Source organism: Nocardiopsis sp. NPDC055879, assembly GCF_053615935.1.
The window spans coordinates 58,638-171,770 of record NZ_JBSHCT010000009.1; the positions used below are offsets into that span (position 1 = coordinate 58,638).

At 69.7% G+C, this 113,133-nt stretch carries 103 protein-coding genes; 45 read left to right on the top strand and 58 right to left on the bottom strand.

The window, feature by feature from the left end:
* Positions 1-144 precede the first annotated feature (144 nt).
* Genes ACWGKS_RS12385 through ACWGKS_RS12395 form a run of 3 tightly spaced genes read right to left on the bottom strand, consistent with a single transcriptional unit; the run spans position 145 to position 2,934 of the window.
* Entirely contained in the window at positions 145-420 is a 276-nt protein-coding gene (locus ACWGKS_RS12385; protein ID WP_067606568.1) for an Lrp/AsnC family transcriptional regulator, read from the bottom strand.
* A gap of 44 nt (positions 421-464) precedes the next feature.
* Positions 465-1,229: a rhomboid family intramembrane serine protease gene (locus tag ACWGKS_RS12390; RefSeq protein ID WP_358515424.1), complete on the bottom strand. Its 765-nt coding sequence runs from the start codon at positions 1,227-1,229 to the stop codon at positions 465-467.
* Positions 1,207-2,934 carry a DEDD exonuclease domain-containing protein gene (locus tag ACWGKS_RS12395; RefSeq protein WP_358515427.1) on the bottom strand — a complete coding sequence of 576 codons (1,728 nt, stop codon included), beginning with the start codon at positions 2,932-2,934 and terminating at the stop codon, positions 1,207-1,209. The genes ACWGKS_RS12390 and ACWGKS_RS12395 overlap by 23 nt, the downstream gene beginning before the upstream one ends.
* Positions 2,935-3,090: 156 nt before the next feature.
* On the opposite strand from ACWGKS_RS12395, the gene ACWGKS_RS12400 reads away from it, so the two are divergent.
* The 5 genes from ACWGKS_RS12400 to ACWGKS_RS12420 all read left to right on the top strand — a co-directional run bounded on the left by ACWGKS_RS12400 (position 3,091) and on the right by ACWGKS_RS12420 (position 8,574).
* The gene (locus ACWGKS_RS12400; RefSeq protein WP_358515429.1) at positions 3,091-3,372 is read left to right on the top strand and encodes a hypothetical protein; all 282 of its coding nucleotides are present in this window, start codon (positions 3,091-3,093) and stop codon (positions 3,370-3,372) included.
* Positions 3,369-4,724, top strand: a complete 1,356-nt coding sequence (locus tag ACWGKS_RS12405) for an NYN domain-containing protein (protein ID WP_358515431.1) — start codon at positions 3,369-3,371, stop codon at positions 4,722-4,724. Before ACWGKS_RS12400 ends, ACWGKS_RS12405 begins: the two co-directional genes overlap by 4 nt.
* Positions 4,725-4,983: 259 nt before the next feature.
* Positions 4,984-5,976, top strand: coding sequence for a C40 family peptidase (locus ACWGKS_RS12410; RefSeq protein WP_358515433.1), 993 nt, complete (start codon positions 4,984-4,986; stop codon positions 5,974-5,976).
* Positions 5,977-6,308: 332 nt separating this feature from the next.
* Positions 6,309-7,337 (top strand): C40 family peptidase, encoded by a 1,029-nt coding sequence (locus tag ACWGKS_RS12415; protein WP_358515434.1) that lies wholly within the window; start codon positions 6,309-6,311, stop codon positions 7,335-7,337.
* Between the two features lie 100 nt (positions 7,338-7,437).
* A complete protein-coding gene (locus ACWGKS_RS12420; RefSeq protein WP_358515436.1) occupies positions 7,438-8,574 on the top strand; it encodes a glycosyltransferase family 4 protein in 1,137 nt (378 codons plus the stop codon).
* Between the two features lie 23 nt (positions 8,575-8,597).
* Here the strand turns inward: ACWGKS_RS12420 and ACWGKS_RS12425 are convergent, their stop codons facing one another.
* From ACWGKS_RS12425 to ctaC, 4 genes are all read right to left on the bottom strand, one after another.
* Positions 8,598-9,860 carry an Ig-like domain-containing protein gene (locus tag ACWGKS_RS12425; protein WP_452455705.1) on the bottom strand — a complete coding sequence of 421 codons (1,263 nt, stop codon included), beginning with the start codon at positions 9,858-9,860 and terminating at the stop codon, positions 8,598-8,600.
* Positions 9,861-10,104: 244 nt separating this feature from the next.
* Positions 10,105-10,530, bottom strand: a complete 426-nt coding sequence (locus ACWGKS_RS12430; RefSeq protein WP_358515442.1) for a cytochrome c oxidase subunit 4 — start codon at positions 10,528-10,530, stop codon at positions 10,105-10,107.
* 12 nt (positions 10,531-10,542) lie between these two features.
* On the bottom strand, positions 10,543-12,225 hold the full coding sequence (gene ctaD / locus ACWGKS_RS12435) for an aa3-type cytochrome oxidase subunit I (protein ID WP_452455663.1): 1,683 nt from the start codon (positions 12,223-12,225) through the stop codon (positions 10,543-10,545).
* Positions 12,225-13,166, bottom strand: a complete 942-nt coding sequence (ctaC, locus tag ACWGKS_RS12440) for an aa3-type cytochrome oxidase subunit II (protein ID WP_452455662.1) — start codon at positions 13,164-13,166, stop codon at positions 12,225-12,227. Before ctaC ends, ctaD begins: the two co-directional genes overlap by 1 nt.
* Before the next feature lie 404 nt (positions 13,167-13,570).
* Between ctaC and ACWGKS_RS12445 the strand changes: the two genes are divergently transcribed.
* On the top strand, positions 13,571-13,828 hold the full coding sequence (locus ACWGKS_RS12445; protein ID WP_067606539.1) for a sulfurtransferase TusA family protein: 258 nt from the start codon (positions 13,571-13,573) through the stop codon (positions 13,826-13,828).
* Between the two features lie 229 nt (positions 13,829-14,057).
* Here the strand turns inward: ACWGKS_RS12445 and rpsD are convergent, their stop codons facing one another.
* The 7 genes from rpsD to ACWGKS_RS12480 form a co-directional block, all read right to left on the bottom strand.
* Complete coding sequence (gene rpsD / locus ACWGKS_RS12450; protein WP_067606537.1) at positions 14,058-14,669, bottom strand: 30S ribosomal protein S4; 612 nt, start codon at positions 14,667-14,669, stop codon at positions 14,058-14,060.
* A 330-nt stretch (positions 14,670-14,999) separates the two neighbouring features.
* Positions 15,000-15,971: a carbohydrate kinase family protein gene (locus ACWGKS_RS12455; protein ID WP_358514541.1), complete on the bottom strand. Its 972-nt coding sequence runs from the start codon at positions 15,969-15,971 to the stop codon at positions 15,000-15,002.
* Between the two features lie 233 nt (positions 15,972-16,204).
* Positions 16,205-16,555, bottom strand: a complete 351-nt coding sequence (locus tag ACWGKS_RS12460; protein ID WP_358514543.1) for a HesB/IscA family protein — start codon at positions 16,553-16,555, stop codon at positions 16,205-16,207.
* Between the two features lie 277 nt (positions 16,556-16,832).
* Entirely contained in the window at positions 16,833-17,438 is a 606-nt protein-coding gene (gene pspAB / locus ACWGKS_RS12465) for a PspA-associated protein PspAB (RefSeq protein WP_358514545.1), read from the bottom strand.
* A 49-nt stretch (positions 17,439-17,487) separates the two neighbouring features.
* Positions 17,488-18,414 carry a zinc metalloprotease HtpX gene (gene htpX, locus ACWGKS_RS12470; RefSeq protein ID WP_358514547.1) on the bottom strand — a complete coding sequence of 309 codons (927 nt, stop codon included), beginning with the start codon at positions 18,412-18,414 and terminating at the stop codon, positions 17,488-17,490.
* 284 nt (positions 18,415-18,698) lie between these two features.
* A complete protein-coding gene (pspAA, locus tag ACWGKS_RS12475) occupies positions 18,699-18,977 on the bottom strand; it encodes a PspA-associated protein PspAA (RefSeq protein ID WP_358514549.1) in 279 nt (92 codons plus the stop codon).
* Positions 18,974-19,738, bottom strand: a complete 765-nt coding sequence (locus ACWGKS_RS12480; RefSeq protein WP_358514551.1) for a PspA/IM30 family protein — start codon at positions 19,736-19,738, stop codon at positions 18,974-18,976. The genes pspAA and ACWGKS_RS12480 overlap by 4 nt, the downstream gene beginning before the upstream one ends.
* A 96-nt stretch (positions 19,739-19,834) precedes the next feature.
* On the opposite strand from ACWGKS_RS12480, the gene ACWGKS_RS12485 reads away from it, so the two are divergent.
* Positions 19,835-20,506, top strand: a complete 672-nt coding sequence (locus tag ACWGKS_RS12485; RefSeq protein ID WP_358514553.1) for a DUF3043 domain-containing protein — start codon at positions 19,835-19,837, stop codon at positions 20,504-20,506.
* Between the two features lie 161 nt (positions 20,507-20,667).
* Positions 20,668-21,672 carry an aldo/keto reductase family protein gene (locus tag ACWGKS_RS12490; RefSeq protein ID WP_358514555.1) on the top strand — a complete coding sequence of 335 codons (1,005 nt, stop codon included), beginning with the start codon at positions 20,668-20,670 and terminating at the stop codon, positions 21,670-21,672.
* 72 nt (positions 21,673-21,744) lie between these two features.
* Here ACWGKS_RS12490 and ACWGKS_RS12495 read toward each other — a convergent pair whose 3' ends face one another.
* Positions 21,745-21,954, bottom strand: coding sequence for a hypothetical protein (locus ACWGKS_RS12495; RefSeq protein WP_358514557.1), 210 nt, complete (start codon positions 21,952-21,954; stop codon positions 21,745-21,747).
* 207 nt (positions 21,955-22,161) lie between these two features.
* Here ACWGKS_RS12495 and ACWGKS_RS12500 point away from each other — a divergent pair, with 207 nt between their 5' ends.
* From ACWGKS_RS12500 to ACWGKS_RS12545, 10 genes are all read left to right on the top strand, one after another.
* Complete coding sequence (locus ACWGKS_RS12500) at positions 22,162-23,154, top strand: bifunctional adenosylcobinamide kinase/adenosylcobinamide-phosphate guanylyltransferase (RefSeq protein ID WP_358514559.1); 993 nt, start codon at positions 22,162-22,164, stop codon at positions 23,152-23,154.
* A 44-nt stretch (positions 23,155-23,198) separates the two neighbouring features.
* Positions 23,199-23,948 carry an adenosylcobinamide-GDP ribazoletransferase gene (locus tag ACWGKS_RS12505; RefSeq protein WP_358514584.1) on the top strand — a complete coding sequence of 250 codons (750 nt, stop codon included), beginning with the start codon at positions 23,199-23,201 and terminating at the stop codon, positions 23,946-23,948.
* Between the two features lie 272 nt (positions 23,949-24,220).
* On the top strand, positions 24,221-25,741 hold the full coding sequence (locus tag ACWGKS_RS12510; RefSeq protein ID WP_358514561.1) for a leucyl aminopeptidase: 1,521 nt from the start codon (positions 24,221-24,223) through the stop codon (positions 25,739-25,741).
* Positions 25,742-25,884: 143 nt separating this feature from the next.
* Positions 25,885-27,261 (top strand): dihydrolipoyl dehydrogenase, encoded by a 1,377-nt coding sequence (gene lpdA / locus ACWGKS_RS12515; protein ID WP_358514563.1) that lies wholly within the window; start codon positions 25,885-25,887, stop codon positions 27,259-27,261.
* Positions 27,262-27,366: 105 nt separating this feature from the next.
* A complete protein-coding gene (gene sucB, locus ACWGKS_RS12520; protein WP_452522626.1) occupies positions 27,367-28,719 on the top strand; it encodes a 2-oxoglutarate dehydrogenase, E2 component, dihydrolipoamide succinyltransferase in 1,353 nt (450 codons plus the stop codon).
* Between the two features lie 186 nt (positions 28,720-28,905).
* Positions 28,906-29,463 (top strand): NADPH-dependent FMN reductase, encoded by a 558-nt coding sequence (locus ACWGKS_RS12525; RefSeq protein ID WP_358514567.1) that lies wholly within the window; start codon positions 28,906-28,908, stop codon positions 29,461-29,463.
* Between the two features lie 354 nt (positions 29,464-29,817).
* Complete coding sequence (locus ACWGKS_RS12530) at positions 29,818-30,750, top strand: TIGR01777 family oxidoreductase (protein ID WP_358514569.1); 933 nt, start codon at positions 29,818-29,820, stop codon at positions 30,748-30,750.
* Positions 30,751-30,759: 9 nt separating this feature from the next.
* Entirely contained in the window at positions 30,760-31,464 is a 705-nt protein-coding gene (lipB, locus tag ACWGKS_RS12535) for a lipoyl(octanoyl) transferase LipB (protein ID WP_358514572.1), read from the top strand.
* Between the two features lie 97 nt (positions 31,465-31,561).
* Positions 31,562-32,515 (top strand): lipoyl synthase, encoded by a 954-nt coding sequence (lipA, locus tag ACWGKS_RS12540; protein ID WP_067606887.1) that lies wholly within the window; start codon positions 31,562-31,564, stop codon positions 32,513-32,515.
* Positions 32,516-32,730: 215 nt separating this feature from the next.
* On the top strand, positions 32,731-33,441 hold the full coding sequence (locus ACWGKS_RS12545) for a DUF4191 domain-containing protein (protein ID WP_358514574.1): 711 nt from the start codon (positions 32,731-32,733) through the stop codon (positions 33,439-33,441).
* A gap of 84 nt (positions 33,442-33,525) precedes the next feature.
* Here the strand turns inward: ACWGKS_RS12545 and ACWGKS_RS12550 are convergent, their stop codons facing one another.
* The 5 genes from ACWGKS_RS12550 to ACWGKS_RS12570 all read right to left on the bottom strand — a co-directional run bounded on the left by ACWGKS_RS12550 (position 33,526) and on the right by ACWGKS_RS12570 (position 38,224).
* Positions 33,526-33,753: a helix-turn-helix domain-containing protein gene (locus ACWGKS_RS12550; RefSeq protein ID WP_358514576.1), complete on the bottom strand. Its 228-nt coding sequence runs from the start codon at positions 33,751-33,753 to the stop codon at positions 33,526-33,528.
* Positions 33,753-34,442, bottom strand: a complete 690-nt coding sequence (locus tag ACWGKS_RS12555) for a DUF2975 domain-containing protein (RefSeq protein ID WP_358514578.1) — start codon at positions 34,440-34,442, stop codon at positions 33,753-33,755. Before ACWGKS_RS12555 ends, ACWGKS_RS12550 begins: the two co-directional genes overlap by 1 nt.
* A gap of 99 nt (positions 34,443-34,541) precedes the next feature.
* Entirely contained in the window at positions 34,542-35,912 is a 1,371-nt protein-coding gene (locus tag ACWGKS_RS12560) for an LCP family protein (RefSeq protein ID WP_358514586.1), read from the bottom strand.
* Between the two features lie 225 nt (positions 35,913-36,137).
* Positions 36,138-37,571: an LCP family protein gene (locus tag ACWGKS_RS12565; RefSeq protein WP_452522630.1), complete on the bottom strand. Its 1,434-nt coding sequence runs from the start codon at positions 37,569-37,571 to the stop codon at positions 36,138-36,140.
* Positions 37,572-37,723: 152 nt separating this feature from the next.
* On the bottom strand, positions 37,724-38,224 hold the full coding sequence (locus ACWGKS_RS12570; RefSeq protein ID WP_358516367.1) for an RDD family protein: 501 nt from the start codon (positions 38,222-38,224) through the stop codon (positions 37,724-37,726).
* Positions 38,225-38,554: 330 nt separating this feature from the next.
* Between ACWGKS_RS12570 and glnA the strand changes: the two genes are divergently transcribed.
* Positions 38,555-39,979: a type I glutamate--ammonia ligase gene (glnA, locus tag ACWGKS_RS12575; protein WP_452522632.1), complete on the top strand. Its 1,425-nt coding sequence runs from the start codon at positions 38,555-38,557 to the stop codon at positions 39,977-39,979.
* Between the two features lie 93 nt (positions 39,980-40,072).
* Here the strand turns inward: glnA and ACWGKS_RS12580 are convergent, their stop codons facing one another.
* The gene (locus tag ACWGKS_RS12580) at positions 40,073-40,561 is read right to left on the bottom strand and encodes a glutathione peroxidase (RefSeq protein ID WP_358511014.1); all 489 of its coding nucleotides are present in this window, start codon (positions 40,559-40,561) and stop codon (positions 40,073-40,075) included.
* A gap of 86 nt (positions 40,562-40,647) precedes the next feature.
* Between ACWGKS_RS12580 and ACWGKS_RS12585 the strand changes: the two genes are divergently transcribed.
* The gene (locus ACWGKS_RS12585) at positions 40,648-43,692 is read left to right on the top strand and encodes a bifunctional [glutamine synthetase] adenylyltransferase/[glutamine synthetase]-adenylyl-L-tyrosine phosphorylase (RefSeq protein ID WP_358511011.1); all 3,045 of its coding nucleotides are present in this window, start codon (positions 40,648-40,650) and stop codon (positions 43,690-43,692) included.
* Here ACWGKS_RS12585 and ACWGKS_RS12590 read toward each other — a convergent pair.
* Positions 43,680-44,864, bottom strand: coding sequence for a sensor histidine kinase (locus ACWGKS_RS12590; protein ID WP_358511008.1), 1,185 nt, complete (start codon positions 44,862-44,864; stop codon positions 43,680-43,682). The genes ACWGKS_RS12585 and ACWGKS_RS12590 overlap by 13 nt on opposite strands.
* Complete coding sequence (locus tag ACWGKS_RS12595) at positions 44,861-45,535, bottom strand: response regulator transcription factor (RefSeq protein WP_358511006.1); 675 nt, start codon at positions 45,533-45,535, stop codon at positions 44,861-44,863. The genes ACWGKS_RS12590 and ACWGKS_RS12595 overlap by 4 nt, the downstream gene beginning before the upstream one ends.
* 202 nt (positions 45,536-45,737) lie before the next feature.
* Here ACWGKS_RS12595 and ACWGKS_RS12600 point away from each other — a divergent pair, with 202 nt between their 5' ends.
* On the top strand, positions 45,738-46,343 hold the full coding sequence (locus ACWGKS_RS12600; protein WP_358511002.1) for a M15 family metallopeptidase: 606 nt from the start codon (positions 45,738-45,740) through the stop codon (positions 46,341-46,343).
* A gap of 95 nt (positions 46,344-46,438) precedes the next feature.
* On the opposite strand, the gene ACWGKS_RS12605 is transcribed toward ACWGKS_RS12600, so the two are convergent.
* The 3 genes from ACWGKS_RS12605 to ACWGKS_RS12615 all read right to left on the bottom strand — a co-directional run bounded on the left by ACWGKS_RS12605 (position 46,439) and on the right by ACWGKS_RS12615 (position 49,601).
* Positions 46,439-48,271, bottom strand: a complete 1,833-nt coding sequence (locus ACWGKS_RS12605; RefSeq protein WP_358510999.1) for a carbohydrate-binding module family 20 domain-containing protein — start codon at positions 48,269-48,271, stop codon at positions 46,439-46,441.
* A gap of 315 nt (positions 48,272-48,586) precedes the next feature.
* Positions 48,587-48,925 (bottom strand): hypothetical protein, encoded by a 339-nt coding sequence (locus ACWGKS_RS12610; protein ID WP_358510996.1) that lies wholly within the window; start codon positions 48,923-48,925, stop codon positions 48,587-48,589.
* A gap of 91 nt (positions 48,926-49,016) precedes the next feature.
* Positions 49,017-49,601 (bottom strand): hypothetical protein, encoded by a 585-nt coding sequence (locus tag ACWGKS_RS12615; RefSeq protein WP_358510993.1) that lies wholly within the window; start codon positions 49,599-49,601, stop codon positions 49,017-49,019.
* Positions 49,602-49,954: 353 nt separating this feature from the next.
* Between ACWGKS_RS12615 and ACWGKS_RS12620 the strand changes: the two genes are divergently transcribed.
* From ACWGKS_RS12620 to ACWGKS_RS12635, 4 genes are all read left to right on the top strand, one after another.
* Complete coding sequence (locus ACWGKS_RS12620) at positions 49,955-50,110, top strand: hypothetical protein (RefSeq protein ID WP_358510991.1); 156 nt, start codon at positions 49,955-49,957, stop codon at positions 50,108-50,110.
* Between the two features lie 23 nt (positions 50,111-50,133).
* Positions 50,134-53,094 carry an ATP-binding protein gene (locus ACWGKS_RS12625; protein ID WP_358510988.1) on the top strand — a complete coding sequence of 987 codons (2,961 nt, stop codon included), beginning with the start codon at positions 50,134-50,136 and terminating at the stop codon, positions 53,092-53,094.
* Between the two features lie 175 nt (positions 53,095-53,269).
* Positions 53,270-53,416 (top strand): hypothetical protein, encoded by a 147-nt coding sequence (locus ACWGKS_RS12630; protein ID WP_358510985.1) that lies wholly within the window; start codon positions 53,270-53,272, stop codon positions 53,414-53,416.
* A gap of 32 nt (positions 53,417-53,448) precedes the next feature.
* Positions 53,449-56,412 carry a helix-turn-helix transcriptional regulator gene (locus tag ACWGKS_RS12635; RefSeq protein WP_358510983.1) on the top strand — a complete coding sequence of 988 codons (2,964 nt, stop codon included), beginning with the start codon at positions 53,449-53,451 and terminating at the stop codon, positions 56,410-56,412.
* Here ACWGKS_RS12635 and ACWGKS_RS12640 read toward each other — a convergent pair.
* Positions 56,409-56,993 (bottom strand): TetR/AcrR family transcriptional regulator, encoded by a 585-nt coding sequence (locus ACWGKS_RS12640; protein WP_358510980.1) that lies wholly within the window; start codon positions 56,991-56,993, stop codon positions 56,409-56,411. The genes ACWGKS_RS12635 and ACWGKS_RS12640 overlap by 4 nt on opposite strands.
* Positions 56,994-57,121: 128 nt before the next feature.
* On the opposite strand from ACWGKS_RS12640, the gene ACWGKS_RS12645 reads away from it, so the two are divergent.
* Positions 57,122-57,733 carry a dihydrofolate reductase family protein gene (locus ACWGKS_RS12645; RefSeq protein ID WP_358510977.1) on the top strand — a complete coding sequence of 204 codons (612 nt, stop codon included), beginning with the start codon at positions 57,122-57,124 and terminating at the stop codon, positions 57,731-57,733.
* Between the two features lie 243 nt (positions 57,734-57,976).
* Positions 57,977-59,338 (top strand): glutamine synthetase family protein, encoded by a 1,362-nt coding sequence (locus tag ACWGKS_RS12650; protein ID WP_358510974.1) that lies wholly within the window; start codon positions 57,977-57,979, stop codon positions 59,336-59,338.
* A 70-nt stretch (positions 59,339-59,408) separates the two neighbouring features.
* Here ACWGKS_RS12650 and ACWGKS_RS12655 read toward each other — a convergent pair whose 3' ends face one another.
* From ACWGKS_RS12655 to ACWGKS_RS12665, 3 genes are all read right to left on the bottom strand, one after another.
* On the bottom strand, positions 59,409-62,279 hold the full coding sequence (locus ACWGKS_RS12655; RefSeq protein WP_358510971.1) for an ATP-binding protein: 2,871 nt from the start codon (positions 62,277-62,279) through the stop codon (positions 59,409-59,411).
* 92 nt (positions 62,280-62,371) lie between these two features.
* Entirely contained in the window at positions 62,372-62,620 is a 249-nt protein-coding gene (locus ACWGKS_RS12660) for a DUF397 domain-containing protein (protein ID WP_358510968.1), read from the bottom strand.
* Positions 62,613-63,482, bottom strand: coding sequence for a Scr1 family TA system antitoxin-like transcriptional regulator (locus ACWGKS_RS12665; protein WP_358510966.1), 870 nt, complete (start codon positions 63,480-63,482; stop codon positions 62,613-62,615). Before ACWGKS_RS12665 ends, ACWGKS_RS12660 begins: the two co-directional genes overlap by 8 nt.
* Here ACWGKS_RS12665 and ACWGKS_RS12670 point away from each other — a divergent pair.
* Both ACWGKS_RS12670 and ACWGKS_RS12675 read left to right on the top strand, forming a co-directional pair.
* Positions 63,481-63,831, top strand: a complete 351-nt coding sequence (locus ACWGKS_RS12670) for a hypothetical protein (RefSeq protein ID WP_358510963.1) — start codon at positions 63,481-63,483, stop codon at positions 63,829-63,831. The two genes, ACWGKS_RS12665 and ACWGKS_RS12670, sit on opposite strands and share 2 nt — an antisense overlap.
* Positions 63,832-63,990: 159 nt before the next feature.
* Positions 63,991-64,443, top strand: coding sequence for a hypothetical protein (locus tag ACWGKS_RS12675; protein ID WP_358510960.1), 453 nt, complete (start codon positions 63,991-63,993; stop codon positions 64,441-64,443).
* Positions 64,444-64,465: 22 nt separating this feature from the next.
* On the opposite strand, the gene ACWGKS_RS12680 is transcribed toward ACWGKS_RS12675, so the two are convergent.
* From ACWGKS_RS12680 to ACWGKS_RS12695, 4 genes are all read right to left on the bottom strand, one after another.
* Positions 64,466-67,438 (bottom strand): helix-turn-helix transcriptional regulator, encoded by a 2,973-nt coding sequence (locus ACWGKS_RS12680; protein WP_358510957.1) that lies wholly within the window; start codon positions 67,436-67,438, stop codon positions 64,466-64,468.
* Positions 67,439-67,559: 121 nt separating this feature from the next.
* The gene (locus ACWGKS_RS12685) at positions 67,560-68,765 is read right to left on the bottom strand and encodes a globin domain-containing protein (RefSeq protein WP_358510954.1); all 1,206 of its coding nucleotides are present in this window, start codon (positions 68,763-68,765) and stop codon (positions 67,560-67,562) included.
* Between the two features lie 125 nt (positions 68,766-68,890).
* A complete protein-coding gene (locus ACWGKS_RS12690) occupies positions 68,891-69,337 on the bottom strand; it encodes an RrF2 family transcriptional regulator (protein ID WP_358510951.1) in 447 nt (148 codons plus the stop codon).
* Between the two features lie 45 nt (positions 69,338-69,382).
* Positions 69,383-71,038 (bottom strand): MFS transporter, encoded by a 1,656-nt coding sequence (locus ACWGKS_RS12695; RefSeq protein ID WP_452522641.1) that lies wholly within the window; start codon positions 71,036-71,038, stop codon positions 69,383-69,385.
* 416 nt (positions 71,039-71,454) lie between these two features.
* Between ACWGKS_RS12695 and panB the strand changes: the two genes are divergently transcribed.
* Both panB and ACWGKS_RS12705 read left to right on the top strand, forming a co-directional pair.
* Entirely contained in the window at positions 71,455-72,309 is an 855-nt protein-coding gene (panB, locus tag ACWGKS_RS12700) for a 3-methyl-2-oxobutanoate hydroxymethyltransferase (RefSeq protein WP_358510945.1), read from the top strand.
* A 163-nt stretch (positions 72,310-72,472) separates the two neighbouring features.
* Positions 72,473-73,354, top strand: coding sequence for a sulfurtransferase (locus ACWGKS_RS12705; protein WP_358510942.1), 882 nt, complete (start codon positions 72,473-72,475; stop codon positions 73,352-73,354).
* Positions 73,355-73,371: 17 nt separating this feature from the next.
* On the opposite strand, the gene ACWGKS_RS12710 is transcribed toward ACWGKS_RS12705, so the two are convergent.
* Together ACWGKS_RS12710 and ACWGKS_RS12715 are read right to left on the bottom strand one after the other, a co-directional pair.
* Positions 73,372-74,628, bottom strand: coding sequence for an MFS transporter (locus ACWGKS_RS12710; protein ID WP_452455646.1), 1,257 nt, complete (start codon positions 74,626-74,628; stop codon positions 73,372-73,374).
* On the bottom strand, positions 74,625-75,275 hold the full coding sequence (locus ACWGKS_RS12715) for an ArsR/SmtB family transcription factor (RefSeq protein ID WP_358510935.1): 651 nt from the start codon (positions 75,273-75,275) through the stop codon (positions 74,625-74,627). The genes ACWGKS_RS12710 and ACWGKS_RS12715 overlap by 4 nt, the downstream gene beginning before the upstream one ends.
* Before the next feature lie 195 nt (positions 75,276-75,470).
* Here ACWGKS_RS12715 and ACWGKS_RS12720 point away from each other — a divergent pair, with 195 nt between their 5' ends.
* On the top strand, positions 75,471-76,511 hold the full coding sequence (locus ACWGKS_RS12720; RefSeq protein WP_358510932.1) for an LLM class F420-dependent oxidoreductase: 1,041 nt from the start codon (positions 75,471-75,473) through the stop codon (positions 76,509-76,511).
* 106 nt (positions 76,512-76,617) lie between these two features.
* On the top strand, positions 76,618-77,196 hold the full coding sequence (locus tag ACWGKS_RS12725) for a pentapeptide repeat-containing protein (protein WP_358510929.1): 579 nt from the start codon (positions 76,618-76,620) through the stop codon (positions 77,194-77,196).
* A 410-nt stretch (positions 77,197-77,606) separates the two neighbouring features.
* Here the strand turns inward: ACWGKS_RS12725 and npdG are convergent, their stop codons facing one another.
* The gene (gene npdG, locus ACWGKS_RS12730; RefSeq protein ID WP_358510926.1) at positions 77,607-78,302 is read right to left on the bottom strand and encodes an NADPH-dependent F420 reductase; all 696 of its coding nucleotides are present in this window, start codon (positions 78,300-78,302) and stop codon (positions 77,607-77,609) included.
* A 51-nt stretch (positions 78,303-78,353) separates the two neighbouring features.
* A complete protein-coding gene (locus tag ACWGKS_RS12735) occupies positions 78,354-78,545 on the bottom strand; it encodes a hypothetical protein (protein WP_358510923.1) in 192 nt (63 codons plus the stop codon).
* 113 nt (positions 78,546-78,658) lie between these two features.
* Between ACWGKS_RS12735 and map (ACWGKS_RS12740) the strand changes: the two genes are divergently transcribed.
* From map (ACWGKS_RS12740) to ACWGKS_RS12765, 6 genes are all read left to right on the top strand, one after another.
* Entirely contained in the window at positions 78,659-79,510 is an 852-nt protein-coding gene (gene map / locus ACWGKS_RS12740) for a type I methionyl aminopeptidase (RefSeq protein WP_452522646.1), read from the top strand.
* 131 nt (positions 79,511-79,641) lie between these two features.
* The gene (locus tag ACWGKS_RS12745; protein WP_358510917.1) at positions 79,642-79,764 is read left to right on the top strand and encodes a hypothetical protein; all 123 of its coding nucleotides are present in this window, start codon (positions 79,642-79,644) and stop codon (positions 79,762-79,764) included.
* Positions 79,765-79,791: 27 nt separating this feature from the next.
* Positions 79,792-80,331 (top strand): hypothetical protein, encoded by a 540-nt coding sequence (locus ACWGKS_RS12750; protein ID WP_452455643.1) that lies wholly within the window; start codon positions 79,792-79,794, stop codon positions 80,329-80,331.
* Positions 80,332-80,389: 58 nt separating this feature from the next.
* The gene (locus ACWGKS_RS12755; RefSeq protein ID WP_358510911.1) at positions 80,390-81,223 is read left to right on the top strand and encodes a M55 family metallopeptidase; all 834 of its coding nucleotides are present in this window, start codon (positions 80,390-80,392) and stop codon (positions 81,221-81,223) included.
* A 161-nt stretch (positions 81,224-81,384) separates the two neighbouring features.
* On the top strand, positions 81,385-82,776 hold the full coding sequence (locus ACWGKS_RS12760; protein WP_452455642.1) for a M20/M25/M40 family metallo-hydrolase: 1,392 nt from the start codon (positions 81,385-81,387) through the stop codon (positions 82,774-82,776).
* Positions 82,777-82,836: 60 nt separating this feature from the next.
* A complete protein-coding gene (locus tag ACWGKS_RS12765; RefSeq protein WP_452455701.1) occupies positions 82,837-83,808 on the top strand; it encodes a S66 peptidase family protein in 972 nt (323 codons plus the stop codon).
* Positions 83,809-83,828: 20 nt separating this feature from the next.
* On the opposite strand, the gene map (ACWGKS_RS12770) is transcribed toward ACWGKS_RS12765, so the two are convergent.
* On the bottom strand, positions 83,829-84,596 hold the full coding sequence (gene map, locus ACWGKS_RS12770) for a type I methionyl aminopeptidase (RefSeq protein WP_452455641.1): 768 nt from the start codon (positions 84,594-84,596) through the stop codon (positions 83,829-83,831).
* Between the two features lie 93 nt (positions 84,597-84,689).
* Between map (ACWGKS_RS12770) and ACWGKS_RS12775 the strand changes: the two genes are divergently transcribed.
* From ACWGKS_RS12775 to ACWGKS_RS12785, 3 genes are all read left to right on the top strand, one after another.
* The gene (locus ACWGKS_RS12775; RefSeq protein ID WP_358510903.1) at positions 84,690-84,983 is read left to right on the top strand and encodes a helix-turn-helix transcriptional regulator; all 294 of its coding nucleotides are present in this window, start codon (positions 84,690-84,692) and stop codon (positions 84,981-84,983) included.
* Between the two features lie 197 nt (positions 84,984-85,180).
* A complete protein-coding gene (locus ACWGKS_RS12780) occupies positions 85,181-87,148 on the top strand; it encodes an acyl-CoA dehydrogenase family protein (RefSeq protein ID WP_358510900.1) in 1,968 nt (655 codons plus the stop codon).
* Positions 87,149-87,307: 159 nt separating this feature from the next.
* Positions 87,308-88,600 (top strand): MFS transporter, encoded by a 1,293-nt coding sequence (locus tag ACWGKS_RS12785; RefSeq protein WP_358510897.1) that lies wholly within the window; start codon positions 87,308-87,310, stop codon positions 88,598-88,600.
* 6 nt (positions 88,601-88,606) lie between these two features.
* Here ACWGKS_RS12785 and ACWGKS_RS12790 read toward each other — a convergent pair whose 3' ends face one another.
* The 7 genes from ACWGKS_RS12790 to ACWGKS_RS12820 all read right to left on the bottom strand — a co-directional run bounded on the left by ACWGKS_RS12790 (position 88,607) and on the right by ACWGKS_RS12820 (position 96,786).
* Complete coding sequence (locus ACWGKS_RS12790; RefSeq protein ID WP_358510894.1) at positions 88,607-88,792, bottom strand: hypothetical protein; 186 nt, start codon at positions 88,790-88,792, stop codon at positions 88,607-88,609.
* A 22-nt stretch (positions 88,793-88,814) separates the two neighbouring features.
* Positions 88,815-89,384: a hypothetical protein gene (locus ACWGKS_RS12795; RefSeq protein ID WP_358510891.1), complete on the bottom strand. Its 570-nt coding sequence runs from the start codon at positions 89,382-89,384 to the stop codon at positions 88,815-88,817.
* 101 nt (positions 89,385-89,485) lie between these two features.
* Positions 89,486-90,121: a TetR/AcrR family transcriptional regulator gene (locus ACWGKS_RS12800; RefSeq protein WP_452455639.1), complete on the bottom strand. Its 636-nt coding sequence runs from the start codon at positions 90,119-90,121 to the stop codon at positions 89,486-89,488.
* Between the two features lie 21 nt (positions 90,122-90,142).
* Positions 90,143-91,315, bottom strand: a complete 1,173-nt coding sequence (locus tag ACWGKS_RS12805) for an acyl-CoA dehydrogenase family protein (RefSeq protein WP_452455638.1) — start codon at positions 91,313-91,315, stop codon at positions 90,143-90,145.
* Complete coding sequence (locus ACWGKS_RS12810) at positions 91,312-93,423, bottom strand: ATP-binding protein (RefSeq protein ID WP_452522652.1); 2,112 nt, start codon at positions 93,421-93,423, stop codon at positions 91,312-91,314. The genes ACWGKS_RS12805 and ACWGKS_RS12810 overlap by 4 nt, the downstream gene beginning before the upstream one ends.
* 13 nt (positions 93,424-93,436) lie before the next feature.
* Positions 93,437-95,035 (bottom strand): acyl-CoA carboxylase subunit beta, encoded by a 1,599-nt coding sequence (locus ACWGKS_RS12815; protein ID WP_358510879.1) that lies wholly within the window; start codon positions 95,033-95,035, stop codon positions 93,437-93,439.
* The gene (locus ACWGKS_RS12820; protein WP_358510876.1) at positions 95,032-96,786 is read right to left on the bottom strand and encodes an acyclic terpene utilization AtuA family protein; all 1,755 of its coding nucleotides are present in this window, start codon (positions 96,784-96,786) and stop codon (positions 95,032-95,034) included. Before ACWGKS_RS12820 ends, ACWGKS_RS12815 begins: the two co-directional genes overlap by 4 nt.
* A 161-nt stretch (positions 96,787-96,947) precedes the next feature.
* Here ACWGKS_RS12820 and ACWGKS_RS12825 point away from each other — a divergent pair, with 161 nt between their 5' ends.
* Complete coding sequence (locus ACWGKS_RS12825; RefSeq protein ID WP_358510873.1) at positions 96,948-97,373, top strand: hypothetical protein; 426 nt, start codon at positions 96,948-96,950, stop codon at positions 97,371-97,373.
* 101 nt (positions 97,374-97,474) lie between these two features.
* Entirely contained in the window at positions 97,475-98,056 is a 582-nt protein-coding gene (locus ACWGKS_RS12830) for a hypothetical protein (RefSeq protein WP_358510870.1), read from the top strand.
* Positions 98,057-98,104: 48 nt separating this feature from the next.
* Here ACWGKS_RS12830 and ACWGKS_RS12835 read toward each other — a convergent pair whose 3' ends face one another.
* The 10 genes from ACWGKS_RS12835 to ACWGKS_RS12880 all read right to left on the bottom strand — a co-directional run bounded on the left by ACWGKS_RS12835 (position 98,105) and on the right by ACWGKS_RS12880 (position 109,188).
* Positions 98,105-99,394 (bottom strand): thymidine phosphorylase, encoded by a 1,290-nt coding sequence (locus tag ACWGKS_RS12835; RefSeq protein ID WP_358510867.1) that lies wholly within the window; start codon positions 99,392-99,394, stop codon positions 98,105-98,107.
* Positions 99,395-99,466: 72 nt separating this feature from the next.
* Complete coding sequence (locus ACWGKS_RS12840; RefSeq protein WP_358510864.1) at positions 99,467-99,886, bottom strand: cytidine deaminase; 420 nt, start codon at positions 99,884-99,886, stop codon at positions 99,467-99,469.
* Positions 99,865-101,121, bottom strand: a complete 1,257-nt coding sequence (locus ACWGKS_RS12845) for an ABC transporter permease (protein WP_358510861.1) — start codon at positions 101,119-101,121, stop codon at positions 99,865-99,867. Before ACWGKS_RS12845 ends, ACWGKS_RS12840 begins: the two co-directional genes overlap by 22 nt.
* Positions 101,118-102,707, bottom strand: coding sequence for an ABC transporter permease (locus ACWGKS_RS12850; protein WP_358510859.1), 1,590 nt, complete (start codon positions 102,705-102,707; stop codon positions 101,118-101,120). The genes ACWGKS_RS12845 and ACWGKS_RS12850 overlap by 4 nt, the downstream gene beginning before the upstream one ends.
* The gene (locus ACWGKS_RS12855) at positions 102,704-104,305 is read right to left on the bottom strand and encodes an ABC transporter ATP-binding protein (RefSeq protein WP_358510856.1); all 1,602 of its coding nucleotides are present in this window, start codon (positions 104,303-104,305) and stop codon (positions 102,704-102,706) included. Before ACWGKS_RS12855 ends, ACWGKS_RS12850 begins: the two co-directional genes overlap by 4 nt.
* Before the next feature lie 191 nt (positions 104,306-104,496).
* Entirely contained in the window at positions 104,497-105,552 is a 1,056-nt protein-coding gene (locus ACWGKS_RS12860; RefSeq protein WP_358510853.1) for a BMP family lipoprotein, read from the bottom strand.
* Between the two features lie 342 nt (positions 105,553-105,894).
* Positions 105,895-106,626, bottom strand: coding sequence for an alpha/beta fold hydrolase (locus ACWGKS_RS12865; protein ID WP_358510851.1), 732 nt, complete (start codon positions 106,624-106,626; stop codon positions 105,895-105,897).
* Positions 106,627-106,784: 158 nt separating this feature from the next.
* Positions 106,785-107,126: a biotin/lipoyl-containing protein gene (locus ACWGKS_RS12870; protein ID WP_358510848.1), complete on the bottom strand. Its 342-nt coding sequence runs from the start codon at positions 107,124-107,126 to the stop codon at positions 106,785-106,787.
* Between the two features lie 5 nt (positions 107,127-107,131).
* Positions 107,132-108,154: an alpha-ketoacid dehydrogenase subunit beta gene (locus ACWGKS_RS12875; protein ID WP_358510845.1), complete on the bottom strand. Its 1,023-nt coding sequence runs from the start codon at positions 108,152-108,154 to the stop codon at positions 107,132-107,134.
* Positions 108,151-109,188: a thiamine pyrophosphate-dependent dehydrogenase E1 component subunit alpha gene (locus ACWGKS_RS12880; protein WP_358510842.1), complete on the bottom strand. Its 1,038-nt coding sequence runs from the start codon at positions 109,186-109,188 to the stop codon at positions 108,151-108,153. Before ACWGKS_RS12880 ends, ACWGKS_RS12875 begins: the two co-directional genes overlap by 4 nt.
* A 750-nt stretch (positions 109,189-109,938) precedes the next feature.
* Between ACWGKS_RS12880 and ACWGKS_RS12885 the strand changes: the two genes are divergently transcribed.
* A complete protein-coding gene (locus ACWGKS_RS12885; protein WP_358516327.1) occupies positions 109,939-110,433 on the top strand; it encodes an Lrp/AsnC family transcriptional regulator in 495 nt (164 codons plus the stop codon).
* A gap of 12 nt (positions 110,434-110,445) precedes the next feature.
* Here ACWGKS_RS12885 and ACWGKS_RS12890 read toward each other — a convergent pair whose 3' ends face one another.
* Complete coding sequence (locus ACWGKS_RS12890; RefSeq protein ID WP_358516325.1) at positions 110,446-112,119, bottom strand: phospho-sugar mutase; 1,674 nt, start codon at positions 112,117-112,119, stop codon at positions 110,446-110,448.
* 81 nt (positions 112,120-112,200) lie between these two features.
* On the bottom strand, positions 112,201-112,998 hold the full coding sequence (locus tag ACWGKS_RS12895; RefSeq protein WP_358516322.1) for a purine-nucleoside phosphorylase: 798 nt from the start codon (positions 112,996-112,998) through the stop codon (positions 112,201-112,203).
* Positions 112,999-113,133 lie beyond the last annotated feature (135 nt).

Below are 113,133 nucleotides of genomic sequence, written 5' to 3' on the forward strand. Positions count from 1 at the left end.
TCCACCCGGGGGGGCCCCCCAGCCCGGTGCGCGCAAGGGGGGTGTGCGGCCGGGGGGCGGGTGTGGGGGTCCTGCTCGGCCGGGGGGGGGGGGGGGGTTGCCCCACCCCCCCCGCCCCTCGTGTTTTCGCCTGCCCGACCGGTTCTACCAACCGATCGCGAAGGCCGACTCCAGGTCGTGCTTGGAGTAGGTCTGGAAGGAGATGTGGGTGTCGGAGGAGGTCACACCGGGCACCTTGTTGACCCGGCCGGGGATCACGTCCGCCAGGTCCTCGTGGCGCCGGACCCGCACCATGGCGATGAGGTCGACGCCGCCGGTCACGGAGTAGACCTCACTGACCCCGTCGATGTCGGCGATGGCCTCGGCGACCTCGGGGATGCGGTGGACGTCGGCCTTGATCATGACGATCGCGGTGATCACTGTGCCTCCTGGCGTTGGTAGAGCATGTGCGGGACGAGACACCCCTAGTACACGTCCGATAGGCGTGTTCCGGAGCGCCACCGCAGTCGGTAGACCGCCAGTCCCGCGATCACCCCCGCGACGAAGCCGTAGACGTGTGCCGCGTAGGCCACGCTGGATCCGCCGCCCGGGGCGGTCGAGGATGTGACGTAGAGAAGATACTGAAGCGCGAAGTAGCTTCCCACCACGGCCCACCCGGGCAGACGCATCGGGATCACCCCGAACACCAGGGTGGTGACCCGGCTTCGGAACTGGACCACGAGATAGGCGCCGAGCACCCCGGAGATGGCCCCGGAGGCCCCGATCATGGGGATCCCGCCGTCCTGGTCGACCAGCGCGTGCCCGAACGCGGCGACCACCCCGGTGGCCAGGTACAGCAGCAGGAAACGGACCTTGCCGAGCCGGTCCTCGACGACGGGACCGAACACGAACAGGTACACCATGTTGCCGAGAAGGTGGGCGGAGCCGCCGTGCAGGAACATCGAGCTGAGCACCGAGAACCAGACGACCTTGCCGTCGATGGGTCCGCATTCGGGGGTCAACGGTTCGGCCAGGTCGACCCGGCCGAGCATCTCGTCGGGGATGGCGCCCCAGCGCATGAAGTACGCGTCGATCGAACACACGCGTTCGAACAGGTCGACGGGATACCAGACGGCGGTGGCGGCCTGCGGGGAGAGCAGGTAGACGAGCACGTTGACCGCGATCAGGCCGTAGGCCACGACCGGGGCGCGGCGGACGGGGTGGTCGTCATTGAGCGGAAGCGCGGCCATGGGCCCAGTGTGTCATCCGAGTGTGCGCTTCGGCTCCCCGCAACGGGCATGTCCACTCACCTTCGACCTCCACCAGGCGTGCGCCGGGCGTGACGAGCCAGTCCAGGATCAGTTCGCTCTCCCCCGCGGTGGCGTTGGGGACCGGCCCGTGACCGGGCGGGACGCGTTCGGCGGTGGCGACCAGGGAGGCCAGGAAAGCGGTGGGGTCGGTGCCCGGTGTGAGGACGGCGCTCGCGGCCAGGCGTCCGTGACGGACCACGATCGTCTCCCATCCGGTGGCGCCGGGGCGTGAGGCGACCAGGTGCGGTACCGCGGCGATGGCGGTGAGCCGTTGGACTCGGCGGGCGCCGCGCAGGAAGGCCATGAGGCGGTCGCGCAGGCTCGCCGCCTCTTCGTAGCGCAGGTCCTCGGACAGCTCGCGGATGCGTCCGGTGAGGGCGTCCAAGACCACGGCCGGGTCGGTGGTCATGGCGGTGCGGGCGGCCTCGGAGTGGACCGTGTAGGCGTCCAGGGGCTCGGTGCCGTCGCAGGGCGCGCCACAGCGGCCCAGTTGGGCGAGCACGCACTTGGGGACCACCCGTTCGGGCGGGGCGAAGGTGTGGGTGCACTGGCGCAGCGGCAGCGCGTGCAACAGTGCCTCCTTGGCCTCCTCGGCCTCGCGTGCCGAGTTGTAGGGGCCCAGGTAGGGGGCGCCGTCGTCGCGAACCGCCCGCACGACCGACAGCCGGGGGTAGGTGTCCGTGGTGAGCTTGACCCAGCGGGCGTTCTCCGGGTTGCGGGAGCGACGGTTGAACGGTGGTTTGCGTTCGGCGATGATCCGCAGTTCGCGGACCGAGGCCTCCAGGTCGGTGGTGCACACGATGGGGGTCACCGACACCACCAGGCCGGCCATCTCCCGGATGCGGCGGCGCGATTCGGCCGCGGTGAAGTAGGAGGCCACTCGTCGGCGCAGGTTGTTGCTCTTGCCGACGTACAGGCTGCGCCCCTGGGCATCGTTGAACACGTACACGCCGGGGCGTTCGGGCAGGTCCTCGGCCAGGTGGCGTCTGGCCCGCTGGGCGCGGGTGGCGGGTTTGGCGACCGAGCGCAACTCCTCCAGGCTGGTGACGCCCAGCGGGGTGAGGCGTTCGATGAGCCCGTTGAGCACGTCCACGGTGGCGCGGGCGTCGTCCAACGCCCGGTGGGTGGGGGCGACGTGGGCTCCGAAGTAGGTGGCGAGCGTGCCCAGTCGGTGGTTACGGACCTGGGGCGCGGGGAGCAGGGCCCTGGCCAGGCGCAGGGTGTCGACCACCGGGGGCGCCGGCCATTCCAGGCCCGCACGTTCGCAGGCGGCCTTGAGGAAACCGGTGTCGAAGGGCGCGTTGTGGGCGACCAGAACGGTGCCGGGGGCCTCTTCCAGGAACGCGAGCAGCTCCGGCAGGACCTTCTCGATCGGCGGGGCCGTGGCCACCATCGCCTGGGTGATGCCGGTCAGCAGGGTGATGTTGGCCGGGATGAGCATTCCCGGGTCGACGAGGGTGGTGTACTCGCCGATGATCCCGCCGCCGCGAACGCGTACGGCCCCGATCTCGGTGATCCGGGACTTGGAGGCGCTGGTTCCGGTCGTCTCCAGGTCGACCACGACGAAGGTGGCCCCGGCCAGTGGAGTGCCGAGGTCGTCGATGCTGGTCTGGTCGCCGAAGGGCGTCGCGGGCTGTCCAACCACGCGGTCAGGTTAGTCGGGGGTGACGACCGAACCCGTCCGGGATGCCGGTCGACCCACCCGACATGGAAAGATGTGGGCGTGGGCGGTCCCGACGTCGAGTGACCGATGGGTCCGGCGACGGCCGCCACGAACAGGCAACGACACCGAGGAGGAACCGTGGGGATCGCGATGCCGGGTGACGATGAGCGTTGGCGATGCACCGGGTGCGGCAATCTCACGCGGTTCGACGTGACGCGCACCGTGCGTTCGCAGGACTACGTGCACCAGGAGCTGTCCGGCGCCGGCGCCGTCGAGGAGCGCACCGTGCTGGCGGAGACGATCGAACGGGTGAAGTGCCGTTGGTGCGGCGCCACCGACAGTGTGGAGATCGTCCCCCGTCCTGACGCCGAACAGTCGGTCCCCGACACTTCGGCGGAGAGCCCGACGGGTCGGTCATGAGCCCCGGCCCGGTGACGGGCGGCTCCGGCGAGGAGGACCGCTCCGAGCGGGAGGACGGTGAGGAGCACCTCGTGCGCTCCCTGCCCGAGCCGGTGCGCGCGCGGGTCGTGGAGTACGGGTCCGACGTGTTGGGCGGCATGCGCGCGTCGGACCTGCCGCCCGTGCTGCGCAGGGTGGCCAGGTTCGAGCCCCGTCGACGCGCACGACTGGCCGGACCGCAGATCGCCGCGCAGTTGGAGACCGACGCGGACTTTCGTGGTCTGGTCGCCGCTCGCGTGGAGCAGGTGTGGCCCGAACTCGCCGAGGGCATGCGGTCCGGGGTGGTCCCGCCCGCCGCCGATCCGGTGACGGTGGCCGCCTGCGCGTACCTGCTGCGTCCCCCCGGGTGGGCCGGGATCATCGAGGACGTCCACCTCGAACTGGACCGTCGGCACAGCGCCAAGGAGGTGGATGAGGCCGCCGAGGCGCTGGAGAGCGTACGCCGGGAGCTGGAGGAGGCCCGCCGCGGCCTCCAGACGGACCTGGAGCGACAGCGCGCCACCATCGTCGAGCAGCGCGCCGAGATCGCCGAGCTGCGCCGCAAGGTGCATCACGAGCGTCAACGCGCCAAGACGGCCACCGCCGAGGCCGAACAGGTCCTGTCCGAGATCCGGGACCGTCGGGACGAGACCGAGGGGCGGATCAGCGGCCTCGAAGTGGAGAACCGTCGGTTGCGTTCCCGGCTGGCCGACGCCGAGGCCCAGGTGGAGAACTCCCGCCGCGCGGTGCGCGCCGGCCGCAACGCCGACGAGGCGCGTCTGCGTGTGCTGTTGGACGTGTTGGTGGACGCCTCACACGGACTGCGTCGCGAGCTCGCGCTTCCCACCGGCCTGGACAGCCCCGCCGACCTGGTCGCCGAGGCCCATGAGGAACAGCGTCGGGTGTCCTTGGGCGGGCTGCCCGACGACGACCCGGGTCTGCTGGACCACCTGTTGACCGTGCCTCGGGTTCATCTGCTGGTGGACGGCTACAACGTCACCAAGACCGGCTACGGGAACCTGCCGTTGGCCGATCAGCGCAATCGCCTGCTCGCCTCGTTGGAGGGGCTGGCGAGTCGCACCAAGGCGGAGATCACCTGTGTGTTCGATGGCGCGGACGTGGACACTCCCCCGGTGACGCCCAGCCGCCGGGTCCGATTGTTGTTCAGCGCGCCCGGGGAGACCGCGGACGAGGTCATAGTCCGGCTGGTGCGGGCCGAGCCCCCGGGCCGGCCGATCGCCGTTGTGACATCCGACAAGGAGATCGTCCAGGCGGTGCGCGGGGTCGGCGCTCGGGCCGTCCCCTCCCTGATCTTCCTGCGAAGACTCGATTGAGAACGCGCCTGTTGTGACCACGGTCACCACCGAGCGTGGTGGTGACCGAGGCTCGTTGTGGTTGAGAGGGGAAGGCGCGTCCGCTAGGTTCATCCCGAACGTGAGTGCTTCGTCGGGTAGAAGGCCACCTTTGTGCCACCCCACCCCGGCGAGGGCCCGCACACTCATGTCGGCCCGCCTCAAGGCGTGGGCCCCCTACCCTTTCCGTCTCCCAGTCACCCCTGCGGACTTCTCAGACACTCAAGGAGCGTGGACCGCCATGAAGAACCCCGGTGGTCGGCGTACTGCTCGCCGAATCGCTACGACCGGCCTCGGTGTGGTCGCCGCCGGCACCTTCATCGCCCCCGGCATCGCCCATGCGGAACCGACCCAGGACGAGGTCGAGGACCGCATCGAGGAACTGAACCAGGAGGCCTCGGAGGCAGTCGAGGCCTACAACCAGGCCGAAGAGGACTACGAGACGGCCAAGGCCGCCTACGACGAACTCGACGAACAGGTCGGGGACGAGCAGGATCGCTACGACGAGCTGCGCGAGCAGGTCCAGCAGTTCGCCAACGCCACCTACCAGGGCGGCGAGCTCGACTCCACCACGAACATCCTCACCTCCGACGGCCCCGAGGCCCTGCTGGCGCAGAACGCCGACCTGAACTACCTGTCGGACGCCCAGCAGTCCCAACTCGACGACTTCGGTGACTCCTCCGAGCGTCTCTTCGCACTCAAGGACGAGGCCGAGACGTCCCTCGACGAGGCCGAGGACACCTTGGAGGAGAGCGAGGAGGCCAAGGACGAGGTCGAGTCCGCCATCGAGGAGCAGCAGGAACTCCTCGCGCAGTTCCCCGACGCGGACAGCTCCGGCGAGGGCGCCGACGACAGCGCCGGGCAGTCCCACGAGGGCAGCGGCAACGCCTCCAGCGCCCTGGACTTCGCCTACTCGAAGGTGGGCCTGCCCTACGTCTACGGCGGCACCGGCCCCAACGGATACGACTGCTCCGGTCTGGTCCAGGCGTCCTGGCGGGCCGCGGGCGTGGACCTGCCGCGTACCACCTACGCCCAGGCCGGGCTCGGCACCCGTATCAACGACATGGGCTCGCTCCAGCCGGGCGACATCATGTTCTTCTCCGGCCAGGCCCACAACGGTCTCTACGCCGGCAACAACCAGATGGTGCACGCCCCTCGCACGGGCCGCAACATCGAGGTCGTGGGACTGGCCGCCTACTGGGCCGGTCAGTTCGAGTTCGCCGTGCGCCTGTAGCGCGCCGCGCCGACACTCGTCGAGGCCGTCGTCCCTTCCGGGACGGCGGCCCTTTTTCGTTTCGCGGTGACACCGGGTAACGGCAAGTCAGGAGTTTCGGACAGGCCGCCTGATGCACCGGAACGTCACGAATCAGTTGAGAGCGGCCCAAGGGATGCACTAATGTTCATCGCCGAGCGTGGTCGCTCCTCTTCACCGAACCCCGTCGGTGACGACCACGTCCGGGCCGGGTCACTCCCCGCAGCCTTTCGGTCGACCTCTTCGACTTGGTCCCGCCCGGTGCACTCCCTTGTTCCCGCCTCATCCGGGACGAGGGGAGAAAGGTGTTGCCAGTGTCTGCATTCCGTGGCGCCTCCGGTCGCCGATCGGCCGTCATCGCCTCGATCTGCGTCGGGGCCTTCCTCGCCCCCACCGCCGTGGCGCACGCCGAGCCGACCGCCGACGAGGTGCGAGAGGAGATCGAGAGTCTCGAAGAGGAGTTCATCGAGCTCAACGCGGCCTACAACGACGCCCAGGAGGCGCACGAGGCCGCGGAGGAGAAGCTCGAAGAACTGCTCGGCGACATCGAGACCGCCGAGGAGACCATCGACGAGCTGAGCGGCGGGGTACGTAGCCTGGCCAACATCGCCTACACCGGTGTCGATCCGACCTCGCCCACCCACTTGATCGGCGCTACCGGCCCCGAGGAGGCCCTGGAGCACCAGGCCGATCTCACGTACCTGTCCGAGCAGCAGCAGGCCGGCCTGGATCAGTACGTCGACGAGCTGGAGCACCTGGAGTCCCTGCGCGAGGAGGCGGAGTCCACCGAGGAGAGCGCCGCCGACGCGTTGGAGGACGCGGAGGAGGCCACCGAGGAGGCCGAGGCCTCCATCGCCGAGCAGGAGGAACTGCTCGAAGAACTCTCCGCCGAGGAACAGGCCGAGGCCACCGAGAACGTCGGCAACGACAGTGGGAGCGGCGGCGGCGACAGCGGCGGCGGTGCGAACTACACCGGCCCGGCCACCGGCAACGCCCAGGTCGCCCTGGACTTCGCCTACGCCCAGATCGGCAAGCCCTACGTCTGGGGCGGCACCGGACCGGGCGGCTACGACTGCTCCGGGCTGACCCAGGCCGCCTGGGCCCAGGCGGGCGTCAACCTGCCGCGCACCACCTACGACCAGGTCAACGCCGGACAGCGGGTGTCCTGGGAGAACATGCAGCCCGGAGACCTGATGTTCTTCTACGGCGCCAGCCCCACCCACGTGGGCCTGTACGCGGGCGACAACGTGATGGTGCACGCCTCCACGTCCTCGCGCCCCATCGGCACGGTCACCCTCAACGACTACTACCGCTCCAGCTTCACCACCGCCGTGCGGCCGTGACCTGTCGCCTCTCCGCTTCGCCCGGGCCCGTGGTGCGTTCGCCACGGGCCCGAGGCGTCTTTCCGCAACCCCCGAGGAAACTCCCCCTAGACTCACCAGGGTGTCGCGAACCCTGATCATCACCAACGACTTCCCACCCCGCGCGGGCGGCATCGAGTCCTTCGTGCACGAGCTCGCCCTGCGCCACCGGCCCGGGTCGGTCGTGGTCTACTGCTCCTCCCCCCAAGCCGCCGACCAGGCGGCCGACCCCCACTTCGACCTCCGTCAGCCCTTCCCGATCGTGCGGGACGCGGCCAAGGTGCTGCTGCCCACTCCACGAGTGGTGCGACGGGCGCGGGTGATCGCCGAACTCGAAGGGTGCGACTCCGTGCTCTACGGCGCCGCGGCCCCGTTGGGGTTGGCCGCGGCCCACCTGCGTCCCCTGCGGCAGGTCGCGCTCACCCACGGGCATGAGACCGGTTGGACCGTCCTACCCGGGCCCGCCACGGCGCTGCGACGGATCGGCGACACCGTGGACACCGTCACCTACCTGGGCGAATACACCCGACGCCGGTTGGCGCGCTCCCTGTCCCCCGCCGCCGGCGCGCGCATGCGCCGGTTGGCCCCCGGCGTGGACACCGACCGTTTCCGGCCCGGCGCCGGAGGCGAGGAGGTGCGCGAACGTCTGGGGTTGGGCGAACGCCCCGTGGTGGTGTGCGTCTCGCGCATGGTGCCGCGCAAGGGGCAGGACACCCTGATCCGTGCCTGGCCGCGGGTGCTGGCGGACGTCCCCGACGCGGTATTGCTTTTGGTGGGCGAGGGTCCTTACGCCTCCCGGCTGCGTTCGGCCGCCGCCGGGCTGGACTCGGTGCGCTTCACCGGCCCGGTCCGGGCCGAGGACCTGCCCGCCCACTACGACGCGGGCGACGTGTTCGCCATGCCGTGTCGGACCCGGCGGGGCGGGCTGGACGTGGAGGGCCTGGGGATGGTCTACCTGGAGGCGTCGGCCACCGGGTTGCCGGTGGTGGCGGGGTCCTCGGGCGGCGCCCCGGACACGGTCCTGGAGGGCGAGACCGGGCACGTGGTGGACGGATCCTTGCCCGGTCCCGCAGCCCGAGCGCTCATTCGACTCCTGAAAGACCGCGACCGCGCCGCCCTGATGGGCGCACGCGGCCGCGAATGGGTTACCCGGGAGTGGGGTTGGGATCAGACCCTGAGTCGCCTTGACGACCTCCTGAGAGGCCCTGAGGGGATCTGAGGCGTCCCCGTGGCCCCTGCCTCCTAGAGGTCCTCCCCATGGACGTCCCCGGGGGTTCCCGACCCGTCGGTGCCCTGGGGCTCACCGGTGGCGCTCTGCTCCAGCCACTCCTCCCAGGAGCGCTGGTAGAAGCCCCAGCCGTTGTCCCATTCCAGCTCGCGGTCGGTACCGGTGGTCTCCAGGACGTCGCCCATCAGCGACTCGTCGTGGAACCAACGAGCGTCCTCGACGGTCATGTTGGTGCACCCGTTGGAGGTGTTGGCGCTGCCCAGGTTGCCGGCGTTCCAAGGGGCGGCGTGGGAGAACTCGCCGCTGTTGGAGGTGCGCACCGCCCAGTCGACGTCCAGTCGGTAGTGACCGGGTTCCCCCTCCTCGATTCCGACGGTGGCGGAGTCCATCACCAGGGACTCGTACTTCTCCATGGTGAGGTGGACACCGGAGGTCGTCGTGTTGAAGCGTTCGTCGGCGGCCCCGTTGCTCACCGGGATGGTGCGGACGTTCTCACCGTCGACGGACACCTCCATCTCGTGGTCGGGGACATGCATCGTGGAGATCATCTCCCTACCGACCTCGAACTCGATGCGGTGATCGCTCACCCCGAAGACACCGTCGGAGGCCTCCACCCCGGCCAGGTGCAGGTCGACCGCGATCTCCTGGTAGGGCTCCCAGTACTCCTCCGGTCGAAAGACCGCCATCTGGTCGGAGACCCAGTTCCAGGCCCCCTGCGCCTCCTCCTCGGAGATGACCTCCATGGAGTTCTCCACCTGCTCCTTGTTGGTGACGGGCAGGTCGAAGTTGATGATCACGGGCATGCCCACCCCGACGGTCTGCCCCGAGGTGGGGAAGTTGGAGACCAGTTCGAGGCTCTGCCCTTCCGTGGTGTCCTGCGTGGTGAACTCGGAGACGACCTCGGTCTCCTCGCCCTCGGCGTCGGTGGCGGTCGCGGTCACGGTGATCGCCGAACCGGGATGCAGGTTCCAATCGGCCACCCAGGCGTCCTCGGCCTCGTTGAGGGTGCCGGTGACGTCGTGGACCGTGGGTTCCTCCGCCCCCTCCGCCTCACCGTCGCCCGCCTCGGACGCCTCGGACGGGTCGACCTGGTCGATCCGCACGTCGGTGATGGTCCCGCCCTCGGCCGCGACCCGGACCGGGGTGTTCGGCGCGATCTCGGTGGCTCCCGGTTCGGGGGTGATGGTGACCTCGGGACCGGCCTCCTCGGTGGCCTGCTCGTCCGTCTCCGGCTCCTCATCGGTGCTGCAGGCGGTGAGCAGGACGAGCACGGCCATGGCCAGGGCCCCTCGTGAGTGGGCTCGTCGCTTCACACAGTCCTCCAACGTCCATTCGGTCGGCGCACCGGAGCATCCGGCCAGGGCCGGAGCCTTTCCGTGCCCTTCGGGCAACGATAAAACAACGGCCCCGGTGCCCGGCACGCGTCACACGGACGCGTGGCCGGCCACCGGGGCGGTGACACTCACATCTTACCCTGGGTGATCATCTTCCCTCGAAGAGCAATCGCCTCCGGGGTCGATCTCAGTGCTGGAACTCCTTGCGGTAGTACTCGAAGACCCAGCCGATCGTGGTCAGGATGATGGCCAGGAAGCCGAGGAACAGCATCCACCAACCGATCGCCATACCGACCGCCGTGAAGGCGACGGCCAGCGCGACGAACATCGGCCACCAGCTGTGCGGGCTGAAGAACCCGTACTCGCCGGAGTTCTCGGCGATCTCACCGTCGAGGCGCTCCTCGGGGGGAAGCCCGTGGTGGTGCTCACTACGGCGAGCCGACTGCCAGAGCCAGAACCCGATCATCCAGCCGAAGCCGATGCCGATGATCAGGATGGTGGAACCGGCCCACTCGATCTGGCCGGTCTCCAGGTAGGACCAGTAGATGTACAGGGCACCGACCAGACCGAAGAAGGTCGCGATCCCCATGAACAGGTAGGCCTGCATCTTCATATGGGCCGCCTCCTACTTCTTCTCGGCACCGGCGGCGACGGCACCGGGGGCCGCGACGTGCGGGTGGTTGAGGTCGAAGGCCGGACGCTCGGACCGGATCCGCGGCAGCGACGTGAAGTTGTGCCTGGGCGGCGGGCAGGACGTGGCCCACTCCAGGGAACAGCCGTAACCCCACGGGTCGTCCACCTCCACCATCGGCGCCTTCTTCGCGGTGACGTAGATGTTCCAGAAGAAGATCAGCGTCGAGGCGGCGAGGACGAACGAGGAGATCGAGGAGATCTGGTTCAGCTCGGTGAACCCGTCGTCGGGCAGGTAGTCGGCGTAACGACGCGGGAAGCCCGCCACACCCAGCCAGTGCTGCACCAGGAACGTGCCGTGGAAACCCAGGAACAGCAGCCAGAAGTGGAACTTGCCGAGCTTCTCGTTGAGCATCTTGCCGGTGAACTTGGGCCACCAGAAGTAGAAGCCCGCGAACATCGCGAACACCACGGTGCCGAACACCACGTAGTGGAAGTGCGCCACCACGAAGTAAGAGTCGGTGACGTGGAAGTCCAGCGGCGGCGAGGCCAGGATGACGCCGGTGATACCACCGAAGAGGAAGGTCGCCAGGAAGCCGATCGTGAACAGCATCGGCGTCTCGAAGGAGAGCTGCCCCCGCCACATCGTGCCGATCCAGTTGAAGAACTTCACACCGGTCGGTACCGCGATGAGGAACGTCATGAACGAGAAGAACGGCAACAACACCGCGCCGGTCGGGAACATGTGGTGCGCCCACACGGTCACGGAGAGGCCGGCGATGGCGATGGTGGCCGCCACCAGGCTCTTGTAACCGAAGATCGGCTTGCGGCTGAACACCGGCAGGATCTCGGTCGCGATACCGAAGAACGGCAACGCGATGATGTACACCTCGGGGTGACCGAAGAACCAGAACAGGTGCTGCCACAGGATGGCGCCGCCGTGCGCCGGGTCGAACACGTGGGTACCGACCATGCGGTCGGCGCCCAGCGCGATCAGGGCTCCGGTCAGGACCGGGAAGGCGATGAGCACCAGGACGCTGGTCAGGACCACGTTCCAGGTGAAGATCGACATGCGGAACATCGTCATACCGGGTGCGCGCATGCACAGGGCGGTGGTGATGAAGTTGACCGCACCGAGGATGGTGGCCAGACCGGACACGGCCAGGCCCAGGATCCACAGGTCGCCGCCCAGTCCGGGAGAGCGCACCGCGTCCGACAGCGGGGTGTAGGCGAACCAACCGAAGCTGGCCGCGCCACCCGGGGTCAGGAACCCGCTGATCGCGATGAGGCTACCGAAGAGGAACAGGTAGTAGCCGAACAGGTTCATCCTCGGGAACGCCACGTCGGGCGAACCGATCTGAATCGGCATCATGACGTTCGCGAACCCGACGAACAGCGGGGTCGCGAACATCAGCAGCATGATCGTGCCATGCATGGTGAACAGCTGGTTGAACTGCTCGTTGGACATGAACTGCATGCCCGGCGAGAACAGCTCCAGACGCATCAGGACCGCCAGCACCCCGCCGAAGAGGAAGAAGGCGAAGGAGGTGATCAGGTACATGTACCCGATGATCTTGTGGTCGGTCGACGTCATCCAGTTGACGAGGAGCGACCCCTTGCGCGACGGTGCCTGACCATCGGTGCGAGGCTTGGTCGCCTCGGTTGCCGTCGTACTCATCACTCGTCATTCTCCTCGGTCGCCTCGGCGCCGGAGCCCTCGGCCCCGGTGCCCTCGGCCCCGGAACCCTCGGCCGAGTCGGTGGAATCCTCCACCAGACCCTCGGCGTCGGCCTCCTCGGAGGCCAGTTGTTCCTGTTCGGCGTCCCAGGCCTCGTACTCGTCCTGCGGCAGGACCTCGACGTTGAAGAGCATGCGGGTGTGGTCGACACCGCACAGCTCGGCGCAACGACCGACGTACGTGCCCTCGGTGCCCTCGGTCATGTCGACCTGGAACGCGTTGTCGCGTCCGGGGATGACGTCCATCTTGAAACCGAACGCCGGGATCCAGAAGGAGTGGATGACGTCGGGAGAGTGGAGGTCGAAGTGGACGACCGAGTTCTCGGGCAGGACGAGGGTGGGCTGAGTGGAGCGGTCGGCGGTGCCGTCCGGGTTGGGGATACCCACCTCGGAGTGGAGCACCTCCCCACCGTTCTCCTTGGTGTCGTCCATGTAGTTGAACTGCCAGGCCCATTGGAAGGCCACGACCTCAACATGCACGTCCGCGGGCTCTTCGGTCTCCATCAGGTACGCCTGGTCTCGGGCGGTGAAGAAGAAGAGCACCGAGATGACGACGATCGGCAACACGGTGTACAGCGCTTCGATGGGCATGTTGTACCGCACCTGCGGCGGCAACTGCTCAGAGCGCTTGCGGTGGAAGAGGATCGTCCAGATGAACAGTCCCCATACGAGAATGCCGACCGCGAAAGCGGTGACCCACGAGCCCTGCCAGAGCGCGAGAACACGCTCGGCCTGCTCGGTGATCGGTTCCGGCATGCCCAAACGAGTGAGCTCGTTCGACGCGCAGCCGGTCGCGGCCAGCCCCAACACGGCGAGCGCGGCGCCGCGTGGTGCCCATCGGCGCAGTGTCGAGCGCCGATTTTTTTGGCGGGTCGGACTCACGGATTGCCTTCCCAGCGGTGAAGCCCGCGGATCCTCCACGGGCGGCCTAAGTATCCAAAGCTTTTCAGGGGGAAACATTATCGCGAACCGGTCGAGGTGCCGCTCATGGGCTCACCTGGTCAGCGTGTTGTGCCAGGCGTGCCTCCCGGAACGCTCGTCCGTCTCGCGGAGCCGGGCCAGGTCGCCCGCGAGGGACTTCCTCCCGGCTGGCTACGAGGCGCGGCCCGGCGTATCCCCGGACCCTCGGCCGGGTTCCCGCACATCACCGCCGTGGGCGGGGGTGCGCGCGTTCTCGGCACGAGACTAAGGCGAGCGTATCGCTGGGTTTACGACACCCTTAACCGGGTGCGCCTTTTCGAGCGGCCCAGGTCAAGATAAGGACACAGGACGACGACCGACGAGGAGTGGACGTGCCCGAGCGACCGACCGAACAGCGACCCCTGGTCACCGTGGAGGCGGTGGGCCGCAAGTGCCCTGTTCCGATCATCATGTTGGCCGCCCGATTGCACGAAGTGCCCATCGGTGCGGTCATCGCGGTCACCGCGGACGATCCCGCCGCGAGCGCGGACATACCGTCCTGGTGCCGGATGAAGATGCACGAGTTCGTCGCGGAGCGGCCCTTGGCGCGGGGTAGCGCTTTTCACATCCGACGGATGTACTGACCGCCCGAAGACGCCCTCCGCACCGGAATGAGACCTTCGGTCCCGTTGCGATAACGATTGGCGCCGGCCGGTGTTCTCGGCACGGCGCGGAGCACCCGCCCGCCCCTCCCCCGAAGGTGAGGCGACGGGCGGGCACAACACGAAGGCCGCGCGGACCGGGGTCCGCGCGGCCTGTCCCGCGGACGGGGCCCGCCCCGTCAGGGGCCGATCCCATCGGTGCGGGAGGTGCCTAGCGAGCGTAGAACTCGACGACGAGCTGCTCGTCGAAGGGAACCGGGATCTGCTCACGCTTGGGGCGGTCGATGACCGCGACGCGCAGGTCCTTGTGGCTCACGGCCAGGTAACCGGCGATCTTGTCGTCGGCGTGGACGCCCTCGGCGGCCTCGACGAACGGGACCATGGAGCGGGACTTCTCCCGAACGCTGATGATCTGGCCCGGCTTGACCTGGTACGACGGGATGTCGACCTTCTTGCCGTCCACGGTGATGTGACCGTGGTTGACGAACTGACGCGCGGCGTAGATCGACGCGGCCAGACCCGAGCGCAGGACGACCGTGGCCAGACGCAGTTCGAGCTCGGTGAGCATCTCCTCACCGGTACGGGCGGCGCGCTTCTTGGCGTTCTCGTAGACGCGGAGCAGCTGCTTCTCGGTCAGGTCGTAGTACCAGCGCACCTTCTGCTTCTCCGCCATACGAACGGAGTAGTCAGAGCTGTTGCGACGAACACGACGGCCGTGCTCACCGGGCGGGTACGGACGCTTCTCGAAGTAGCTGACCGCCTTACGGGTCAGCGGAGTGCCGGCGCGCCGGGACAACCGCACCTTCGGTCCGGTGTAGCGCATGCATAGTCCTTTCAGGATGAATCAGGGAATCCCAGGTAAGGCTGGCCTAGAACTGGGAGGCGCCGGAGGCGCCCGAGCCCCGTGCCCGCGAATGCGAGGCGAACGGAAGGCGGGTTCCCCACCGCCGCGCGCGACCCCGCGCGAACGGCTTGGGCGAATGAACCGGTACGCGTTTCAGCGCACCGGGGCGGCACAGGTGCACCTGTGCGGGTCGCGACCATCCACTTTACGGGGTCCGGGGCACCACCCCGACCAGAACCGTGGTTCTCGTGGTCGTGGGCGGTGCCCGGCTCCCGGATTCCGGGCCGAAGCGCCAACGAAGCCCCGGAACTACAGGTGCGGCTTGACCTCGGTGGCGGCGTCCGTGCCGTAGGAGCGCTCGATCCGCTCCAGCAGGCTCTCGGGGGTGAGGGTGTACTCCTGCGGACCGTCGGCCTCAAGGCAGTGCACGGCGGTGGCGTTGCCGACCTGGGCGGCGCGTTCCAGGGACAGGCCCCGGGAATGCGCGGCCAGGAACCCGGCACGGAAGGAGTCACCCATGCCGGTGGGGTCGACCAGTTCGTTCACGGCCGCCGCCCCGACGTGGATGCTCTCCTCGCCCCGGCGGTCGATCCGAGCACCCTTGGCGCCCAGGGTCGTGACGCGGGTACCGACCTCGTTGAGGATCTCCTCGTCGGACCAGCCGGTCTTCTGCTCGGCCAGGGCCTTCTCGTACTCGTTGGAGAACAGCAGGTCGGCGCCCTTGATGAGGGTGCGCACCTCAGGACCCTCCATCCGAGCGAGCTGCTGGGAGGGGTCGGCGGCGAAGGGGATGCCGCGGGTACGGCACTCCTCGCTGTGGCGGACCATCGCGGCCGGGTCGTCCGCGCCGATCAGGACGAGGTCGAGTCCGCCGAGCCGGTCGGAGATCGGCTGGATCTCGATGTTGCGGGCCTCGGCCATGGCGCCGGCGTAGAACGAGGCGATCTGGTTCTGGTCACGGTCGGTGGTGCACACGAAGCGCGCGGTGTGGCGCAGTTCGGAGATGAGCACGGAGGAGGTGTCGACTCCGTGGCGGTCCAACCAGGAGCGGTACTCCTCGAAGTCCTGTCCGGCCGCGCCGACCAGGACGGGGTTCAGGCCGAAGGCGCCCAGACCGAAGCAGATGTTGGCCGCGACGCCACCGCGGCGCACGTCCAGCTCGTCGATCAGGAAGGACAGGGACAACTGCTGGATCTGCTCGGGGATGATCTGCTCGGCGAACCGACCCTCGAAGGACATCAAGTGGTCGGTGGCGATGGATCCGGCAACCGCGATACGCACGGGAGGTGGGCTCCTTGGTGGGAAGAGGGATCGGCGCTCGGGGCGAGCCGGCCGAGCCGCCACGGGCACGCGCCCGTTCGGACCTGCCAAGGGTACCCATTACGCGGGCCGAATAGCCTTCCCGACCCGAAAAACGGAAAGGGAGGATGGACGCGGACGCGCGTCCATCCTCCCCATCGACCCGGTTCCGAACCACGGGGGTGACCGAACACCCCCGAGCGAAGCGGCGGCGCTTAGTTGAACGAGTCGCCGCAGGCGCAGGATCCGGTGGCCATCGGGTTGTCGATGGTGAAGCCCTGCTTCTCGATCGTGTCGACGAAGTCGATGGTCGCCCCGGTGAGGTAGGCAGCGCTCTTGCGGTCGGTGACGACCGCGACCCCGCTGAAGTCCGTGATGATGTCACCGTCGAGGTCGCGCTCGTCGAAGTAGAGCTGGTAGCGCAGCCCCGAGCAACCACCGGGCTGCACACCCACGCGAAGGCGCAGGTCGTCGCGGCCCTCCTGGTCGAGCAGGGACCGGACCTTGCCGGCCGCCTCGTCGGTGAGGATGACTCCCTGCGCGGTGTCCTCGGTCTGAACCGTCATGTCGTAAAGCTCCTCTGAAAAGGGGTTGCGGCCGCCTGGCGACCCCGGTCGCTCACGAGGCAGGCCCCGAGGGTCCTGTCCTCTTCAACGGGTCCCAACACCGGGGACCGATGAGGCATTCCACCGTTCGGCCGCTGTGTTCGCCCTGTCACCGCCAGGCCCCACGGTGTACGTGTGACCTGGGCGACGTACGGGCCTGCCCGTATCCACCAGGGTAATCCGGGCCGCGCCCCAATGCCATCTTCCGAAGGTCACTCCGGGCCGTTCCGGGTGGGCGTCAAAGTCCCGGCGCGCCGTAGACGGGGAACCAGCGGGACCGGTCCTTCTCCATCGGCAGGTCGTCGCCGATCGCCGCCTCCACCTGAAGCTCCAAGGCGTTGTCCCGGCGTTTGCCGCCCGCGGGCGCGAAGGGATAGAAGGTGCCCCGCTTGTACAGGTACACCAGGCCGACCGAGCGGCCGGAACCGTCGGTGAAGCCCACCAACGAGCAGAGCAGCGAGGGACCGTACCCGTTGACCTCCAGGGTGGAGTTGACCGCGTGCAGGTCGGTGACCAGGCCGCTGATGTCGGTGTCGGCGAGTGCGTCACCGCTCGCCTCCTCCGAGGTCGAGGCGCCGCGCACCACCAGCCACGTGTAGCCGTAGTCGTCGGTGGTCTGCTCCACCGGCGGACCTTCGTCGGCGTCCAGCAGTGCGGTGACGTCGCGTTCGACGTCGGCGAAGGCGGCGCCCTCCGCGGCCCGGAAGGCCACCGAACCGCTGCCGGTGGGCGCCAGGCCCACCCCGGCCCGCAGGGTCAGCGCCGCGGTGGGCAGACCGAAGAGCGCGTCGAGATCGGGTTCGGCCGGCTTCGACCGTCCCAGCAGTGCGCGCCAGAAGCTCATGAGGGTCCTCTCTGTGTCCCGGTCCCGGTTCCCCGGACCCGCCCCCGTCTCAGGCTCCGCGGCCGAGTTGGCGGGAGATGTCGGAGAGCTGGGCCAGTCGCTGTTCGACCGGCGGGTGGGTGGCGATCAGCTGACTCATGCTGAATCCCTTCTTCGCGAAGGCCGGGGCGAAGAAGAAGGCGTTGAACGGCTCGACCTGACGCAGGTCCCGGGTGGGGATGGCCGCCATGTCGCCGGTGATCTTGGACAGCGCGCTGCCCAGCATCGAGGGGCGGCCGGTGAGGTAGGCCGCGGCACGGTCGGCGGACAGTTCGCGGTAGCGGGACAGGGCGCGGGTGAGCAGGAAGCTCAGGGCCCAGGCGATGGCGCTGACCAGCACCACGAGCAGGGCGATGACGGCGGGCGCGGGACCGTTGTTGTTGCTCCGGCCGCCGCTGGCCCCGGCGAACATGGCGAAGCGCAGTCCGGCCTGGGTGAGGAACCCGGCGACGATGCCCAGGAACCCGGCGATGGTCATGACCATGACGTCGCGGTGCGCGATGTGGGAGAGCTCGTGGGCGATGACCGCCTCCAGCTCGGGGCCGTCGAGGCGGCGCGTCAACCCGGTGGTCACGCAGATGACCGCGGACTTCTCGCTGTGGCCGGTGGCGAAGGCGTTGGGCACGTCGGTGTCGGCGATACCGACCTTGGGCTTGGACATGTCGGCCATGGCGCACAACCGGTCGACCAGGGCGTGCAGGTCGGGGGCCTGTTCGGGGGTGACCTCCTTGGCTCCCATGGAGAACATGGCGATCTTGTCGGCGGAGAAGTAGGAGAACAGCGCGAACGCGCCGACCAGGATCAACACCAGCCAGATGTTGAGTCCGGCCAGTACCAGCCCCACGATGAACGCCACGTAGACCAGGATCAGGAGGAACATGGTCGTGACCATCCGGGCCGTCAGCCCACGGTCCGGACGGAACTTCGAACCAGCCACGGCTTTCCCCTCCACGATGTTTGTTCCGGAGTGTAGTTCGGCCAGGTGAGAAAAGGGTTAAAGCGGAATTGTCGCGTGTTCGTCGTCCCGGTGTCACCGAGAAACACCACGGCCGCCGTGACGGGTCACGGCGGCCGTGGTCGAAGAACACGCGCGAAGGCACTGGGCGCGGGCCGGGCCGGAAGGGAACCGATCCTGATCCGCGTCGTCGGCACGGGACCCACCCGGACGGTGGTGGTGAATCCCATGAGGACACATGTCCGCGTCCGTTGTCCGGGGATGGGCTATCCGGGGATGAGCCCGTCGTCCTGCAGCATCTTGCGGACCTCGTCCATGCTCGCGTCGGCGTGCGGCAGGATGAACTGCGAGGGCTCCAGGGAGTCCGCCGGCAGGGGCCTGCTGTCCTCCCGCACCTTCGTCAGGAGGTCGTTCAGGGCCTTGCGGAACTTCTCCTCGTCGCCCGACTCGATCGCGGTCTCCAGAGCGGCGTCGAAGGAGTTGAGTACGTCGAGGTCGGCGTCGGTGAGGTCCACCTGACCCTCACCCATGATGCGGACGATCACTGGCCCTCCCGGCTACCGTTACCACCCTCGATCTGCTGCGGAGCGGAACCACCGCTGCCGCCGCCCAGTTCGAGCTTCATCCGCTCAAGCTCGGCGTCGACGCCGCTGGTGCTGGCCATGCGGTCCAGCTCGCTCTGGATGTCGTCACGCGGACCGGTGCCCGTGACGTCGTCGAGGGCGCCGGAGGCCAGCAGCTCGTCGACCGCGCCGGCACGGGCCTGCATCTCGGCGGTCTTGTCCTCCGCCCGCTGCACGGCCATGCCCACGTCGCCCATCTCCTCGGAGATGCCCGAGAACGCCTCACTGATCTGCGTCTGGGCCTGGGCGGCGGTGTAGGTCGCCTTGATGGTCTCCTTGCGCGTGCGGAAGGCGTCGACCTTCGCCTGCAGGCGCTGGGCGGCCATCGTGAGCTTTTGCTCCTCGCCCTGGAGGTTGGCGTGCTGCTCGCGCAGGCCCTCGATCTGACCGGTCAGACCGGAGCGTCGGGTGAGGGCTTCGCGGGCGAGGTCCTCGCGTCCCTGGCCCAGCGCCGCCTTGCCCTGGTTCTGCAGCTTGTCGGACTGTTGTTCGAGCTGCTGGATCTGGAGCTCGACGCGCTTACGGGAGGTCGCGACGTCGGCGACGCCTCGGCGCACCTTCTGCAGGAGCTCGAGTTGTTTCTGGTACGAGTAGTCGAGGGTTTCCCTTGGGTCCTCGACGGAGTCCAAGGCCTTGTTGGCCTTCGACTTGAAGATCATCGAAAGTCGCTGAAACACGCTCATCGGCGTGGCCGTCCCCTTCTCGCTGCGTACATCGGCAGTTCCCAGCGGGCGCTTTGCCCAACCCTACGCGGTCTGGCCCGCGGTCGCCATAAAGCTATGACCGGCTACCCTGAGGGTGTGTTCCGACGTCGCTCCGCTTCCGCAGCCACGGATTCGGCCTCAGCCGAATCCGCCAGCCCTGAGGCCTCTGAGGCCACCCAACCTAAGGGATATACCCCCAAGAAGGGTGTGCCCACCCCCAAGCGCAGGGAATCCGAACCGGTCCCGCGCCGGCCGGTGAAGGCCCCCGAGACACGGAAGGAGGCCTACCGCGCCTACCGGGACCGTCTGGATCGCCAACGCTCCAAAGGCGTCACACGTTCCGTTCCCGGCGCACCGAAGGGTGAGGACACCCGGCACTACCGGCCCCAGGACCTGAGCCCGGCCCGTGCCTACGCGCGTGACTTCATCGACGCACGCCGTAGCGCCAGTGAGTTCTTCCTGCCGTTCTCGATCCTGATCATCCTGCTGCTCTTCGTGAACAATCCCGCATTCCAGGTGGGTGTCGCGTACGTGATCTGGCCGCTGATGATGGTCACCATCATCGCCGAGGGCATCTTCGTGGGCCGCACCGTGAAGAAGCGCGCCACTCAGTACTTCCCCGACGACGACCTGCTTCGCGGCATCGGCATGTACGCCGCCATGCGCCAGCTGCAGTTCCGTCGGCTGCGTCTGCCCAAGCCCCGGCTCAAGGTCGGCGAGGACCCCACCCCGAAGAGCGCACGCTGAGCGCCCACCCCATCCCCGTCATCCCGAAGACCCGAGGACCGGTGCGCGCACCGGTCCTCCTTCCTTCGCCCGACCCCTCACCGCGACGGTTCCCGGGAGCGCTCCCCGGAGCCGTGGGGCCGGTTGTGGTCATCCCAGGGCCGCACCACTAGAGTTCTGGCATGGAATTTCGGCATTTGGGCAACAGCGGTCTCATCATCAGCGAGATCGCGTACGGGAACTGGATCACCCACGGTTCCCAGGTCGAGGAGGACACCGCGACCTCCTGTGTCCGGGCCGCGCTCGACGCGGGCATCACCACCTTCGACACCGCCGATGGCTACGCGCAGGGCAAGGCCGAAGAGGTACTCGGACGCGCTCTGAAGGGCGAGCGTCGCGACGGGCTGGAGATCTTCTCCAAGCTCTACTGGCCCATGGGCGAGGGCAAGAACGACAGGGGCCTGTCCCGCAAGCACATCATCCGTGGCTGCGAGGACTCCCTGCGGCGGCTGGGAACCGACTACCTGGACCTGTACCAGGCGCACCGGTTCGACTACACCACCCCGCTCGAAGAGACGATGCGGGCCTTCGAGGACCTGGTCCGTCAGGGCAAGGCCCTCTACATCGGTGTCTCCGAGTGGCGCGCCGAGGAGATCGAGCGGGCGCTGAAGATCGCCGACGAGATGGGCTTCGACCGGATCGTCTCCAACCAGCCGCAGTACAACATGCTCTGGCGGGTCATCGAGTCCGAGATCGTGCCGCTGTCCGAGCGTGAGGGCGTCGGCCAGATCGTGTGGTCTCCGATCGCCGGTGGCATCCTGACCGGCAAGTACAAGCCCGGCCGGGAATTGCCCGCCGGTTCCCGCGCGGCCGACCCCAAGAGCGAGAAGTTCCTCGCGGACAAGGTCGCCGACCAGGAGATGTTGGAACGGGTGCAGGAGCTGGAGCCGTTGGCCGCCGAGGCCGGGCTGTCCCTGTCGCAGCTGGCCGTGGCCTGGGTCCTACAGAACCGGAACGTGTCCGCCGCGATCATCGGCGCCTCCCGCCCCGAGCAGGTGGAGAGCAACGTCAAGGCGGCCGGTGTGAAGCTCGACGCCGCGCTCATGGCCCGCATCGACGAGGTCCTGGGTGACAGCGTCCGGAGCGACCCCGCGCTCACCAAGAGCCCGGAGAACATCCGCGGCTAGCCAAGGGTGCGCGAGCCGAACACGAAGGGGTCCGATCGCCGACGCGATCGGGCCCCTCGCTGTTGCGTCGGGTCAGTCCTCGTCGCCGGTGAGGGGCATCGTGTAGACCTCGCGGTCCTCCTCCAGCAGGGCGACGGTGCCCACACCCTCCTCCGCCAACTCGGACCAGTTCTCGCCCAGCCAACTCTCGGCGTCGCCACGCGAGGTGAACGTCTCCGCGGGTACGTCCGCCGCCTCCACCGGTGCACCGTCAGCCCCGTGGTATCGCCACGTCCACGTCATGTCCGACCGCCCTTCGTCGCCGCTGCCACGGTGGTCGTCACCGCGATCCTGCGCCGAGCTTAACCAAGGCCCGGCCCGAAATGCGGTTTACTTTCCCAGGTGCGTATCCGATTTCTGGGGACAGCGGGCCCCGCGGGCTGGCCCGCACCTCAATGCACCTGTGCATCCTGCAACAAGGCTCGTTCGGACCGTCGACTTCCGCTGAGGGTGACCGTCGACGACCGGTTCCGTATTCGTGAGTCGGGGACCGTCGGCCCGGTGCCGCCCGACTACACGGTCACGCCCACCCCCGAGGGGATCCGGGTGGAGGCGCCCGACGGCGGCCGGCTGCTGTACGCCCGTTCCGGCCCGGGGACACGACCCGGCGGGCCGCCCGCCGAGGAACTTCCGGACGGCGCGTCGGCCTACACCTCGGCCTCCGAGAACCAGGTGGACATGGTCATCGTCGACGCCGCGCAGCGCCCGGAGGTGATCGGTGAGCTGCGCCGCTCGGGTGTGATCGGGGTGACCACCGCGGTGGTGGCGGTCGGCGGCGACCACCGGATCCGTTCGCCCCGCGAGTTCGCCCGTCGAGCCCGGTTGTGGGGTGCGCTGGCGCCCACCGACGGCACGACGATGACGTGCCCGCCCTCGGTGTGGCCCGAGTCCCGACCGCGCGGCCCGCACCGGACCCTGGTCACCGGCGGCGCCCGATCGGGCAAGTCGACCGAGGCCGAACTCCGGCTGCTGGCCGAACCGAAGGTCGTGTACGCCGCCACCGGCCCGGCCCCCGACGCCGCGAGCGACCCCGAATGGGCGGAACGGATCGCCCTGCACATCAGTCGTCGCCCCTGGTGGTGGCGGACCGAGCAGACCATCGAACTGGCCGACCTGCTGCGCGAACGGCGGGGCGCGGTGTTGATCGACTGCCTGGGGACCTGGCTGACGGCGGTGATGGACCGGAGCGGCCTGTGGGAGGAGGAACCTCCCCCGGACGCCGAGGCCCACGTGGACGCGGCCATCGAGGAATTGTTGGCCGCCTGGCGCTCCACCCGGGCGTACGTGGTGGCGGTGACCAACGAGGTCGGTTCGGGGGTGGTTCCGGCGACCCGCGCCGGGCGACTCTTCCGGGACCGGCTGGGACTGCTCAACCAATGGGTCGGCGCCGAGTCCGAGGAGGTCGTCCTGGCCACGGCCGGTCGCGTGGTGGAGCTTCGGTGAGCCGTACGGGCGACGGCGACGGCGACACGGTGGCGGGGCTGCGCATGGCGGTGGGCACCTTCACCGTGTGGCCGGTGCGCGTGGAGCGGGTGGATCGCGCGGTGGCCGGTCGGGCGATGCTGTGGGCCCCCGTCCTGGGCGCCCTGCTGGGCGCGGCGATCGGGGCCGTGGCCGGCTTCGGTACGTGGCTGGGGTGGTCCGCTCCGCTGGCCGCGCTCCTGGCGGTGGGCGCCGGAGCCCTGTTCACCCGTGGGCTGCACTTGGACGGTCTGGCCGACCTGGCCGACGGGCTGGGCAGTGGTCGGCCCGCCGCGGACGCCCTGGAGGTGATGCGACGCTCCGACATCGGACCCTTCGGTGTGCTGACCCTGTTGGTGGCGGTCGGTGCGCAGTCGCTGGCCCTGGCGGAGCTGACGGAGGTCTCCTTCTGGGCGGCGGTGGTGGGCGCGACGACGGCCGGGGCCGCGGGGCGGCTGGCGGCGACGCTCGCGTGCCTGCGCCGGGTACCCTCGGCCCGCCCGGACGGGTTGGGCGCGTTCGTCGCGGGCACGGTCGGTGTTCCGACGGCGATGTCGATCGCCGCGGGTGTGCTCGCGCTGTGCGCCCTCGGACTGGTCCACTCCCCCGGGTTCGCGCTCGCCTGCGCGGCCGGCGTCGTGCTGGGGGTCGTCGTGGCCGGCGGGATGTTGTGGCACGCGGTACGTCGGTTGGGCGGGATCACCGGGGACGTTCTGGGGGCCTTGGTGGAGATCGCCGTGACGACGGCGCTGCTGGTGACGGCCGCCTGCGCCTGATCGAAACCCCCGCGAGGGAACCGGTGTAGCCATGATCACATTTATTCACACGGAGTTTCGGCGAGACTTCGCGGGGGCGACCAACCGCGGCGCCGCCGATCCCGTGCGACACCCCCGGAAAGTGACCAAAGGCGCCCACATCGCGCGGGAGGGATCCGACCCACCGGGGGGACGGCTCGCGACGCGCCAAGCCGCGGAACGCCGTGTCAGGGCCGCGGCGAAGCGGGGCGCCGCGTCGCCGCCGGGGCCACGAGAGGACTAGCATCAGGGACGTGAGCACGACGTTGTCAGTAAACACGGAGTCCCCCAGTTCGCTCGACGCCGACGCGGTTGTCGTCGGTTATCACTCCGGAGGCGACGCTCCGGAGCCCGCGTCGGGCGCTCATTCCGTCGACGCCGCCTTCTCCGGCGGCCTCGGCACGACCCTGTCGCTCCTGGGAGCGAGCGGCGCCCCTGAGGAGGTGCACACTCTTGCCTCCCTCGGAGCCGTCAAGGCCCCGGTCGTCGTCGCGGTCGGTCTCGGCCCGGCGCCCACCGACGGTCCCGTCGACTCCGACGTGCTTTCCCGCGCGGCCGGTGCCGCGCTGCGTACGCTGAGCTCGCGTCCCGAGGGCGCGGGCCGTGTCGTGTTGGCCCTGCCCGCGACCACCACCGATCAGGTCGGTGCCGTGGCCCTGGGTGCCCGACTCGGCGCCTACGCCTTCGACCGTTACCGCACCACCGAGGCCGCGCAGAGGAAGGCGACCAAGAACGCCGAGGCCACGCTGACCCTGGTCAGTGAGGCCTCCGGTGCCGAGGACGCCGTCGAGCGCGCCGCCGTCCTGGCCGAAGCCGTCTCCTACACCCGTGACCTCGTCAACACCGCCCCGGCCGACCTGGTCCCCGAGGACCTGGCCATCGCGGCGCAGGAGATCGCCCAGCAGGCGGACCTGGAGATCGAGGTCCTCGACGAGCAGGCCCTGTCCGAGGGCGGCTACGGCGGCATCACCGGCGTCGGTCAGGGTTCGTCGAACGCGCCCCGCCTGGTGCGTCTGGCCTACAGCCACCCGGAGGCCACCAAGAAGGTCGCCTTCGTCGGCAAGGGCATCACGTTCGACTCCGGCGGTCTGTCCCTCAAGCCCGCGGGCTCGATGGACTGGATGAAGTCGGACATGAGCGGCGCCGCCTCCGTGCTGGCCGCCATGCGGGCCATCTCCACCCTGGGCCTGAAGGTCAACGCCGTCGGCTACCTGGCCGTGGCCGAGAACATGCCCAGTGGCACCGCCCAGCGCCCCTCGGACGTGCTGAGCATCTACGGCGGCAAGACCGTCGAGGTCCTCAACACCGACGCCGAGGGCCGTCTGGTCATGGCCGACGCCCTGGTCCGCGCCCAGGAGGACGGGCCGGACCTGGTCGTGGACATCGCCACCCTCACGGGCGCGCAGCTCGTCGCCCTGGGCACCCGCGTCTTCGCGGTCATGTCCAACGACGACGCCGTCCGTGACGAGGTCGTCGCGGCCGCGACCGCCGAGGGCGAGGCCTCCTGGCCGATGCCGCTCCCGGCCGAGCTGCGCGCCGGTCTCAACTCCGCGGTCGCCGACATCGCCAACGTGGCGGGCGAGCGCTGGGGCGGGATGCTCTCCGCGGGCATCTTCCTCAAGGAGTTCATCGAGGAGGGCAACAAGTGGGCCCACCTCGACGTCGCCGGACCCTCCTTCAACCAGGGCGGTCCGCACGGATACACCCCCAAGGGCGGCACGGGTGCGGGTACCCGCACCCTCGTCCGCATCGCCGAGGACTACGCGAGCAAGTAGTCGGTCGGGGCGGCGCTCGACGACAACGAGCCCGAGCGCCGTCCCGAAACGGCACCCCACGGTCCCTCGACGGCGGACCACTTCGGCCCCGAACGGCCGTGGGGACCCACCACCATCAGCCACTGAACTAGGAGTTCGTTCCCGTGAGTGAGAGCGGCGGTACCTTCGACCTTGTCGTCCTTGGCGGCGGCAGCGGCGGCTACGCGGCGGCGCTTCGCGCCGCCGAGCTGGACATGAACGTCGTCCTGATCGAGAAAGACAAGCTCGGCGGCACCTGCCTGCACCGCGGCTGCATCCCCACCAAGGCCCTGCTGCACTCGGCCGAGGTCGCCGACTCCGCCAAGGAGAGCGAGACCTTCGGTGTCAAGGCGTCCTTCGAGGGCATCGACATCGAGGCCGTGCACCAGTACAAGGACAAGGTGATCAACGGCCTGTACAAGGGCCTGAGCGGCCTGATCAAGGCCCGCAAGATCACCGTCGTCGAGGGTGAGGGCAAGCTCACCGGCAAGGACGAGGTCACCGTCGACGGCAAGGTCTACAAGGGGAAGAACGTCCTCTTGGCGACCGGTTCCAAGCCCAAGACCCTCGGGCTGGAGATCGACGGCGAGAAGGTCATGACCAGTGACCAGGCCATGGAGCTGAACCGCGTCCCCGAGTCCGTCATCGTCCTGGGCGGCGGCGTGATCGGTGTGGAGTTCGCCAGCGTGTGGCGTTCCTACGGCGCCGACGTCACCATCGTCGAGGCCCTCAAGCACCTGGTCCCCGTCGAGGAGGAGTCCAGCTCCAAGCTTTTGGAACGGGCCTTCCGCAAGCGCAAGATCAAGTCCGAGCTCGGCAAGCCGTTCGAGTCGGTCAAGACCACCGACTCCGGCGTGGTCGTCACCCTTGAGGGTGGCAAGACCCTGGAGGCCGAGGTCCTGCTGGTGGCCATCGGTCGCGGCCCGGTCTCCGAGGGTCTGGGCTACGAGGAGCAGGGCGTCACCCTGGACCGCGGCTTCGTCCAGGTCGACGAGAACCTGCACACCGGTGTGGGCGATGTCTACGCGGTCGGCGACCTGATCCCGACCCTGCAGCTCGCGCACGTGGGCTTCGCCGAGGGCATCTTCGTCGCCGAGCACATCGCCGGGCAGAACCCGCCGGCGATCGACTACGACGGTGTTCCCCGTGTCACGTACTGTGAGCCCGAGGTCGCGTCCGTCGGTCTGACCACCGAGGTGGCCAAGGAGCGCGGTCACGACGTCGTCGAGATGAACTACAACCTGGCGGGCAACGGCAAAAGCCAGATCCTGCAGACCCAGGGCGCGGTCAAGGTCATCGCCGAGAAGGACGGGCCCGTGCTGGGAGTCCACATGGTGGGCAGCCGTGTCGGCGAGCTGATCGCCGAGGGGCAGCTGATCTACAACTGGGAGGCCCTGCCCTCCGAGGTGGCCCAGCTGATCCACCCGCACCCGAGCCAGTCCGAGGCACTGGGCGAGGCGCACCTCGCACTGGCCGGCAAGCCGCTGCACGTCCACGACTGATCGTTTCGCCAGGGGGCGGGCCTCCCCGGAGGCCCGCCCCCGACCACATCCGCGCTGCCCATCAAGGCCTGGGCAGGTACCGCGTCCAGATCCAACGAGGAACCCATGCCGACTTCCGTTTCCATGCCCGCCCTGGGTGAGAGCGTCACCGAGGGGACCGTCACCCAGTGGCTCAAGAGCGTGGGCGACACCGTCGAGGTGGACGAGCCGCTCCTTGAGGTCTCCACCGACAAGGTGGACACCGAGATCCCGTCCCCGGTCTCCGGGGTGCTCACCAAGATCCTCGTCGAGGAGGACGACACCGTCGAGATCGGCGCCCAGATCGCCCTCATCGGTGGTTCCGGTGCCGCTGCCACGGAGGAGCCGGCCGCTCCCGCCGCCCCGGCCGAGCCCGAGCCCGAGCCGAAGCCCGCGAGCGCCCCCGCCCCGTCCACGCCCGCTCCCGCCGCACAGGAGCAGGACTCCACGGACGGCCCCTCGGTGGACATCGAGACGCTCAGCGGAACGGGTCGCGCCTCCGGCACCGACGCCGTGACCGAGGCCTACGTGACGCCGCTGGTGCGCAAGCTGGCCTCCGAGCACCGTGTCGACCTGAGCCGTGTCTCCGGTACCGGTGTGGGCGGTCGTGTCCGTAAGCAGGACGTGCTCAAGGCCGCGGAGGAGCAGAAGGCCGCCGCGTCGGCGCCCGCCGCGTCGACCCCGGCCAAGAAGGCCTCCTCGGACACCTCGCTGCGCGGCCGCACTGAGAAGCTGAGCCGTCTGCGCAAGTCGATCGCGGACCGCATGGTCGAGTCGCTGCGCATCTCCGCCACGACGACCCAGGTCATCGAGGTCGACGTCAGCAAGGTGGCGCGTCTGAGCGAGCAGGTCGGCGCGGACTTCGCCAAGCGCGAGGGCGTCGAGCTGAACTTCTTCCCGTTCTTCGCCGCCGCCACGGTGGAGGCCCTCAAGGCCCACCCGAAGGTCAACGCGGTGATCAACGCCGCCGACCAGACGGTGACCTACCACGACGTGGAGAACCTCGCCGTCTCGGTGGACACCGAGCGGGGCCTGCTCGCCCCGGTGGTCAAGAACGCCGGCGAGCTCGGCCTCGGTGACCTGGCCCGTAGCCTGACCGACCTGACCGAGCGCGCCCACACCGGCAAGCTCGGCCCGGACGAGCTGGGCGGCGGCACGTTCTCGATCTCCGAGACCGGCCACACCGGCGCACTGTTCGGCACGCCGATCATCAACCAGCCGCAGGTCGCCATCCTGGAGACCGGCACCGTCGTCAAGCGTCCCGTCGTCGTCGAGGACGAGGCCGTGGGCGGCGAGGTCATCGCGGTCCGTTCGATGGTCTACCTGTCGATGGCCCACGACCACCGTCTGATCGACAGCGCCGACGCCGGCCACTTCCTGCAGACGGTCAAGGAACGCCTGGAGGAGGGCGCCTTCGAGAGCGAGCTGGGTCTGGCCTGACCCTTTCTCGCAGCGCCTGGAACGGCCCGGGGCCGGCACCGCGTACGGTGCCGGCCCCGGGCCGTTCCCGTGCCGGGAGCGCCCTCATGGTGAGCATGGTGTCACCTTCCATGGCCTTGACCTCAAGCTAACTTGAGCTCGTACGCTGGGGGCGTATGTCCCTTCGCGCCCAGGAAAAGGACCCACATGCACCAGGAGAACCTTCGAGTGGCCATCCTCCTCGGAGGCGGTCGCCGGGGACGCACGGGGCCGGTCATCGCGGCCTGGTTCCTCGACCTCGTGGCGGCCCGCCCCGGTGTGGATGTCGACGTCTTGGACGTGGGCGATCACTGGGCCGACGACCAGGGTCCCGAAGCCACCGGGTTCTCCCGCGCGATCGACGCCGCCGACGCCTTCGTGGTGGTGACCCCCGAGTACAACCACGGCTATCCCGGTCCGCTCAAGAGCGCCATCGACTCGGCCCGCAAGGAGTGGTTCGCCAAGCCGGTCGCCTTCGTCTCCTACGGAGGGATGTCGGGCGGCCTGCGCGCCGTGGAGCAGCTGCGCGGGGTCTTCAGTGAACTGCACATGACGTCGGTGCGCACCTCGGTGAGCCTGCACAACGCCCAAGGTCTGTTCGTGGCCGGCACCGGGGGCGAGGAGCTGCGCGGCGCGGAGGCCGCGGTGGACGAGATGCTCGACCAGTTGGCCTGGTGGGGCGAGTCCCTGCGCCACGCCAGACGCGACCGCCCCTACCCCGGCTGACGATCCCCGCCTTCGGCACCGCGGCGTCTCCCGCCGCCCGTTCCCGACTCGGTCGGCACCCGCCCCCAGGGGTCGCCGAGAGAACATGGAAGCGGGGCGGCGCCGTTTCCGGCACCGCCCCGCCTTTCTACCCCACCAATCACCATCCCCTGATGATCCCCATCATCAAAGGTCTGTGCGCGGGCTCTCGCCCGCCTGGACGATCCGAGGATCGCCCAGGGTATCTCCGCGCTGACGCGGAGTTCCCTGTCCCACGACTCAACCTAGAAGACCCGGGGACCCCGCGCAGGGCTTTCGCCGAAAAAGGTCGAGAAAACTTCGAGTGGTCTCCTACCAGCGGGTAAACCCCTGGGCATGAGAGTGGCGATCACGGGTGCGACCGGGATGGTCGGTCGCGCGCTGACCGCCTCCCTGCTGGCGGACGGACACACGGTGGTGGCCCTGGTCCGGCGTCCTCCGCGACGGAGCGAGACGCCCGGTTTGGAGGAGGCCGAGTGGCGCGCCCAACTGGGGCGGGTGGACTCCGTGGCCCTGGCCGGGACCGAGGCCGTCGTCCACTTGGCCGGTGAACCGTTCGGCCCCGGGTTGTGGACCCGACGTCGACGCCGTCTCATCCGTCGTAGCCGGGTGGAGGGCACCCTGGGCCTGTGTCGGGCCGTGGCCGGGATGCGGCACCCGCCCACGCGCCTGCTGAGCGCCTCGGGCGCCCACTTCTATGGTGCGACCGGCGACGCCGTGGCCACCGAGGACGGTCCCGCCGGCGAGGGCTTCCTCGCCGAATTGTGTCGGGGCTGGGAGGAGGCCACGCTTCCCGCGCGGGAGGCCGGAATGTCGGTGGCCCATCTGCGCAGCGGGGTGGTCCTGGCCCGGGAGGGCGGCATACTCCGCTCCCTGTTGCCGCTGTACCGCGTGGGCCTCGGCGGTCGGCTGGGGTCGGGCACCCAGTACCTGACGTGGATCTCGCTGATCGACCAGATCGGCGCCATCCGGTTCCTGTTGGAGCGGCCGGACGTGACCGGCCCGGTGAACCTGTGCGCGCCCGAACCGGTGAGCAACGCCGACTTCACCCGGGCGCTCGCCAGGGCCTTGGGGCGCCCCGCCGTCGTGCCCCTCTCCCCGCCCGCGGTCCGCTTGGCCCTGGGCGGCTTCACCGAGGAGAGCGCGCTCGTCGATCTGAGGGCCCGACCCGAACGCCTGGAGAGGGCCGGCTATTCCTTCCTTCTGCCCGACATCGACAGTGCGCTTTCCGACATCCTGCCCCGACCCTCCCCTTCCGTCGGGGCGTAAGGTGGGGGTGTGAGTGATCTCGTTTACGCATGGCTGGGCGACACTCCCGTCCCGTACCACCAGGGTTGGGATCTGCAGAAGCGACTCCACCAGAGCCGCGTCGCCGACGAGCTGCCCGACACCGTCCTGTTCCTCGAACACGAACCCGTCTACACCGCGGGCAAACGCACCGGGAGGTGGGATCGTCCCATCACCGACCCCGGCGCACCCGTCGTGGACATCGATCGAGGCGGCAAGATCACCTGGCACGGCCCCGGACAGCTCACGGTGTACCCCATCGTCAAGCTGGATCAACCCATCGATGTGATCGCCTACGTCCGCATGCTGGAGGAATCCGTCATCCGCACCATCGCGGAGTACGGCCTCACCGGTAAGCGCGTGAAGGATCGCAGCGGAGTGTGGTTGGACGCCGATCCCGAGCGCGGCCTCATCGAACGCAAGGTCTCCGCGATCGGTTGTCGGATCGCCCGCGGGGTCGGGATGCACGGACTCGCCCTCAACTGCGAGAATGACATGTCGTGGTTCGACCGGATCGTCCCCTGCGGGATCTCCGACGCGGGGGTCACCTCGCTCACCAACGAACTGGGGCGCGCCGTCACCGTCGCCGACGTGCGACCGCGCCTCGAACGGCATCTGGCCGACGTGCTCGGCGCGGCGGGATTCAGCCACACCGACGGCGCCGAACTGCTCACCGACGCCACCGCCCGAGCATGACAGTCCACACCAAGAGCCAGTCCCCACCGGGACGTGCCGCCCCCACAAGGGGCGCGAGGGTCCCCGTCACAGGGGTACAGAAGGGAACGGGTTCGCGTTGACCATCGCTCCTGAGGGCCGCAAGCTGCTGCGCGTGGAGGCGCGCAACAGCGAGACCCCCATCGAGAGAAAGCCGCCGTGGATCAAGATCAAGGCGCACATGGGGCCCGAGTACACCGAGCTCCAGTCCCTGGTCAAGGGCGAGGGCCTGCACACCGTCTGTCAGGAGGCGGGATGCCCCAACATCTACGAGTGCTGGGAGGACCGGGAGGCCACGTTCCTCATCGGTGGTGACCAGTGCACCCGCCGCTGCGACTTCTGCCAGATCGCCACCGGCAAGCCCACCGCCCTGGACAAGATGGAACCGACCAAGGTCGCCACCTCAGTCCAGAAGATGGAGCTGCGCTACGCCACCGTCACCGGTGTGGCCCGTGACGACCTGGAGGACGGCGGCGCCTGGCTGTACGCCGAGACGGTCCGCAAGATCCACGAGCTCAACCCCGACACCGGCGTCGAGCTGCTCATCCCGGACTTCAACGCCGACCCCGACCAGCTGGCCGAGGTGTTCGGTTCGCGTCCGGAGGTGCTGGCCCACAACGTGGAGACGGTGCCGCGGATTTTCAAGCGCATCCGCCCGGGCTTCCGCTACCAGCGCTCTTTGGACGTCATCACCATGGCCCGCGAGGACGGCCTGGTCACCAAGTCGAACCTGATCCTGGGCATGGGCGAGACCCGTGAGGAGATCAGCGAGGCCATGCGCGACCTGCACGAGGCCGGCTGTGACCTGCTCACCATCACCCAGTACCTGCGTCCCTCCAAGCTGCACCACCCGATCGACCGTTGGGTGAAGCCGCAGGAGTTCGTGGAGCTGGGCAAGGAGGCCGAGGAGATCGGTTTCGCCGGTGTCATGTCCGGTCCGCTGGTGCGTTCGTCCTACCGCGCGGGCACCCTGTACAAGCAGGCGCGCGAGAAGCGTGAGGCCCAGGCCGCGGCGGCCACGAACAACGCATAACGAACGTTTCGTCACAGTCGTGACCAACCTGGAACGGTGGCCCGCGGGCCACCGTTCCGCATGTGGGTGCTCGGACGCATATCCTGGTGGTTCCGAGGCGCCCTGTTCGTGGCGCCGACAAGGCGCCGCACCGAAGGTCGACCGCGTAGAGGAGGCAAGGCAGCAGAGGGACCCTTCCCCACCGAGTCACTCGGTGTGCGCTGCCTGAAAGAACCATGGCGAAGAAGTCCGACACCACGTCCGCCGGTAAGGGTGGCGAGAAGCAGCCGGGCCGGTTGAAGCAGATCGGCATGGTCGCCAAGGTCGTCCACCAGCAGAGCCCGCGCACGATCCCGCTCGCGATCACCGTCGCGCTCGTGATCTTCGCCGTCTTCATCGGTATCGGCATCTGGACCGGTTCCTGGATCATCTGGCCGCTGACCGGTCTGCCGATCGCCTTCTTGGTCGGGTTCATCATGTTCACCCGATCCGCCCAGAAGGTGCAGTACAAGATGCTCGACGGCCGGCTGGGCGCCGGTATGGCGATCCTGGAGAACATGCGCGGCAACTGGGTGGTCGAGCCCGGTGTGGCCGCGAACAAGCAGATGGACGTCGTCCATCGCGTGGTGGGCCGCCCCGGCGTGGTCCTGGTCGGCGAGGGCGACCCGGGTCGCCTGCGCGGCCTCATCGCCGGTGAGAAGAAGCGGGTGTCGCGCGTGGCCAACGACACGCCCATCTACGACTTCAAGGTCGGCAACGGCGAGGACCAGGTGCCCGTCTCCAAGCTGCAGCGGGCTTTGGTGAAGCTGCCCCGTAACCTGGACAAGTCCGGCACCGCCGAGCTGAACTACCGCCTCAAGGCGCTTCCGGCCGCGATGCAGATGCCCAAGGGCCCCATGCCCAAGGGCGCCAAGATGCCGAAGGGCATGCGCGGCAAGATGGGCTGATCGGGGCCGCCTCCACCCCGTCGACGGGCCTTCCACGGGGCCGCCGCACCGACCGGTGCGGCGGCCCCGTTCACGTGGGCGGACTCAAGGGTCCGGTTCGTGGCCGATGAGATCCCCGGGCTGACAGTCCAGTTCCCGGCACAGGGCGGCCAGGGTGGAGAAGCGGATCGCCTTGGCCCGCCCGTTCTTGAGCACGGACAGGTTGACCACGGTGACGCCGACCCGCTCGGAGAGTTCGGTGAGGGTCATTCCGCGCCGGGCGAGGAGCTTGTCCAGGTGGATCCGGATGCCGGTGGCCTCTTCCGGTGGCATCAGACGAGACCGTCGACGTCGTCGCGCATACGCGCGCCCCGACGGAACACCTCGGCGAGCGCGGCCAGCGTCAGACCTGTCAGTAGTCCGACCAGCGGGGCCGACCCCAGGGTGATCTCGAAGGCCACGAGCACCATCCCCTCGGTAGGCACCACCCCGTCCTGGAGGAAGAGCCCGGCCAGGCCCCGCACGACGGGGACCAGGATCGACGCGACGATGACGGTGAACGCGATGGTGTGGACGCGTCGCACGTTGGCCGGGACGAAGGGATCGCCCTTCTCCTGGCTGCGGACCACCCGCAGCACCAGGTAGAGCACCACCAGGGCCGCGGCTTGGACGAGCAGGGTGGGCAGCACCAGCATGAGGCGCTCCGTGACACTCGGGTCCTCGAAGACGAGCGTCATCGTGGACTCGGCGGCGATAGTGACGTCGTCTACCGACAGTTCGACGTCGGGAACCGTGCCCGGGGCGTCGATCGGCTGGTGCACGGTGACCCGGTCGGTCTGTCCGAAACCGCCCACGGAGAGGCCGGTGGTGATCCACAGCAGTGAGAGCGCCATGGTCGCGCACACCAGGATCATGCCGAGGACCAGGACGAACCGCATGGCCACGGAGTCGGTACGACTCCACCGCAGACGGGATCGACGGGTCGATGCTTCGAGGGACACGATCGCCTCCTTATCGTTCATCGATATTAACGATAAACGATAAACCGTGGAAACGAAAGCGGGCCCGCACCCGGCGAAGACGGATACGGGCCCTTCGTGCGAAGAGAAGCAGGTGCCGGATCAGTCGCAGCTGACCTTGTCCTCCGCGGCGCTGGTACCCCCCAGGTCCTCGACGCTGGAACCGCCGCCGGAACCACCGCCCGCACCGGCGATGCCCTCCCAGCCGCCGCTCATGACCAACTCCAGGTCCTCCCCCAGGGAAGGCTCCTCCACGATCTCCGCGCCGCCTTGGACGGCCTCGGCCAGGACCTCGGCGTGTTCGGCCCTGTCGGGCCCGTGGTAGACGGTGGTGGCCTCCGGGACCCGCAGTTCGGGGTTGGTCGTGTCGGTGACCGTGAACCCCTCCTCGACCAACAGGGGTTCGACCTGACTTCCCAGACCGTCGACCCCGGTGTTGTTGAGCAACAGCAGGGACACGTCGGAGGGTTCCACGGCGACCGAGTCGTCCCCGGATTCCTCGGAGCCCTCCTCCTCGACGAGCTCGCCTGCGGCCACGGAGGTGAACAGGTCCTGCGCGGCGGTCTCCTGGAACTGCACCTTGTTGGGGTCGACCGGGTAGTCCTCGACGGGCGCGGTGACCATGTTCATCCGGCCCAGGTCGACCTCGCGCATGGCGATGGCCAGCTCGGTCATCTTGTCGACGGTGAACTCACTGTCGGTGGTGAGACTGTCGGTGACCGAGTCCAGGAAGGAGATCAGGTTGTTGGGTTTGGCCAGGATGTCCCCGGAGGTGACCTCGCGCAGGATGGCACCCATCATGCGCTGCTGGTTCTCGATGCGCCCCAGGTCGCTGCCGTTGGCCGCGCTGTCCCGGGAGCGGGCCAGGCCGAGTGCCTGTTCCCCGTTGAGCCTCTGCTCCCCCGCGTCCAGCTCGATGTGCGCCTTGGGGTCGTCCACGGGCTCGGGAACGCACATCTTGATGCCACCGATGGAGTCGACGATGTGCTCGAACCCGGCGAAGTCCACCAGGACCATGTGGTCGAGGTGGATCCCGGTGATGGTCTCCACCGTGTTGCCCTGGCAGTCCATCCCGCCGTAGGTCATGGCGTGGTTGAGCTGGTCGACGCCGCCCGACCAGCCCGCACCCTCCCCCTCCGTCGCCTCGCACGGGGGGATCTCGACCATCGTGTCACGCGGGAGGTTGACCATCGTCACCCCGCCCTTGTCCACGTCGATGCTGACGACGACCAGGACGTCGGGGCGGATGCCGTTGAGCTCGTTGTACTCGGCGTTGTCCCCCGCGCGCTCGTCGGTGCCCAGCAGCAGGATGTTGTGCAGTCCCTCGACCTGGGCGGGACGGTCACCCCAGCCGTCGGGGTCCACGTCCGCGGTGTCGATACCGAAGATTCCCTGGTAACCGGTGTAGACGACCAGACTCGCGGCGATGAGCACACCGGTCGCGACGCACGCCGCCCATTTCCCAAGGGTCATCTTGCCTGCGACGGCGGCCTTGGACACGTTTCTTGGGGCCAAGAGGGCACCTGCGATCCGATCTGGGGCACGAGAGAGGTGGGAGTGTCCGGGAGGGGATCCGCCACGGGAGGGACCGCGGTGGTGTACTCGGACGTAACCCCCCGGATGCTACCGGAACGGTATCCCTGTGTCAGACCCCGGCCGTCGGTCCGGCCACCGGGCGCGGTGGCCGGACCGCTCACCTCAGCAAGCGCTCTCCTCGGCCTCTTCGGCGGTGACTCCGCCGAGATCGTCGGTAATGGACAGGTCGGTCTCGGCGGAGGAGCTCCCGGAGAAACCGTTCCAGTCGGACCCGGCCACCACTTCGAGGGTCTGCTCCAGCCCCTCGGCCTCCTCGGTCACGGCGTTCTCCAGGGAACCGGCGAGCAACTCGGCCGCCGCCTCCTCGCCCGGACCGTGGTAGACCGTGGTGGCCTCGGGGGCGCGCAGTTCGGGGTTACCGGTACCGGTGACCACGTAACCCTCCTGGACCAGGACGGCCTGGATCTCCAGGGCGAGCCCGTCGATGCCGGTGTTGTTGACCACCTGGACCGTGACGTCGGCGGGATCGACCGACTCCGTCCCCTCCTCGTCGTCCTTGTTGTCGGAGGTGTCGTCGTCCTCGCCCGCCAGGTCCACACCCGCGTTGATCGCCTCGAACAGCTCCGAGGCCTGGGGCTGGCTCATCATGATGCGGTTCTCGTCGTCGGGATGCGCCCCGTTGGGGACGGTGACGAACTGGACCCGGTCCAGGTCGACCTCGCGCATGGAGATGGCCAGGTCGGTCATGATGTCGACCGTGAGGTCGTCGTCGGTACTGATGGAGTCGGTGACGGCGCCGAGGAAGTTGGTGATGGTGACCGGGTTGGTCATGACATCGCTGCTGAGGACCTCGCGGAGCATGGCGCCCATGAACTCCTGTTGCCGGTCGATCCGCGACAGGTCGCTGCCGTCCCCTTGGGCGTAGCGGGAACGCACGAAGCCCAGGGAGTCTTCGCCATCGAGTGTCTGGAGTCCGGCGTCCAGTTGTAGGTGGGCCTTGGGGTCGTCGACGGCCTCGGGGATGCACATCTGTACCCCGCCCAGGGCGTCCACCATGTCCTTGAACCCGGTGAAGTCCATCATGACGAAGTGGTCCAGGTGCACACCGGTCACCTGTTCCACGGCCTTCCACTGGCAGCCCACCCCGCCGAAGGTCATCGCGGAGTTGACCATGCCCTGGTGGGCGCCCATGCCCTCGTAGCCCTCCACGGCCTCACAGCCGGGCAGGTCCACCATGAGGTCGCGGGGCAGGTTGACCAGGGTGGCGGCGCCGTTGTCCACGTTGACGCTGGCGATGAGCATGGTGTCGGGGCGCTCGCCCTCGGCCTCGCCGTAGTCGGCGTTCTCACCCGAGCGCACGTCGGACCCGATGATGAGGAGGTTCATGACCCCCTCGACGCTGGTGGGCCGGTCCCATTCGTCGGTGTCCACCTGCGTGGTGGTGATGTTGCCGATCAACCCCTGGTACCAGCCGTAGCCGCCCAGACTTGCGACGATGGTCAACGCCGTGACGGCACAGGCGATCCACTGTCCCCCGGACATTCTTGTGGCGCCCAGGGCACCTGACGAGTGAGGGGCGGAACGTTTTCCAGCCATGCGAACCTTCGGATACGAAGAAGACCTTGGAGGGGGCGGGGTCAGGGCGGCCAGAAGGCTCGCGGCCCCGGGAAAAGCTGTTCAGGATGCTAACAGCAGCCCGAAGGGCGCCCCGACGCACCCGACGCCGGTCCGACGCGTCCTGTGAGGGGTCAGTAACGGGTCGCGATGGTGCCCGCGGCCCGGTCGTGTAGACCACGTGTGTCACGGTCGTAGACCACGGCCGGAATCACCAGGCACAACAGCAGGGTCCGCACCGTCATGGACACGAACCAGGGCCAGGAACGCTCTCCCGTGGCCGTGATCCCGACGCCGACGATCCGCCGCCCGATCGTTGTACCGAACAGGGTCAGCAGCACGATGCTCATCGCCGCGAACACCACCAGGGTGGACAGGGTGGTGAAGTTGGTCAGGGCCAGGGCCTCCTGCTCCCCACCGCTCGCGGCGGCCGCCGCGAGTTCCCGGCCGATCAGACCCGCGTTGATGGCCCCCCAGACGAGGAGGCTCGCCACGGCCCAGTCCAGGGCCAGGCCGACGAGTCGACGGACCACGCCCGGCACCGATCGAGGACCTTCCTCGGGCAGCCCGAGCCGGTTCCCCCGGTAGCGGAAGTCGTCGTCGGGGTCGGCGGTGGACCGGCTCTCGTCACTCATGGTTTTCACGGTATAGGCACGTCACGGACACCCGCACCCGGGTGGGCACGGATGGTGTGACGCCGGCCGCGAACCCGGGTGGGACCGATCACCCCCGAACCACGCCGACGGGCCGATTCGCCCTTGAAACAGGCGGAATCACCGCCCCATGGGGGTCGTCCACGTGATCACCTCGCTCCGTAACATGCAAGAAACAATCGAGACATGGCGTGGAAATCACGCGCTCCTAGCTTCGAGAGCGAAGCCGGGAGACGGCGTGTGGTCGACGGGCCCCGCGATGGAGCGGACCCACCGACCCGCCGTCTCAGCCACCTGCACGGAGGTTCCGTTTTGTTCAGCAGCGTCGATGAGGTCCTCGCCTACATCCGAGACGAGGACGTCGCATTCCTCGATGTCCGTTTCACGGACCTGTTCGGGGGCGTGAACCACGTGACCCTCCCGACCGAGAACGTGGACGAGTCCACCTTCACCGACGGCCAGATGTTCGACGGTTCCTCGATCCGCGGCTTCCAGGCCATCCACGAGTCCGACATGCTGTTGCTGCCGGACCTGAGCACCGGCGTGCTGGACCCGTTCCGCAAGCACAAGACGCTGAACATGACGTTCTTCGTCCACGACCCGCTCACGCTGGAGTCCTACAGCCGCGACCCGCGCAACGTCGCCCGCAAGGCCGAGGCCTACCTGCGCGGCAGCGGCGTCGCCGACACCGCCTTCTTCGGTGCCGAGGCCGAGTTCTACATCTTCGACGACGTCAAGTTCAAGACGAGCGCGAACACCGGCTACTACGAGATCGACTCCATCGAGGGCGCCTGGAACACCGGCTCGGCGATCGAGGGCGGCAACCGCGGGTATCGTCCGCGCTTCAAGGGCGGCTACTTCCCGGTCGAGCCGGTCGACCACTACAGCGACCTGCGCTCGGACATGGTGAAGACGCTCATCGAGTCCGGCATCGAGGTCGAGCTCCAGCACCACGAGGTCGGCACCGCCGGTCAGGCCGAGATCGGCATCCGGTTCGGCACCCTGCTCAAGCACGCCGACAACGTGCAGCTGTACAAGTACATCGTGAAGAACGTCGCCAACGCCGCGGGCAAGACGGCGACCTTCATGCCCAAGCCGCTCTTCGGTGACAACGGCTCCGGCATGCACTGCCACCAGAGTCTGTGGAAGGAAGGCGAGCCGCTGTTCTTCGACGAGTCCGGCTACGGCCAGCTCTCCGACACGGCGCGTCACTACATCGGTGGTCTGCTCAAGCACGCCTCGGCGCTGCTGGCCTTCACCAACCCGACGGTGAACTCCTTCCACCGCCTGGTCCCGGGTTACGAGGCCCCGATCAACCTGGTCTACAGCCAGCGCAACCGTTCGGCCTGCATCCGTCTGCCGCTCACCGGCTCCAACCCCAAGGCCAAGCGCATCGAGTTCCGGGTGCCGGACCCGTCGGCCAACCCCTACCTGGCCTTCTCCGCCATGCTCATGGCGGGTCTGGACGGCGTCAAGAACAAGATCGAGCCGCCGGAGCCGCTCGACAAGGACCTGTACGAGCTGCCCCCGGCCGAGGCCGAGAACATCGAGACGGTCCCGGCGTCCCTGGACGCGGCGCTGGAGGCCCTGGAGGCCGACCACGAGTTCCTGCTGGAGGGCGGCGTCTTCACCAAGGACCTGATCGAGACCTACATCGACTTCAAGCGCACCGAGGAGATCGACTCCCTGCGTCTGCGCCCGCACCCGCGCGAGTTCGAGCTGTACTACGACATCTAGTGCGTGGGCCTGGAGAGAGGCTCCGGGCATGAGGGAGGCCACCGATGACGTTCTCCACGTCGCCGGTGGCCTCCCTCGTCCCTGGTCTCCGGGTCAGTTCGGCAGAACCGCCTCGATGGCCTTGGTGACCTCGCCGGAGTCCGGCTCGACCTGGGGACCGAAGCGCGCCGCGACGGTGCCGTCGGGGGCGACGAGGAACTTCTCGAAGTTCCACCGCACGTCGCCGGTGTGGCCCTCTGCGTCCGCCGTCTCCACCAGGGCCGCGTACAGCGGGTGACGGTCCTCGCCGTTGACGTCGACCTTCTCCGTCATGGGGAAGGTCGTCCCATAGGTGGTGGAGCAGAAGGTGGCGATCTCCTCGTGGGTGCCGGGTTCCTGGCCCATGAACTGGTTGCACGGCACGCCCAGGACGGTGAAGCCCCGATCGGCGTAACTCCGCTGGAGCTTCTCCAGGGTCGCGTACTGCGGGGTCAGTCCGCACCGGGAGGCGACGTTGACGACCAGCACCGCCTGGCCCGCGTACCGGTCCAGGCCTGCCGGGCCCCCGGTGAGGTCGGCGATCTCGACGTCCAGAACGGACATGTGCGCTCCTTGGGAGTAGAGGTGACCGGGGCATGCTATCCATCGACGGCTACCGTTGACGCGTGGCAAGGGAGGGAAGCACCGACATGACAGTAGGAGCGCTGGCCCGGCGTGGTTTCAGCGACAGCCCCAAGGCCCTGAGGTTGGTGGAACAGGCCGGGCTGGACGCCAGGGCCGACACCGAGGTCCTCACCTCCCTCGCGGCGGCGGCCGACCCGGACCAGGCCCTGTTGGGTCTGCTCCGAGTGCTGGAGGTCTCCCCCGATCCCGACGACGTGCTGCTCGCCCTGCGGGAGGAGCCGGACCTGCGGGCGCGGCTGTGCCGGATCCTGGGCGCCAGCACCGCGCTGACCGACCACCTCGTGCGCTACCCCGAGGACTGGCGGGAGTTGCGGGGCGCCGACGCCGCGCGCACCCCGCAACCGGAGGAGCTGCGCCGGGGGTTGTTGCACACCGTGGGCGCCCGGCCCGACGACGCGGTACCCGTCGCCGACCCGGTGGTGGTCGAGGGCGTGGACGAGGATCCGTGGACGGCGCTGCGGCACACCGTTCGGGTGGCGTACCGTCGTCGGCTGCTGCGTCTGGCCGGGCGTGACCTGACCGAGACGAACTCGGTGGAGGAGGTCGCCGCGGAGCTCTCCGACCTGGCCGCGTCCCTACTGGACGCGGCGCTGGCGGTGGCGCGGGCGGAGTCGCCCGAGGACGCCGAGCTGTGCCGGTTGGCCGTGATCGGCATGGGCAAGTGCGGTGGTCGCGAACTCAACTACGTCAGTGACGTGGACGTGGTGTTCGTGGCCGAGCCCGTCGGGGACGCCGACGAGCAGGACGCGTTGCGCGCGGCCACCCGTCTGGCGACGGCGATGATGCGGATCCCATCGGCGACCGACACCGAGGGCACCCTGTGGGAGGTCGACCCCGCGCTCCGGCCCGAGGGTCGGAGCGGTCCCCTGGTGCGCTCGTTGGCCGGCCACGTGGCCTACTACGACCGGTGGGCCAAGACCTGGGAGTTCCAGGCACTGCTCAAGGCCCGTCCCATCGCCGGTGACGTGGCGCTGGGCCGCGCCTACACCGAGGCGATCGCGCCGATGGTCTGGGAGGCCGCCGGCCGCAAGGACTTCGTCGAGGACGTACAGGCGATGCGCCGCCGGGTGGTGGCGCACATCCCCACCGGTGAGGCCGACCGCGAGCTGAAGTTGGGCCCGGGCGGCCTGCGCGACATCGAGTTCTCCGTGCAGTTGTTGCAGCTGGTGCACGGCCGTACCGACGACCGGCTGCGTTCGGGCAACACCCTCCAGGCGCTCACCGCGCTGTCGGAGTTCGGGTACGTGGGACGCAAGGACGCGGCGGGACTCACCGACGCCTACCGGTTCCTACGCCGGATGGAGCACCTGCTGCAGTTGGAGCGGTTGCGGCGCACCCACCTGATACCCGATCCCAAGACCCAGGACGGTCCCGCGCAGTTGCGCCGGTTGGGTCGGGCGCTGGGGTTCGGCGCGGACCCGGTGCGGGAGCTGACCGGTGCGCGCAAGCGGGTGTCGGCGGAGGTGCGGCGCCTGCACGAGAAGTTGTTCTACCGACCGTTGTTGAACGCGGTCGCCAAACTGCCCGACGAGGAGGCGCGCCTGTCCCCCGAGCAGGCCGTCGACCGGTTGGGCGCCCTGGGCTTCGCCGATCCGCGCGGGTCGCTACGGCACCTGGAGTCGTTGACCTCGGGTCTGTCCCGACGGGCGTCCATCCAGCGCACGTTGCTGCCGGTGATGTTGGGCTGGTTCGCCGACTCCCCCGACCCGGACGCGGGCCTGCTGGGGTTCCGGCAGGTCAGCGAGGCGCTCGGCACCACCCCGTGGTACCTGCGGCTGCTGCGTGACGACGTGCGGGTGGCCGAGCGGATGGCGTGGTTGCTGGGCACCAGTCGTTACGTGACCGAGCTGCTGCTGCGCGCCCCCGAGTCGGTGGCGACCCTGGCCGACGACGCCCACCTTCGACGTCGACGGATCGAGACGCTCATGGCGGAGGCGGACGCGGCACTGCGCCGGTACGAAACCCCGGAGAAGGCGGTCTCGGCGGTGCGCGCGCTGCGCCGCCGGGAGCTGTTGCGCACGGCCTCGGCGGATCTGTTGGAGGTGTCGTCGGTGGAGGAGGTCGGCGGCGCGCTGACCGACATCGCCGCGGTCACCATCGACGCCGCGCTGCGCGCCGCCTACACCAAGGTGGTGGCCGACTCGGGCGGTGAGGAGCTCACCCGGGTGTGCGTGATCGCGATGGGCCGGTTCGGCGGCGGTGAGTTGACCTACACCAGCGACGCCGACGTGATGTACGTGCACGACCCGATGCCGGGGGTGGAGACCGGGGCGGCCACCAGGCAGGCGTTGGCGATCGTTCGGGAACTGGCCCGGTTGTTGGAGATGCCGCAGGCGGAACCACCGTTGAAGGTGGACACCGATCTGCGTCCGGAGGGTAGGAGCGGACCGGTGGTGCGCACCCTGGCCTCCTACGCGGCCTACTACGGGCGCTGGTCACAGGTGTGGGAGAGCCAGGCGCTGCTGCGGGCCCGGCCGATCGCCGGGGACCACGGGCTGCGCTCGGCCTTCATCGCCCTGATCGACCCGCTGCGCTACCCGCGAGGTGGGATCGACTCGGCCTCGGTGTTGGAGATCCGCAAGCTCAAGGCACGGATGGAGGCCGAGCGGTTGCCGCGCGGGGCCGACCCGACCCTGCACACGAAGCTGGGGCGGGGCGGCCTGTCGGACGTGGAGTGGGTGGCCCAACTGATCCAGTTGCGGCACGCCCACCAACAACCGGACCTGCGCGTGAACGGGACCTTGGCGGCGCTGCGCGTGGCCGTGGCGCACGGGTTGTTGGCCGCCGAGGACGGCGTGGTGCTGGAGGAGGCCTGGCGGCTGGCGTCCCGGGTGCGCGGCATGGTGATGCTGGAGCGCGGCCGGGGCGGCGACTCGCTCCCCTCCGACCTGCGGGTGCGTGCGGCCCTGGCCGAGGCCATGGGCTACCGGGACGACTCCGAGGACGAGGACTCCGAGACGGTGGGACCCGCGGAGCAGCTGACCGAGGAGTACCTGCGGGCGACCCGCCGTGCCCGCGCGGTCATGGAGCGGGCCTTCTACGACGACTGAGGCACCGGCCTCGTGACGGGGGCCCGATCCGAGGGCGGCGGCAGCACGACCGTGACGGTCAGGCCTCCCCCCGCGCGCGGACGCAGGTCCAGGGTGCCACCGTGGACGTCGACGACCCGCGCCACCAGGGCCAGGCCCAGGCCATGGCCCTGACCGGAGCCGATCCTCCCCTGGCCACGGAGGAAGGGTTCGTGGAAACGGGCGACCGTCCGCGCCGTGTACACGGGTCCGGTGTTCTCGACTCGTAGGACGGCCTCGCCCGTGCGGGGATCGCGACCGGTGGTCACGGACGCGGTGCCCGCCTCGGTGTCGTCACCCGTCCCGGCGCCGCCCACGCCGATGTTGTGGCGCAGGGAGTTGCGCACCAGGTTCTCGGTGAGCTGGGTGAGTAGGACGGTGTCGCCGATGGCGGGCGCCGGGGTGAGTGCCGGGCACAGTCGTACCCCGAACCGTCGCGCCTCGTCCTCGCTCTCCGTGACCACACCGCGGGCGATCTCGGCGAGGTCGGTCGGCGCGGAGGCCGCGGTGACGGAGTTGGCGTCGGCCAGCCGCAAAAGCGCCTCGGTGAGGTCGATCGCGCGGGCGTTGGTGATGTCGAGCCGCTCCAGGAGACGGGGGTGGTCCTGCCCCTCGGGGTCGCGGCGGGCCACGTCCAGAAGCGTCGCGTTGACCGCCAGCGGGGTCCGGAGTTCGTGTGAGGCGTTGGCGGCGAAGCGCTCCTGTGCCTCGAACGCGTCCTGGACGCGGTCGAGCATGTGGTCGAAGGCGTCGGCGAGCCGGCGGAACTCGTCGTTGGGCCCCGAGAGCGCGACCCTGTGCCCCAGGCGCCCCGTGGCGGCGACCAGCACGGCCTCGTTGATCCGCCGCAGGGGGCGAAGCACCCAACCCGCCAGGAACCAGCCGCCGACCAGCCCGATCACCGCCAACATGAGCAGGACCACCCCCGAGACGTTGACGACGGCGCGCAGGATCTCCGGGCGGGCGGGGATCACGTTGTCGGCGTCGCGGGGGTTGGCGGCGGTGAGCGGATAGTCGGGGACGTATCGCAGGACCACGTAGACGCCGACCAGCACGGCCAGACCGGCGAAGACCAGGAACCCGGCGTAGCCGAGGGTCAGTCGCAGGCGTGCGCTCCCCCGAACCGATCCATGATCCCCTTCGAGGCGGTTCACCGACCCTCCTCGGGAACGACGAGGCGGTAGCCGACGCCGGACACGGTGACGATGGGGTCCGGCTCGCCGAGTGCCTTGCGCAGCTGGGACACCGTGACACGGGGCGCGCTGGTGAAGGGGTCGGCGTGTTCGTCCCAGGCCTTCTCCAAAAGTGTCTCCGCGCTGATCACTCCCCCGTCGGCGCGCATCAACAGTTCGAGGACGGCGAACTGCTTACGGGGCAGCTTCAAGTAGCGGCCGCTCCGGTAGGCCTCGCGACGGTAGGGGTCCAGGCGCAGGTCGGCCCACTCCAGCACCGGTTGGACGGTGGCGGCGGGCCGCCGCGCGAGCGCGCGCAAGCGCATGACCAGCTCCCGCACCGCGAACGGTTTGGTGAGGTAGTCGTCGGCTCCCAGGGAGAATCCGTCCACCTTGTCCCTGAGCCGGGTGGCGGCGGTGAGCATCAGCACCCGGGTGTGGGGGCGGTCGCGGGCGATGAGCGCGCACACCTGGTCGCCATGGGTGCCGGGGATGTCCCGGTCGAGGACGACCACGTCGTAGTCGTTGAGCCCGAGCCGTTCCAGAGCGGCGTCGCCGTCCAGCGCGACGTCGGCGGCGATGGCCTCGTGGCGCAGCCCCGCTTGGAGGGCCTCGGCCATGAACACCTCGTCCTCGACGACCAGTACACGCATGTGGTCCTCCCCTGTTCGGCCGGACCGCTCGGTCGTGCCGGGTCGGGGCACGGGCACGGTGGTCGAGTCGCGGAGCCTCAGTGTAGGTGGGGGCCGTGTTGCGAAAACGTTGGCTCGGCGGCCGACATCCGCGCAACATCCCTCGTGGTGGTCTGCCCCTCGGTGCCGAGCGCGGGGCTCGGGCCCGGAGGAGGGATTTTCCATGCGCCGTGCACGTTTTCGACCGGCTGTTCTCCTCTCCGCCGCGCTGGTGATGTCTGCTCTGGCGGGCTGCGCGGCGGCGGGCGCGAACGGCGGTGGCGCGTCCGAGGAGGGCAATGATCGGGGGTGGACCTCGGAACTTCCGGTGACCCGATTCAGCCCACTGGGCGAGGAGGACGGGTTTGTCGCCGAGGGCGAGGCCCTGGACCCGTCCGAGGAGGTGCCCGCCCTGGCCGGACTCGACTCGGAGCTGCTGGCGGCCGTGCGCGAGGCCGCCGACGCCGCTCTGCGGGAGGACGGGATCGAGGTGTTGGTGACGAGCGGGTGGCGTAGTGAGCGCTACCAGCGGTTCCTGCTGGACTCCGCGGTCGAGGTGTACGGGAGTGAGGAGGAGGCTGCCGCATGGGTGGCCCTTCCCGAGGAGTCCTCGCACGTGACCGGCGAGGCCGTGGACATCGGCCGCACGGACGCGGCCTACTGGTTCGCCCGGCACGGTTCGCGGTTCGGGCTGTGTCAGACCTACGACAACGAGGTCTGGCACTACGAACTCACCGTGGAGCCCGGCGGCACCTGCCCCTCGCCCTTGACGGACGCGTCCGCGGGCTGAGCCAGGGGAAAGGGCACCCTCGCGCCGCGGGGGCGCGGCGCGAGGGTGCCCGGGCTCGGGTCAGGGGGCGATGGCGAGGCGTCGGTACCGAGGGATCAGAGTCGGCCCCAGGTCACGGACGTGGCCGGGCCGACGCGGTTGTCCCCGGGTTCCCAGTCGGCGCTGCCGTCGGGACCGACCTTGACGAGCTTCCACTCGGTGTCGGCCTCGATGGTGGCGTCGCCGGTCCATTGGGGGTAGGTGTCGGCGTCGGTGCTCAGCGCCACGCCATCGGCGGGTTCCCAGGAACCGAGTTCGGGCGTGGAGCCGACCACGTGCACCTCCTGGCCGGGTTCGGTCTCGACCGTGGCGGTGATGGTGTCCGGGTCACCGGGCTCGCCGGGGTCTCCCGGGTCGCCGCCACCCTCGCAGTCCTCGACGCACTCGCCGCCCACGTGCAGCGCCAGGGCGCCCTCGGCGGGGACGGTCGCGGTGACCTCTCCACCGGAGACCGTGGCACCGCCGGAACCGGCGACGTTGTCGTACTCACCGTCGGGCAGGGAGGTGGCGGCGGTCAGCGACCAGCTCTCACCGGAGGCGTTGAAGGCGGCGAAACCCACGTCGCCGCGGTCGAAGGCCACCCGCGAGGAACCGTCCGTGGCGCGTTCGATCAGTTCGGCGCCGTCCACCGCGTTGCGGAAGGCGACCATGCCGCCGACGGTCTCGTCACGGTGCTCGCAGATCCACTCCGCCGAGGCACAGTCGCTGTCCGCGGTGATCCAACCGGCCGGGTTCCCTTCGACCTCGCCGACGCTGGGCGGGCCCGCGGCCTCGTTGCCCTGGAAGTCGTAGCTCGACATCACCACGGGGGTTCCGTAGGAGTGGGCGAGCATGAAGGCGGTCGCGAGGTAGTAGCGGTCGCCGTCCACGTGGGTCAGGGCGGGTTCGTACCGCTGGGTGTCGTGGTTGTCGATGAAGACCACGGCCTCCTCGGAGGTGAGTCCGCCGTGGTCGGGCATCGAGGTCAGGTTCGCGATGTCGCCGTTGGCGAAGCTGTGGGCGATGTCGCGCTGGTAGTCGAAGTTGGTGACCTGTCCGTAGGGCGTGTAGGCGGTGTAGGGGACCGTCGCGTCGCCGATGACCTCGTGGTAGACGTGCGGGGCGCCGCCGAAGCCGGGCACCTCGTTCAGGGAGCCGATGATGGCGCCCATGTCCTCCTCGGGGACGTGCTTGGAGGCGTCCACGCGAAAGCCCCCGACACCCATGTCGACCAGTCCGTTGAGGTAGCGCGCGATCTGGGCGCGTACGTGCTCCGAACCCGTGTCCAGGTCGGACAGGCCCAGGAGCTGGCAGTTCTGCACCTCGGACTTGTCGTTCCAGTTCTCGATGGTGTCGTAGCAGGGGGCGAAGTCGCCATAGGAGTAGGAGGCCTCGCCGTCGCCGAACAGGTCGGGGTACTCGTACTGTTCCCATTCGGTGCCCGCGCTGCCGGGCAGGTCGACCTCGGCGGGGCCGGTCATGTGGTTGATGACGGCGTCGACGTAGATGCGAACGCCGTTGTCGGCACAGGTGCCGACCATGTTCTCGAACTCCTCGGCGGTGCCGCGCCGGGTGTTCTCGATGCTGTAGGACACCGGCTGGTAGTCCTGCCACCAGGGATAGTCGCCGCCCTCGGAGGAGGGGACGACCACGTGTTCCTGGGGTGGGGACACCTGCACGCCGCCATAGCCGTTGGGGCCGAGGAAGTCGGCGCATTCGGCGGCGACGGAGTCCCAGTTCCACTGGAACAGGTGGACGATGGTGTCGCCCGTGCCCTCGGCGGCGGGGGTCACGTCGGAGACGGGGGCCGCGTCGGGTGCTTCCTGGGAGATCGCGGGTCCGGAAGCCGCTAGCAGGCCGGCTCCCAGCACCACGGCACCTGCGAGGGCGCCGAGTCGGGACGTTCTCATGTGCGCTCCTTGGGGGAGGTTCCGCGATGGGGCCACACTGCCCCATCGCCAATCTCTTGCATATCCTGCAAGAATTTGCGTAGGAGTGACGAACGTAACACGCAGTCTTGCCCTTGTGAACCGGTGTTTTTCGGTCGCAGCACGGCTCCCTACCACTGACCTCGCCGAAAGCTCTTGCAAGTTTTCCGAAAGGCAGCGTCGGGGTGAACCGGGAACGGACACGAAAAAGCCGGTGGCGGGTCGGTGCACTCCGACCCGCCACCGGCGGAACGACCCCTCACGGGCGGGGTCGGGGGCGCCCCGCGCCCCCATGCCTCACCAGAAGACCGCCACGCCGATGTTGACGATGGCGAGCACCCCGGCGATGATCGCCAGGTTCTTGGCGGGCTTGCGGAGGTTGAGGACACCGACCACCACCACGGCGAGGGAGATGACGAGCTTGACGCCGATCTTCATGTGGTCGATGTCGCCGAGGTCGGCCATCTCGGCGACCCCCACCAGGAGCAGCCCGGTGACGAACTGGAGCAGGGAGCTGTGCAGCAGAACCTTGGTGGCCTTGACGTTGTCGGTCATCAGCTGCATCAGGAAACCGGCGATGATGCCGGCCAGGCCGAGCATGTGCAGGAAGACGAGCGCGGAGTAGAGAAAGTCCATGTCGACAGACTACTACGCGACGTAGTTCTCGCCTCCGCCTTCATGACACCCTGACGTAACAATCGGACCACCGGCTCGGTGAGGTCAACGCTCAGCCGTACCGCCGGGTTCCCCATCGGCGCCACTGTCGCCACAGCAGCCAGACCATCAGCATCAGGACCCCCACCCCCACCGCGCGCACCACCGCCTCACGGTCGATCGCCGCCCCCACCTTGGACAGCACCGTGGGTTCGGCGACCAGGAGCGTGTCGCTGGCGCAGGCCGAGGGTTCGTCGTCCCGTTCCAGCAGCAGGCACGCCGTGCTCACCACGCGCGCCTCCCCCGACGTTTCCTCCGGCACCCGGACCCGCACGGTGAACTCGGACTCTCCACCCACCGGGACGTCGACTCGCCAGTTGGCGACGCCCTCCTCCAACACCCCGCCCTGACCGACCTCGACCACCTCCAGGGGCTCGGGCACGTGCTGGGCGAGCAGGCCCCCCACCACCTCTTCACCGCCGTCGTTGGCGATCGTCGCCCGGTAGACGAACTCCTCCCCCGCCGGCGGCGGCTCGGGCGCCCCGGACAGAGCCAGTCCGACGAGCTCCGCCTCGGCCCCGGCCCCTCCCTCACCACCGGCGGAGGCCGGGGCGGTCAAAAGCGCCACGGCGGCGACCCCGGCGACGGCGCCGACCATCGCCCGCCCGGCCCCTCTCGTTCGACCACGTCCACGAACACCCTCGAAAACGGCCACATCCATCCCACGTCTCCCCGGTCTCACTGTTTCGCGCTGTGTGACACCTCAAGACAACTACGGGTACTCGTTCGATTACGTTACGTGACACACCCTCGTCGCCGCACACCACCGCCTCACCACCCGAAGTGCCCTCTTAGGTCCGGGAACGGCCTCTTGGTCGCGTGGCCTCGACGTCCACCGGGCGAAGGGCGCGCAAGATACGGATCCCTCCCGATGCGCGGGCCGTCCTCTTAGATCGAAGCTGGAACCCGAGGCGGCCGAGAGTCGACCGCCGAGGAGAGGAGGCAAGCCCCATGTTCCAGATCGAGACCCTGCGGAACTACGTCGACCGCCCCGGACCGAAGGTGATGTTGGAGCACCTTCAGGTCCGGGAGGTCCTGCGGGAGCGGCGCCGCCTCCGTTCGGCCCGCCGGGCCGAACGCCGATCCCGTCGTTCCACCGGCACCTGACCCACCTTCGTGGTGGGGACATAATGACCGACATGCCCCTGCTGCCCGCGACCACCACACACCTCGTCGGCCGCTCCGAGGAACTCCGCGCCCTGTCCGCCCACACCGGCCACTGCCGAACCCGGACCTCGGCGACGGTGATGATCGGCGGCGACGCCGGCGTGGGCAAGACCCGCCTGGTCACCGAGTTCGCGGCCACCCTGCCGGCCGGGACCGTGTTCGCGGGCGGCTGCCTGGAACTGGGCGTGGACGGCCTGGCCTACGCCCCGTTCACCACGCTGCTGCGTCAGGTGTTGCGGGAACGGGGCCGCGGTGTCTTCGAGCTCGCCGCCGACGGCGGGGTGGGCGAGCTCGCCCGGATCCTGCCCGAACTGGGGACGATCCCCACCGAGCGTCCCGAGTCCCGTGGCGTGCTCTTCGACCAGGTGCTGACGCTGATCCGATCACTGGCCGAGGATGCGGGGCCGACCGGGGATGGAGGCCTGACCCTGCTCCTGGAGGACCTGCACTGGGCCGACGGCGCCACCCGTGACCTGCTGGTCTTCCTGGTCCGGGCGCTGGACCGGCCCGGGGTCCAGATCGTCGCCACCCACCGGTTCGTCGAACTGGACGGCGCGCACCCGCTGCGCCTGCTACTGCCCGAGCTGGAACGTCTGCCCGAGGTGACCCGCCTGGACCTGGCCCCGCTCACCCGGGAGGAGGTCGCACGCCAAGCGCACGCCCTCACCGGCGACGCCCTGGACGCCCGGGGACTGGACGAGTTGTACCGGCGCAGCGACGGCATCCCCCTGTACGTGGAGGCGCTGGCCGGTGACGACGAGGCGTCCTCCCCGGTCCCCGAACACTTCCGCGACCTGTTGCTGGCGCCCGTGCGCCGGCTGCCCGCTCCCTGGGCCCGGGTACTGCGCGCCGCCTCGGTCGGCGCGCTCTCCGGGGAGGTGGGCCATGAACCACTGTTGCGGGTGACCGACCTGTCCGAGGAGAGCCTGGAGGAGGCCCTCCAAGGGCTCGTGGACGCCCGGCTCCTACGGATCAGCGGGGACGGCTATCGCTTCCGGCACGCCCTGCTGCGCGAAGCGGTCCACGATTCGCTGCTGCCGGGCGCGCGTTCGAGACTGCACCTGCGCTTCGCCCGGGACCTGGACGAACACAGCGACGCGGTGCCGGGCGAGCGCCGCGCCGCCGAGCAGGCCCACCACTACCAGGCCGCGAACGAACTGCCCCTGGCCCTGGCCGCGGCCTGGAACGCGGCGGTGCGCGCCGGGGAGGTCCTGGCCTTCGGCGAGCAGTCGGCCGTGCTGGAGCGGGTGCTCGCCCTGTGGGACCGGGTGCCCGAGGCGCGCGAGGCGGTCGGTGGCCGTTCCCTGGCCCGGGTGCGCGCCGACGCCGCGCTGGCCGCGTTGCAGAGCGGAGGGCCCGAACGCGCTTGGGAACTGTGCGACGCGGCGCTGCCCGACGTACCCGAGGGCCCCGACGACCATGACCTGGCCCTGCGCTCACTGCTGCTGCGCTGTCGTGGGCAGGCCCGGACCCAGTGCGTGGCCGAGGGTGCGGAGGCCGACCTGGCCGAAGCGCTGCGACTCCATCCGCCGCACATGCCCGGGTACGGACGCACCCTCTCGATCGTGGCGCGCGAGAGCATGTTCCGCCCACGGGAGACCCTCGGGCTGGGGCTGTCGGCGGTGTCGTTGTCCGAGCGCGCCCTGGAGGTGGCCCGGCGGGACGGGGACCGCTCCGCGGAGGCGGCGGCACTGGTCTCGCTCGGCTCGGTGTACATGAGTCGCGGTCGCGGTGAGGAGGGACGGCCCCTGTTGGAGCGGTCCGTGCGGTTGGGCCGTGAGATCGGCGACCCGGCGATGGAGGCGCGCGCCAGCGGGAACCTCGCCCACTACCTGCGCGAGCAGGGACGCACCGAGGAGGCTCTGGAGTTGCTGGAACGTTCCCTGCGGTACCAGCACGAGCGGGGTTCGGCGAGCCTGCACAACGGCTTCACCCTCCAGAACCGGGCGGAGGTGTTCTACGACACCGGCCGTCTACGGCGGGCCAGGGAGGTGATCGAGGAAGCCGCCCCGCGCGCTTCCACCCCGATGCACAGGGTCTTCCTGACGAGCCTGCTGGCCCGGACCCTGGTCGCGCTGGACGAGACCGCCGCGGCCCGTGCCGCGCTCGGACACGAGGACCTGGCCAGGGCCCGGGAGAGCCTGGAGCGTCTGGGTCGGGTGTCGGTGCTGAGTGTGGAACGCCTGGACCAGGCCCAACTGGTGGTCGCCGCCCACCTGGACGTGTACCTGGCCGAGGAGGACCTGTCGGCCGCCCGCACCGAGGCCGACGAGGCGCTGCGCCGGCTGGAGTTCCCCGACTCCCCCGGGTTCGGATGGGCGCTGCTGTCCCTCGTGGCCGAGACGGCCCGTCGCGGACGCGAGCCCGAAGCGGTCGAACGGACCACGCGCGCGGTTGAGCGGATGCCGGTGCACGGCCCGGTCCAGACGGCGTCGCGGGCCGATTGTCGGGCCCGACTGGTCGAGGCCGCGCGAGGACCCGCGGCGGCCGTCGAGGAATGGGGGCGGGCGGTGTCGGCCTGGGAGGCCGTCCCGATGCCGCTGCACCAGGGGTGGGCCCGGTTGCGGCGGTCCGAGTCCCTCGCCGTGGCCGGTGATCGCGCCGCGGCCACCGATCCCGTCCGGCGGGTACGGGAGAGTGCCCGCGCGTGCGGGGCGGTCGCGTTGGAACGGGCCGCCGACGACTTGGCCCGACGCCTCGGCCTCTCCCCCACCACGCCGGTGCCCGGTTCGGCGGGGTTGACGGCCCGGGAGACGGAGGTGCTGCGACTGCTCGCCGAGGGCGCCACCAACGCCCGGATCGCCGAGTCGCTGTTCATCTCGCCCAAGACCGCCAGCGTGCACGTGTCCAACATCCTCACCAAGTTGAACGTGCCCAACCGGGCCACCGCCGGCGCCCGCGCCCGCGATCTGGGCCTGGCCTGAGACCACCGCCGGAAGGGCTCAGGGGGCGTCCCGCACGTCTTAGCCGAGCGGGCGCCGGGGCCGTGTCCCCACGAGGGAAAGCGGGAGTTCTCCCCATGTGGCGGCGGGTGTCTTAGCGACATCGTCGTAGATGTGCCGAACACGTCCGGCACCGCACGACACACAGGGGACGGACATGACCTACGACGACCTGCGCACCGCCAACGCCCACGCCATGCGGGACGAGCGCCTCCAGCAGGCCGAGCGGATGCGAGAGCTCCGCCGGCTGCGGGCCGAGACACGCGCCCGACGCCGCGAGGAGCGTCGGGCCCGCGGCGAATAACGGGCGGAGAAATGTCCCGGGCACAAAGCATAATGAGCGGTATGCCCCTGCTTTCCGATACCAGTCCCGTCTTCGTCGGTCGCCGTGACCAGCTCCGGCTTCTCACCGACCAGGCCGACCGGGTGCGCTCCGGAACACCGGAGATGCTCCTGGTCGGCGGGGACGCCGGGGTGGGCAAGACCCGCCTGGTGAACGAGTTCACCGCCACCCGGCCGGCGGGAACGGTGTTCACCGGTGCCTGCCTGCAACTGGGCATCGACGGACTCTCCTACGCCCCCTTCACCGCGGTGCTCCGCCAGATACTGCGCGAGTGCGGCCGGGCACCGTTCGAGGAGGCCGCCCCCAGTGGGCTGGGAGAGTTCGCCCGGCTCCTGCCGGAGCTGGGCCCCGTCCCCGAGGAGCGTCGGGAGAACCGGGGCATCCTCTTCGAACAACTACTGCGCCTGTTCACCCTGTTGGCCGGGGACGAGGGCGCCACCGTGGTGCTGGAGGACCTGCACTGGGCCGACGGCGCCACGCGTGACCTGCTGGTCTTCCTGATCCGCAACCTGGATCGGCCCGGGATCCAGATCGTCGCCACCTTCCGCAGCGACGACCTGCACCGCGCGCACCCGCTGCGCCGGCTGCTGCCCGAGCTGGAACGTCTGCCCGGGGTGGGTCGGATCCAGTTGGAGCCGCTCTCCCGCGAGGAGGTGGCCGCCCAGACCCGGGCGATCCGGGGCGAGGACCTCACCCCCGCGGAACTGGACTCGCTGTACCGGCGCAGCGAGGGGGTGCCCCTCTTCGTGGAGGCACTGGCCACCGCCGATACCTGTCCGACCGACGAGGACCCCGACCTGCCCGACCACTTCCGCGACCTTTTGTTGGAGCCGCTGAACCGGTTCGACGACACCGCGTGGGCCGTGCTGCGCGCGGCGGCGGTGGGAGCGGTGAGCGGCACCGTCGAACACGAAGTGCTGTACCACGCGGTCGGGTTGCCCGAACGTGAGTTGGAGGCCGCCCTGCGCACCTTGGTGGACGCCAACGTGCTGCGGGCCGGGCAGACCGGATACCGCTTCCGGCACGCGCTGCTGCGCGACGCCGTACACGGGGAGATCCTGCCCGGACCGCACGCCCGGCTGCACCTGCGCTTCGCCCAGCTCATCGACGAGTATCCCCACACCGTCCCCGCCGACCGACGCGCCGCCGAGGAGGCCCACCACTACCAGGCCGCGCACGACCTGCCCAGGGCTCTACAGGCCGCCTGGTGGGCGGCGATCCGCGCCGGTGAGACGCTCGCCTTCAACGAGGAACTGGCCATGCTGGAACGGGTATTGGACCTGTGGGACCAGGTACCCGATGCCGCCGAACGTGCCCAGGGCCACACCCGTGCCCAGGTGGTGAGTCGTGCGGCCGGGGCGGCGCTGGACGCCGGTCGACACAAGCGTGCGTTGGAGCTGGTGCAGGAGGCTCTGATCGAACTGCCCGAGGAGCCCACCGACGACGAGACGCGCACGGTACGAGCCGTGTTGTTGCGCAAGCGCGGCCAGGCGCGCTCTTCGGACATGAGCGACCACGGCCTGTTCGATCTGGTGCGGGCGCTCGAAACACACCCGCCGCACATGCCGGGGTACGCGCAGCTGCTGGCCGCCCTGGCCCGAGAGATGGTGCTGCTGCGCAAGGACCGTGCGGACACCCCGCAACGACGTCTTCTGGAGGAGTTGGCCCGAGCGGGAAGTCTCCCACGCGTACTCGCCGAACGCGCCATCGAGGTGGCCGACCGCGACGACACGGCCGATCGCTGCGGTGGGGTGGAGGCGCGCATCCTCCTGAGCGACCTGCTCCTGGAAGCGGGCGACGTGGAACGAGGTCGGCCCTTCATGGAGGAGATGGTCCGGGAGAGCGAGCAGATGGCCAACCCGGTGCTCGAAGCGCGTGGCACCGCCAACCTCGGTCACTACCTGCGAGAGCTGGGCCACCACGAGGAGGGACTCCGGGTGTTGGAGGACTCCCTGGAGCGTCACGAACGGATGGGGTGGGCATCGGCCCACAGTGCGTTCAACCACCAGAACCAGACCGAGATCCGGTTCGAGATGGGGGACCTGGCTCGGGCGCGCGAGCTGGCCGAACGTGCCGCCGCCACCTCCCCCACCCGATCCAAACTGCACTACATCCAGACGGTGCTGGCCCGGATCGCGGTCGTCCAGGGAGACCTGGACGCGGCCCGGCGGGCCGCCGGGCCCCTGGGCGATCGGAGTCTGCTCGGCCTGCATCGGATGAACCTTCTGCAGCTACGGTCCCTGGCCGCCCTGGAGACCGCGCTGGCCGAGGAGGAGGTCGCGGAAGCCCTGGCCCTGTCCCGCACCCTCATGGAGCGAGTGGTCCTGGAGGAGAGCGCCGGCTACACGTGGCCGCTGCTGGCGGTGATGGCCGAGGCGGCCCGGCGGGGAGCGGCTCCGGAAGTGTCGTCCCAGGTGGCCGACCTCGCCGCACGCACGTCGATCACGGGTTCGGTCATGCCCGCCTACGCGGCGTCCGTCGCCGCGCTGACGGCGCAGGTCGAGGGGGAGGACACCACCGACCTGTGGAAGAGCGCCGTGGTGGCGTGGGAGGCGGTCCCGATGCCGCTGCACCTGGCCCGGGCCCGGCTGCGTGAGGCCGAAGTGGTGGCCGCGGGCGACCGCGACCTGGCGGTGCGCCGGGTCCGGCAGGTGTACGAGACCGCGGTCGAGTGCGGGGCCGTGCCGCTGTCCCGCGCCGCGGAGGGGCTGGCGCGCAGACTCGGCGCCGGGGTGACCGAGCGGGCGGCCCCACCGGTGGCGCCGGCGGGGCTGACCGCACGCGAGAGCGAGGTGCTGCGGTTGCTCGCCGAGGGCGCCACCAACGCCCGGATCGCCGAGCGGCTGTTCATCTCGCCCAAGACCGCCAGCGTCCACGTGTCCAACATCCTCACCAAGCTGGACGTGCCCAACCGCGCCACCGCCGGCGCCCGTGCCCGGGGGTTGGGCCTGGCCTAGTTCCCGCCGTCGAGGACGAGGCCGTCGACCACCAGGGTGACCAGCCGGTCCAGGTCGCCCTCGGGGGCGAGCACCCCGGGCAGGGTCAGGTACTCGGTGACCAACCGGTTCAGGGCCAGGTAGAGCACGAGGACGGTGTCGCGACCGCCCGGCATCGCCGCCTCCTCGTGGAAGGCGAAGTTGGCCTCCAGGTCGGCGCGCACGCGAGCGGTCATGTCCGCGCGCAGTTCCGGGCGGCGGGTGGCCTCCAGTTGGAGTTCCAGGGTGGCCAGGTAGACGTGGGGGTCGGCGGCCAGGCGCCTGACCGTGGCGCGCATGACCTCGGCGAGTTTGGCCCGGTCGCGGGCACCGACCAACACGTTGTCCCACTCGTCCTGTTCGGGCATGAAGCGCTCGTAGGTGCGCGCGCCGGTCTGGGCGAGCAGGTCGCCGCGGTCGGTGAAGTAGTTGGAGGCGGTTCCGGTGGGGACGCCCGCCCGGGTGTCGACGGCGCGGAAGGTGAGCCCGCGCGCGCCCTCTTCGGCGAGTGTCTCGATGGCGGCGTCCAGTAGCGCGGCGCGCCGCTCCGGGTTCCTGACCACGGCTTTCTCCCTTGTTCCGAGGTTTTCGGAAAAACCTCTTGGCAAACCACTACATGCGAAGTACTTTACTTGAAGTACTTCAACCATAGTGGTCAAGAGGCCACGGGAGTACCCCTACGAGGAGACACATGCGAAAGCTCACCTACTTCGTCGCGGTCTCGCTGGACGGCTACGTCTGCGCGCCCGATGGTTCCTTCGACTTCTTCCCCGGTGGCGACGACGACGGCAGCGGGGAACTGGGGGACAACGGCGAGTTCCACGTGAACGAGTACCCGGAACTGCTCCCCACCGTGGCACGGAACCATCTCGGACTGGACGTGCCCAACAAGCACTTCGACACCATGCTCCAGGGCCGGGGTTCCTACCAGATCGCCTTGGACCAGGGACTGACCAGCCCTTACGGGCACATGCGCGAGTACGTCTACTCGCGCACCCTGCCCACCGACGTCGACCCGAACGTGACCGTGGTGGCCACCGACCCGCGCCGGCACGTGCGCGAACTCAAGAAGGAGGACGGCGACCTGGGCATCTGCACGGTCGGCGGCCCCTCCATCGCCGGACTCCTGCTACCGGAGATCGACGAGATGGTGATCAAGCGCTATCCGGTCGTGGCCGGGGCGGGCAAGTCCTTCTTCGAGGGCGCCGCCTTCGACCCCGCGGTCTTCGAACGGGTGGAGAGCACCGTCTTCGACGACGGCGCCGACTACACCCGGTTCCGCCGACGCTCCGGCGCGAGGTGACCGCGGACGGGTCCGTCACCCGGCCGGGTGACGGACCGCATGTTCGCGGCCGAGGGTGGCCCGAACCCCCGCCGTGAGCGGTCATAATGCGTGTGCGGACGACCGTCCGGGTACCGCCGCGAGCGAGCGGAAATACCCCCGAAATATCCGCACGGCACACTGGGTGCCGGGACATCGTGTCCGGCTCGGCTCCGCGATCGACGGACCGGGACGGGGACCGACCGGCTTCGAGGAAGGTTGATCGTGAATCGACAGCAGGAATTCGTGCTCCGCACGTTGGAGGAGCGCGACATCCGGTTCGTGAGGCTGTGGTTCACCGACGTGCTCGGGTACCTCAAGTCCGTGGCGGTGGCGCCCGCCGAACTGGAGGCGGCCTTCTCCGAGGGCATCGGGTTCGACGGTTCTGCCATCGAGGGGTTCGCCCGGGTCTACGAGGCCGACATGCTCGCCCAACCCGACCCCACCACCTTCCAGGTCCTGCCCTGGCGCAACGAACCGCACGGCACCGCGCGCATGTACTGCGACATCCTCATGCCCGACGGCTCACCCTCCCCCGCCGACCCTCGGCACGTGCTCAAGCGTCAGCTCAGCAAGGCCTCCGACCTCGGGTTCACGTTCTACACGCACCCCGAGATCGAGTTCTACCTGCTGAAGAAGTTCCCCGAGCACGGGGAGTTCCCCGAGCCGAACGACTCGGGCGGCTATTTCGACCACACCCCGCACAACAGCGCGCACGACTTTCGCCGTAACGCCATCAACATGCTGGAGGCCATGGGCATCTCCGTGGAGTACAGCCACCACGAGGGCGGGCCCGGCCAGCAGGAGATCGACCTGCGCTACGCGGACGCGCTGACCACCGCCGACAACATCATGACCTTCCGGCTCGTGATGAAGGAGGTAGCGATGGAGCAGGGCGTGTACGCCACGTTCATGCCCAAGCCCTTCACCCAGTACCCGGGGTCGGGCATGCACACCCACCTGTCGCTGTTCGAGGGCGACCGCAACGCCTTCTACGAGCCGGGCGCGGAGTACCAGCTGTCGAAGGTGGGGCGCGGGTTCATAGCGGGGCTGCTGCGGCACGCCGACGAGATCACCGCCGTCACCAACCAGTGGGTGAACTCCTACAAGCGGCTGTGGGACGACCCGGCCGCGTCGGCCGGCATGGGCGGCGAGGCTCCCGCCTACATCTGCTGGGGGCACAACAACCGGTCGGCACTGGTGCGGGTGCCGATGTACAAGCCGGGCAAGTCCAACTCCAGCCGGATCGAGATCCGTTCCCTGGACAGCTCCACCAACCCCTACCTGGCCTACGCGGTGATCCTGGCCGCCGGACTCAAGGGCATCGAGGAGGGGTACGAGCTGCCCCCGGGCGCCGAGGACGACGTGTGGGCGTTGACCGACGCCGAGCGTCGGGCGGTGGGCATCCGTCCGCTGCCGCAGAGCCTGGACGAGGCGCTGCGTCTGATGGAGAACAGCGAGCTGGTCGCCGAGACGCTGGGCGAGCACGTGTTCGACTTCTTCCTGCGCAACAAGACCTCGGAGTGGAACTCCTACCGCCGCCAGGTCACACCGTACGAGCTCCAGCGGTACCTGCCCACCCTCTGAGCCGGCATGGCGAACACCGAGGCCCGTCCACGGGGGACGGGCCTCGCCTCTGCTACCAGGGCCCACCGAGTCAGGTCAGACCCAGTTCGCGGGCCCTGGCGACGGCGGCGGTGCGGTTGTTCACCTCCAACTTGGCCATCAGGTTGGTGACGTGCACGCTCACCGTCTTGGCGGAGATGAACAGCGCCTCGCCCACCTCTCGGTTGGACAACCCCTTGGCGACCTGGGTCAGGACCTCGGCCTCGCGGGGGGTCAATCCGGCCGGCGGCGTGGCGGAGGTGGGGACGGCCTCGGCCAGGGCCGCGCTCATCCCGGCCACGTCGCCGTAGCCCACCGCCGGCCCCAGCCGACCGCGCAGTTGCCTGACACTGTCCAGCATCCCTGAGGCCCGTTCCCGATCGCCCAGGGCGAGCAGCGCCCAGAAGGTCCCGGTCCAGGCGTCGATCCGGATGACCACGCTCGCCCTCTCGGCGAGGGGCAACGCTCGTTCCCAGTGCACCAGCGCCTCGGTGGGATCCTCCGCGAGCCACCCGAGCGCTATCTGCCGGTTGAGCACGCCCGCCGGTGAGTTCGGCCAGTCCTCGCGTTCCAGTGTCCTACGAAGCAACACGGCGAGTTCCTCGGTGAGCCCGGCGTCCCCGGGCTCACCACGGCGCCGTAGCCGGAACACCAGCTCCGCCCAGGCATGCAGACCCGAAAAGCTGAACCGGATCTGCCCGATCAACCCGATATCCCTCTCCCCCTCGAAGGCCAGACGGGCGGCTTCGGCCAGTCGACCGCCCGGACCGTACATGAGCAGCCACAACCGCGAGTAGTAGTGGACCATGTACTCGGTCGCCGAACCACGGTCCCGTGGGTGGAGGCGTGCGAACTCGTCCAGGGCCCTGCCCGCGGCGGCCCAATCCCCCTGGATCAGGTGGAGCTGGCTCGCGACCCCCTGTCGACGCGTGGCGGTGAGGTCCTCGCCCACGGTGTGGGTCTCCAATAGCCTCCAGGCCTCCTCCAGGCGCCCCAGGGCGGCCAGGTAGATGGCGATCCCGTTGGCGTAACCACCGCCTTGACTGCGCAGGATCCCCAGTTCGGCACACCGGTCCAGGGCTCGCCATCCCATTTCCAGCGCCTCTTCGTACTCCAAGCGCAGCGCCAGGTTGCTCGCCATGTTGTTGAGCCCCCGAAGTTCCACCTGGACCTCACCCAGTTCCCTGCCGATACGAATGCCCTCGCGCAACAGTTCGAGGGCCTCGTCCGAGCCGGTGACGTCCAGCAGAGAACCCAGAGTGACCAGGGCGTCGGCCTCACTCGCCCGGTCCCCCACACGACGGGCCAGGTCGATGGCGCCCCGGGCGGCCTTCTCCGCCTCGGCTCCGTTCCCCTGGAGCATCAGGACCGAGGCGGTCGCGGCACCGATCGACGCCTGTTCGAAGTGCCCCTTGGGCAGCAGCCCGGCGGCGGCCCGCATGTCGTCCAAAGCGGCGAGGCGACCCAGGTCCTTGTAGGCGCGGGCGCGGGCCACGAGCAGACGGGCCTCCGTTTCGGGTTCGATGGTGGGATCGAGCTCGGCCAACCCGTCCGTGGCGTGGTCGACCGAACGTCGCAGGTCACCGGCGACCTGGGCGGCCAGGCACACCCGCAACAGCAGGGCGCCGCGGTCCAGGTCGAGCCGAGCGGCGGCGTCGGGCACCAGTTCCCACAGCTCCAGCACTCGTTCGAGGAGTTCGAGGTGTTCGGGGTGCGCCGTGGCGGCCAAGGCCCCTTGCGCCGCCTCCCACGCCGCGGCCAGGGCGCGCGGGTGATCGTGGGCGGCGTAGGCGTGATGCGCGAGTTGGGCGACCGTCTCCGCACGGGGCAACCCTGGGACATCGGTGTCGAGCACCTCCGCGTAGCGACGGTGGGCGCGTACCCGCTGGCCGGGCAACAGGTCGGCCTTGACCGCCTCGGCGAGCAGGGCGTGCCGGAACACGTAACCGGTCTCGGTGGCCCGTAGGACCTGGGCGTCCACCGCGTGGCGCAGCGCCTCGTCCAACTCGTCCTCCTCGACCCCGGAACGTTCGGCCACCTCGGCGAGCAGCGCGTGGTCGACCCGGTCCCCGGCGACCGACGCCAGTCCCAGGACCCTGCGGGCGGTCTCCGGCAGGGGTTCCACCCGGCGCATCAGGAGGTCGCGCGGCCCCTCGGGAACCCCGCCGTCGCCGGCCGTGCCGACGAAGGACTCGACGAACAGCGGGTTGCCGCCGCTGCGGTCGTGCAGCAGGTCCAGGTCGGTCTCGGTGAGGGCGGTCCCCGCCAGCGCGGCGGCCTGCCGGCCCACCTCCGGGCGGGTGAGGGGGGCCAGGTCCATCCGGGTGACCCGGGGGAGCCGTTCCAGTTCCGGCAGGAGGGGCCGAAGCGGGTGGGTGCGGTGCAGGTCGTCGGTACGCACCGACACCACCAGGTGCACCGGGGCCGTGTGCAGGTTGCGCAGCAGGAAGACCAACAGGTCGCGGGTGGAGGCGTCCGACCAGTGCAGGTCCTCCACCACCAGGGCGAGTCCCTCGGGGCGGGCCCGTTCCTCCAGGAAGGTCAGCACCGCCTCGAACAGACGGGCCCGGCCGTTGTCCCCGGCATCCGGTCCGATGTCCTCACCCAGACCGGGGAGCAAACGCGTGAGCTGTGATCCGGTCTCTGGGACGCCGTCCTCGGCGCGCAGTAGGTGACGTAGCAGGGCGGTGAAGGGGGCGTAGGCGATGCCCTCGGTGCCCAACTCCAGGCATGCCCCGAGCGCGGTCCGCCCCATGGGTGTGCGGTCCAGGTACTCGGCCAGCAGCCGGGACTTGCCGATCCCGGCGTCCCCGCACAGCAGGGTGGCCCGAGACTCCCCCTCCAGCGCCCGGCGGGCATCGGTGCGGAGGCGATCGAGATGGGGCTCGCGGCCCACGAGGACGGAGTGCGCTGAGGGGGACATAGTGGTCAGTATGCCCGGCGCGAGGTCGCTTCGGTGTCCCTCAGACCAGGCCCAGTTCCCTGCCCCGGGCCGGGTACTCCGGGGGGGCTGGGTCAGCCGATCAGGGCGGAGAGCAGGCGCTCGGCGTCGAACTCCCCGTCCTTGACACCCTCCACGAAGGCATCCCACTCAGCGCGGGTGAAGACCAACGGAGCGGCATCGGGGTTCTTGGAATCACGGACCACGAAGACCTCGCCCTCAGCGCTCTTGTTCTCCACAACAACCTCGTGACCGGGAGCGACAGCGACCTCAACACACTGCCCCCCGTTCTGGGAGTACGTCGACCTTAGCCAGTCACTCATCACTGATCTCCTTCAATCTGCGAAGGGTGTCGTCTACGGGGAGGGCACTACCCAGAGCGGTGCGTGCGAGGTCTTGCAACCGCTGAATACCACGGGCTTCGTTCACCACGATACTCCCGTTCGTATGCTCCGAAGTCGCCACCCGAGAGCCGTCCCTCAGCTTGTAGATCTGGAAGGGCGACGTCACACCGGCAAGGATGCTGCCGGCCGGAACCATGTTGACCCTTACCCGGTCGGTCGAAACGAGGTCCAGCAGGTGAGCCGCCTGTTCTTTCCTCGCAGTAGCCGGCACTCCCGCAAGTCCCGCCTCAGGGAAGGTCGCGAACACTCTCAGCCCGGGATCCAGACGGGACAGCTGCGAGCAACGGATTTTCACCAGTTCATCGATGACACCCATCGGGTCGGATGGCCTGCCCTCCGCCAAGGCATAACGCGCGTACAGCGGCGACTCCAGAATCGCGGGAACCAACACGGGTGTGACGACCTCGATCGTCACAGCCTGTCGAGATAGCTGATCATCATCACGTAACCATGGAGGTGCACCCGAAGTCTGTGTCACGTCCCGAAGGACCCGAAGTAGACCACCCCGCGCCCCCAGGAGTTCGTCCAGTTTCTTCGCAGTTTCCTCATCTGGTGTCGTTCGACCATTTTCCCAGTTAGAAGCTGCCGAAGGCACGTAGCCGACATGGCCGGCGACCTGCGCCTGCGTGAGACCGTTCTGTTTGCGCAAACGACGAAGCTCTCTTTGAAAGTCATTCACATGACACAGGATCACACACTGGCAACACGAGCGAGGAGTGTCTAACGAGAAACATTGCCATGACCTAGGCGACAAAAGTCGTCGGGCTGAGGCTGGGGTCATGGACGTTTTTGGACAGCGGCAGACGCGGACCACCCGAAACACTCAGAGCCAGAACACCGACCCTCGGGCCGAGGCCCTGCACGCCTTCCGGGAGATGCGGGGGCTGACCTTCACCGTGGAGTGGCGACGCTTCCCCTGGACCCACGGCCCTGACCTCGAACGCGCCCTGGTCGGCCCCGCCTACCTGGGCAACGTCGCCCTCGGGTTGAAGGACCACAGCCACTGGGGCTACCAGTCCCGGGACGGCCGCACCTGGCGTTACATCCCCCGGACTCAGATCCGCCGACTGGTGCACGAGGTGGTCGAGGAGTTCGCCGGGTTCGCCCCGCCCCTACCCCGCAGGCCCTGACCCCTGACCGGAACACCCCACTGACCCAAGAAACACCAGCGCCCCGCCCCCGCCACACCGGGGCCCGCCCCGCACGGACACGCGGGGTCCTGACAACCGAAGCGGCCCGGCGGTGCTGTAACACCCCGGGCCCGGACAACGCCACTAAGGAGCGCTGTCATGACGTACGTTACCGCCGCCCTGTGCACCCTGGTGCGCCTGCTCCGTCCCTGCGGCGGGCTGCACGCCGACCCCTCCGGCTACCTGCGCACCCTGGCCGCCGAATACCGGCGCCGATCCCGCCGGGTCCGCCGCTACACCCTGCCCGAGCACACCTCCGCCCGTCCGGCAGCCACCGCACAGGCCCCGGACCAGTTCGGCCCGTTCATCCCCCGCCCCCGCCGCCCCGTCGACCTCCAGCGCCCGACTCCGCTCCCGGCCTCTTCCCGGACCATGTACTCGACCTCGGACACGCCCTGGGCACTGTTGCCGACCCTCCGTCTCTCCCACGGCCATGCGCACGCGTTGGAACCCTCCACCGCGACTGCCCGAGACGACCTCGTGCGCACCTACTACCGCGTCCACGAGCAGCACGTCCGCGCCCTCCGAACCCGTACCGGCCACACCGCCTGACCTCTCCTGCCCCGGCCCGCACTCACAGCAGGCCCAGTTCCCGGCCCTTGGCGGCGGCGGCCGTGCGGTTGGACACCTCCAACTTGGTCATCAGGTTGGTGACGTGCACGCTCACGGTCTTGGCGGAGATGAACAGCGCCCGGCCGATCTCCCGGTTACTGGAACCCTTGGCCACCTCGACCAGGACCTCCAGTTCCCGCCGGGTCAGCCCCATCGGGGTGGCCGCCCGGGCCGGGGTGGGACCCCCGGTGAGGGCAGCGGGTTCGGGTGCCGCCCCGGTCGCGGGACGTTCACCCGGTCCGGGCAGGGCGTGGCGGGCGCGCAGACGCAGCGCTTCACGCTCGAACAGGACCATTCCGTGTTCGACCGCGAGGGTGTGCAGGGCCTCCAGGTGCCGGATCGCTGCGGCCCGGTCCTCGGCTCGCAGGGCGGCGCGGACGGCGCCCAGGTGGTACTCGGCGGTGGAAACGACCAGCCCGGTGGGGGCGAGTTCGCTCAGGGCCCGTTCGAACAGGCGAAGGGAAGCGACGGCGTCGTGGCTGCGCCAGGCGCGCGCGGCCAGGTCGGCGGCCGGGGCGTCGGAGTGGATCACGTCGGGCGGGAGGGTGTCCAGGGCCTCCTCGATCCGCATGGCCAGCCGCTTGGGTTCCTCTTCGGGTTCGTCTCTGAGCAGGGCGGCGACGGCGGCGTGCCAGGGCAGGATGGAGCGGTACAGGCCCTGGGTGTTGGAGAGGACTCCGCGCTCGCCGAGGGCCTTGGTGAGCATGGTCAGGGAGATCCGCCCGGCGTCCTCCAGACGCCCCTCGTACAGGGCGATCTGTTGCAGGACCATGTGCACCGGCAGGTGTTCCAACGGGGAGCTGTCGGGTTCGGGCAACAGCCGGCGGAAGTGGCCGGTGGCGGCGCGCACGGCGTCCGGTCGCCAGCGGTACAGGTCCAGGTGCATGCGCAGGACCAGGGCGCGGGCCCGGGTGATCGAGGTGTCGTCGATCCCGTCCAGGAGGTCTTCGGCTTCGTCGAACCGGCCCTGGTTGAAACGGGTGACGGCCAGCCCGTAGGTGAAGACGCCGCCCTTGGTACGGGTCAGACCCAGCTCCCGGCAGCGGCGCAGCCCTTCCAGGGCCACCTCGGCGCTCGCCTCCAGCCGTCCATGGTTCTTGAGGACCCCGCCGAGGTTGGTGAGTCCTCGGATCTCGGCCTGGATGCCACCTGCTTCGCGGGCGATGCGGATGCCGTTGCCCAGTACGTTCAGCCCGCTGCCGCTCTCCTTGTCCTCCAACAGGGAACCCAGGGTGATGAGCGCGTCGGCCTCGCTGCGCCGATCGCCCAGCTCGCGGGCGATGGGAAGGGCGCGACGGGCGCCGAACTCGGCGTGCTGGTGATGGCCGCGCACCATGAGGGTGGCGGCGAAGGTGGCGAGGATCGCGGCACCCTCGGGGTGATCATCGGGCAACAGCGTGGAGGCGTCGGCCAGCTCCTCCAGTGCCCCGTCCAGACCCATCTCCTTGAGGGCGAGGGCACGGGCGTGACGCAGCAGCGCGATGCGTTCGGCCTCGGCCGGCGGGTCCTCCTCGACACTCTTCCCGTACAGACCGCCGACCCCGAGTTCGGTCAGACCGTCGTCGGCGTAGTCGATGGCACGACGGACCGATCCGGCGACCAGGCACACCTGGGCGGCGCGGACCAGGACGTCCACGCGTTGCAGCCCGGTGCGCTCACCGGCGTCGGGAACCTGCTCCCACAGTTCCAGGACCCGTTCGAGCAGGGCCAGCTGTTCGGGGTAGGCGTCGACGGCGGCGACCTGGTCGGCGGCGCTCCACGCCGTCTCCAGGGCCAGGGGCTGATCGTGCGCGGCGTGGGCGTGGTGGGCGAGCTGGACCGCCCGTTCGCGTTCGGACACGCGGGGCACGCCGCGCCGAAGCGCCTCGGCGTAGCGACGGTGGGCGCGCACTCGTTCACCGGGCAGCAGGTCGGCGTGGACGGCCTCGGCGAGCAGGGCGTGCCGGAACACGTAGCCGTCCTCGGTGGTGCGCAGGACCTTGGCGTCGATGGCCGGGCGCAGCGCGTCCTCCAGCTCCTCTTCGGTGATCCCGGCGCGACGGGCCACGGCGGCCAACAGGGTGTGCGCGACCCGACTCCCGGCGGTGGCGACCAGGCCGAGAACGTGACGGGTGGGTTCGGGGAGGGACTCGATCGAGGCCAGGAGCAGGTCGCGGGGACCGTCGGGAAGCGCCGCCCCGGCCGGGTCGTGGCCGTTCAGCAGGGACTCGACGAACAGGGGGTTGCCGCCGCTGCGTTCCCAGAGCAGGTCCAGGTCGGCGGGGTCTAGGCCGGCTCCGCGCAGCGCGGTGGCCTGTGCGTCGACCTCCTCACGGGAGAGAGGTTCCACGTCCAGGCGGCGGACCCCGGACAAGCGCTGTAGCTCGGGCAGCAGCCGGCGCAGTGGGTGGGCGCGGTGCAGGTCGTCGGTGCGCACGCTCACCAGCAGGTGGACGGGGGTGGGTCCGAGGTTGCGCAACAGGAAGACCAACAGGTCACGGGTGGAGGCGTCGGCCCAGTGCAGGTCCTCCAGGACGAGGGTGAGCCCGTCGGGGCGGGCTCGTTCCTCCAGGAACGTCAGGACCGACTCGAACAGGCGGGCCCTGCCCTCGTCGGTTCCGCCGCCCGACCCACCGAGTTCGGGGAGCAACCGACCGAGGTCGACGACGGGGTCGGTGGTGGGCCCACCGGAGCGCAGGAGTTCGCGCAGCAGGGTGGTGAAGGGGGCGAAGGGGAGGCCGTCGGAGCCGACTTCGAGACAGCCTCCGACGGCGACGCGGGTCTCCGGGAGGCCGCGCAGGTGTTCTTCCAGCAGGCGGGTCTTGCCGACTCCGGCCTCGCCGCAGACCAGGGCGGTGCGGGCGCCCTCCCGCCGGGTACGACGCCCGTCCTCGGTCAGGGCGGACAGCTGGGCGTGGCGCCCGACGAACACGGTGGGGGGATCGTGAAGCCGCATGGTGTCGAGTATGTCCGGTCGGGCCGTCCCCTTGCACCCGGTTTCGCCCGAGGCCGGGGGTTTCGGCTACCGGCAGAGGTGGCGAAGGCGCGTGTCCGGGGACACGCGCCCACCGCACCGGTCAGTTCTGGCCGAGCCAGAGGTCGGGACCGAACACCTCGTAGTGCACCCGGCGCGCGGACACTCCACCGTCCAACAGCCCGGCGCGGACCCCGCGCATGAACGGCAGCGGGCCGCACAGGTAGGCCTCGGCCCCCTCGGGGACCTCGATCGGGCCCAGGTCCATGGTGCCGGAACGTACCGTGACGTCCGTGCTCTCGCCCGCGTCGGTGTGGTCCTGTTCGTACCAGATGTGGGCGGTGGCGCCGGGCAGCCGCTCGATCAGCTCGTTGAGCTCCTCGCGGTGGGCGTGGTCGGCGGGAGTGCGGTCGGCGTGCAGGACGACCACCCGACGGTCGGCGGCGTGTTCGACCAGGTGACGGAGCATGGCCGCCATCGGGGTGCAGCCGATGCCGGCCGACACCAGGACCAGGGGGTGGTCGCCGTCGGAGAGGGTGACGTCGCCGGCCGGGGTGGAGACCATGAGGGTGTCGCCGGGGGCGGCGGTGCCGTGCAGGAGGGTGGAGACCTCGCCGGCGGGGTTCCACTCCCCCGCGCGCAGGCGCTTGACGGTGATCAGTCTGCGGCTGCCGTCCCAACCGGAGACGGAGTACTGGCGCGCCTGGTGGACGCCGTCGGGCATCCGGGCCCGCACGCTCACGTACTGGCCGGGCCGGAAGTCGGGGGCGGGGGCGCCGTCACCGGGCTCCAGGGTGAGGGTGACCGCGTCGGCGGTCTGTTCGCGGCGTTCGGTCACCTTCCAGGGGCGCCATACGTCGCGGCCGCCGGACTGTTGGTATAGGCCCGCCTCCATGGCGATGAGGGCGCCTGCCATGAGCCAGTACACCTCGTCCCATGCGGCGACGACCTCGGGAGTGGCCGCGTCATCGAGAACGTGCGCGATGGCGCCGAAGAGGTACCTGTGCACGATCACGTACTGGTCCTCGGTGATGCCGAGGGAGACGTGCTTGTGCGCGATGCGGGACAGGAGGGCGTCGGGGCGCTCGTCCGGATTCTCCAACAGCATCGTGGCGAAGGCGGCGATCGACCCGGCCAGGGCCTTGCGCTGTTCGCCGCTGGCCTGGTTGCCGCGGTTGAACAGCCCGTCGAGGAGCTCCGGGCGTTCGCCGAGCATCGTGTCGTAGAACCGGGCGGTGATGTCGTCGAGGGCTCCGGCGACGGCGGGGATCGTGGCGCGGACCGTGGCCGCGGACTCGTTGGAGAGCACGCTTCCTCCTGAGCCGGGACCGAGTCCCAGCATCGATAATTGGTATCTGAAATGCATATTAAACGCGTGAATCAGACACCCATCACCGGGGTCCGGTTAAGAATAAGACCAGGTCAGAGCGGCTTTTAGACCGTTGAACCATCCTCGCGCAGCAAAGTGAGCGTCTGTCGTGTGGGCGAGCTCACCAGGGACTCCACGGACACCCCGTCCAAGGAGACGTAGAAGGCCTCACGCGCCTGCCACAACGCCACGCGCAGCCGGCAGGCGGCGCGCAGCGGGCAGGGTGGATCATCCTCGCAACCGGCCAGGTCGCCCGGATCCTCCAGCTCACGGACGATCGCGCCCACCGAGGAGCGCCGGCCGGCATCGGTGAGCCGCAACCCGCCACCGCGTCCGCGTCGGGCCTCGACCAGGCCCATCTCCGACATGCGCGCCACGGCCTTGGCCATGTGCGTGTAGGGCACGTGCAACATGCCCGCGACGTCACGTGTGGTCAGGAGTTCACCCTCCCGGGCGACGGCGAGCCGCATGACCAGGCGCAGGGAGACGTCGGTGAAGGCGGTCAGACGCATGTCGCCCATGGTAGGTCGTGTGCGGTGACCTTGCTCGGATCCGGTTCACCCACCACTCTCACGGCCGCTCCGAGGATGCTCCTCCCCTTCCGGTCCCGGACTCGCGTCGTCGCCCCGGCGCACGGCGGGAGCACCACGCGGCATCCACACCAGCACCACCAGCAGGCCCACCAGCCCGAAGACCAGCGAGACCGTCGCGGCCAGGTGCAACCCCTCCAAGAAGGCCTCCTTGGCCGGCGTGACCAAGGCCACCCCTTGTTCGCCCAGTGTCCGGGCGAAGGCCATCGTGCCCTCGATCGATTCCCCGGCACCCCGGACCTGTTCGGGATCGGAGTCGGTCTCATCCGCCACCCGCCGCAACGTGGGCGCCATCGCCGACCGGTAGTGGAAGGAGATGACCGCACCCAGGACGGCCACCCCCATGGCAGTGGCGACCTGCCGCACGGTGTTCTGCACCGCCGAGGCGGCACCGGCCTTGCCCGGCGGCACCGACGACATGATCGCGTCCGTGGCGGGGGTGAGCACCACGGCCATCGCCGACGCCTGAAGGAAGAAGAACACGATGATGAGCGGCAGCGGGGTGTCCTGTTCGATCCGTGTGTAGAACAGGAAGCTGCAACACACGGTCGCGATACCGATGGCGGCCAGGGTGCGCGCACCCACCCACCGGACCAGGGTGGGGCTGAGCGGCGCGAACACCATCTGCCCGATGGCCGCGGGCAATACCAGCAGGCCCGCGATGAACGGGGAGAACTCGCGCACGCTCTGCCAGTAGAAGCTGAGGAAGAAGATGATCCCGGCCATGCTGAAGAACAGCACCATGATCGTGGCGATGGACACGCTGAACCTCGGGTCGCGGAAGAACCGCACGTCCAACGACGGGTCGGGGACCCGCGACTCGTGCACCAGGAACAGCACGATCACCGCCACCCCCAGCAGCAGGGCCCCGTAGACGTCCCAGTCCGTCAGCGACGCCCGCTCCCCCGCGGTGATGATCCCGTAGATCAGCAGCACCAGACCGGGGATGGACAGCAGCACGCCCACCACGTCCGGGCGACCCGCGTGCTCGTCCCGGGACTCGGGGATGAGCACGAACATCAGCGCCAGCCCGACCAGGACGAACGGCACGTTCACCAGGAAGATCGAGCCCCACCAGAAGTTCTCCAGCAGCAGACCGCCCGCCGACGGCCCGATCGCCATCGCCAGGCCCACCGCCCCGGCCCAGATCCCGATCGCCCGACCGCGCTCCTGGGAGGGGAACACGTTGGTGATCACCGACAGGGTCTGCGGCATCACCATGGAGGCGCCAAAACCCATCACGGCGCGCGCCGCGATCAGCTGTTCGGGGCTCTGCGAGTACGCCGACAGCGCCGAGGCCGCACCGAACACGACCAACCCCCACGCCAGCAACCGCCTGCGCCCCCATCGGTCCCCCAGGACACCGAAGGTGAACAGCAGCCCGGCGAACACCAGCGTGTAGGAGTTGATCGCCCACGCCAACTGCGCCTGGCTCGCCCCCACCCCGTCCACCGGGTCGGAGAGGGTCCGCAGGGCCACGTTGAGGATCGTGTTGTCGGCCACGACCACCAACAGGCAGATGATGAGCACCCCGAGCCCACCCCATCTGCGCCGGTACGCCGTCCGCTGATCCAAAGAGGACACCTCTCCATCACGACGCCCGTCCACCAGGCGCCTCGCCATGCTAGTAGGCGGGGGTGAGCCACGTCTCACCAGGTCGCATCTCCCAAGGCGGGCCGACCGGCGGGAGCACGCTCACAGAAGTTCACGGAACCTCCCGTGCGACGATCGGACGATCGCCCTGCCTCCACGACACCACAGGCGATACCCCGACTGTTCGACGATGTGAATTCGACCCCCGCCCCGGGTCGAAATCGGCATGCTCCGCGTGGGATGATGCTCGTGTGCGACCCTCGCACGCCTGTTCTCCCCCTACCGGTTCGGCCGGGGGCAAGGGAACACCGCGTTGGGGAACATCCCGCACGAGCACGCCGTTCCCTCCGGGGAACACCCGCGCACACGCGCGCACGACAACCCTTCTCGTCCACACGTCCGGGGACACCCACAGCGGTGCTTCGAGACAACGGAGGAAGAACATCATGAGCAACACGGCCCAGACCCCCTCCGCCGGGAACGCCCTGTACGGCGGGGTCACCAACCGACGCGTCACCATCCGCGACCTGGCCCGCGCCAAGGAGCGCGGCGAGCGCTGGCCGATGCTGACCGCCTACGACGCCCTCACCTCCCGGATCTTCGACGAGGCCGGCATCCCCGTCCTCCTCGTCGGCGACTCCGCCGCCAACGTCGTCTACGGCTACGAGTCCACCGTGCCGGTGACGGTGGACGAGCTCGTCCCACTGACCGCGGCGGTGGCCCGTTCCACCAAGCGTTCCCTGATCGTGGCCGACCTCCCCTTCGGCTCCTACCAGGGCTCCCCCCAGCAGGCGCTGGAGACCGCGTCGCGCTTCATGAAGGAGGGCAACGCCCAGGCCGTGAAGCTGGAGGGCGGCCACTCCGTCGCCCCGCAGGTGGAGATGCTGGTGTCCGCCGGCGTCCCGGTGATGGCGCACGTGGGCCTGACCCCGCAGTCGGTCAACACCCTGGGCGGCTACCGGGTGCAGGGCAGGGGCGAGGCCGCCGCGGCCCTGCTCAAGGACGCCAAGGAAATGGAGCGCGCCGGCGCGTTCGCCCTCGTCCTGGAAGCGGTCCCCTCGGACCTGGCCGCTCAGGTCACCGAGCAGCTGTCCATCCCCACCGTCGGCATCGGCGCGGGCGCCGGCACCGACGCGCAGGTACTGGTCTGGCAGGACATGGCCGGGCTGAGCCCTCGGGTGGCCAAGTTCGTCAAGACCTACGCGAACCTGGGCGAGACGCTGCGCGAGGCCGCGACCTCCTACGCCGACGAGGTCGTCAACGGCGCCTTCCCGGCCGAGGAACACACCTACAAGAGCTGACCTTCCGCCGGAGGGCCGACACCACGCTCCACGAACGCCGGCCGGGTCTCTCCCGGCCGGCGTTCTCGTGTGCGGGGGTCCTCACGCGCGGGGACGGAACAAGTGTGAGCCGCGTGAGGTTGATGCTCTGCGAAGCTGTCAGAACCAAGGGGGATTTGCGGACATGGCACCGAACACCGCGCCGACCGTGGGCGTGGCCTGGTTGGCGGAGCACCTGAACGACGAGGACCTCGTCCTCCTGGACGCCACCACGCACCTGAGCATGCCCGAGCAGGGCCCCTACACCGTGGAGTCGGGACGGGCCACCTTCGGCGCCGAGCACATCCCAGGCGCCCACTTCGCGGACCTGCTGACCGACTTCGCCGACCCCGACGCCCCGGCGCCGTGGACCGTCCCGTCCTCGGAACGGTTCGCTGCGAGCGCGGGCGCCCTGGGGATCGGCCCGGGCGCGCGGGTGGTGGTCTACGACCAGTCCAACGGTTTCTGGGCCACACGCCTGTGGTGGCACCTGCGGTTGGAGGGCTTCGACGACGTGGAGGTCCTGGACGGCGGGCTGAACGCCTGGAAGGCGGCCGGTCATCCGGTCACCGACGTCGCGTCGCCGGCCCCCACCGCACGGACCTTCGAGGCGCGCCGACGCCCCGAACTGCTGCGTTCCACCGAGGAGGTCCGGGCGGCCATGGGCGACCCGAACACGATCCTGGTCAACGTCCTGGACCCGAAGACCTACAGCGGCGAGAAGAAGAGCTACGCCCGCGCCGGGCACATCCCCGGCAGCATCAACCTTCCGGTCAGCGAGGTCACCGACCCCGCCACCGGAACGCTCAAGTCGGCGGACGAGCTGCGGACCCTGTTCGCGGCCAAGGGGCTGCTCGACCCCGGCGTCACGCCCGTCACCTACTGCGGCGGCGGGATCGCGGCCACCGGTGTGGCCCACGCGCTGGCCCTGGCCGGTCGCGAGGACGTGGCGGTCTACGACGGTTCGATGACGGCTTGGACGGCCGACGAGTCGCTCCCCCTGGTCACCGGCGACGAGCCCGAGTAGGAACGTGCCCCACCCGATCAGGGTGAGGCGCGTTCGGGTGCGGTCTCCGGTTCCTCCGGAGGCCGCGTCAGTCCTTGGGCGGAGCGGCCGAAGACGGGCAGCAGGACGGCCGCCAGGTAGACCGCCGCCCCCGCCATCAGGACCGGGGCCACCCCGAGTGCGCCGATCGCCACCCCGATACCGGGTGCGGCGATCGGCGCGCCGACCCGGGTCAGGGCGCCGACCATCGACACGCCCCGGCCCACCATGTTCGCGGGCAGGCGTTCGAAGATCAGCGCCGACAGGATCGGGTTGATGACCCCGCCGAACAGCCCGGACACACCCCAGACCACCAGGACGCCCCAGAGCGGTACGTCAAGGGCCAACACGAGGACGCGGGGCGGGCCGGCGACGGCCAGGGCCACGAAGAAGGTCGCGCGCCGGGGCAGGCTGTGGCCGATCCAGGCGGCGACCAGGGAGCCGAGCACCGAGGCGCCGCCGAGCGCTCCCGCCACCAACCCGACCCCCTCGGGCCCCCAACCCCCTTCGTGGGCCCAGATCGGCAGCACCAGGCTCATCACCGCGACGTCCACGACGTTGGTCACCAGGATCATCGTCGTCAGCGTGCGCAGCGGCAGATCGTCCCAGATGGCGCGCCACCCGACGTGCAACCGGGTCAGGTAGCCGTGGTCGGCCTCCGGGTCGGGTCCCTCCGCGTGCCCGGCGGTCTCGGTGTCGCGGCGCAGCATCACGGCCATGATCCCGGCCGCCGCCAACATGAGTGCGGCGTTCAGGTACAGGGCGGTGAGCGCGCCGAGAGCGGCGATCACGGCGCCGGCGGCGATGGGTCCGACCGTCGTGGAGAGCCGGTCGACGGTGCCGGTGAGTCCGGTGACCCGTTCCACCCGTACGCCGGCGGCGCGGGCCACGAACGGCGCCAACGACACCTTCGCGGCCTCGGAGGGGCCCGTGGCCAGGCCGATCACGGTGACCAGGGCGAGCAGGACCGGGAAGGGGAGCAGGCCCGCGGTGAACAGCACGGGGACGGTGACCAGGGTGAGGGCCGCTAGCAGGTCCACCCGGATGCTGACGGCGCGCTGGCCCACCCGGTCCAGGACGGGGCCGACGAACAGCCGGGCCAGGGTGTAGGCGCCCATCTCGAACAGGGTGACCAGACCCATGTGGGCGGGGCTGCCGGTGGTCTCCAGGACGAACCAGGGGATGGCGATCATGGCCAGGCGGGTGCCGATGTAGGCGCAGGCCTGGGCGGCGACCAGGCCGGTCACGGGTCTCATGGTGTTTCCTCCGCGGAGCCGGGGGGCGAGTCGGTCTCGGGGGCCCGGTCGTCGTCGGGGTCCGGTGAGGGGAAGGCGCCGAACTGGACGTTGACGGTGCGCTCCCCTGGTCCGCCCTCGTCGGAGTAACGGTTCAGAAGTTCGACCACCTCGACGCGGAAGCGTTCCATCTGGTCCAGGGTGAGGTCGACGGTGCGGTCGGCCATGAGTTGGGCCTCGCGCCATCCCTCCGGTTGGGCGGACCACAGATTCACGGCGGCGGCCAGGCGTTCGGACCAGCGGGCGGCGATGGCGTGGCGCAGCGTGGTGGTGAGTTCGGGCGCCTCGGTGTCCAGGTGTTCGGGCAGGCGGAAGCCCTTGTGGGCGGCGCGCCACCAGCGTTCACGGCTCGTGCCGAGGTCGGGATCCTCGGCGATGAACCCGTAGGTCTCCAGTTGGCGCAGGTGGTAGCTGGCCGAGGCCGAGGAGATGCCGAGCCGTTCTGCGATGGCCTTACCGGTGGCGGGCGCCTTCTGGATCAGCTGGTAGACGCGCATGCGCAGGGGGTGGGCCAGCCCACGCAGGGAGCGCGCGTCGAGGTGCGCGGCGTTCTCGAAGGGGTCGTGCGGGGCGGGTCGGTGGTCGGCGGGGTCGTGAGAGTCGGACATGACCCCACGATAGACGCCCAAGACTTCTTGGCCAAGAGTTGTTGGCCAAGAAGTCTTGGGCGTCAGTGGTGCCCGCACCCCCGGGAGCCGTGAGGCGCGTCACGGCCCGAATGCCGTTCGGCAGTACAGTGACGCGATACCAGGATCGCCACCATCGCCACGGGCCGGGCCCCGGCCCCACCGGGAGGACAGCAGATGCGCATCTCGATGCCGCTCCAGTACGCGGGCGAGCCCAAGGCCGCCGTCGACCAGGTCGTCGAACTGGAGAAGGCCGGCCTGGACACCGTGTGGGTCGCCGAGGCCTACGGCTACGACAGCCCCACCCTCATGGGTTACCTGGCCGCCCGGACCGAACGCGTGGAGATCGGTTCGGCCATCCTGCCCATGTACACCCGGACCCCCGCCCTCATCGCGATGACCGGAGCGGGGATCGACTACCTCTCCGACGGCCGTGCCATCATCGGCCTGGGCGCCAGCGGACCACAGGTCATCGAGGGTTTCCACGGCATTCCCTACACCAAGCCGCTGGCCCGCACCCGCGAGACCATCGAGATCTGCCGCAAGATCTGGGCGCGCGAGGAGCGTCTCACCCACGACGGCGGTGTGTTCACCCTTCCGCTGCCGCCTGAGCAGGGCACCGGCCTGGGCAAGCCGCTCAAGATCATCAACCACCCGGTGCGCCCGCGCATCCCGATCTACGTGGCCTCCCTCGGTATGAAGAACGTCGAGATGACCGCCGAGATCGCCGACGGGTGGCTGCCGCACCTGTTCATCCCGGAGAAGGCCGACAAGGTGTGGGGCAAGGCCCTGGAGCAGGGCAGGGCCAAGCGCGACGCCTCCCTCGGCGAACTCGACATCTCCGCCGGCGGCCTGCTCGCCATCGGCGAGGGCGAGGACGTCAAGAAGCTCTTGGAGTTCACCCGCCCGATGATCGCCCTGTACGTGGGCGGCATGGGCGCCAAGGGCAAGAACTTCTACAACACGGTGGCCCAGCGCTACGGCTACGAGGAGGCCGCCGAGAAGATCCAGGACCTGTACCTGGCCGGGAAGAAGGACGAGGCCGCGGCGGCGGTGCCCGACGAGTTCGTGGAGCTGACCAACCTGGTCGGCCCCGAGTCGTACGTGCGCGAGCGCGTGGAGGCCTTCCGCGCCGCCGGGGTCACCCGCCTCAACGTCACCCCGGTCGGCGAGGACCCCGCGAAGCTGATCGAGAAGGTCAAGGAGTGGGCCTCCTGAGCCCTCCCCCCCCCCGATGATCTTGCTCGCAGCGCCCATTTGGGCGCCCAACATGGCGCTGCGAGCAAGATCATTCCTCATGTGACGACTCGAAGAAGGGAAGTTCGTGGAGACCGTCGAGATCCGGGGAGCGAAGGTGCTCCTGCCCAGCGACGACGAGCCTACGGTGCGGGCCTGGCCCTATCCCTCCGAGCCGGAGGAGGAGCGGATCGCCAACGCCCACTTCTCCTCCGTGGACCTGACCTCGCACCGTCTGACCGGCGTCGACCTCCACCGTTGCCGGTTCACCGCATCGCGCCTGATGGGGGTGTCGCTGTCGTACGTTTCGATGACCGACGTGCTGTTCGAGGGATGCCAGTTCGACTACGCGAGTTGGGAACACGTCAAGGCCACCGGTGACGTGGCGTTCGTCGACTGTTCCTTCAAGGAGACGGGGATCGTCCGGAGTGACCTTCGGGGCGCGGTGTTCGACGACTGCGCCTTCGGCGCGGAGATCAAGAGCACCAAGATGTCAGGCACCGATCTGCGCGGGAGCGATTTGTCGGGGTTCTCCGGGCTGGCCTCGCTGCACGGCGCGAAGGTGACCGAGTTCCAGATCCGACAGCTGAGCGTGGCGATGATCCGTGACCTCGAACTCACCGTCACGGAGCTTCCGTTGGAATCCGGGCCTGGAGCATCGCGATAGCCACACCGCTTGAGGAGGACGAGGAGTGATTCTTCCAGGTGGGGCGCCTGAGGTCTCTGCTCTTGGGGTTGTCGGGCGGGGTGGGGGTGGGTTCTCCCTCCTTCCCCGCCAGGCCACCGGAAGAGCCCCGACCCGAGGCGCCCCACCAACCCACCCGAACAACGCCCAACAACCCCGAGAGTCCCCCACCCCAGACCTATTGGCCGCTGCGAACGAGGTCCTTCGCCCACTCACCCTCACCGGCGTCGATCCCAGGTGGCTGAACCGGCGGTACCCCACACACTTCACCGCCGTTTTCCCAAGTGCCCTGTTTCCCAAGGACCCTGTTTCCCGAGGACCAAGAGGCGCTGTGAAACACGAACTGCGACGGCGCCGCCCGAATCCCCATGAGCGGCGCCGCACGTATTCGACTACAGGCCGGTGATACGAATACCGGCGTGGGTCTTGTAGCGGCGGTTGACCGCGATGAGGTTGGCGGTCAGCGCCTCCACCTGGTGGGCGTTGCGCAACCGGCCACCGAACACGCCACGCGCCCCGGGGATGCTGTCGGCCAGGGCCCGCACCACGTCCGTGGCCTCGCGGTCCTCGCCCAGCACCAGCACGTCCAGGTCGATCTCGGCCACCTCCGGGTCCAGCAGCAGCTTCGCCGACACGTGGTGGAAGGCGGCGGTGACCCGGCTGCCCGGCAGCACCTCGGCGGCCTGCTGGGCGGCGCTGCCCTCGGGCACGTCCAGCGCGAACGGCCCCTTCTTGTCGAAGCCGAGCGGGTTGACGCAGTCCACCACGATCTTCCCGGCGAGCTTGTCCGCCAACGCGACCAGCAACTCCCGGTGACCGTCCCAGGGCACCGCGACGATCACGATGTCGCCCTGGGCGGCGGCCTCGCCGTTGTCCAGCCCGTGCACCCGCACCTGATCGGACTCGCCCTCGACCAGGTCGTTCGCGGTCTTGGCGGCGCGCTCGGCGCTGCGAGAACCGATGTAGACGGTGTGTCCGGCCAGGGCGAACCGGCGGGCCAACCCTCGGCCCTGGTCGCCGGTGCCACCGAGCACGGCGATGGTCTTCCCGGTGATGTCCACGCCCTGCGGCGCCTTCTCTTCGCTCATGGGGCCGATCCTGTCAGAACGGGGTTCAGTGCGAAGCGCGCAGGGCCGTGCTCAACGGTCACCCTCGTTCTCCTCTTGTTCATCCCAGGCCTCGTTGCGTGCGGCGGCGATGCTCAACGCCCGTGACGCCGTCGCCTGGTCCGGATAGGGCCCCAGTCGCTGGCTGTTGGGGCAGCCCTTCCCATGTTCGACCTCGTCGTGCCGCAGACAGAACCACCAACCGTCGTCCTGAACGTCCGCCACAGCCGACCCACCTTTCTCTAGCCGTTCTCGTGGGGCATCTACCCGCACCTGGGGTGCTCCTCACACCGGTCGTCGCGCCCCGCCGGTTCCACCCGCGAATACAATCAGTGTCCATGACTACTCCGCTGGTTCCTGGGCGCATCTCGCCGCAACGTTCGGTCCCCTCGCACATCGTCCGCCCGGAGTACGTCGGCAAGAAGCATCCGGTCGAGGGCGTCCTGGGCGACGTCCACGACACCGAGACGATCGAGCGCGTGCGCGTGGCGAGCCGGATCGCCGCGCAGGCCCTGGAGGAGATCGGCAAGCGCGTCGAGCCGGGCGTGACCACCGACGAACTGGACCGGATCGGCCACGAGTTCCTGCTGGACCACGGCGCCTACCCGAGCACCCTGGGCTACAAGGGCTACCCGAAGTCGCTGTGCTCCTCCCTCAACGAGGTCATTTGCCACGGCATCCCCGACGACACGGTGCTCTCCGACGGCGACATCGTCAACATCGACATCACCGCCTACAAGGACGGTGTGCACGGCGACACCAACGCCACCTTCCTTTCGGGGAACGTCGCCGAGGAGAACCGGCTGCTGGTGGAGCGCACCCACGAGGCGACCATGCGCGCCATCAAGGCGTGCCGTCCGGGGCGCCAGATCAACGTGATCGGCCGGGTGATCGAGTCCTACGCCAAGCGGTTCGGCTACGGCGTGGTCCGCGACTTCACCGGCCACGGCGTGGGGCCGGAGTTCCACTCCGGGTTGATCATCCCCCACTACGACGACCCGCGCGCCACCACGGTCATGGAGCCGGGCATGGTGTTCACCATCGAGCCGATGATCACCCTGGGCGGGGTCGAGTACGACCTGTGGGAGGACGGCTGGACCGCGGTGACCGCGGACCGCTCCTGGACGGCCCAGTTCGAGCACACCCTGGTCATCACCGACTCCGGCGCCGAGATCCTCACCCTTCCCTAGGCGACCCATCGAGCCCACGGGCCCCGGCCGCGCCGCCGGGGCCCGACCCGTCTCCGCGACGACCTGGGGCGCGTGTGCTCACAGGGGGTGTCGGAGCGCTTCCTCTGTGCATGGGCTTAGAATTCTGAATCATGCATCTGAGCGCGCTGGTCGAGAGCACCCGTACCTTCGGGTACGAGTCATGCGCCGAAGGGTCTCCGGCCCCGCGTGTACTACTGAGAACCCTGTACAAGGCTCGTGAGATCGGCAGCTGACACCTCCGACCGACAGGGATCCACCCCATGGCGTTCTTCGTCCACCTGACCCCCCGAGCCAACATCGCCCTCGTCCAACGGTCCGGTGTGCGCACCTCCCCCGGACAGGGGAACGTCCGCGGGGTCTTCTGCTTCCCCATGCTTCCCTCCTACGCGGTGACCCACCAGTGGTTGCACGCGCTGGAACCCCATCACGAGCCACAGGGCATGGTCGCGGTGGACGTGCGGATCCCGGACGACGAGCCGGTGACGGTGGGCCACTTCGACGACCGCGACGCCCGCCGGGTCACCGCCTTGGAGGCGGTCCGCGTGGTCAGGTCCCTGGAGGATCCCGGTGGCTGGGAGGTGGTGGTGCCCCGTCCGGTGCTGCGCCGCGAGGTGGAACGCATCCGGGAGGTCGGCCGGGCCGGCGCGCGGCCACTCGTCCCCGAACCCTGCGCCCACACGGTGCCCACGGGCCCGCCCGACCTCTTCCTTCCCCCGTTCCCCACCGAGCCGCCCGTCAGCGTGCCCGACGTCTTCCTCCACTTCCAGTGGGCCATTCCGGAACAGGTCCGCGGCGACTGACCGAACCCGGCCCCGCCCCTATGGCCCCGCGAGGTGATCGGGCTCTAGGCTCTGCCGAATGAAGATCCTGATCTCCGCTGACATGGAGGGCGCCACGGGCGTCACCTGGCCCGCGGACTGTGAACCCGGAACCGAACAGTGGCAGCGTTGTCGTGGGATGTTCACCAGCGACGTCAACGCCGCCATCGCCGGACTCTTCGACGGCGGCGCCACCGAGGTCCTCGTCAACGAGGCTCACTCCACCATGCGCAACCTCCTGTTGGAGGAGCTGGACGAGCGCGCCTCCATGATCACCGGCAGGCACAAGGAACTCTCCATGATCGAGGGTGTGCAGACCGGTGACGTGGACGGGATCGTTTTCCTGGGCTACCACTGTGGGGCCGGGGACGACGGGGTGCTGGCCCACACCTACCTTCCCAACGCCATCACCGGGGTATGGCTGGACGGCGAGCCCGCGAGCGAGGGCCGGCTCAACGCCGCAGTGGTCGCCGAGTACGGAACCCCCGTCATCCTGGTCACCGGGGACGACCGGGCCTGCGAGGACGCCGAGTCCTACGCGCCCTTCGCCCGCACGGTCGCGGTGAAGGACCACGTCAGTCGGTACGCCGCGCGCTGCCGCCCGCCCGCGCGCACCGCCGCCGACATCCGCGAGGCCGCCGAACGGTCGATGACGCTGGCCGGCCGGATCGACCCGGTCGACCCCTCGTCCAAGGCGATGGAGATCGAGGTGGACTCCGCCCAGCTCGCCCAGGCCGCGGCGATCGTGCCGGGGGTGACCCGCACCGGCGCGCTCAGGGTCCGTTACACCTCCCCCGACGCCTACGAGATGATCCGCGCGTTCAAGACCGTCACCACGATGATCTCCAACCACATGGAGAAGGATTACGGCTGAACCATCCTGGCCGTTCGGAAGTCCCACTTCCGGGCGGTTCACCGGACAATCTCACGTGACAACCGGTAGAACTGTGCCCGGGACCCGGTAACGGCCGACCCTTGCCCCGAGCACGGTTCACCACCTCCCACCACCGAAAACCCCGAAGAAAGGCCGAGCCCGTGGGCCACACCAACACTTCCCTGCCCGACAGCGCCAGAGAAGAGGCGCTGGTCGCGGCAGGCGAGGACGCCATCCACCTGACCCGCGAGCTGATCAGACGCGACTCCACGAACCACGGCAAGGGCGAGGGCGACGAGCGCGCCGCCGCCGAGTTCGTGGCCGAGGCCCTCGGCGCCGCCGGCCTGTCCCCCGTGATCCTGGAGTCCGCCGACCGCCGCGCGAACGTGGTGGTGCGCGTCCCCGGCACCGACCCGGACGCCGACGCCCTGCTGGTGCACGGCCACCTGGACGTGGTGCCCGCCGACGCCCACGACTGGTCGGTGCCGCCGTTCTCCGGTGAGATCACCGACTGCCCGGTCACCGGCGCGCCTTCTCTGTGGGGTCGCGGCGCCGTGGACATGAAGAACACCATCGGTATGGTCACCGCGGTGGTGCGGTACTGGTCGAAGCTGGGGCTGCGACCGCGCCGCGACATCGTGTTGGCGTTCGTGGCCGACGAGGAGGACAGCGCCGCATACGGGGCGGACTACCTGGTGCGCGGGCACGCCGACCTGTTCGAGGGCTGCGCGGTGGCGATCGGTGAGGGCGGTGGCCACACGGTGCACACCCGCGACGCCGCCGGGGCTCCGGTACGGCTGTATCCGATCGGTTCGGCCGAGCGTGGCAGCGCGTGGCTGACCTTGCGCTCGCACGGCACGGCCGGGCACGGTTCCAGACCGCCGCGGGACAACGCCGTGGGCGCGCTGGCCGCCGCCGTGGCACGGATCGACCGGCACGATTGGCCACTGCACCTGACCCCGGTGGTGCGCTCGGCGATCGACTCGATCGCCGACGCCCTGGGCACGGAGCGGATCCCGGGCGACACCGACACCAACGAGGCGGTGGACGCCCTGGTGGCCCGTCTGGGCACAGCCGCGTCACTGGTGGGGCCGACGGTGCGCAACAGCGCCACCCCCACGATGCTCTCGGCCGGGTACAAGGTGAACGTGGTACCGGGAGAGGCGACCGCGGGCGTGGACGGCCGGGTGCTGCCCGGTGGCGAGGACGCGTTCGCCGCCACCATGGACGAGCTGACCGGGGACGGTGTGAGCTGGGAGTTCGCGCACGATTCGCCTCCGGTGGCCGCGCCGGTGGACTCGTTGGCCTTCGACGCGTTTCGGAACGCGCTGACCGCCCACGATCCCGAGGCGCGGGTGGTCCCGGTGTGCCTGGCCGGCGGTACGGACGCGAAGGTGTTCTCGCGGCTGGGCATCGATTGTTACGGCTTCTCCCCGATGCGTCTGCCCGAGGGGGTGGACTACCCGGGGCTGCTGCACGGGGTGGACGAGCGGGTGCCGTTGGAGGGTCTGCGGTTCGGGGTGCGGGTGCTGGACGATTTCCTGCGTTCCTGACCGGTGGAGGGGACGACGACAGAGGAGTGGGGGAGCGACGTGGGTGAGTCTGTGGCCGAGGTGCGCGAGGAATTCACGGGTGGAGGGGCGTCGGCGGTCGGGCCGACGACACTGCGTCGGCCGCCGAGGCTGCGTGAGGGCGATCGGGTTCGGTTGGTGGCCCCGTGCAGCCCGGTACCGGACGACCGGTTGGACGCGTCGGTGGAGATCCTCACCGGGTGGGGGCTGGAGGTCGAATCGGCCCCGCACGTACGCGACCGGCATCCGAGTCTGCCCTACCTGGCGGGCCTCGATCGGGACCGCGCCGCCGACCTGCAGGACGCCTGGTGCGACCCGGACGTTCGGGCGGTCTTCTGTGCCCGTGGCGGCGACGGCGCGCACCGGATGCTGGACCTGTTGGACTTCGAGGCGATGCGCCGGGCCGAACCCAAGGCGCTGATCGGGTTCAGCGACATCACGGCGCTGCACGAGGCGTTCGCCGTCGAACTGGGCGTGACGACGGTGCACGGCCCGGTGGTGGGAAGCCTCTACTTCGTGGGTGATGAGGTGGCTCAGGCGGAGTTGCGCGCCACCCTGTTCACCCCCGAGAAGCGGATGGTGCTCACCTCACCGGGGGCGCGCGCGCTGGTGCCGGGTCGGGCCGAGGGTGTGCTGTTCGGCGGGAACCTGAGCCTGCTCAACGACGGGTTGGCCACGCCGCACAGCCGTCTGGCGACCAACGGCGGCATCCTGGTCCTGGAGGACGTCAACGAGGACGCCGCCCGAGTGGACCGGATGCTCACCCACCTGCTGCGTACCGGCTGGTTGGACGGGGTGCGGGGGGTGGCGATCGGCACCTGGACGGACTGCCCACCGAACCCGGAGGTGATCGCCGACCTGATGCGCGACCGGCTCTCCCACCTGGGGGTTCCGGTGCTGTGGGGGCTGGATTTCGGTCACTGCGCCGCCCAGCTCACCCTTCCGCTGGGGGTCATGGCCACCTTGGACACCGAACACGCCCGTTTGGAACTGGCGGTCCCCGGCCTGGAGTGAGACCGGGGCAGGCCGCCTGTTCAGGGCAGGGTGAGCACCATGGGTCCGTCGTCGGTGACGGCGACGGTGTGCTCGCAGTGGGCGGCGCGGGTGCCGTCGTCGCTGAGCACCGTCCACCCGTCGTCGGCGTGGGCGTAGCCGTCCGAACCGCCGCGCACCAGCATCGGCTCGATGGCGATGGTCAGCCCCGGACGCAACCTCAGGCCCCGTCCGGGGCGACCGTCGTTGGACACGTCGGGGGCCTCGTGCATGGTGCGGCCGATGCCGTGTCCGCCGTGGTCGGCGGTGAGCCCGTAGCCGGCGGCGCGCGCGTCCCTGGCGATGGCGTGTCCGACGTCGCCCAGACGGGCGTCGGGTCGGGCCGCGGCGATGCCCCGGGCCAGGGCGGCCTCCGTGGCCTCGATCAACGCCAGGTCGGCGGGGTCGGCCTCGCCCACCACGAAGCTGATCGCGGCGTCGGCGGACCAGCCGCGCAGGCGGGCGCCGCAGTCCACGGTCACCAGGTCGCCGTCGTCCAGCCGTCGGGCGGAGGGGACACCGTGGACGATCTCGTCGTTGACGCTCACGCAGGCCACCCCGGGGAAGGGCATCGGCGCCCAGGCGGGGTGATAACCGAGGAAGAGCGCGTCCGCGCCGGCGTCGGCGATGACCTTCGCGGCGACGCGGTCCAGGTCGGCGGTGGTGCGGCCGGGCGCGGCCGTCTCGCGTGCGGCCTCCAACGCGTGGGCGACCACGCGGCCCGCTTCGCGCATGAGGACGATCTCTTCTGAGGTCTTCAGTTCGACCATGGGTTCGAGCACCTTTCGAGCCAATTTATATACCGGTATAACTATGCCATAAGCCTCCGGGCCTCCGAAGGGCTCCGGGTTAGACTCATCCCCATGGTTCGTGAACCACTGACCGAAGAGCAGATCGAGCGAGGCCGTGCCCTGGGCGCCATGTTGCGGGCCGCCCGGGCCGAGCGCACCATGGTGGACGTCGCCCGCCGTTCCGGGATCTCCGTGGAGACCCTGCGCAAGATCGAGGGCGGACGCATCCCCACCCCGGCCTTCTTCACCGTCGCGGCCGTCGCCGCGACCCTGGACCTGTCCTTGGACGACCTGTTGCGGCGCACGGACACGGCCGTCGCCCCCAGTACGGCCCCCGCGACCCCGTTGCGCGACATCGCGGTCTGAAACCCCTCACCTCCACGGTGGCCGGATGATCTCCGTCCCCGGTGACCCCGAAACAGGACATCGGGAGCACTCGATGACCTACTACCTTTGGACTCATCACACCTGCGCCCGGGCGTGTTCGGTCCGCCGGTGTACGCGCTGGTGGTAGTCACGTGGGGACACGGGTGCGCGTCGAAGAACGACCACAGGGGGAGCACATGAGCGAACAGGCACCGTTGAAGCCGAACGAGGCCGAACTACGCGGTCTGTTGGACGGACGCTGGGCCAACGTGCGCGAGAGGGCCCGCGACGTCATCCGAGGCGACGTGTACGCCCCGGTGCACGACCTGTCCATGGAGGATCACCGCGCCCGCACCCTCGAACAGCTCCACGCGTTGGCCGCGACCGGCATGCCCGCCTACGGTTTCCCGAAGTCGGTCGGCGGGGCCGACGACGTCGGCGCCTCCGTGGTCGCGTTCGAGATGCTCGTCGCCGACATGTCCCTCATGGTGAAGATGGGTGTGCAGTTCGGGCTGTTCGGTGGGGCCATCAGCGCCCTGGGCACCGACGACCACCATCAGCGCTACCTGCCGAGCGTCATGAGCGTGGAGCTGCCCGGTTGCTTCGCGATGACCGAGACCGGTCACGGTTCGGACGTTCAGCGGTTGCGCACCACCGCCACCTACGACCCGGCCACCGAGGAGTTCGTGGTCCACACGCCCGACGAGTCGGCGCGCAAGGACTACATCGGCAACGCCGCCCGAGACGGGCGCGCGGCCGTGGTCTTCGCCCAGCTGCGCACGCCCGGCCCGGACGGTCTCGTCGAGCACGGTGTGCACGCCCTGATGGTGCCGATCCGCGACGAGAAGGGCGACCCGCTGCCCGGGATCACCGTCGAGGACTGCGGCCCCAAGGCGGGCCTCAACGGGGTCGACAACGGCCGGCTGTGGTTCGACCAGGTGCGGGTGCCGCGCACCGACCTGCTCAACCGGTACGGCGACGTCGCCGCGGACGGGACCTACTCCAGCCCGATCGAGAGCCCCAACCGTCGGTTCTTCACCATGTTGGGCACCCTCATCCGTGGTCGGATCAGTGTGGCCGGGGGCGCCGGCACCGCCACGAAGGCGGCACTGGCCATCGCGATCCGCTACTCCGACACCCGCCGCCAGTTCACCCGCCCCGCCACCGAGAACCGCCCCGAGCAGGAGGTGAGGGTCCTCGACTACCTGGCCCAACAGCGCAAGCTGCTGCCGGCGCTGGCCCGCACCTACGCCCTGCACTTCGCCCAGGAGGAGCTGGTCACCCGACTGCACGAGCTCTCCCGCGACACCGAACGCGACGAGCACGCCCAGCGCGAACTGGAGTCGCGCGCGGCCGGTCTGAAGGCGATCTCGACCTGGCACGCCACCGCGACCATCCAGACCGCCCGCGAGGCGTGCGGTGGCTCGGGCTACATGGCGGAGAACCGGATCCCGCAGCTCAAGGCGGACTCGGACATCTTCACCACGTTCGAGGGCGACAACACGGTCCTGTTGCAGCAGCTGGCCAAGGCGATGCTGACCAACTTCAAGGACAACTTCGGCGACCTGGACCAGATGGGACTGGCCAAGTTCATGGCCGGCAAGGTGTTCGAGAACGTCATCGAGCGCACCGCCGCCATCCCATTGATCGAACGGCTCATCGCCGCCGCCCCGGGCCGCAGCGACGAGGCGGGGCTGTACAACCGGGGCTGGCACCTGGAGCTGTTCGAGGACCGGGAGAAGCACGTCCTCGAAAGCCTGGCGGCGCGTCTGCGCCGGTCCCGCAAGGACGGCAGTGACGCCTTCGACGTGTTCAACCAGGCCCAGGACCACGTCCTAGAGGCCGCGCGTGCGCACATGGACCGGGTGGTCCTGGAGGCGTTCGTGGCGGCCATCGACCGCTGTGGTGACAAGTCCACCACCAAGCTCCTCAACCGGGTGTGCGACCTGTACGTGCTCTCGGTGATCGAGGAGAACAACGGCTGGTTCCTGGAGCACGAGCGGCTCTCCACCGCTCGTTCCAAGGCCGTCACGGCGGCCGTCAACGACCTGTGCCAGGGTCTGCGGCCCTACGCGGTCCAACTGGTGGACGCGTTCGGTCTGCGCGACGAGTGGTTGGGCGCCCCGATCGCGCTGGGCGCCGAACACCGCCGCCAGGGCGAATAAGGGGACCGACCCGCGTCGTACTCCCCGGTACGAACGCACGGGCGCCCCATGTCCACCGGGTTGCGACCTGGGGCCGTGGGGCGCCCGCCTCGCCTCTCCCCTTCCCTCGGACCACCCGGACGTCTAACATGAATCATCTTCATGTTAGGCAGGTCACACGTGCGTACACCCCCCGCGCCCGGAACCCCCTCCTCCCCCGAACAACCCGTCCCGGCCGCGTTGGCCGAGCCCACCCGCCCCGTCCGAGCGCTGTGGGTGGCCGGGATCAGCCTGGCCAACCTCGGCATGTGGATGGCGTTCTTCGGCCCCCTCCAGGTGCTGTTGCCCGAACAGATCGGCCGGATCGTCCCCGCCGACAAGGAGACCGTCCTGGCGTGGGTGACCGGGGTGGGCGCCACCATGGCCCTCATCGCCACTCCCCTGGCCGGCGCCCTGTCGGACCGCACCACCGGCCGCCTGGGCCGCCGACGCCCCTGGGTACTGACCGGAGCGGCGCTCGGCGGCGCGGGACTGGTGGTGCTGGGCACCCAGGAGACCGTCCTGGGCGTCCTGCTGGGTTGGTCGTTGGTGCAGACGGCCCTGTCCTGCCTGAACGCGACCCTGCTCGCCGCGGTCCCCGACCACGTGCCCCGGAGCCAGCGCGGCGCGGTCTCCGGGTGGATCGGCATCCCCCAGTCCGCCGGCGTGGTCGCCGCCGTCGTGTTGGTGACCATCGTGGTCACCGAAATCGCCCCCGGTTACACGCTCATCGGGGTGCTCACGCTGGTGCTCGCGCTTCCGTTCGCGCTGCTCTCACCCGATCCGCCGCTGCCGCGCGCGGCGCGCCCGCCCTGGCGCGGCATGCTGCGCGGGCTGTGGGTATCGCCCCGTCGGCACCCGGACTTCGGGTGGGCGTTCCTGACCCGTTTCCTCATCGGCACCGGCAACGCCATGTTCATCCTGTACCTGCTGTACTTCCTGCGCGACGCCGTGGGCTATGAGGAGCTCTTCCCCGGGTCGGCGGCCACCGACGGCCTGTTGACGCTGATCCTGGTGTACACGGCGGCGGTGGTGGCCACCACCGTGGTGGCGGGCCTGATCTCCGACCGGATCGGCCGACGTCGCGTCATGGTCGCCCTGGCGGGCGTGGTCATGGGCGTACCGGCGTTCATGGTGGCCCTCTCCCCCACCTGGCCGACCCTGCTGGTGTGCGCGGTGGTGTTGGGCGTGGGCTTCGGCGTGTTCCTGTCCGTGGACAACGCCCTGGTCACCGAGGTGCTGCCGAGCGCCGAGGGGCGCGCCAAGGACTTGGGGATCGTCAACATCGCCAGCTCCGGACCACAGGTGATCGCCCCGGCGCTGGCCGGCCCGATCGTGGTGCACCTGGGCGGATACCCGGTGCTGTACACCGTGTGCGGCCTGGTCTCCCTGCTCGGCGCGGCCGTCGTGTGGAAGATCAAGGGGGTCCGCTGAGCCACCTCAACGTGCCCAGCGCAGGCAGGCGTAGGTGATCACGAAGAACAACGCGCCGAAGAGCGCCCCGTAGGCGAGCGCCTGGATCCAGGTGTCCCCCATCAGCGCACGCAACGGCACCAGGACGACGGCGGAGATCACCGCCGGTCCGGTCGCGTTCAACAGCGGCCGTCGGGCGGGTTCGGGGGACACGCGTGGCTCCTTCGCACGGACTTCACTCGGTGACGGCGTCCAGCGAACCGGTGTCGGACCGGGACAGCCCGGCGACCTCCTCGCCGCGCCGACGGGCCGGTTCCCACCACCACCAGTGCGTCTGTGGCACCCAGGTGGGGATCTCCTCGACGCTGGTCGGCGCGGCCTCGGCCGCCACCGCCTCCAGGGCGTCGTCGATGCGCGGAACCGCCTCCAGGTCGCCCGGGCGCATACAGCGTTCCCACGGAACGAACTCGTCACCGAGGATCTGCAGCATGGAGCGGCGCCAGCACGCCGCGCGGTAACCCTCGTGCCTGCCGTTGTCGGCCGCGGTCTGGGTCCGCACCACGTACAGGCCCATCCTGTCGGGGTTGCTGCCGCTGACCAGGAGTTCGGAGAGGGTGGCGATGAGGTTCTGTCCGCCCTGGGACCGGCGTTCGGACCGGTCGGTGGCCCGGTACAGGTCGAAGAGCCGGGCGAAGGCCGTGTCCATCAGGGCGTCACGGTCCCGACGCCGCGCGGCGCTCTCCGCGAACGCGTCCACCGCCCGCCTGGCCAGGCCGGGGAGGTCCCTGCCCGTATCCGCACTCACCGACGCACCGCCTTGTCCATCGAACCCGTCATGGCCGGGCCGAGGTGAGGCCCGGCCCGCTTCACGATCATAATCCCGGCGATGCCGGAGCGGATAGGAGGTTACCGCCTGGTATCCGCTTCTGGCACGTCCTCGCCGCGCAGGGTGTGTTCGAGCATGCGGGCCCACTGACCGACGACACGGCGGCGTCGTGCCCGGTCATCGGTGAGGAGGTTGGCCAATCCCAGTCCGCGGGCCAGGTCCAGGGTGGCCTGGACCGCCTCCCGGGTCCCGGGGACCGACTCGTCGGCGTCGAGCAGGTCCACCACCGCGTGGTGCAACTCCCGCCCCACCTGTTCCTCCAGGGGGATGAGTTGGGCGCTCAGGGCCGGCTCTCCGGCCGCGGCCGCCCACAACTGAAGGGCGGCGTCGAAGTCGGGGCCGCTGAAGGCGTCCACCACCATCTGCACCACGGCCTCGGTGCGTCCCGGCCCCGCCTGGACGGACGCCGCCCGACGACGCAGGTCGGCGCTACGACTGTCGACCATGTGCCGCAGCGCCGCCAGCAGTAGTTCCTCCCTCGTCGGGAAGTGGTGCTGGGCGGCGCCGCGGGAGACCCCGGCGCGTTCGGCGACGGCGCTCACCGTCGCGCCGGGTACCCCGCGTTCGGCCAGACAGGCGACGGCCGCGTCCATCAACCTGGCCCGGGTGAGCCGGCTGCGTTCCTGTCTGGGTCCACGGTCCGGTGCCGTCTCCACTCGCGCCTCTTCCCTTGAACGTCAGTACGACTTGGGCAACCCCAGGGACTGCTGGGCCACGTAGTTGAGGATCATCTCGCGGCTCACCGGGGCGATCCGGGCCAACCGGGAGGCGGCGATCATCGCTCCCAATCCGTACTCGCTCGCCAACCCGTTGCCGCCCAGGGTCTGCACGGCCTGGTCCACCGAACGCACGCACGCCTCGGCGGCGGCGTACTTGGCCATGTTGGCCGCCTCCCCGGCGCCCGCGTCGTCGCCGGCATCGTAGCGGAGCGCGGCGTAGTGGGTCATCAGTCGCGCCTGCTCCATCTCGATCTTGATCTGCGCGAGCGGGTGCGCCAACCCCTGGTGGGCGCCGATGGGCCGGTCCCGCCACACCACGCGTTCCCTGGCGTAGGAGACCGCCTTGTCGAGCGCGTGTCGGGCGAAGCCGGTGGAGAAGGCGGCCGCCATGATGCGTTCGGGGTTGAGTCCGGCGAACAGTTGTCGGAGTCCGGCCTCGGGATCGCCGACCAGGGCGTCGGCGGGGAGGCGCACGTCGTCCATGAACAGTTGGAACTGGTGGTCGGGGCCGACGATGTCCATCTCGATCCGCCGGGCCTCGAAGCCGGGGGTCGCGGTGGGGACGATGAACAACGCGGCGGACAGCTTCCCGGTGTCGGAGTCCTCGACGCGGCCGACCACGAGCACGGCGTCGGCGACGTCGACCCCGGAGATGAAGGTCTTGCGGCCGTTGAGCACCCATTCGTCACCGTCGCGTCGGGCGGTGGTGGTGAGGCGGTGGGAGTTGGATCCGGCGTCGGGTTCGGTGATGGCGAAGGCCATGATGGTCTCGCCGCTCGCCAACCCGGGCAGCCGGTCTCGTCGCTGCTCGGGCGTGCCGAAGCGGGACAGAACGGTGCCGCAGATGGCCGGGGAGACGACCATCATCAGGGTGGGACAGCCGGCGGCGCCGAACTCCTCCATGACGGCGGCCAGGTCGCCGATGCCGCCACCGCCGCCGCCGTACTCCTGGGGGAGGTTGACGCCCAGGTAGCCGAGTTCGCCGGCCTCCTGCCACAGTTCGCTCATGTAGGCGCCCTCAGCGGCCTTGGCCCTGGTGTACTCGGGGCCGTATCGGGAGGCCAGGGCCGCGACGGCGGCCCTCAGCTCGACGCGTTCGGCGGGTTCGTCGAAGGTCATGGCACCGGTCACGGGTTCGTTCCTTCCTCGCCGTTGGGGGCGGGGTCTGTGGTCGGTTCGGCGTTCGTGTCGTAGTCGAGGACCGCGAGGGGCGCGCCGGCGCCGACCCGCTCCCCCGCCGATACGGGCAGTTCACGGACGGTCCCGGCGGCGGGGGCGGTGACGCGGTGTTCCATCTTCATGGCCTCCATCCGCAGCAGGATCCGCCCTTGGGCCACGTGTTCGCCGACCTCGACGTCCACGGCGGTGACCGTGCCCGGCATGGGGGCCGGGAGTGCGCCGGGGTCGACCCTGGATTCGGGTGAGGGCAGCGGATCGACGGGGACGAGGGCGACCGACCCGAGCGAGGACTCCACGTACACGGAGCCGGTCGTGTCCGGCCGTTGCCCGGGGACCCGGTGGATCTCGAAGGCGCGGCGCACCCCGCGCACCTCCAACACGACCGTTTCCGCCCCGGCCGACAGCACCCGTACCCCTTCCTGTTCGGGCAGGTGGGCGCCGCGCACCGACCGGAACCGCGTAGTGACCTCCCGACCGTCGGAGGTGGTGTGCCTTCGGGTGTGCGGCGCCGAGGGCACGTTGCGCCAGGCGGAGGGGACCCCGGCGGGCACGGTGGCCGTGGAGCGGGCGGCCTCGACCGAGGCGAGTGAGGCCGCCAGGGCGGCCAGGTCCTCAGTGGCGGGGGTGGCCAACGGTGACGCCAGTTCGGTGAGCCGGTCGCCGGTGAGGAACCCGGTGTGCAACCCCTCCGGTCGGGTTTGGGCACCGGCCATGAGGGGGTGGCGCAGGGAACGCACCAGCAGGTCCCGGTTGGTGCCGACGCCGTGCAGGCGGGCTCCGGCCAGGGCGGCGGACAGACGACGCAGGGCGTCGCGGCGGTCGCGGCCCACGGCGATGACCTTGGCGAGCATCGGATCGAAGTCGACGCCGACCTCGTCACCGGTCTCCACCCCGTGGTCCAGCCGCACCCCGGGTTCGGTGAACGGAGTGAAGGAGGTGTCCGTGGCCGGGACGTCGAACGCGTGCAGGACGCCGGTGCGCGGTCGCCAGTCCTCGCGGGGATCCTCCGCGTACAGGCGGGCCTCGATGGCGTGCCCGCGCGGGGCGGGTGGTCCCTCCTTCGGGAGCGGTTCCCCCTCGGCCACGCGCAACTGCCACTCGACCAGGTCGAGCCCGGTGACGCACTCGGTGACGGGGTGTTCCACCTGTAGGCGTGTGTTCATCTCCAAGAAGACGGGTTCGCCCAGTCCGTCGTCGGTGACGGGGACGAGGAACTCGGCGGTTCCGGCCCCGGTGTAGCCGATGGCCGTGGCCAGGTCCTCGGCGGCCCGGTGCAGGCGTTCCCGGATGTCCTCGGGCAGACCGGGGGCGGGGGTCTCCTCCAGGACCTTCTGGTGCCGGCGCTGTACCGAGCAGTCGCGTTCGCCGACCGCCCAGACGGTGCCGTGCAGGTCGGCGAGTACCTGGACCTCCACGTGGCGGCCGCGTTCGACGTAGGGCTCGCAGAACACGGCGGGGTCGCCGAAGGCGGAGGCCGCCTCGGTGCGGGCCGCCTCGACCTCGGTGGACAGGGCCGCCAGGTCGCGGACCACCCGCATGCCGCGGCCACCGCCCCCAGAGACCGCCTTGACCAGCACGGGCAGGTGTTCGGCGCGTACCTCTGTGGGGTCGAGGGCGTCGGCGACCGGGACACCGGCGTCGCGGGCGACCTTCTTGGCGAGGGTCTTGGAACCCATCTGTTCGACGGCCTGCGCCGAGGGGCCCACCCAGGTGAGTCCGGCCTCGACGACGGCGCGGGCGAAGCCGGCGTTCTCGGACAGGAATCCGTAGCCGGGGTGGATCGCGTCGGCTCCGGCGGTGCGGGCCGCCTCGACCAGGGCGTCGGGGTCCAGGTAGGCGTCCACGGGGCCGCCACCCTCGGGGACGGGCAGCGCGACGGCCGCGTCGGCCTCGCGCACGTGGGCCGCGTCCTCCTCGCCCGGCGCGTACACGGCCACGCAGGTCAGGCCCAGGGTGCGGCAGGTGCGGATGATCCTGCGGGCGATCTCGCCTCGATTGGCCACCAGCAGGGCGGTGACGGGGCGGACGGCTCCGGCGGTGGTGGGGTCGATCCTTGTCATGTCCTGGCCTCCTCTACATGCGGAAGACGCCGAAGGCGTCGGTGCCGGCGACGGGCGCGTTGTGCGCGAAGGACAGGCACAGTCCCAGGACCGTGCGGGTGTCGCGGGGGTCGATGACCCCGTCGTCGTAGACCCGGCCGGACAGGAACATCGGCAGGGACTCGGCCTCGATCTGGTTCTCGACCATCTCCCGCATGGCGCGGTCCTGTTCCTCGTCGTAGGGCAGCCCCTTCTTGGCGGCCGAGGCCCGAGAGACGATGGAGATGACCTCGGCGAGCTGTCCGGGGCCCATCACCGCCGAGCGGGCGCTGGGCCAGGCGAAGAGGAAGCGCGGGTCGTAGGCGCGACCGCACATCCCGTAGTGCCCGGCCCCGAAGGAGGCGCCGATGAGCACCGAGAAGTGCGGGACGGTGCTGTTGGAGACGGCGTTGATCATCATCGATCCGTGCTTGATGATGCCGCCCTGCTCGTACTCGGCGCCGACCATGTAGCCGGTGGTGTTGTGCAGGAAGATCAGCGGGGTGTCGGAGCGGTTGGCCAGCTGGATGAACTGGGCGGCCTTCTGTGACTCCTCGCTGAACAGCACGCCGTTCTCGTTGGCCAGGACGCCCACGGGGTAGCCGTGCAGGCGTGCCCAACCGGTGACCAGCCCGGCGCCGTAGGAGGGCTTGAACTCGTCGAACTCGGAGCCGTCGACGACGCGGGCGATGACCTCGCGGGGGTCGACGGGGACCTTGAGGTCGGGCGGCATGACGCCCAGGAGTTCCTCGGCCGGGTGGAGGGGTTCGGGTGCGGTGGCACTCGGGGCGGGGCCGGCCTTGGTGTGGTCGAGCCGGGCGACGATGCGCCGCCCGATCCGGATGGCGTCGTGTTCGTCCTCGGCCAGGTGGTCGGCGAGCCCGGACACCTCGGCGTGCATGCGTGCCCCGCCCAGGGACTCGTCGTCGCTCTCCTCACCGGTGGCGGCCTTGACCAGCGGCGGCCCGCCCAGGAACACCTTGGCCCGGTCGCGCACCATGACCACGTGGTCGCTCATCCCGGGGACGTAGGCGCCGCCGGCGGTGGAGTTGCCGAACACCAGGGCGATGGTGGGGATACCGGCCCTCGACAGGCGTGTGAGGTGGCGGAAGGTGCCGCCGCCGGGGATGAAGATCTCCTTCTGGGTGGGCAGGTCGGCACCGCCCGACTCCACCAGGCTGATCATCGGCATCCGGTTGCGTTCGGCGATCTCCCCGGCGCGCACGGACTTCTTGAGGGACCAGGGGTTGGTGGCGCCGCCCCGCACGGTGGGGTCGTTGGCGACGATCACGCACTCGACCCCGGAGACCACGCCGACGCCGGTGACGACGCTCGCTCCCACCTGGAAGTCGCTGCCCCAGGCGGCGAGGGTGGACAGCTCAAGGAAGGGGCTGCCCTCGTCGAGGAGGAGTTCGACGCGTTCGCGGGCGAGCAGACCACCTCGGGAACGATGGCGTTCGACGTAGCTCTCACCACCGCCGGCCAGGGCCTTGGCGTGTTCGGCGTCGATCTCGGCGAGCCTGCCGAGCATCTCCTCCCGCGCCTCAGCGTAGGCCGGGCCACGGATGTCGAGTCTGGAGGTCAGGACGCTCACGGGTTCTCCTCGGTCTTCGAGGTCGGGAGGTGTTCCAGCAGGGCCACCGGAACGGGGAGGCGGCGCGCGCGCAGCCATTCGCCGAGCCCCTTGGCCTGGGGGTCCAGGCCCTCGCGGCGGGCGGTGCCGGGGGCGAGGATCCCCTCGATCCAGAAGTCGACGGCGCGCAGGTTCGGCAACGGGTGGCGGGTGACGGTCAGCTCCGCGATCTCGGGCAGCAGCTCGCGCAGGACGTCCACGGTGAGGGTGTGGGCGAGCCAGCGCCAGCCCTCCTCGGTGGTGGCCCACACGCCCAGGTTGGCGTGGGCGCCCTTGTCGCCGCTGCGGGCGCCCAACACCAGGCCGAGGGGGACGGTGCGGGTGGGGCCCTCGGGCGGCGGCGCGGGCGGGTCCGGTTCCGGTACGGGGGCGAGCCCGCGGGTGCGTTCGGGCGGCGCGACCGATTCCCGATCACCGTCGGGGGTGATCACGGTGTGCTCGATCTCCGTGGCGGGGACGAGGGCGTGCGTGGCGGTGACCCCGTCGGGGCGCGCGTCACGCGGTGGCGCGGTGATGTGGAACCCGGCGTAGCTGCCGAGGGCGAGTTCGACGGCGGCGGCGCCGAAACGGCGTCCGATGACGGCCGGATCACCGTCACGGACCACGACCTTCAGGCGTGCGGTCGCGTCGTCCTGGGTGCGGCCGTGGGGGTCGACGGCGGGGGTGAACTCGAAGCGCAGCTCCGCGGGCGGACGGTGTTCGAGGGCGGCGCGCATCTGCCGCTCGGCCCGCGCGGCCTTGGCCCGGGCGTCCAGTCCGGTGATGAGGAACTCGACCTCGTTGCAAAAGCCCGTGAGCCGGGTCAGGCCGACCTTGACGTCGGGCGGCGGGTCCTCCCCCACCACCCCGTCGATCCGCACCCGGTCGGGTCCTTCCTGGGTGAGGCGGACGGTGTCGAGTCGAGTGGTGACGTCGGGCCCGGCGTAGCGGGCGCCGTCGATCTCGTAGACCAGTTGGGCGGTGACGGTGCCCACCGTGACCGCGCCACCCGAACCCTCGTGCTTGGTGATGACGCTGCCGCCGTCGGCGGCGATCTCGGCGATGGGGAAGCCGGGGTGGTCCAGGTCGCGGCCGGCGAGCTCGTCGATCAGCGCGTAGTTGCCGCCGGTGGCCTGGGTGCCGCACTCGATGACGTGTCCGGCCACGGTCGCGCCGGCCAGGGCGTCGAGGTCCTCACGGGTCCAACCGAAGTGCGAGACGGCCGGGCCCACCACGAGGGACGCGTCGGTGACCCGCCCGGTGACGACGATGTCGGCGCCCAGGTCCAGGCAGCGGGCGATGCCGAACGCGCCGAGGTAGGCGTTGGCGGTGAGCGGGTGCCCGAACTCGAATTCCTCGGCACGATGCAGGACGTCATCGCCGGTGACGCAGGCGATCCGGGGCTCGAAGCCCAGTCCGTCGGCGAGTTCGGTGAGCTTGTCGGCCAAACCTCGGGGGTTGAGTCCTCCGGCGTTGGTGACGACCCGGACCCGGCGCTCCATGATCAGCCCCAGGCACTCCTTCATCTGTTCGAGGAAGGTCCTGGCGTAGCCCCGGGCGGGGTCGGTCAGTTGGTCGCGGCCGAGGATGGCCATGGTGAGTTCGGCCAGGTAGTCACCGGTGAGGACGTCCACCGTGCCTTCGGTGAGCATCTCGCGCACCGCGCCGAGGCGGTCTCCGTAGAACCCGGAGGCGTTGCCGACCCGCAGGGAGGGGGCTGCTGTAGCGGTCATGGAAACGAGGGTGACACCGGACACAGGAAAAAACAAGCATCTGTGCTTGTTTCTGATTCGCCCGGTTCAGAACCCCTATCCGATGAAATGGCCGGAACCGGACGCGATCATCCCGTTACGGAGGGCGTCTTCCGGGACATGGGGCCGGTATTTTGACGCGGGTGAGCACCTCCTCAGAAGACACCAAGGACACCACCCCCACCTCCGAAGCCGCCGAGGACGGCGCGGGCGAAGCCTTCGTCGCCGGTGTCCCCGAACCCCGACCGGCCGGCCTGTTCGGACCCGAGACCTTCAGCGTGGCCGGGCTCCTGCTACTGGCCACCACCCTCTTGTCCACCGAGCTGGTGGCGATCTTCAACCAGCACACCCTGACCGGTGCGCAGGGCACCCTGAGCGCGGCGGTCCAGGGGCAGCTGACCGGCGCCGGCCTGTTCTCCGCCCTGGCCGTGGTGAGCGCCGCCGTGGCATTGCTGCGCGCCGCGCCCACCACCCGCCCGTGGGCACGCCACCTGGCCGCGGCCACGGTCATCGTCGGTCTGCTGCTGGTCCTGCTGACCGTGACCTCCTACGTCCTGCTCTCCCCCTGACCCCTCCATCCCCGGGCCGGAGGCCCCTCCGGCCCGGATCCCTACGCCCACCAGGCGATTCTTAGGCACTGCTTATACGCACCCACGGGTACGTTGGCCGCGTGAGTACCGCACCGGAAGACAACACAGCATCCGAGAACACCACGACCGAGACGGACGAGTCCGCCCGGCCGAACTTCGAACCGGCCGGGGCCACGACCGCGACGGACGAGGAAACGCCCTACGAGACGGTCGAGGGACACGACCCCGAGCAGGAAGGGGACCCGAACGTCGACGACGCGGAGCACGGCGTCGCGGCGACGTCCGATCCGCGTCCCGGGGGCGCCTTCTCGGCGGAGACCTTCGGCATCATCGGCCTGGTCCTGCTCGGCGTGACCATCATGTCCGGGCAGCTCCTGGAGATGCTCACCAGCATGATCCTGGTGAGCGGCCAACCCATAGCGCCCGAGCAGATCGGCCACATCGAGCTCCAGCTGATGATGGGCGGCGCGGTGGCACTGCTCGCGGTGCTCTTCGCGGGCCTGTCGCTGGCGCTGGTCAACCCGGGAACCCGCCCGTGGGCCAAGTGGGGCGCGACCGCCACCGTGATCGTGGGACTGCTGTTCGTGATCATCGCGGCGGTGGCCTTCTACATGGTCCCCGAGGCGGCCGAGCAGCAGATGATGCCGCCGATCATGGATTGACCACCCGATCCGCCGGGGCCCGCCATGGGCCCCGGCCGGGCTCCGGACTCAGGCCGCGCGGTCGATGACCAGCGGCCTCGGGGTCCACTCGTCGGCGCCACCGATGTCGCAGGCGCCCTCCAGCGCCTGGGCGGCCCACTCGAAGCGCTCGGCCTCGTCGGTGTGCAGGGTGAACAGCGGTTCGCCCGCGACGACTTCCTCGCCCGGCTTGGCGTGCAGGGTCACTCCGGCGCCGAAGGACACCGCGTCCTCCTTGCGCGCCCGCCCCGCGCCCAGTCGCCAGGCGGCCAGGCCGACCTGGTAGGCGTCCAGGCGGGTGACCGTGCCCGTGGCCGGGGCGAGCATCACGCGGCTCTCCGCGGCCTCGGGCAAGGGCGCGTCCGGGTCGCCGCCCTGGGCCCGGATCAGGTCCTTCCAGGACTCCAGGGCGCTGCCGTCGCGCAGGGCCTCGGCCGGGTCCTTGATCCCGTTCTCGCCAGGGGTGAGCCCCGCGGCGGCGAGCATCTCCCGGGCCAGGGCCACGGTCAGCTCCACCACGTCGGCCGGTCCGCCACCGGAGAGCACCTCCACCGCCTCGGCCACCTCCAGGGCGTTACCGACCTGGCGGCCCAGCGGGCTCTCCATGTCGGTCAGCAGCGCCACGGTACGCACCCCGTGGTCGTTACCGATGTCCACCATGGTGCGGGCCAGCTCGGTGGCGGCGGTCAGGTCCTTCATGAACGCGCCCGATCCCACCTTGACGTCGAGCACCAGCGAGCCGGTGCCCTCCGCCAGCTTCTTGCTCATGATGGAGGCGGAGATGAGCGGGATGGACTCGACGGTGCCGGTGACGTCGCGCAGGGCGTAGAGCTTGCGGTCGGCGGGCGCCAGTCCGGCACCGGCCGCGCAGATCACCCCGCCGGTGTCGACGATGACCCGCCGCATCTCCTCGGTGGACAGCGACGCCTTCCACCCCGAGATCGACTCCAGCTTGTCGAGGGTGCCGCCGGTGTGGCCGAGCCCACGTCCGGAGAGCTGAGGCACGGCCGCCCCACAGGCCGCCACGGTCGGGGTCAGCGGCAGGGTGATCTTGTCGCCCACCCCACCGGTGGAGTGCTTGTCGGTGGTGGGTCGGGCCAGGTCGGAGAAGTCCAGGCGTTCCCCCGAGCCCAACATGGCCTCGGTCCAGCGCGCCACCTCGGCGCGGTTCATCCCCTTGAGGAAGATCGCCATGGCAAGCGCCGACATCTGTTCCTCGGCGATCTCGCCACGGGTGTAGGCCGCGATCACCCAGTCGATCTGTTCGGGGGTGAGCTCCACCCCGTCGCGCTTGGCCCGGATGATCTCGATGACGTCCATGTCATGTCCCTTCCAATGACGTCTCCCCGGCCACGCGGGGCGGGGCCGGGGAGACGCCTTGCGATCGACTGATCAGGTGAGGTTGTGCGGTCCGAACGCCTGGGGCAGCACCCGCTCCATGGGGAGGATCCCCTCGGGGGTGTCCAGGAGCATCTCGGGACCGCCGTGTTCGTACAGCAACTGGCGGCAGCGCCCGCACGGCATCAGGGCCTCGCCCTGTCCGTCCACGCACGCGAAGGCGACCAGCCGGCCTCCCCCGCCGGCGTGCAGGGCGCTGACGAGCCCGCATTCGGCGCACAGGCCCACGCCGTAGGAGGCGTTCTCCACGTTGCAGCCGCTCACGACCCGGCCGTCGTCGACCAGCGCGGCCGCGCCCACCGGGTACTTCGAGTAGGGCGCGTAGGCGCGCGTCATGGCCTCCCGGGCGATCTCTCTCAGCGCCGCCCAGTCCACGCTCGTCTCGGATCCGCTCATGATCGGCTCGCCCTCCATTGCTTGCCCACCCCGGCGGGTGCCCGCAGCCGTTGCGAGGCCAGGGACAACACCAACAGGGTGGCGATGTGCGGGCTGTAGGTGGCCAGCTCGCGCGGCAGCGAGTCGGTGCTGAAGTACCACAGCAGCAGCACGACCGCGGTGAGGAAACCGGCGATGGCGATGCCCTTGCGGTCCTTGCGCACCTGCCAGACGGCCACCACCAGCAGCACCACGGCCAGGAGCAGCAACAGGGCGTGGATGGCCGCGCCGCCGCCGCGCACCTGGAGGGCGTCGGTGTAGCCGAACAGGCCCGCGCCCATGGCCAGACCACCCGGACGCCAGTTACCGAAGATCATCGCGGCCAGACCGATGTAGCCGCGGCCGCCGGTCTGCCCCTCCTGGTAGATCTGCGAGGCGACGATCGCCAGGAACACCCCGCCCATACCGGCCAGGCCACCGGAGACGACCACGGCGATGTACTTGAGGGTGTACACCGGCACGCCGAGGGACTCCGCGGCGTCGGGGTTCTCGCCCACCGACCGCAACCGCAGACCGAAGGTGGTCTTCCACAGCACCAGGTAGGTGATCGGGATCAGCAGGATGGCGATGAGGGTGAGCGCGGACATGCGGGTGGTGAGCCCGATGACCAGCGACGCCAGGTCGCTGACCAGGAAGATCCCACTCTGGGCGACGGGGGCGAGGGCCTCGGGCAGCCACGGAACGTTCAGGGTGGGGAACGACGGCGCCACCGGGGACTGGGCCGCGCCCGCGCCGGGGATGTCGGAGTAGATCAGGATCGACATGTAGCGCATGGCGCCCAGGGCCAGGATGTTGATGGCCACACCGGACACGATGTGGTCCACGGCGAAGGTCACCGTGGCCACCGCGTGCATCAGACCACCGAGCATGCCGCCCATGGTCCCCGCGAGCAGGCCGATCCACGGGTTGTCGAAGCTCCACGCGAAGTAGGCCCCGAACCAGGTCCCGAAGATCATCATGCCTTCGAGACCGATGTTGATGATGCCCGCGCGTTCGGCCCACAGACCACCGAGGGCGGCCAGACCGATCGGGACCGCGAAGGTCAGCGTGGTGCGGACGGTGCCCGCGTCGGTCAGCATGTCCTGGCCGGTGATGACCCGCAGGCCCGCCAGGGACACGAAGACCGCCATCAGCAGGGTGAGGACGCGCCAGCGCGCCCACCCCTTGGGCCGGCGCTTGGTCACCGACTCCATCACGTTGAGTTCCTGGCTCACTGTGCCTCCCCACCGCTCTTGTCGTCGGTGCCGTCTTCCTTGGAGCGGCCGGGGACGCTGTCGTCACCCTCGTCGGAACCGTTCTCCGGGCCGTGGGACACGGCCGCGGGCTCCGGTGTGGTCTCGATCGTCTGACCGAGCTGCCTGCCGATCTGCTGTTGCTCGTAGCGACGGCCCCAGCGGTGGACCACCTCGTAGACCACGACGACCGTGAGGACGATAGTGGCCTGCGCGATGACCGCGATCTCCTGGGGGATGCCGTCGAAGGGCAGGATGCCCGCCGCCTGGTTCAGGAAGGCCCAGAACAGGGAGGCGAAGACGATGCCCACCGGGTGGTTGCGGCCCAGCAGCGCGATGGCGATGCCGATGAAGCCGATCCCGGTCGGGAAGTCCAGGGCGTAGTAGTGGGAGCTGCCGAGCAGCTGCGGCAGGCCCACCAGTCCCGCGACCATGCCGGAGAAGAGCATGGACAGGAAGACCATCTTCTTGACGTCGACACCACTGGCCTCGGCCGCCGTCTTGGACTGGCCGGTGGCCCGCAGCTCGAAGCCGAACCGGGTGCGGTTGAGCATGATCCAGTAACCGATGCCGACCGCGACGGCGAGGAAGATCAGACCGAAGATCTCCCGCTCCGAACCGAGGAAGGTCGCCGGGATACCGGGGACCCAACCGGACTCGGGGATGGGCGGGGTACCGATGTTGTTGGTGCTGATCTCGACCGCGAGACGCCCCTCGGTCAAGAGGTAGGCGGTGATGCCGGTGGCGATCGAGTTGAGCATGATCGTGGAGATCACCTCGGACACGCCACGGGCGACCTTGAGGTAACCGGCGATGCCCGCCCACACGCCACCGACCGCGACCGCGGTGACGATGACGACGAACTGGCTGATCACCGGCGGCAGGACCAGGTAACCGCCGACCGCGGCCGCCAGCAGCGCCGCCAGTCGGTACTGACCGTCGACGCCGATGTTGAACAGCTTCATCTTGAAGCCGATCGCCACGGCCACGGCGGCCAGGTAGTAGGTGACACCGTCGTTGATGATCTGCACCATGCTGTTGGGCCTGGTGCCGTACTCCAGCATCCGCTCGAAGGTGGCCAGCGGCGTGATGCCGCTGAAGTACAGCACCGCCGCGGTCACCGCGATGGCGAGGATCCCCGCGGCGAACACCGCGGCGAAGGACAGCGCCAACATGGTGGACAGGCGGTGGAACAGCAGGAACGCCAGCGCCGCGCCGATGGCGGCACCGATCAGGGCCGCGGCCCACTCCTGGAGTTGCAGGTCCAGCAGCCAGGCGGACAGCAGGCCCGACACCACGGCCAAGAGCAGCGCCGTGGGCACCACCAGGGTCTTGTGGAGGGCGGTCCCCTCCTCCTCTGCGCCGCCGGATCCGGCGTCTCGCGCGTTGGAAACCAGTGGGGCGGACCAGGCCACGAAGCCGAAGGCCACCACCACGCCGATGATGATCGCCACCCACCACAGCAGCGCCAGGTCGAGCCCCGCGGTGACCCCGGCGCCCAGGACGACCGCGATCGCGGCGGCCACGGGCCCGGACATGGTCATGTCGGGGCGGGGAAGCTTACTCATGCGCCGCCCTCGTTCTCTTCTTCGCCGGTACGGTCGCCCGCACCGGAATCGCTTTCCCGGTCGCCCGGCAGGCCGGCGCCGGTCATGGCGGAGCCGAGCTGTTCGGGGGTGACGTCGGTCGGGTCGGCCTCGGCCACCAGACGGCCCCGCAGGATGACGTGCAGCGTGTCGGACATGCCGATCAGCTCGTCCAGGTCCGCCGAGATCAGCAGCACGGCCAGGCCGTCGGCCCGGGCCTCGCGCAGCTGCTCCCAGATCGCGGACTGGGCGCCCACGTCCACGCCCCGGGTGGGGTGCGCGGCGACCAGGAAGCGCGGTTCCCCGCTCATCTCCCGACCGATGATGAACTTCTGCTGGTTACCGCCGGAGAGCGCGTCCGCGATGACGTCGATGCCGGGGGTGCGCACGTCGTACTCGGCGACGATGCGCTCGGAGTCCTGCCTGGCACCGGCCCTGTTGATCCAGGGTCCGCGGACGCTGGGTTCGCGGGTCTGGTGACCGAGGACGCGGTTCTCCCACAGCGGGGACTCCAACAGCACACCGTGGCGGTGTCGGTCCTCGGGGATGTAGCCGACGCCCGCCTCACGGATGCGCAGCGTGGACCACGAGGTGACGTCGTCCTCCTCCAGGCGGATGTGGCCGGAGGAGACCCGACGCATGCCCATGATGGCCTCGATGAGCTCCGACTGGCCGTTGCCCTCGACGCCCGCGATGCCGACGATCTCACCCTTGTGGATGTCCACGGAGACGTCGTCCACGACCTTGCGGCCGTCGGCGGAGGTCACGGTGATCCCGTCCAGGGACAGGACCACGTGATCGGTGACGGTGGACTCGCGCAACTCGGGGACGGGCAGTTCGCCACCGACCATCAGTGTGGCCAGTTCCCGCGCGGTGGTGGTGCGCGGGTCCGCGGTGGCGACGGTGGTGCCGCGTCGGATGACGGTGATCTCGTCGGCGACCGACAGGACCTCGTCGAGCTTGTGCGAGATGAAGATGACGGTCAGGCCCTCGCGCTTGAGTTCGCGCAGGTTGTCGAAGAGTTCGTCGACCTCCTGCGGGACCAGGACCGCGGTGGGCTCGTCCAGGATGATGGTCTCGGCGCCTCGGTAGAGGACCTTGAGGATCTCCACGCGCTGGCGGTCGCCGACGCCCAGGTCCTCCATCAGGCGGTCGGGTTCGACCCCGAGACCGTACTGGCCGGACAGGGCACGGATCTGTTCACGGGCCTTGTTGCCGATGCCATGACGGCGTTCGGCGCCCAGGACCACGTTCTCCAGGACGGTCAGGTTGTCGGCGAGCATGAAGTGCTGGTGCACCATGCCGATGCCGTTCTTGATCGCGTCGGAGGGCGAGTGGAACCGCACCTCTCGACCCTTGACGTGGATGGTGCCCTCGTCCGGCTTGTGCATGCCGTACAGGGTCTTCATCAACGTGGACTTACCCGCCCCGTTCTCGCCGACGATGGCGTGCACGGTACCGGGAGCCACGGTGATGTCGATGTCGTGGTTGGCCACGACGCCGGGAAAACGCTTGGTGATCCCGCGCAGCTCAACGGCGGCGGGTCCATTCGACCCGCCGCCCGATGGCGTGCTGCTCATCAGACTCCTCTTGGGGAACTTGCGGCGGGGCGCGGGCGGGCCGGGGTACGGCCACGTCCGGACACCTTCGTCGCGGTGCGGCTACCGGGCGGAGCCGAAGGGGGTCTGCGCCCCCTCCGGCTCCGTTCCTCGTGACCGGTGTGGATCACGGCGCGGGCCCGGTGCCCGCTCAGTGGTGGGTTCCGTGCCCATCAGGGCTCGGTGGGAACCTCGATGTCACCGGCGATGATCTGCTCCTTGAGCTCGTCGAGCTCCTCCTGCAGCGGAGCGATCGCCTCTTCGTTGGTGGTGGTGTAGTCCACACCGCCCTCACTGAGGTCGAAGCGCTGGATACCGCCCTCGACGCTGTCCTCGGTGGCGGCCTTGATGAGCTCGAACACCGAGAGGTCGACCTGCTTGATGGCGGAGGTCAGCACGTGCGGCTTCTGCTCGTCGTCGGCGTTCTCGTACTGGTCGCTGTCGACACCGATGAAGGTGAAGTCGTTGTCCACGGCCGACTCCAGGACACCGTTGCCGGAGGCGCCGGCGGCGTGGTAGATGACGTCCGCGCCACGGTCGTACTGGGCCTGGGCGACCTCACGGCCACGGGCCGGGTCGCTGAAGCCGCTCATGTCCGGCGGCTGGCTCAGGTAGTCGATCTCGACGTTGACGTCCTCGTTCACGTGCTCGACGCCCGCGCTGAAGCCCGCCTCGAACTTGTGGATCAGCGGGGTCTCGACACCGCCGACGAAACCGACGTGGTCCTCCTCGGTGGTCAACGCCGCGGCGGCGCCGGCCAGGAAGGAGGCCTGCTCCTCGGCGAAGACCAGGCTGGTGACGTTGTCGATCCCATCGATCTCGGAGTCCACGATCGCGAAGTGGACCTCCGGGTACTCGGGCGCGACCGCCTGGATGGCGGCGTCATAGGCGAACCCGACCGCGATGACGACGTCATAGCCCTCATCGGCCATGGTGGCCAGACGCTCCTCCTTGGCGGAGTCCGGCTCGCCGTCGGACGGCTCGAAGTCCTGGGTCTCCACACCCAGCTCCTCGGCCGCCTGCTCCAGGCCTCGGAACGCGGAGTCATTGAAGGAACGGTCGCCGCGACCACCGACGTCGTAGGCCAGGCCCACGCGTACTTCGGAGGTCTCGTCTCCGCCTTCGGCACCGCCGTTGTCGCCGTCTTCGACCGCGCTGTCGCACGCGGTGAGTGCCAGCATGCCCGCCGCGGCGACCGCGGCGAACTTGGCTGCGTTACTACGCTTCACTTGGGTAACTCTCCCCTTCGCCCTCTCAGCGGTGCCGCATTCCGCGCGGGACCGGCCTGAGTTCTGCAGCCGGACGATATCCCGTTGCGGAAAGTACACCTAACCCAGGGTCGGAGTTGTTATGAAGGCGAGAGCCAAGTGACACGGGGCCTTACTCGAAAGTTGCCGAGGGCGCTCCGGGAGGGGCCGCCCGTTCGGCCTTTCTCGGTTTTCGACCCCCCTCTTCCCTGGCAGAACACGAGATTACGACCGGTTGTACCGCACCCCTCACCTTTGGTCACACACCCACGTGGAAGCCGGCCGGTCTAGACCGGCCTGACCCAATATATCGGGCCCGACCGCTCAGCCGGCGAGGAAGTCCACCGCGGCCTGCTTGAACACCCGGGAGGAGACCGCGTTGGCGTGGTCGCGCCCGGGGATCTCCACGAAGACGCCCTCGCAGGAGGCGGCCAGGTCGGTGACACCCTCGGCCACCGTGTCCTTGACCCCGGCCACCAGCAGGATCGGCACGCCCTCGGGGCGGGGTTCGACGGTGAAGGGATCGGCGGCCTGACCCCGCGCACAGGCGGCGAGCGCTTCGGGGTCGTTGCCGGGTAGCCCGCCGACCGCGCGGAAGACGTGATCGAAGGGGGCGTCCCCCGTTCCGGGTTCGCCCTCGCCCAGGCCGGCCAGCGCGTCGACCGGGCCGAACCCGCCCAACACCAGGCGGCGTACGCGCTCGGGGGCGGTGAGCGCGAGCGCCCAGGCAAGCCTGGACCCCATGGAGTAGCCGACCACGTCGACGCTCGGCAGGCCGAGCTCGTCGAGGAGCCGCAGAAGGTCGGCGACGAAGTGTTCGGGCAGATAAAGCCCGCTTTCGGTGGGTTTGTCACTGCCCCCGTGGCCGCGCAGGTCCGGGCCGATCACCCGGCGCCCCTCGGTCTCCAGTGTTCGGAGCCAACCGGTGGCCCGCCAATTCATGTCGAAGGAGCTTCCGAAACCGTGCAACAGAAGCACCGGAACGGAGTCACTCGGTGCCTGCGGCGACAAATCCGCATAGCTTATTGTCACGTCTCCGACGAGATTCGCTGTCATGAATCGTTCCGCACCTTTCCCGGTTCGGGTATTTCACCAAAGAGAACGGAGACCCATTCAGATGTTCCTCTGAGTGAATGGTCGAGACAAGGGCTCTCACTCGTGTCGACATCCGAACGGGTCTCCGATGAGGATGGGGCTTGGGACCGATGGGTCGGTCAGTCCGTCGGGGGCTTGAGGCGGACCCTTCGTCGCGGTGCCGCCTCCTCGGTGGGCACCTTGCCGACGATGCCGGCCCGCGGTGCCTCCTCCACCTCCACCGCGAAGGTCACCAGTGGGTCGCCGACGGGAACGATCCCTTCCTCCTCCGCGTGCAGCTCCACCACGCGTCCGGCCTTGGGCGAGGGGATCACCACGGCGGACTTGGTGGTCTCCACCTCGACCAGCGGGTCGTTGCGGCCGATCACGTCGCCGACCGCCACCTGCCACTCCAGTACGGTCGCCTCGACCAGTCCCTCCCCGAGGTCGGGAAGGGTGAAGGTGATGTTCTCTTGTGCCATGTGGGCTAGTACTCCAGGGTTCGCTGGACCGCGAGCAGGACGCGGTCGATCGTCGGCAGGTACTGGGACTCCAGGGGGCCGGCCGGGTAGGGGACGTCGAAGCCGGTGACCCGCTGGACCGGGGCGGCCAGTTCGCGGAAGCAGCCGTCGGTGATCAGGGTGGCGACCTCCGCTCCGAGCCCCGCGGTGAGCGGTGCCTCGTGGACGACCACGGCGCGCTTGGTGCGCGAGACCGAGGCCACGAGCCCGGCGGCGTCGATGGGCTTGAGCCAGCGAAGGTCCAGGACCTCCAACTCCACACCGTCCTCGGCCGCCAGTTCGGCCACCCGCACGCACTTGTGCACCATGGCGCCCCAGGCGACGAGGGTGGCGTGTCGGCCCGGGCGGACGATCCGACTGGTTCCGATGGGGTCGGTGGGCTCGCTGAGCCGGACCGGTCGGCGGTCCCAGTAGCGGGCCTTGGGTTCCATGTACACGACCGGGTCGTCGGAGCGCACCGACTGCAACAGCAGGCTGTAGGCCTCGCCCGGGTCGGAGGGGGCCACGACCTTCAGGCCGGGGGTGTGCGCGAAGAGCGCCTCCAGGCTCTCCCCGTGGTGTTCGGGGGCCTGGATGCCACCGAAGGAGGGCAGCCGCAGGGTGATCGGCATGGGCGTGGCGCCGCGGGTGCGGTAGTTCATGCGCGCCACCTGGTTCACGATCTGGTCGATGGCGGGGTAGGCGAAACCGTCGAACTGGAGCTCGGGGACGGGCCGCAGTCCGTTCATGGCCAGGCCGACCGCCATGCCCATGATGGCGGACTCGGCCAAGGGGGTGTCGAAGACACGCTGCTCCCCGAACTCCTTCTGAAGCCCGTCGGTGACGCGGAAGACACCGCCCAGGGCGCCGACGTCCTCACCGAAGACGAGCACCTTCGGGTCCTCGGCGAGCAGGACGCGCAGGGCCCGGTTGATGGCCTGCTGCATGGACAGTTCGACCGCCTCGCCCCGCGGATCCGGGGCGGCGGCGCGCTCGATCAGCTCGGTCACAGCTCGACCTCTTCCTGCCAGGTTCGGTGCTGCCGGGTGAGTTCCTCCGTGGTCTCCCGGAACACGTGGGTGAACAGTTCGGAGCCGTGGGGCTCGGGGGCCTCGGCGACACCGTCGCGGATCTCCTCGGCCCGTTCGGCGGACTCGGCGTCGATCCGGTCCAGGTCGGCCTCGTCGGCGTGACCGGCCTCGACCAACGCGGCGCGCAGCAGTGTGAGGGGATCGCGTTCGCGCCAGCGGGCGGCCTCCCCCTCGTCCCGGTAGCGGCCGGGGTCGTCGGAGGTGGAGTGCGGTTCGACCCGGTAGGTGAGGGCCTCGATGACGGTGGGGCCGCCGCCCTCCCTGGCCCGCTGGACGGCCTTGGCGGTCGCGGTGTAGACCGCGCCGACGTCGTTGCCGTCCACCAGGACGCCCTCGATGCCGTAGCCCTGGGCGCGCGCCGCGATGGAACCACCGGCGACCTGGCGGTGGTTGGGCACCGACAGCGCCCACTGGTTGTTCTGGCAGAAGAAGATGACGGGCGCCGTGAAGACCCCCGCGAAGTTCATGGCCTCGTGGACGTCGCCTTCGGAGCTGGCGCCGTCGCCGAAGTAAGCCATGGCAACGCCCTCGCCACCTCGGAGTCTTTCGCCGACCGCCCAGCCGACGGCGTGCGGCACCGGTCCGCCCACGACCGCGTTGACGGCGCCGAATCGGGAGTCCATGACGTCGTATAGGCCGCCGTGCCACAGGGCTCGGTGGGTGGCCATGTAGCCGACCATCTCGACTCCGTAGGCGAGGGCGGCGGCCATCTCTCGGTAGGTGGGGAAGACGAAGTCGCGGGTGGGATCGAGCGCGGTGGCCCCGCCGACCTGTGCGGCCTCCTGTCCTCGGACGGAGACATAGGCGGGGAAGACGCCCTGGCGTTGCAGGGCGATGGCCTCGGTGTCCAGGTCTCTCGCGGTGCGCATGTCGCGATAGAGACCGCGGGTGAGTTCGGGTGACAGGTGTTCCACTGTGATGGAGTCCTGGCCCGTCGACTCTCGGGGTGGCATGGCGAGCGGCTCCCAACATGGCCTTTGGGCGCGCGGTGGCACGCCACCGGGCTCGGGGTGGTCACGTTCCTGCCCTCGATTCTCCGCACGACTGGACGGTTCCGCTAGATACAGCCGAACAGTCGAGACGTTCAAGCACATTGAAAGCAGAATCGTTCGCTGATGTCCAAGATTTGAGGTCCAGAGAAGCGGAAAACGACACGCTACGCCAAACATCACGAATCATGATCAACCGCCCGTGACGCGGGCCGTCCGACACGGCGGCCGACGATCGCTCGCCGGCACCCCGTTCGCCCCGGAACGGACACCGACGCGTTGCGATCCGAACACGAGGGGTGCCTGAGCGGCACCGGGCCCCGTACCTTCGGAACCCCGCCCACTGGAGTCGTTGCATGTCCACACAGTTACGACAAATAGCACCGAAATGGCCGATTCGGCGAGAAAATATGTCTGATTCAGGACACCGCGGTGTAGTTACCGACCAGTCGGGGGAAACCCACCACTCATCCCGCGCGTCAACCATGAGTACAGTCGATCGTCCACCAACGCGTTCGCCGCTTGGTGATTCGCACAAGAGTTCCGGAGCGCATCCCCCGTCCCCCGACCCTCATCGCCCGAACCCGCGCCCGTATCTCGCCGACTGAGATTTCAATGGACGAGAACAACGTTCACCTGGTATTTCCTTAGCTCCCTGTCAACGTTGACAGCAAGGAGCCGAGCACTACGACAAGAGCACACGAGGAGCACGCAATGGCCATGGGCGACCAGCGCAGGAACGGCCGGCGGCCGGACTCGACCGACCAGACCATCCTGAGCGCTCTCGCCAAGGACGCTCGAACCGGCATCACGGAGATCGCCGCACTGGCCAACGTCTCCCGCGCGACGGCCTACAACCGGATCAAGCGGCTCACCGATGAAGGCGTCATCCGCGGCTACTCCGTGGTGACCGACCACTCCAAGATGGGTCTGGGCGTCACCGCGCTCGTGCTCATCTCCGGCAGCCAGCCCGACTGGCGCGCCAACCGGGAGATCCTCTCCTCCTACCCGGAGATCGAGTACTGCTGGTACGTGGTCGGATCCGCCGACATCGTCCTGCTCGTCCGGGTCGCCAACACCAACCAGTTGCGCGATCTGATCCTGACCCGGCTCCAGGCGCTCCCCGGAGTCACCTCGACCCAGACCCTCACCGTCATAGACGAGGTCGTACACCGCCCCGTCGTCGAACCCACCGAGGACGCGGAGTGAACCCCGCCCCGATCATCCCCTGACCACTTCGGCGACCGAGGCCATCAGCTCGGACAGCACCTTCGAGCCCTGCGCGCGGATGGCCGCGACGTCGCCCCCGACCCCCGACACCACCTCGGCGTAGGCCTTCAGCTTGGGTTCGGTACCCGAGGGGCGCAGCGTGACCCGCCCCCACACCGCGCCCTGGAGTTCGAAGCGCAGCGCGTCCGTCGGCGGCAGCCCCTCGTGACCGCCGGCGAAGTCGACGACCCCCGACACCTTCAAGGGACCGAACGCGGTGGGCGGTTCGGCGCGCAACCGCCGCATCGCCGCGGAGATCTCCGACAGGTCCCGCACCCGCACCGAGAGCTGATCACTCAGGTGCAGGCCGAACTCGCGGGCCTGCTCGTCGATCAGGTCCAGGAGGGTTCGCCCTTCGCGCTTGGCCGTCGCGGCCAGGGCCATCGCCATCAGCGCGGCACCGATCCCGTCCTTGTCCGCGACCGGCCTCCCGGTGTCGCCGCCCACGCAGTAGCCCAGGGCCTCCTCGTAGGAGAACACCCGCCGCTGTCCCGGCGCGCCGGCCCTGGCCAGCCACTTGAACCCGGTGAGGGTCTCCTCGTAGTGCACGCCACGGGCGCGGGCGATCTTCTCCAGCAGGCTGGAGGAGACGATGGAGGTGGCCACGACCCGTTCGGCACCGTTGGTGTGGTCGAGGACGTACCGCGCGAGCAGCCCGCCCACCTCGTTGCCGGTGAGCATCCCGTATCCGGGGACCCCCAGGGCGAGCCGGTCGGCGTCGGGGTCGTTGGCCACGATCAGGTCCGCGCCGGTCCGCTCGCCCAGGGCCAACGCCAGATCCATGGCGCCGGGTTCCTCCGGGTTGGGGAAGTCCACCGTGGGGAAGGCGGGGTCGGGTTCGAACTGTTCGGCGACCACCGTGGGGGCGACGAACCCGGCGCGACGGGCCGCCTCCACCAGCACCCGGCCGCCCACACCGTGCATGGCCGTATAGACCACCGACAGGTCCCGGTCCCGGCCCAGGGGCAGCGCGGTGACCGCGTCCAGATAGCGCTCCAGCGCCTCGGGTCCCAACACCGTCCAGTCCCGCCCCGACGGCAGGTCGCCCACGGGACCGACCGCGTCGATGGCGGCGGAGATCTCTGCGTCCACCGGGGAGACGATCTGGCTGCCGGCGTCGTCCCCGGGACCGCCCACGTACACCTTGTAGCCGTTGTCCTTGGGCGGGTTGTGGCTGGCGGTGACCACGATCCCCGCGTCCGCGCCCAGGTCGCGCAGGGTGTACGCGAGCACCGGGGTGGGCAACGGCTCCGCCAGCAAGGACACGCGGTGACCGGCCCCGGTGAGGACGGCGGCGCTGTCGTGGGCGAAGTCCGCCGACCGGTACCGGGCGTCGTAACCGATCACCACGTGCTTGCCGCCCTTCCCCAGCCAGGATGCGATGCCCGCGGCGGCGCGCATGACCACCACCCGGTTCATCCGGTTGGGCCCGGCCCCGAGCTCACCGCGCAGACCGGCCGTGCCGAACTCCAGCTTGGTGGCGAACCGGTCCCCCAGGTCGGCCAGGGCGGCGTCGTCCCCGGTCTCGGCTCGGACGATCAGGTCGGACAGTTCGTCCCGGGTGACGGGGTCCGGGTCCTGGGCGTACCAGTCCCGGGCCCGGGCGAGGAGTTCGGTGGCGGTCAAGGCAGAACCTTCCGGATGGAGCCGCTGATGGTGGGGCGTGCCGATGATCTCGCCCGCGGTGCCGCGGGCGAGATCGTTCGGTCAGACCTTGGCGACGATGTCGGCCAGCACGCGACCGACGGCCTGGGCGGAGTCGCGTCCGGTCGCCAGGACCTCCTGGTGGTCGAGGTTGGCCCCCTCCAGACCCGCGGCGATGTTGGTGACCAGGGACAGGCCGAGCACCTGGGCGCCGGCCGCGCGGGCGGCGATGGCCTCCAGCACGGTGGACATACCGACCAGGTCGGCGCCCAGGGCCCGGAGCATGCGGACCTCGGCGGGCGTCTCGAAGTGCGGGCCGGGCATGGCCGCGTAGACGCCCTCGCGCAGGTCCGGGACCACGTCATGGGCGATCGCGCGCAGTTCGGGGCTGTAGGTCCGGCTCAGGTCGACGAAGTCGGCACCGGACAGCGGCGACTTCGCGGTCATGTTGATGTGGTCGGAGAGCAGCACCGGGGAACCGACGGCGTAGTCGGTGTTGATGCCGCCCGCGGCGTTGGTGAGCACGATCTTGCGGGCCCCGGCGGCGACGGCGGTGCGCACACCGTGCACGACGGAGTCGGTTCCGTGGCCCTCGTACAGGTGGGTGCGGCCCAAGAACGCGAGGATGTTCCGGTCGCCGTCACCGATGGAGCGAATGGTGCCGCTGTGGCCGTCCACGGCCGGTTTCAGGAAACCGTGCAGCTCCGAGGAGGGCAGCTCGTGCTCGGCGTCGCCGAGCAGGTCGGCGGCGGGCGCCCACCCCGAGCCCATCACCAGGGCGATGTCGTAGCCGTCCACACCGGTACGTTCACGCAATTCGGTTGCGGCCTGCTCGGCGGCGGCCTGGGGTGTGCGAGTCACTGCGGGTTCTCCGTTCGTCGGTGGTCTGCGGCGTGGGGGGGGGGGGGCCGGGGCGGGCGCCCCCCCCGGCCGGGGCGGGGGGCGGCGGGCCGCCCCGCACCGCGGCGGGGGGGGCGGGGCGCGGCGCGCGGGGTG

Bases quoted from the DNA above. Each gene is read 5' to 3' on its own strand.
- ACWGKS_RS12390 (WP_358515424.1), bottom strand. From the start codon at position 1,229: ATGGCCGCGCTTCCGCTCAATGACGACCACCCCGTCCGCCGCGCCCCG.
- ACWGKS_RS12405 (WP_358515431.1), top strand. From the start codon at position 3,369: ATGAGCCCCGGCCCGGTGACGGGCGGCTCCGGCGAGGAGGACCGCTCC.
- ACWGKS_RS12410 (WP_358515433.1), top strand. From the start codon at position 4,984: ATGAAGAACCCCGGTGGTCGGCGTACTGCTCGCCGAATCGCTACGACC.
- ACWGKS_RS12425 (WP_452455705.1), bottom strand. From the start codon at position 9,860: ATGGCCGTGCTCGTCCTGCTCACCGCCTGCAGCACCGATGAGGAGCCG.
- ACWGKS_RS12430 (WP_358515442.1), bottom strand. From the start codon at position 10,530: ATGAAGATGCAGGCCTACCTGTTCATGGGGATCGCGACCTTCTTCGGT.
- ctaD (WP_452455663.1), bottom strand. From the start codon at position 12,225: ATGAGTACGACGGCAACCGAGGCGACCAAGCCTCGCACCGATGGTCAG.
- rpsD (WP_067606537.1), bottom strand. From the start codon at position 14,669: ATGCGCTACACCGGACCGAAGGTGCGGTTGTCCCGGCGCGCCGGCACT.
- ACWGKS_RS12460 (WP_358514543.1), bottom strand. From the start codon at position 16,555: ATGACGGTTCAGACCGAGGACACCGCGCAGGGAGTCATCCTCACCGAC.
- pspAB (WP_358514545.1), bottom strand. From the start codon at position 17,438: ATGAGCTTCTGGCGCGCACTGCTGGGACGGTCGAAGCCGGCCGAACCC.
- ACWGKS_RS12480 (WP_358514551.1), bottom strand. From the start codon at position 19,738: ATGAGCGTGTTTCAGCGACTTTCGATGATCTTCAAGTCGAAGGCCAAC.
- ACWGKS_RS12485 (WP_358514553.1), top strand. From the start codon at position 19,835: ATGACCGGCTACCCTGAGGGTGTGTTCCGACGTCGCTCCGCTTCCGCA.
- ACWGKS_RS12490 (WP_358514555.1), top strand. From the start codon at position 20,668: ATGGAATTTCGGCATTTGGGCAACAGCGGTCTCATCATCAGCGAGATC.
- ACWGKS_RS12495 (WP_358514557.1), bottom strand. From the start codon at position 21,954: ATGACGTGGACGTGGCGATACCACGGGGCTGACGGTGCACCGGTGGAG.
- ACWGKS_RS12505 (WP_358514584.1), top strand. From the start codon at position 23,199: ATGGCGGTGGGCACCTTCACCGTGTGGCCGGTGCGCGTGGAGCGGGTG.
- sucB (WP_452522626.1), top strand. From the start codon at position 27,367: ATGCCGACTTCCGTTTCCATGCCCGCCCTGGGTGAGAGCGTCACCGAG.
- ACWGKS_RS12525 (WP_358514567.1), top strand. From the start codon at position 28,906: ATGCACCAGGAGAACCTTCGAGTGGCCATCCTCCTCGGAGGCGGTCGC.
- ACWGKS_RS12530 (WP_358514569.1), top strand. From the start codon at position 29,818: ATGAGAGTGGCGATCACGGGTGCGACCGGGATGGTCGGTCGCGCGCTG.
- ACWGKS_RS12545 (WP_358514574.1), top strand. From the start codon at position 32,731: ATGGCGAAGAAGTCCGACACCACGTCCGCCGGTAAGGGTGGCGAGAAG.
- ACWGKS_RS12550 (WP_358514576.1), bottom strand. From the start codon at position 33,753: ATGCCACCGGAAGAGGCCACCGGCATCCGGATCCACCTGGACAAGCTC.
- ACWGKS_RS12555 (WP_358514578.1), bottom strand. From the start codon at position 34,442: ATGAACGATAAGGAGGCGATCGTGTCCCTCGAAGCATCGACCCGTCGA.
- ACWGKS_RS12560 (WP_358514586.1), bottom strand. From the start codon at position 35,912: ATGACCCTTGGGAAATGGGCGGCGTGCGTCGCGACCGGTGTGCTCATC.
- ACWGKS_RS12565 (WP_452522630.1), bottom strand. From the start codon at position 37,571: ATGGCTGGAAAACGTTCCGCCCCTCACTCGTCAGGTGCCCTGGGCGCC.
- ACWGKS_RS12570 (WP_358516367.1), bottom strand. From the start codon at position 38,224: ATGAGTGACGAGAGCCGGTCCACCGCCGACCCCGACGACGACTTCCGC.
- ACWGKS_RS12580 (WP_358511014.1), bottom strand. From the start codon at position 40,561: ATGTCCGTTCTGGACGTCGAGATCGCCGACCTCACCGGGGGCCCGGCA.
- ACWGKS_RS12585 (WP_358511011.1), top strand. From the start codon at position 40,648: ATGACAGTAGGAGCGCTGGCCCGGCGTGGTTTCAGCGACAGCCCCAAG.
- ACWGKS_RS12595 (WP_358511006.1), bottom strand. From the start codon at position 45,535: ATGCGTGTACTGGTCGTCGAGGACGAGGTGTTCATGGCCGAGGCCCTC.
- ACWGKS_RS12600 (WP_358511002.1), top strand. From the start codon at position 45,738: ATGCGCCGTGCACGTTTTCGACCGGCTGTTCTCCTCTCCGCCGCGCTG.
- ACWGKS_RS12605 (WP_358510999.1), bottom strand. From the start codon at position 48,271: ATGAGAACGTCCCGACTCGGCGCCCTCGCAGGTGCCGTGGTGCTGGGA.
- ACWGKS_RS12610 (WP_358510996.1), bottom strand. From the start codon at position 48,925: ATGGACTTTCTCTACTCCGCGCTCGTCTTCCTGCACATGCTCGGCCTG.
- ACWGKS_RS12615 (WP_358510993.1), bottom strand. From the start codon at position 49,601: ATGGTCGGCGCCGTCGCCGGGGTCGCCGCCGTGGCGCTTTTGACCGCC.
- ACWGKS_RS12620 (WP_358510991.1), top strand. From the start codon at position 49,955: ATGTTCCAGATCGAGACCCTGCGGAACTACGTCGACCGCCCCGGACCG.
- ACWGKS_RS12625 (WP_358510988.1), top strand. From the start codon at position 50,134: ATGACCGACATGCCCCTGCTGCCCGCGACCACCACACACCTCGTCGGC.
- ACWGKS_RS12630 (WP_358510985.1), top strand. From the start codon at position 53,270: ATGACCTACGACGACCTGCGCACCGCCAACGCCCACGCCATGCGGGAC.
- ACWGKS_RS12635 (WP_358510983.1), top strand. From the start codon at position 53,449: ATGAGCGGTATGCCCCTGCTTTCCGATACCAGTCCCGTCTTCGTCGGT.
- ACWGKS_RS12645 (WP_358510977.1), top strand. From the start codon at position 57,122: ATGCGAAAGCTCACCTACTTCGTCGCGGTCTCGCTGGACGGCTACGTC.
- ACWGKS_RS12655 (WP_358510971.1), bottom strand. From the start codon at position 62,279: ATGTCCCCCTCAGCGCACTCCGTCCTCGTGGGCCGCGAGCCCCATCTC.
- ACWGKS_RS12660 (WP_358510968.1), bottom strand. From the start codon at position 62,620: ATGAGTGACTGGCTAAGGTCGACGTACTCCCAGAACGGGGGGCAGTGT.
- ACWGKS_RS12670 (WP_358510963.1), top strand. From the start codon at position 63,481: ATGGACGTTTTTGGACAGCGGCAGACGCGGACCACCCGAAACACTCAG.
- ACWGKS_RS12665 (WP_358510966.1), bottom strand. From the start codon at position 63,482: ATGACCCCAGCCTCAGCCCGACGACTTTTGTCGCCTAGGTCATGGCAA.
- ACWGKS_RS12675 (WP_358510960.1), top strand. From the start codon at position 63,991: ATGACGTACGTTACCGCCGCCCTGTGCACCCTGGTGCGCCTGCTCCGT.
- ACWGKS_RS12680 (WP_358510957.1), bottom strand. From the start codon at position 67,438: ATGCGGCTTCACGATCCCCCCACCGTGTTCGTCGGGCGCCACGCCCAG.
- ACWGKS_RS12690 (WP_358510951.1), bottom strand. From the start codon at position 69,337: ATGCGTCTGACCGCCTTCACCGACGTCTCCCTGCGCCTGGTCATGCGG.
- ACWGKS_RS12695 (WP_452522641.1), bottom strand. From the start codon at position 71,038: ATGGCGAGGCGCCTGGTGGACGGGCGTCGTGATGGAGAGGTGTCCTCT.
- panB (WP_358510945.1), top strand. From the start codon at position 71,455: ATGAGCAACACGGCCCAGACCCCCTCCGCCGGGAACGCCCTGTACGGC.
- ACWGKS_RS12705 (WP_358510942.1), top strand. From the start codon at position 72,473: ATGGCACCGAACACCGCGCCGACCGTGGGCGTGGCCTGGTTGGCGGAG.
- ACWGKS_RS12710 (WP_452455646.1), bottom strand. From the start codon at position 74,628: ATGAGACCCGTGACCGGCCTGGTCGCCGCCCAGGCCTGCGCCTACATC.
- ACWGKS_RS12715 (WP_358510935.1), bottom strand. From the start codon at position 75,275: ATGTCCGACTCTCACGACCCCGCCGACCACCGACCCGCCCCGCACGAC.
- ACWGKS_RS12720 (WP_358510932.1), top strand. From the start codon at position 75,471: ATGCGCATCTCGATGCCGCTCCAGTACGCGGGCGAGCCCAAGGCCGCC.
- npdG (WP_358510926.1), bottom strand. From the start codon at position 78,302: ATGAGCGAAGAGAAGGCGCCGCAGGGCGTGGACATCACCGGGAAGACC.
- map (WP_452522646.1), top strand. From the start codon at position 78,659: ATGACTACTCCGCTGGTTCCTGGGCGCATCTCGCCGCAACGTTCGGTC.
- ACWGKS_RS12745 (WP_358510917.1), top strand. From the start codon at position 79,642: ATGCATCTGAGCGCGCTGGTCGAGAGCACCCGTACCTTCGGGTACGAG.
- ACWGKS_RS12750 (WP_452455643.1), top strand. From the start codon at position 79,792: ATGGCGTTCTTCGTCCACCTGACCCCCCGAGCCAACATCGCCCTCGTC.
- ACWGKS_RS12755 (WP_358510911.1), top strand. From the start codon at position 80,390: ATGAAGATCCTGATCTCCGCTGACATGGAGGGCGCCACGGGCGTCACC.
- map (WP_452455641.1), bottom strand. From the start codon at position 84,596: ATGGTCGAACTGAAGACCTCAGAAGAGATCGTCCTCATGCGCGAAGCG.
- ACWGKS_RS12775 (WP_358510903.1), top strand. From the start codon at position 84,690: ATGGTTCGTGAACCACTGACCGAAGAGCAGATCGAGCGAGGCCGTGCC.
- ACWGKS_RS12780 (WP_358510900.1), top strand. From the start codon at position 85,181: ATGAGCGAACAGGCACCGTTGAAGCCGAACGAGGCCGAACTACGCGGT.
- ACWGKS_RS12810 (WP_452522652.1), bottom strand. From the start codon at position 93,423: ATGACAAGGATCGACCCCACCACCGCCGGAGCCGTCCGCCCCGTCACC.
- ACWGKS_RS12820 (WP_358510876.1), bottom strand. From the start codon at position 96,786: ATGACCGCTACAGCAGCCCCCTCCCTGCGGGTCGGCAACGCCTCCGGG.
- ACWGKS_RS12835 (WP_358510867.1), bottom strand. From the start codon at position 99,394: ATGGACGTCATCGAGATCATCCGGGCCAAGCGCGACGGGGTGGAGCTC.
- ACWGKS_RS12840 (WP_358510864.1), bottom strand. From the start codon at position 99,886: ATGGAGGGCGAGCCGATCATGAGCGGATCCGAGACGAGCGTGGACTGG.
- ACWGKS_RS12850 (WP_358510859.1), bottom strand. From the start codon at position 102,707: ATGAGTAAGCTTCCCCGCCCCGACATGACCATGTCCGGGCCCGTGGCC.
- ACWGKS_RS12855 (WP_358510856.1), bottom strand. From the start codon at position 104,305: ATGAGCAGCACGCCATCGGGCGGCGGGTCGAATGGACCCGCCGCCGTT.
- ACWGKS_RS12865 (WP_358510851.1), bottom strand. From the start codon at position 106,626: ATGACAGCGAATCTCGTCGGAGACGTGACAATAAGCTATGCGGATTTG.
- ACWGKS_RS12870 (WP_358510848.1), bottom strand. From the start codon at position 107,126: ATGGCACAAGAGAACATCACCTTCACCCTTCCCGACCTCGGGGAGGGA.
- ACWGKS_RS12880 (WP_358510842.1), bottom strand. From the start codon at position 109,188: ATGCCACCCCGAGAGTCGACGGGCCAGGACTCCATCACAGTGGAACAC.
- ACWGKS_RS12885 (WP_358516327.1), top strand. From the start codon at position 109,939: ATGGCCATGGGCGACCAGCGCAGGAACGGCCGGCGGCCGGACTCGACC.